The 111821-nt window shown below is 61.0% G+C and carries 103 protein-coding genes and 1 pseudogene (1 of these 104 cut by a window edge); 45 read left to right on the top strand and 59 right to left on the bottom strand.

The annotated features are described in order from the left end of the window. Window positions 1–220: 220 nt before the first annotated feature. From BLU24_RS18270 to BLU24_RS18260, 3 genes are all read left to right on the top strand, one after another. Entirely contained in the window at window positions 221–1000 is a 780-nt protein-coding gene (locus tag BLU24_RS18270) for an ABC transporter substrate-binding protein (RefSeq protein WP_093102479.1), read from the top strand. Window positions 1001–1203: 203 nt separating this feature from the next. Further along, window positions 1204–2316: a succinylglutamate desuccinylase/aspartoacylase family protein gene (locus BLU24_RS18265; protein ID WP_093102477.1), complete on the top strand. Its 1113-nt coding sequence runs from the start codon at window positions 1204–1206 to the stop codon at window positions 2314–2316. A gap of 194 nt (window positions 2317–2510) precedes the next feature. Then, window positions 2511–3227 (top strand): alpha/beta hydrolase, encoded by a 717-nt coding sequence (locus tag BLU24_RS18260; protein ID WP_093102475.1) that lies wholly within the window; start codon window positions 2511–2513, stop codon window positions 3225–3227. Here BLU24_RS18260 and BLU24_RS18255 read toward each other — a convergent pair. Then, on the bottom strand, window positions 3217–3774 hold the full coding sequence (locus BLU24_RS18255; protein ID WP_093102473.1) for a hypothetical protein: 558 nt from the start codon (window positions 3772–3774) through the stop codon (window positions 3217–3219). The genes BLU24_RS18260 and BLU24_RS18255 overlap by 11 nt on opposite strands. 84 nt (window positions 3775–3858) lie before the next feature. Continuing rightward, window positions 3859–4632 (bottom strand): hypothetical protein, encoded by a 774-nt coding sequence (locus BLU24_RS18250; protein WP_090282818.1) that lies wholly within the window; start codon window positions 4630–4632, stop codon window positions 3859–3861. Window positions 4633–4778: 146 nt separating this feature from the next. Between BLU24_RS18250 and BLU24_RS18245 the strand changes: the two genes are divergently transcribed. The 4 genes from BLU24_RS18245 (at window position 4779) to BLU24_RS18230 (ending at window position 9050) form a co-directional block, all read left to right on the top strand. Next, entirely contained in the window at window positions 4779–5318 is a 540-nt protein-coding gene (locus BLU24_RS18245; RefSeq protein ID WP_093102471.1) for a chalcone isomerase family protein, read from the top strand. A 63-nt stretch (window positions 5319–5381) separates the two neighbouring features. Next, complete coding sequence (locus BLU24_RS18240) at window positions 5382–6701, top strand: Nramp family divalent metal transporter (protein ID WP_093102468.1); 1320 nt, start codon at window positions 5382–5384, stop codon at window positions 6699–6701. A gap of 229 nt (window positions 6702–6930) precedes the next feature. Continuing rightward, window positions 6931–8151 (top strand): putative DNA modification/repair radical SAM protein, encoded by a 1221-nt coding sequence (locus BLU24_RS18235; protein WP_090282821.1) that lies wholly within the window; start codon window positions 6931–6933, stop codon window positions 8149–8151. Then, the gene (locus BLU24_RS18230; protein ID WP_231990169.1) at window positions 8148–9050 is read left to right on the top strand and encodes a TIGR03915 family putative DNA repair protein; all 903 of its coding nucleotides are present in this window, start codon (window positions 8148–8150) and stop codon (window positions 9048–9050) included. Before BLU24_RS18235 ends, BLU24_RS18230 begins: the two co-directional genes overlap by 4 nt. A 183-nt stretch (window positions 9051–9233) precedes the next feature. On the opposite strand, the gene BLU24_RS18225 is transcribed toward BLU24_RS18230, so the two are convergent. From BLU24_RS18225 to BLU24_RS18205, 5 genes are all read right to left on the bottom strand, one after another. Beyond that, a complete protein-coding gene (locus tag BLU24_RS18225; protein WP_039762213.1) occupies window positions 9234–10253 on the bottom strand; it encodes a branched-chain amino acid aminotransferase in 1020 nt (339 codons plus the stop codon). A gap of 222 nt (window positions 10254–10475) precedes the next feature. After that, entirely contained in the window at window positions 10476–11849 is a 1374-nt protein-coding gene (gene lpdA / locus BLU24_RS18220) for a dihydrolipoyl dehydrogenase (RefSeq protein ID WP_093102465.1), read from the bottom strand. A gap of 7 nt (window positions 11850–11856) precedes the next feature. Beyond that, window positions 11857–13125 carry a dihydrolipoamide acetyltransferase family protein gene (locus BLU24_RS18215; RefSeq protein WP_093102463.1) on the bottom strand — a complete coding sequence of 423 codons (1269 nt, stop codon included), beginning with the start codon at window positions 13123–13125 and terminating at the stop codon, window positions 11857–11859. Continuing rightward, a complete protein-coding gene (locus BLU24_RS18210) occupies window positions 13126–14184 on the bottom strand; it encodes an alpha-ketoacid dehydrogenase subunit beta (protein WP_064390582.1) in 1059 nt (352 codons plus the stop codon). Window position 14185: 1 nt separating this feature from the next. Continuing rightward, window positions 14186–15421: a 3-methyl-2-oxobutanoate dehydrogenase (2-methylpropanoyl-transferring) subunit alpha gene (locus BLU24_RS18205; RefSeq protein ID WP_093102460.1), complete on the bottom strand. Its 1236-nt coding sequence runs from the start codon at window positions 15419–15421 to the stop codon at window positions 14186–14188. A gap of 185 nt (window positions 15422–15606) precedes the next feature. On the opposite strand from BLU24_RS18205, the gene bkdR reads away from it, so the two are divergent. After that, window positions 15607–16095 (top strand): Bkd operon transcriptional regulator BkdR, encoded by a 489-nt coding sequence (gene bkdR, locus BLU24_RS18200; RefSeq protein WP_025111414.1) that lies wholly within the window; start codon window positions 15607–15609, stop codon window positions 16093–16095. A gap of 178 nt (window positions 16096–16273) precedes the next feature. On the opposite strand, the gene BLU24_RS18195 is transcribed toward bkdR, so the two are convergent. Next, the gene (locus BLU24_RS18195) at window positions 16274–17137 is read right to left on the bottom strand and encodes an MBL fold metallo-hydrolase (protein WP_093102458.1); all 864 of its coding nucleotides are present in this window, start codon (window positions 17135–17137) and stop codon (window positions 16274–16276) included. Between the two features lie 91 nt (window positions 17138–17228). On the opposite strand from BLU24_RS18195, the gene BLU24_RS18190 reads away from it, so the two are divergent. The 3 genes from BLU24_RS18190 to BLU24_RS18180 all read left to right on the top strand — a co-directional run bounded on the left by BLU24_RS18190 (window position 17229) and on the right by BLU24_RS18180 (window position 19792). After that, window positions 17229–17570 (top strand): ArsR/SmtB family transcription factor, encoded by a 342-nt coding sequence (locus BLU24_RS18190; protein WP_093102455.1) that lies wholly within the window; start codon window positions 17229–17231, stop codon window positions 17568–17570. Window positions 17571–17737: 167 nt separating this feature from the next. Next, window positions 17738–18982 (top strand): NAD(P)/FAD-dependent oxidoreductase, encoded by a 1245-nt coding sequence (locus tag BLU24_RS18185; protein ID WP_093102452.1) that lies wholly within the window; start codon window positions 17738–17740, stop codon window positions 18980–18982. 9 nt (window positions 18983–18991) lie between these two features. Beyond that, window positions 18992–19792 (top strand): sulfite exporter TauE/SafE family protein, encoded by an 801-nt coding sequence (locus tag BLU24_RS18180; RefSeq protein ID WP_093102450.1) that lies wholly within the window; start codon window positions 18992–18994, stop codon window positions 19790–19792. 45 nt (window positions 19793–19837) lie between these two features. Here the strand turns inward: BLU24_RS18180 and BLU24_RS18175 are convergent, their stop codons facing one another. The 6 genes from BLU24_RS18175 to BLU24_RS18150 form a co-directional block, all read right to left on the bottom strand. Further along, on the bottom strand, window positions 19838–21118 hold the full coding sequence (locus tag BLU24_RS18175; RefSeq protein ID WP_093102448.1) for a TRAP transporter large permease: 1281 nt from the start codon (window positions 21116–21118) through the stop codon (window positions 19838–19840). Next, window positions 21118–21645 carry a TRAP transporter small permease gene (locus BLU24_RS18170; RefSeq protein WP_093102445.1) on the bottom strand — a complete coding sequence of 176 codons (528 nt, stop codon included), beginning with the start codon at window positions 21643–21645 and terminating at the stop codon, window positions 21118–21120. Before BLU24_RS18170 ends, BLU24_RS18175 begins: the two co-directional genes overlap by 1 nt. Before the next feature lie 76 nt (window positions 21646–21721). Then, window positions 21722–22696: a TRAP transporter substrate-binding protein gene (locus BLU24_RS18165; RefSeq protein WP_093102442.1), complete on the bottom strand. Its 975-nt coding sequence runs from the start codon at window positions 22694–22696 to the stop codon at window positions 21722–21724. Window positions 22697–22756: 60 nt separating this feature from the next. Beyond that, entirely contained in the window at window positions 22757–23650 is an 894-nt protein-coding gene (locus BLU24_RS18160; RefSeq protein WP_093102439.1) for an SMP-30/gluconolactonase/LRE family protein, read from the bottom strand. 30 nt (window positions 23651–23680) lie between these two features. Continuing rightward, window positions 23681–24505 carry an NAD-dependent epimerase/dehydratase family protein gene (locus BLU24_RS18155; RefSeq protein WP_093102436.1) on the bottom strand — a complete coding sequence of 275 codons (825 nt, stop codon included), beginning with the start codon at window positions 24503–24505 and terminating at the stop codon, window positions 23681–23683. A 411-nt stretch (window positions 24506–24916) separates the two neighbouring features. After that, window positions 24917–26212 (bottom strand): OprD family porin, encoded by a 1296-nt coding sequence (locus BLU24_RS18150; protein WP_093102434.1) that lies wholly within the window; start codon window positions 26210–26212, stop codon window positions 24917–24919. A gap of 352 nt (window positions 26213–26564) precedes the next feature. Here BLU24_RS18150 and BLU24_RS18145 point away from each other — a divergent pair, with 352 nt between their 5' ends. The 3 genes from BLU24_RS18145 (at window position 26565) to BLU24_RS18135 (ending at window position 30137) form a co-directional block, all read left to right on the top strand. Continuing rightward, complete coding sequence (locus BLU24_RS18145; protein ID WP_093102431.1) at window positions 26565–28220, top strand: MFS transporter; 1656 nt, start codon at window positions 26565–26567, stop codon at window positions 28218–28220. Next, window positions 28217–29359: an HlyD family secretion protein gene (locus tag BLU24_RS18140; protein WP_093102428.1), complete on the top strand. Its 1143-nt coding sequence runs from the start codon at window positions 28217–28219 to the stop codon at window positions 29357–29359. The genes BLU24_RS18145 and BLU24_RS18140 overlap by 4 nt, the downstream gene beginning before the upstream one ends. A 157-nt stretch (window positions 29360–29516) precedes the next feature. After that, window positions 29517–30137 carry a TetR/AcrR family transcriptional regulator gene (locus BLU24_RS18135; RefSeq protein ID WP_090282838.1) on the top strand — a complete coding sequence of 207 codons (621 nt, stop codon included), beginning with the start codon at window positions 29517–29519 and terminating at the stop codon, window positions 30135–30137. Window positions 30138–30355: 218 nt separating this feature from the next. Here the strand turns inward: BLU24_RS18135 and preA are convergent, their stop codons facing one another. From preA to hydA, 3 genes are all read right to left on the bottom strand, one after another. After that, on the bottom strand, window positions 30356–31630 hold the full coding sequence (gene preA / locus BLU24_RS18130; protein ID WP_093102426.1) for an NAD-dependent dihydropyrimidine dehydrogenase subunit PreA: 1275 nt from the start codon (window positions 31628–31630) through the stop codon (window positions 30356–30358). Beyond that, window positions 31631–32998: an NAD(P)-dependent oxidoreductase gene (locus BLU24_RS18125; protein ID WP_093102423.1), complete on the bottom strand. Its 1368-nt coding sequence runs from the start codon at window positions 32996–32998 to the stop codon at window positions 31631–31633. A 165-nt stretch (window positions 32999–33163) separates the two neighbouring features. Then, complete coding sequence (hydA, locus tag BLU24_RS18120; RefSeq protein ID WP_093102420.1) at window positions 33164–34603, bottom strand: dihydropyrimidinase; 1440 nt, start codon at window positions 34601–34603, stop codon at window positions 33164–33166. A gap of 624 nt (window positions 34604–35227) precedes the next feature. Between hydA and BLU24_RS18115 the strand changes: the two genes are divergently transcribed. Next, window positions 35228–36712 carry an NCS1 family nucleobase:cation symporter-1 gene (locus BLU24_RS18115; protein ID WP_093102417.1) on the top strand — a complete coding sequence of 495 codons (1485 nt, stop codon included), beginning with the start codon at window positions 35228–35230 and terminating at the stop codon, window positions 36710–36712. 211 nt (window positions 36713–36923) lie between these two features. Next, complete coding sequence (locus BLU24_RS18110) at window positions 36924–38207, top strand: Zn-dependent hydrolase (protein ID WP_093102414.1); 1284 nt, start codon at window positions 36924–36926, stop codon at window positions 38205–38207. Window positions 38208–38430: 223 nt separating this feature from the next. Here the strand turns inward: BLU24_RS18110 and BLU24_RS18105 are convergent, their stop codons facing one another. Together BLU24_RS18105 and BLU24_RS18100 are read right to left on the bottom strand one after the other, a co-directional pair. Continuing rightward, window positions 38431–39297, bottom strand: coding sequence for a CAP domain-containing protein (locus BLU24_RS18105; protein ID WP_093102410.1), 867 nt, complete (start codon window positions 39295–39297; stop codon window positions 38431–38433). 260 nt (window positions 39298–39557) lie between these two features. Next, window positions 39558–40328: an alpha/beta hydrolase gene (locus BLU24_RS18100; RefSeq protein ID WP_093102408.1), complete on the bottom strand. Its 771-nt coding sequence runs from the start codon at window positions 40326–40328 to the stop codon at window positions 39558–39560. A gap of 110 nt (window positions 40329–40438) precedes the next feature. Here BLU24_RS18100 and BLU24_RS18095 point away from each other — a divergent pair, with 110 nt between their 5' ends. Then, window positions 40439–41383, top strand: a complete 945-nt coding sequence (locus BLU24_RS18095) for an aldo/keto reductase (RefSeq protein ID WP_172833284.1) — start codon at window positions 40439–40441, stop codon at window positions 41381–41383. An 862-nt stretch (window positions 41384–42245) separates the two neighbouring features. Here the strand turns inward: BLU24_RS18095 and paoC are convergent. The 4 genes from paoC to BLU24_RS18070 form a co-directional block, all read right to left on the bottom strand. Next, window positions 42246–44444: an aldehyde oxidoreductase molybdenum-binding subunit PaoC gene (gene paoC / locus BLU24_RS18085; RefSeq protein WP_093102399.1), complete on the bottom strand. Its 2199-nt coding sequence runs from the start codon at window positions 44442–44444 to the stop codon at window positions 42246–42248. Next, the gene (locus tag BLU24_RS18080; protein ID WP_093102396.1) at window positions 44441–45397 is read right to left on the bottom strand and encodes an FAD binding domain-containing protein; all 957 of its coding nucleotides are present in this window, start codon (window positions 45395–45397) and stop codon (window positions 44441–44443) included. The genes paoC and BLU24_RS18080 overlap by 4 nt, the downstream gene beginning before the upstream one ends. Continuing rightward, window positions 45394–46017: an aldehyde dehydrogenase iron-sulfur subunit PaoA gene (paoA, locus tag BLU24_RS18075; RefSeq protein ID WP_093102393.1), complete on the bottom strand. Its 624-nt coding sequence runs from the start codon at window positions 46015–46017 to the stop codon at window positions 45394–45396. Before paoA ends, BLU24_RS18080 begins: the two co-directional genes overlap by 4 nt. Window positions 46018–46305: 288 nt before the next feature. Then, on the bottom strand, window positions 46306–48060 hold the full coding sequence (locus BLU24_RS18070) for an L-lactate permease (protein WP_093102390.1): 1755 nt from the start codon (window positions 48058–48060) through the stop codon (window positions 46306–46308). Window positions 48061–48303: 243 nt separating this feature from the next. Between BLU24_RS18070 and BLU24_RS18065 the strand changes: the two genes are divergently transcribed. Then, window positions 48304–48510 carry a hypothetical protein gene (locus tag BLU24_RS18065; RefSeq protein ID WP_093102387.1) on the top strand — a complete coding sequence of 69 codons (207 nt, stop codon included), beginning with the start codon at window positions 48304–48306 and terminating at the stop codon, window positions 48508–48510. Between the two features lie 56 nt (window positions 48511–48566). Here BLU24_RS18065 and BLU24_RS18060 read toward each other — a convergent pair whose 3' ends face one another. Then, window positions 48567–48845 carry a hypothetical protein gene (locus BLU24_RS18060; RefSeq protein ID WP_090282852.1) on the bottom strand — a complete coding sequence of 93 codons (279 nt, stop codon included), beginning with the start codon at window positions 48843–48845 and terminating at the stop codon, window positions 48567–48569. Between the two features lie 308 nt (window positions 48846–49153). Between BLU24_RS18060 and BLU24_RS18055 the strand changes: the two genes are divergently transcribed. Continuing rightward, window positions 49154–50179, top strand: a complete 1026-nt coding sequence (locus BLU24_RS18055) for a hypothetical protein (protein ID WP_093102384.1) — start codon at window positions 49154–49156, stop codon at window positions 50177–50179. A 315-nt stretch (window positions 50180–50494) separates the two neighbouring features. On the opposite strand, the gene BLU24_RS18050 is transcribed toward BLU24_RS18055, so the two are convergent. Continuing rightward, entirely contained in the window at window positions 50495–50689 is a 195-nt protein-coding gene (locus BLU24_RS18050; protein WP_090282854.1) for a hypothetical protein, read from the bottom strand. A 108-nt stretch (window positions 50690–50797) separates the two neighbouring features. Between BLU24_RS18050 and thpR the strand changes: the two genes are divergently transcribed. Next, window positions 50798–51337 carry an RNA 2',3'-cyclic phosphodiesterase gene (thpR, locus tag BLU24_RS18045; protein WP_093102381.1) on the top strand — a complete coding sequence of 180 codons (540 nt, stop codon included), beginning with the start codon at window positions 50798–50800 and terminating at the stop codon, window positions 51335–51337. A gap of 304 nt (window positions 51338–51641) precedes the next feature. On the opposite strand, the gene BLU24_RS18040 is transcribed toward thpR, so the two are convergent. The 5 genes from BLU24_RS18040 to BLU24_RS18020 all read right to left on the bottom strand — a co-directional run bounded on the left by BLU24_RS18040 (window position 51642) and on the right by BLU24_RS18020 (window position 56927). Beyond that, entirely contained in the window at window positions 51642–52739 is a 1098-nt protein-coding gene (locus BLU24_RS18040; protein ID WP_093102378.1) for a polyamine ABC transporter substrate-binding protein, read from the bottom strand. A gap of 132 nt (window positions 52740–52871) precedes the next feature. After that, window positions 52872–53747, bottom strand: a complete 876-nt coding sequence (locus BLU24_RS18035) for an ABC transporter permease subunit (RefSeq protein WP_093102375.1) — start codon at window positions 53745–53747, stop codon at window positions 52872–52874. After that, entirely contained in the window at window positions 53744–54658 is a 915-nt protein-coding gene (locus tag BLU24_RS18030; RefSeq protein WP_093102372.1) for an ABC transporter permease subunit, read from the bottom strand. The genes BLU24_RS18035 and BLU24_RS18030 overlap by 4 nt, the downstream gene beginning before the upstream one ends. After that, window positions 54655–55797: an ABC transporter ATP-binding protein gene (locus BLU24_RS18025; protein WP_093102369.1), complete on the bottom strand. Its 1143-nt coding sequence runs from the start codon at window positions 55795–55797 to the stop codon at window positions 54655–54657. The genes BLU24_RS18030 and BLU24_RS18025 overlap by 4 nt, the downstream gene beginning before the upstream one ends. Window positions 55798–56165: 368 nt before the next feature. After that, complete coding sequence (locus tag BLU24_RS18020; RefSeq protein ID WP_093102366.1) at window positions 56166–56927, bottom strand: gamma-glutamyl-gamma-aminobutyrate hydrolase family protein; 762 nt, start codon at window positions 56925–56927, stop codon at window positions 56166–56168. 282 nt (window positions 56928–57209) lie between these two features. Here BLU24_RS18020 and BLU24_RS18015 point away from each other — a divergent pair, with 282 nt between their 5' ends. The 6 genes from BLU24_RS18015 (at window position 57210) to BLU24_RS17990 (ending at window position 63413) form a co-directional block, all read left to right on the top strand. Continuing rightward, entirely contained in the window at window positions 57210–58586 is a 1377-nt protein-coding gene (locus BLU24_RS18015) for a glutamine synthetase family protein (protein WP_039763287.1), read from the top strand. 251 nt (window positions 58587–58837) lie between these two features. Then, window positions 58838–60328: an aldehyde dehydrogenase gene (locus BLU24_RS18010; protein WP_093102363.1), complete on the top strand. Its 1491-nt coding sequence runs from the start codon at window positions 58838–58840 to the stop codon at window positions 60326–60328. Window positions 60329–60377: 49 nt separating this feature from the next. Continuing rightward, a complete protein-coding gene (locus BLU24_RS18005; protein ID WP_093102360.1) occupies window positions 60378–61661 on the top strand; it encodes an NAD(P)/FAD-dependent oxidoreductase in 1284 nt (427 codons plus the stop codon). A gap of 351 nt (window positions 61662–62012) precedes the next feature. Next, the gene (locus BLU24_RS18000) at window positions 62013–62561 is read left to right on the top strand and encodes a cupin domain-containing protein (protein ID WP_093102357.1); all 549 of its coding nucleotides are present in this window, start codon (window positions 62013–62015) and stop codon (window positions 62559–62561) included. A 109-nt stretch (window positions 62562–62670) separates the two neighbouring features. Further along, window positions 62671–62955: a hypothetical protein gene (locus BLU24_RS17995; RefSeq protein WP_090282863.1), complete on the top strand. Its 285-nt coding sequence runs from the start codon at window positions 62671–62673 to the stop codon at window positions 62953–62955. Between the two features lie 173 nt (window positions 62956–63128). Further along, window positions 63129–63413 (top strand): hypothetical protein, encoded by a 285-nt coding sequence (locus BLU24_RS17990; protein ID WP_093102354.1) that lies wholly within the window; start codon window positions 63129–63131, stop codon window positions 63411–63413. A 71-nt stretch (window positions 63414–63484) separates the two neighbouring features. Here BLU24_RS17990 and BLU24_RS17985 read toward each other — a convergent pair whose 3' ends face one another. After that, a complete protein-coding gene (locus BLU24_RS17985) occupies window positions 63485–63916 on the bottom strand; it encodes a hypothetical protein (RefSeq protein ID WP_093102352.1) in 432 nt (143 codons plus the stop codon). A gap of 165 nt (window positions 63917–64081) precedes the next feature. Here BLU24_RS17985 and BLU24_RS17980 point away from each other — a divergent pair, with 165 nt between their 5' ends. From BLU24_RS17980 to BLU24_RS17970, 3 genes are read left to right on the top strand one after another with little or no spacing between them, the layout of a single operon-like run. After that, window positions 64082–64471: a hypothetical protein gene (locus BLU24_RS17980; protein ID WP_093102350.1), complete on the top strand. Its 390-nt coding sequence runs from the start codon at window positions 64082–64084 to the stop codon at window positions 64469–64471. A gap of 15 nt (window positions 64472–64486) precedes the next feature. After that, on the top strand, window positions 64487–64909 hold the full coding sequence (locus BLU24_RS17975; protein ID WP_093102348.1) for an HD domain-containing protein: 423 nt from the start codon (window positions 64487–64489) through the stop codon (window positions 64907–64909). 59 nt (window positions 64910–64968) lie between these two features. Further along, complete coding sequence (locus tag BLU24_RS17970) at window positions 64969–65970, top strand: AbrB family transcriptional regulator (RefSeq protein WP_093102346.1); 1002 nt, start codon at window positions 64969–64971, stop codon at window positions 65968–65970. A gap of 40 nt (window positions 65971–66010) precedes the next feature. Here BLU24_RS17970 and BLU24_RS17965 read toward each other — a convergent pair whose 3' ends face one another. The 4 genes and pseudogenes from BLU24_RS17965 to BLU24_RS17950 all read right to left on the bottom strand — a co-directional run bounded on the left by BLU24_RS17965 (window position 66011) and on the right by BLU24_RS17950 (window position 68959). Next, entirely contained in the window at window positions 66011–66628 is a 618-nt protein-coding gene (locus BLU24_RS17965) for a hypothetical protein (protein ID WP_172833283.1), read from the bottom strand. 7 nt (window positions 66629–66635) lie between these two features. Continuing rightward, a complete protein-coding gene (locus BLU24_RS17960; RefSeq protein ID WP_093106820.1) occupies window positions 66636–67457 on the bottom strand; it encodes a hypothetical protein in 822 nt (273 codons plus the stop codon). Between the two features lie 68 nt (window positions 67458–67525). After that, window positions 67526–68054, bottom strand: a pseudogene (locus BLU24_RS17955) (PAAR domain-containing protein). Window positions 68055–68182: 128 nt separating this feature from the next. Further along, complete coding sequence (locus BLU24_RS17950; RefSeq protein WP_093102344.1) at window positions 68183–68959, bottom strand: NAD(P)H-dependent oxidoreductase; 777 nt, start codon at window positions 68957–68959, stop codon at window positions 68183–68185. Between the two features lie 86 nt (window positions 68960–69045). On the opposite strand from BLU24_RS17950, the gene BLU24_RS17945 reads away from it, so the two are divergent. Together BLU24_RS17945 and BLU24_RS17940 are read left to right on the top strand one after the other, a co-directional pair. Next, complete coding sequence (locus BLU24_RS17945; RefSeq protein WP_172833281.1) at window positions 69046–69939, top strand: LysR family transcriptional regulator; 894 nt, start codon at window positions 69046–69048, stop codon at window positions 69937–69939. Between the two features lie 256 nt (window positions 69940–70195). Continuing rightward, the gene (locus BLU24_RS17940; protein ID WP_093102339.1) at window positions 70196–70981 is read left to right on the top strand and encodes a DeoR/GlpR family DNA-binding transcription regulator; all 786 of its coding nucleotides are present in this window, start codon (window positions 70196–70198) and stop codon (window positions 70979–70981) included. Between the two features lie 139 nt (window positions 70982–71120). On the opposite strand, the gene BLU24_RS17935 is transcribed toward BLU24_RS17940, so the two are convergent. The 5 genes from BLU24_RS17935 to BLU24_RS17915 all read right to left on the bottom strand — a co-directional run bounded on the left by BLU24_RS17935 (window position 71121) and on the right by BLU24_RS17915 (window position 78013). Continuing rightward, window positions 71121–72404, bottom strand: a complete 1284-nt coding sequence (locus BLU24_RS17935) for an NAD(P)/FAD-dependent oxidoreductase (protein WP_093102336.1) — start codon at window positions 72402–72404, stop codon at window positions 71121–71123. Window positions 72405–72553: 149 nt separating this feature from the next. Continuing rightward, complete coding sequence (locus BLU24_RS17930) at window positions 72554–73918, bottom strand: glutamine synthetase family protein (RefSeq protein WP_093102333.1); 1365 nt, start codon at window positions 73916–73918, stop codon at window positions 72554–72556. Window positions 73919–74323: 405 nt separating this feature from the next. Beyond that, entirely contained in the window at window positions 74324–75667 is a 1344-nt protein-coding gene (gene chrA, locus BLU24_RS17925) for a chromate efflux transporter (protein WP_093102330.1), read from the bottom strand. Between the two features lie 376 nt (window positions 75668–76043). Next, window positions 76044–77042 carry a GTP 3',8-cyclase MoaA gene (moaA, locus tag BLU24_RS17920; RefSeq protein ID WP_093102327.1) on the bottom strand — a complete coding sequence of 333 codons (999 nt, stop codon included), beginning with the start codon at window positions 77040–77042 and terminating at the stop codon, window positions 76044–76046. 119 nt (window positions 77043–77161) lie between these two features. Next, window positions 77162–78013, bottom strand: a complete 852-nt coding sequence (locus BLU24_RS17915) for a CAP domain-containing protein (protein WP_093102324.1) — start codon at window positions 78011–78013, stop codon at window positions 77162–77164. On the opposite strand from BLU24_RS17915, the gene BLU24_RS27670 reads away from it, so the two are divergent. After that, complete coding sequence (locus BLU24_RS27670; protein WP_157720859.1) at window positions 78003–78224, top strand: hypothetical protein; 222 nt, start codon at window positions 78003–78005, stop codon at window positions 78222–78224. The two genes, BLU24_RS17915 and BLU24_RS27670, sit on opposite strands and share 11 nt — an antisense overlap. Then, complete coding sequence (locus BLU24_RS17910) at window positions 78215–78835, top strand: cell wall hydrolase (RefSeq protein WP_093102321.1); 621 nt, start codon at window positions 78215–78217, stop codon at window positions 78833–78835. Before BLU24_RS27670 ends, BLU24_RS17910 begins: the two co-directional genes overlap by 10 nt. Before the next feature lie 140 nt (window positions 78836–78975). Here the strand turns inward: BLU24_RS17910 and BLU24_RS17905 are convergent, their stop codons facing one another. The 4 genes from BLU24_RS17905 to BLU24_RS17890 form a co-directional block, all read right to left on the bottom strand. Continuing rightward, on the bottom strand, window positions 78976–80382 hold the full coding sequence (locus tag BLU24_RS17905) for a heavy metal sensor histidine kinase (RefSeq protein ID WP_093102318.1): 1407 nt from the start codon (window positions 80380–80382) through the stop codon (window positions 78976–78978). Beyond that, window positions 80379–81050 (bottom strand): heavy metal response regulator transcription factor, encoded by a 672-nt coding sequence (locus BLU24_RS17900; protein WP_093102315.1) that lies wholly within the window; start codon window positions 81048–81050, stop codon window positions 80379–80381. The genes BLU24_RS17905 and BLU24_RS17900 overlap by 4 nt, the downstream gene beginning before the upstream one ends. A 9-nt stretch (window positions 81051–81059) precedes the next feature. After that, window positions 81060–81317: a DUF2790 domain-containing protein gene (locus BLU24_RS17895; RefSeq protein WP_090282880.1), complete on the bottom strand. Its 258-nt coding sequence runs from the start codon at window positions 81315–81317 to the stop codon at window positions 81060–81062. A gap of 255 nt (window positions 81318–81572) precedes the next feature. Further along, the gene (locus tag BLU24_RS17890) at window positions 81573–82286 is read right to left on the bottom strand and encodes a murein L,D-transpeptidase catalytic domain family protein (protein WP_093102312.1); all 714 of its coding nucleotides are present in this window, start codon (window positions 82284–82286) and stop codon (window positions 81573–81575) included. Window positions 82287–82436: 150 nt separating this feature from the next. Here BLU24_RS17890 and BLU24_RS17885 point away from each other — a divergent pair, with 150 nt between their 5' ends. Next, window positions 82437–84053: a L,D-transpeptidase family protein gene (locus BLU24_RS17885; RefSeq protein ID WP_093102309.1), complete on the top strand. Its 1617-nt coding sequence runs from the start codon at window positions 82437–82439 to the stop codon at window positions 84051–84053. 3 nt (window positions 84054–84056) lie between these two features. Here BLU24_RS17885 and BLU24_RS17880 read toward each other — a convergent pair whose 3' ends face one another. The 4 genes from BLU24_RS17880 to BLU24_RS17865 all read right to left on the bottom strand — a co-directional run bounded on the left by BLU24_RS17880 (window position 84057) and on the right by BLU24_RS17865 (window position 87505). Next, a complete protein-coding gene (locus BLU24_RS17880; protein WP_093102306.1) occupies window positions 84057–84572 on the bottom strand; it encodes an HvfX family Cu-binding RiPP maturation protein in 516 nt (171 codons plus the stop codon). A gap of 391 nt (window positions 84573–84963) precedes the next feature. Further along, window positions 84964–85593 (bottom strand): DNA-3-methyladenine glycosylase family protein, encoded by a 630-nt coding sequence (locus tag BLU24_RS17875; protein ID WP_093102303.1) that lies wholly within the window; start codon window positions 85591–85593, stop codon window positions 84964–84966. A gap of 1 nt (window position 85594) precedes the next feature. Continuing rightward, a complete protein-coding gene (locus BLU24_RS17870) occupies window positions 85595–86392 on the bottom strand; it encodes an isocitrate lyase/PEP mutase family protein (RefSeq protein WP_093102300.1) in 798 nt (265 codons plus the stop codon). Window positions 86393–86422: 30 nt separating this feature from the next. After that, the gene (locus tag BLU24_RS17865; RefSeq protein ID WP_093102297.1) at window positions 86423–87505 is read right to left on the bottom strand and encodes a bifunctional transcriptional activator/DNA repair enzyme AdaA; all 1083 of its coding nucleotides are present in this window, start codon (window positions 87503–87505) and stop codon (window positions 86423–86425) included. Between the two features lie 109 nt (window positions 87506–87614). Between BLU24_RS17865 and BLU24_RS17860 the strand changes: the two genes are divergently transcribed. The 6 genes from BLU24_RS17860 (at window position 87615) to BLU24_RS17835 (ending at window position 94458) form a co-directional block, all read left to right on the top strand. Continuing rightward, complete coding sequence (locus BLU24_RS17860; RefSeq protein WP_093102294.1) at window positions 87615–88028, top strand: VOC family protein; 414 nt, start codon at window positions 87615–87617, stop codon at window positions 88026–88028. 104 nt (window positions 88029–88132) lie between these two features. Next, complete coding sequence (locus tag BLU24_RS17855) at window positions 88133–88411, top strand: hypothetical protein (RefSeq protein WP_093102291.1); 279 nt, start codon at window positions 88133–88135, stop codon at window positions 88409–88411. A 47-nt stretch (window positions 88412–88458) separates the two neighbouring features. Then, window positions 88459–90096 carry a malate dehydrogenase (quinone) gene (gene mqo / locus BLU24_RS17850; RefSeq protein WP_093106815.1) on the top strand — a complete coding sequence of 546 codons (1638 nt, stop codon included), beginning with the start codon at window positions 88459–88461 and terminating at the stop codon, window positions 90094–90096. Between the two features lie 183 nt (window positions 90097–90279). Further along, the gene (locus tag BLU24_RS17845; RefSeq protein ID WP_093102288.1) at window positions 90280–90894 is read left to right on the top strand and encodes a biliverdin-producing heme oxygenase; all 615 of its coding nucleotides are present in this window, start codon (window positions 90280–90282) and stop codon (window positions 90892–90894) included. Further along, entirely contained in the window at window positions 90891–93128 is a 2238-nt protein-coding gene (locus tag BLU24_RS17840) for an ATP-binding protein (protein WP_093102285.1), read from the top strand. The genes BLU24_RS17845 and BLU24_RS17840 overlap by 4 nt, the downstream gene beginning before the upstream one ends. 742 nt (window positions 93129–93870) lie before the next feature. After that, entirely contained in the window at window positions 93871–94458 is a 588-nt protein-coding gene (locus BLU24_RS17835) for a LysE family translocator (RefSeq protein ID WP_093102282.1), read from the top strand. Window positions 94459–94563: 105 nt separating this feature from the next. Here BLU24_RS17835 and BLU24_RS17830 read toward each other — a convergent pair whose 3' ends face one another. From BLU24_RS17830 to BLU24_RS17815, 4 genes are all read right to left on the bottom strand, one after another. Next, entirely contained in the window at window positions 94564–94878 is a 315-nt protein-coding gene (locus BLU24_RS17830) for an antibiotic biosynthesis monooxygenase family protein (protein WP_093102279.1), read from the bottom strand. Between the two features lie 10 nt (window positions 94879–94888). After that, a complete protein-coding gene (locus BLU24_RS17825) occupies window positions 94889–95893 on the bottom strand; it encodes a zinc-dependent alcohol dehydrogenase family protein (protein ID WP_093102276.1) in 1005 nt (334 codons plus the stop codon). 61 nt (window positions 95894–95954) lie between these two features. Next, window positions 95955–96257: an ArsR/SmtB family transcription factor gene (locus tag BLU24_RS17820; RefSeq protein WP_090282894.1), complete on the bottom strand. Its 303-nt coding sequence runs from the start codon at window positions 96255–96257 to the stop codon at window positions 95955–95957. A 53-nt stretch (window positions 96258–96310) separates the two neighbouring features. Continuing rightward, the gene (locus BLU24_RS17815; protein WP_093106812.1) at window positions 96311–97141 is read right to left on the bottom strand and encodes an AraC family transcriptional regulator; all 831 of its coding nucleotides are present in this window, start codon (window positions 97139–97141) and stop codon (window positions 96311–96313) included. Window positions 97142–97379: 238 nt separating this feature from the next. Between BLU24_RS17815 and BLU24_RS17810 the strand changes: the two genes are divergently transcribed. The 4 genes from BLU24_RS17810 to BLU24_RS17795 all read left to right on the top strand — a co-directional run bounded on the left by BLU24_RS17810 (window position 97380) and on the right by BLU24_RS17795 (window position 100196). Continuing rightward, window positions 97380–98030 carry a hypothetical protein gene (locus BLU24_RS17810; RefSeq protein ID WP_093102273.1) on the top strand — a complete coding sequence of 217 codons (651 nt, stop codon included), beginning with the start codon at window positions 97380–97382 and terminating at the stop codon, window positions 98028–98030. Next, window positions 98027–98455 (top strand): phage holin family protein, encoded by a 429-nt coding sequence (locus BLU24_RS17805; RefSeq protein WP_093102271.1) that lies wholly within the window; start codon window positions 98027–98029, stop codon window positions 98453–98455. Before BLU24_RS17810 ends, BLU24_RS17805 begins: the two co-directional genes overlap by 4 nt. Beyond that, window positions 98452–99273: a DUF3618 domain-containing protein gene (locus tag BLU24_RS17800; RefSeq protein ID WP_093102269.1), complete on the top strand. Its 822-nt coding sequence runs from the start codon at window positions 98452–98454 to the stop codon at window positions 99271–99273. Before BLU24_RS17805 ends, BLU24_RS17800 begins: the two co-directional genes overlap by 4 nt. Before the next feature lie 530 nt (window positions 99274–99803). After that, window positions 99804–100196, top strand: a complete 393-nt coding sequence (locus tag BLU24_RS17795) for a GFA family protein (protein WP_093102267.1) — start codon at window positions 99804–99806, stop codon at window positions 100194–100196. Window positions 100197–100223: 27 nt separating this feature from the next. On the opposite strand, the gene BLU24_RS17790 is transcribed toward BLU24_RS17795, so the two are convergent. Then, a complete protein-coding gene (locus tag BLU24_RS17790) occupies window positions 100224–101054 on the bottom strand; it encodes an alpha/beta fold hydrolase (RefSeq protein WP_093102265.1) in 831 nt (276 codons plus the stop codon). 338 nt (window positions 101055–101392) lie between these two features. On the opposite strand from BLU24_RS17790, the gene BLU24_RS17785 reads away from it, so the two are divergent. Further along, window positions 101393–102358 (top strand): sensor domain-containing diguanylate cyclase, encoded by a 966-nt coding sequence (locus BLU24_RS17785; RefSeq protein WP_090282900.1) that lies wholly within the window; start codon window positions 101393–101395, stop codon window positions 102356–102358. A gap of 292 nt (window positions 102359–102650) precedes the next feature. Here BLU24_RS17785 and BLU24_RS17780 read toward each other — a convergent pair whose 3' ends face one another. The 6 genes from BLU24_RS17780 to BLU24_RS17755 all read right to left on the bottom strand — a co-directional run. Continuing rightward, window positions 102651–105773 (bottom strand): hypothetical protein, encoded by a 3123-nt coding sequence (locus BLU24_RS17780; RefSeq protein ID WP_093102263.1) that lies wholly within the window; start codon window positions 105771–105773, stop codon window positions 102651–102653. Window positions 105774–105920: 147 nt separating this feature from the next. After that, window positions 105921–106715 carry an enoyl-ACP reductase FabI gene (gene fabI / locus BLU24_RS17775; RefSeq protein WP_090282903.1) on the bottom strand — a complete coding sequence of 265 codons (795 nt, stop codon included), beginning with the start codon at window positions 106713–106715 and terminating at the stop codon, window positions 105921–105923. Window positions 106716–106734: 19 nt separating this feature from the next. After that, window positions 106735–108345, bottom strand: coding sequence for an ABC transporter ATP-binding protein (locus tag BLU24_RS17770; RefSeq protein WP_090282904.1), 1611 nt, complete (start codon window positions 108343–108345; stop codon window positions 106735–106737). Between the two features lies 1 nt (window position 108346). After that, window positions 108347–109366: an ABC transporter permease gene (locus tag BLU24_RS17765; protein WP_064587187.1), complete on the bottom strand. Its 1020-nt coding sequence runs from the start codon at window positions 109364–109366 to the stop codon at window positions 108347–108349. Window position 109367: 1 nt separating this feature from the next. Next, a complete protein-coding gene (locus BLU24_RS17760; RefSeq protein WP_090282905.1) occupies window positions 109368–110441 on the bottom strand; it encodes a microcin C ABC transporter permease YejB in 1074 nt (357 codons plus the stop codon). A gap of 4 nt (window positions 110442–110445) precedes the next feature. Beyond that, window positions 110446–111821: the 3' portion of an extracellular solute-binding protein gene (locus tag BLU24_RS17755; RefSeq protein WP_093102261.1), read on the bottom strand. Its footprint extends 466 nt past the window's final position; 1376 of the gene's 1842 nt are visible here — the last part of the coding sequence; its start codon lies beyond the right edge, outside the window — the gene reads right to left on this strand; its stop codon occupies window positions 110446–110448.

Below are 111821 nucleotides of genomic sequence, written 5' to 3'. Positions count from 1 at the left end.
CAAAAACGGCGCTTGTCCTACAGCCTTTGCACCACGACGGCGCAGCCTTTGACCCCGGTCAAGCGCTGCGCCGAACTTACATAAATATTTGTCGCTTAAACACAATTTGCCCTGTGCGCGCCGCCATAGACTGCCGGCCACGTCGGTTTTGCCGTTCCAAGGCCGGACCGAACGCTGACTTGAAGCTGCCAATAAAAGCCTCCGCACACAGGAGTTATAAATGAACAAGCTAGTGATGTTCGGTGCCCTGGCACTGTCGATGTTGTCCCTGACCGCCGTGGCCGCCGACCCCAAGCCGATCCGCATCGGTATCGAAGCCGGTTACCCGCCATTCTCGATGAAAACCCCTGACGGCAAACTCACCGGTTTCGACGTCGACATCGGTGATGCGCTGTGCGCGCAGATGCAGGTCAAATGCACCTGGGTCGAGCAGGAATTCGACGGCCTGATCCCGGCGCTGAAAGTGAAGAAGATCGACGCGATCCTGTCGTCGATGACCATCACCGACGACCGCAAGAAGAACGTCGATTTCACCATCAAGTACTACCACACCCCGGCGCGCTTCGTGATGAAGGCAGGCTCGGGCGTGAAAGACCCGCTGACCGAACTCAAGGGCAAGAAAGTCGGCGTGTTGCGTGCCAGTACCCACGACCGTTACGCCACCGAAGTGCTGGTCCCGGCCGGGATCGAACTGGTGCGTTACGGCTCGCAGCAGGAAGCCAACCTCGACATTACCTCGGGTCGTCTGGATGCGATGCTGGCTGACTCGGTCAACCTCAGCGACGGTTTCCTGAAAACCGACGCCGGCAAAGGCTTCGAATTCGTCGGCCCGACCTACGAAGACGCCAAGTACTTTGGCGGCGGCGCCGGCATCGCGGTGCGCAAGGGCGATACCGCGCTGGCCGAGCAATTCAACAAAGCCATCACCGAAATCCGCGCCAATGGCGAGTACAAGAAAGTCCAGGACAAGTACTTCGACTTTGACGTGTACGGCCATTAATACGCCGTAGAAAAAAGTGGCCCCGTTTGCGCGGAGGCCACTTTTTTTATGCATTCTTCTTAGCGACGAAGAACCTGTAGGAGTGAGCCTGCTCGCGATAGCGGTTTATCATTCGACATCTTGATTGACTGACAGACCGCTATCGCGAGCAGGCTCACTCCTACAGGGGATTTGTGTCGCGCTCATATTTCAGGAGTTACCCCATGCAACGCATCGACCACAGCCTGCCCTGGAGCCACTTGGGCAGTGAGCGTTCTCTGAGCGTGTTTCGCTATGGCGCGGGCACTCGCAAGGTGTACATCCAGGCCAGCCTGCACGCCGATGAGTTGCCGGGCATGCGCACGGCGTGGGAGCTCAAGCAACGCCTTAATGAACTCGAGCAGCAAGGCCGTTTGCACGGCGTGATCGAACTGGTGCCGGTGGCCAACCCGATCGGCCTCGATCAGCATGTGCAAGGCGCGCACATGGGCCGATTCGAACTGGGCAGCGGCAAGAATTTCAACCGCGCGTTCGTCGAACTCAGCGCGCCGGTTGCGGCGCGTATCGGCGAGCAGTTGGGCGCGGATGCCGAGGCCAACGTTGCGCTGATCCGCAAGGCGATGGGCGAGGTATTCGAGGCGCTGCCGGCGCCGGCTTCGCAACTGGAAGCGCTGCATCGGCTGTTGCTGCGCCACGCTTGCGACGCCGATATCACCCTCGATCTGCATTGCGATTTCGATGCGGCGATTCACCTCTACGCACTGCCGCAGCACTGGCCGCAATGGCGATCGCTGGCAGCGCGCCTGAAGGCCGGCGTGGCGTTGTTGTGTGAAGACTCCGGCGGCAGTTCGTTCGATGAATCCTGCTCGACGCCGTGGTTGCGCCTGGCGAGGGCGTTTCCGCAGGCGGCGATTCCGGCGGCGAATCTGGCGACTACGCTGGAGCTGGGCAGCATGGGCGACACGCGGGTCGATCAGGCGCAGGCCAATTGCGAGGCGATCCTCGGCTTTCTCGCCGAGCAGGGCTTCATCAGCGGCGAATGGCCGGCGGCGCCGAGCGAATGCTGCGAAGGCCTGCCGTTCGAAGGCACCGAATACCTGTTCGCACCGCACCATGGCGTGGTGAGTTTCCTGCGCGGTGCCGGCGAATGGGTAGAGAAGGGCGATGCTTTGTTCGAGGTGGTCGACCCGTTGCAGGACCGCGTCAGCACGGTGCGCGCCGGCACCAGCGGCGTGTTGTTTGCGCTGGATCGCGGGCGCTATACCGAACCGGGGATCTGGCAGGCGAAAGTGGCGGGGCGGATGCCGTTCCGGACTGGCAAGTTGACCAACGACTGACAGATTTTCGCTGGGGCTGATGGCCTCATCGCTGGCAAGCCAGCTCCCACAGGTTTTGTGGTGAACACATTTTTTGCAATCACCCTCGCTCACTGTGGGAGCTGGCTTGCCAGCGATGGCGTGAGCGGCAACACCGCTATCTTTCAGAGTGTTAGGCTCCCCCCGAACCCGACACTCTGTGAAGGAACGCTGCAATGTTGAAGATATTCGCTCTGCTGACCCTGCTGGCCTCTACCGCCGTCCACGCGCAAACCACGCTGCAATCCGATCTGCCACTCAAGTACCTCGAACAGGTCCACCCGGATGCCGAGCCGCGGCCGCTGGTGATTTTCCTGCACGGTTACGGCAGTAACGAAGCCGATCTGATCGGTATGAAATTTCAGCTTCCGGCGCAGTACAACTACCTGTCGGTGCGGGCACCGATGGAGCTCGGTGAGGGACGTTACCAGTGGTTTCGCAAAAAGGGCGAAGGCGCCTACAACGGCGAGACCGATGATCTCAAGGTCAGCGGCCAGAAGCTGCGCGAGTTCATCGCCCAGGCCACGCGCAAATATCACGCGACCCCGGACAAGGTGTACCTGATCGGCTTCAGCCAGGGCGCGATGATGAGTTACGAAGTGGGGCTGCGGCCGCCGGTGTTGATCGGCGGGTTTGCCGCGTTGAGCGGACGCTTGCTGCCGGTGCTGAAAAGCGAGTTGAAAGCCGATCAAGCCCCGCTGCCGCTGCACATCTTCATCGGCCACGGCACCGCCGATGATCCGGTGCCGTACCGCCTCGGCACCGAAGCCAATGCGCAATTGCAGAAGCTTGGCTACAAGCCGCAATTTCATGCGTATCCCGGCATCGGCCACAGCATCACTCCGGTCGAATTGCGCGACCTGAACGGCTGGCTGCAGCAGCTCAATCCTTGAGAAGAGTCTTGATCAGCGCGTCGTGACCTTGCTTGTCGCTGGCGCGGGAGATCACCTGCACCAGCGCCATCTTCGTCCCGGAGCCAGCCATCAGAGTGGTGTTGAGGGTCTGTCCGCCGCCTTGTGTGGCGGTGCTGTCGACCTGGCGCAAGCCGAGGCCGGTGCCTTTGCGGGTCAGGCTTTTTTCGCTGAGCTTGTTGAAATCCGGCAGCGCTTTACGCTGGTCTTCGATGAAGCTGGACACGGCACCGTCGAGGAACGGGCCGTCGTTGTTCTTGACGTTCTGCCCTTGTGGAATCTGGTTTTCCGCTGCGATGACCACGGTCTTGGTGGCCTGGTTGGTGTACATCGTGCCCTTGGCGCCACTTGGGCTCGGCGGCAGCGGGTCGGCGACGAAGCCTTTGGGCAGCACGAAGCTGAACTTGCCGTCGAGCAGCGAGACTTTTTCGCTGGTGGCTTTTTCCTTGGCCGCTTGTGCGTTGATCGCGCCGAGAGCGGCGATCGCCGACAGCAGCAGGACGGCAGCTTTTTTGCTCAACAATGACATTCGAATCTCCGTGGGATGGTCGCGCGAGGCGGCCGATGATCCCACGGAGCGGGGCGCACGTTCCAGCGCGATTCACCCGAGCGGTTATTGCGCCGGCGCGCTGGTCACTGGCCGGGCCAGCAGCTTTCTGGTCACCCCGAGCATGGCCACCGACACCGCCACACCGACGATGAAACCGTTCAGGCCGAGGCTCGGCAAGGTCAGCGCCGACACCAGACAGAATGCCGAAAACGAATACATGCCAGTTGCAGTCGCCCGCAGCAGCGCGGCGGTGAAGGCCGGGCCGCGGGTCTGTTGCGAGAACACCGCCATCACGCTGCCAAGCACCGGGAACACCGCGAGCAAACCGCTCCAGCGCTCGCCGACGGTACTGGCCAGCATCGTCACTGCCAACGTCAGCGCGGCACCGGCCAGCATGCGCCATATCAGCCGGTCGGACTTCGGCGCCGAACCGTTCAGCACCGGCTGCACCACCGGAAACAGATAAGGCGAGGCGAGCAGCGCAATCGCCGCCGCCGCCAATGAAAACGGCAACGACGGCGGGACCAGCGACAGCAGCAGCGCCAGTACGCTCCAGACGGCCAGCGAGGCCGCCAGTGCCCACGGCCAGTTCGCCCGTTGCGCCACCTGCGCGTAGGTGATGCAGAAGGCAATCATCGCGAACATCGCCGATAACGCCGCCACCGCCGATTGCGCGGCAAACTCCGGCCCTTGTTCGATGGCGAGAAAAAACAGAATCGGCCCGACCACCACCGGCAACCCCGACAGCCATCCGGCCACGCTCGGCCCCCAGCGTTTGCCCGCGAGAGATATCAGCAAGAGGAAAGCCGGAATCAGCAGCAGTTTGAGAATCAGCACGCAGGTGTCTCCGTCGAGATGCAGGTAGGCCACGTTAGCACCGTGGCAAAGCGATTGCTGACTATGTTTGCAATTTTTGTATACAAAAAATCGAAAGCAACTACGGCTATGCTCTGACTATCAGGGCTGGTCGGAAGCAATGCGCGATGAACAAATCCTCAAAAATGCTCCGCGGCTGCTGCGGCATCGGCCTGTGGGCGCTGTTGCTGACGCCGACCTGGGCCAATTGGCAGGACGCGGTGCCGGGTGCGCAGATCATTGGCACCGGCGAGTTCAGCGTGTTCGGTTTCGACGTTTACAATGCGCGGCTGTGGAGTGCGGCGCGCCCGCTCGCCACGGATCAGCCGTTTGCGCTGGAGCTGATCTATCTCCGCAAGATTTCCCGCGATGATCTGGTGCAGGCCAGCGTCGACGAGATCAAGCGCCTGTCCGGTAATCGTGTGAGCCCAGCGCAGTTGGCCGGCTGGCAAGCACAGATGGAGCAATCGTTCGTCGATGTGCAGTCCGGCACACGGATTACCGGGGTGTATCTGCCGGGGCAGGGCGCACGGTTTTTTGTCGGCCAGCGCTTGCAGCATGAGATCGACGATCCGCAATTCGCCCGGGCGTTTTTCGACATCTGGCTGGACCCGCGTACGCGCAATCCGACGTTGCGCGAGCAATTGTTGGGCACCCGCCAACCTTGACCTTCCACCGCACCGGGCGAAACGTCTAAGCTGCGTCCTTTCGACTTGTTTCTGGATGTGTGCGTGAAATTCAGCTTGCCCAAATTCGCCACCGCGCCGTTTTGCCCGCCGGAAGTGGCCGGCAGTGTCGCGGTCGATCCTTCTGCCTCGTTCTTTAAACGTGTACTGCGTTTCGCCGGCCCCGGTTTGCTGGTGTCGATCGGCTACATGGACCCCGGCAATTGGGCCACGGCGATCGAGGCCGGTTCTCGGTTTGGTTACAGCCTGTTGTTCGTGGTGTTGCTGGCGAGTCTGGCGGGTATGGTCGTGCAGTGCCTGTGTTCGCGGCTGGGCATCGCGACCGGGCGTGATCTGGCGCAACTGTCGCGCCAGCGCTACAGCACGCCGACTGCGCGCTTGCAGTGGATCCTGGCGGAAATCTCGATCATCGCCACCGACCTTGCCGAAGTGCTCGGTTGCGCCTTGGCGTTTCACTTGCTGCTCGGTTGCTCGCTGACATTCGGCATTGCCCTGACCGCGTTCGACACGCTGCTGGTGCTGGCCTTGCAGAATCGTGGCTTCCGTCGACTGGAAGCGATCATGCTGGTGCTGGTCGCGACCATCGGCGTGTGTTTTTTCGTCGAGCTGCTGCTGATCAAGCCCTACTGGCCGGACGTCGCCCAAGGCTTCAAACCCTCGCTGGCGGCGATCGGCGATGCCGCACCGTTGTACCTGGCCATCGGCATTCTTGGCGCAACGGTGATGCCGCATAACCTGTATCTGCACACCTCGATCGTGCAGACGCGGATGATCGGCAAGGATCTGGCAAGCAAGCAGGATGCGGTAAAACTGGCGCGCATCGACACCATCGGTTCACTGGCGCTGGCGCTACTGGTCAACGCGGCGATCCTGATCCTCGCCGCGGCCGCGTTTCACCAGTCGGGGCATACCGAGGTGGTGGACATTCAGGACGCTTATCACGTGCTTGATCCGCTGGTGGGCGGCGCGCTGGCCAGCGTGTTGTTCGGCGTGGCATTGCTCGCCTCGGGGCAGAGTTCGACCTTCACTGGCACCATCGCCGGGCAGGTGATCATGGAAGGCTATCTGAACCTGCGCATCCCGTGCTGGCAGCGCCGGTTGATCACCCGTGGGCTGGCGCTGATTCCGGCGTTCATTGGCGTGTGGCTGCTGGGTGACAACGCCATCGGCAAGTTGCTGGTGCTGAGTCAGGTGGTGTTGAGCCTGCAACTGCCGTTTGCCCTGTATCCGTTGATCCGCATGACCAATGACAAGCAGCTGATGGGGCCGTTTGTGAACCGCTGGCCGACGCGGGTGTTGGCGTGGGGGTTGTTCGTGGTGATCAGCGGGGCGAATGGCTGGCTGATTTCGCAGTGGGTGATCTGATCGTTCCCACGCTCTGCGTGGTAACGCCTCGCGTGACGCTCTGCGTCACAGCGGACGCGGAGCGTGGGAATGATCAGAAACAGGCGGAGCGCATTTCAAGTGTAGGAGCGAGCCTGCTCGCGAAGAGGCCAGTTCAGACAACACACCTTCCGACGAGGGGGTTATCCGTCACCTTGTATCAGAGCGGTCGAGCCTATACTGTATATGCACACAGTAAAGAGTCCGCGCCATGCAAATCATCGACAAGCTGAGCATTCTCGCCGACGCCGCCAAGTACGACGCGTCCTGTGCGAGCAGTGGCGCGCCCAAGCGCAGCTCCGAAGGCAAGAGCGGGTTGGGCTCGACCGATGGCATGGGCATCTGCCACAGCTACACGCCGGACGGGCGTTGCGTGTCGCTGCTGAAGATCCTGCTGACCAATTTCTGTCTTTACGATTGCCAATACTGCGTCAACCGCCGCTCCAGCGATGTGCCGCGCGCGCGTTTCACCCCCGAGGAAGTCGTGGCGCTGACCATGGATTTCTATCGGCGCAACTGTGTCAGCGGGCTGTTTCTCAGCTCCGGCATCATTCGCTCGGCGGACTACACCATGGAGCAACTGGTGCGGGTGGCGAAGCTGTTGCGCGAGGAACATGAGTTTCGCGGATACATCCACCTCAAGACCATTCCCGAGGCCGATCCGGCGTTGATCGAGGAGGCGGGACGTTACGCCGATCGCCTGAGCGTCAACATCGAACTGCCGACCGATGCCAGCCTGCAAACCCTGGCGCCGGAAAAGGACATCGGTTCGATCAAGCAGGCGATGAACACCATCTACACCGGCGTGCAGACCGTGCTCAACGAGCCACGCGCGCCGAAGTTCGCCCCGGCCGGGCAGAGCACGCAATTGATTGTCGGCGCCGATGACACCGACGACAGCACCATCCTCCACAGCGCTCAATCCCTGTATGGCAACTTCCGTCTGCGCCGGGTTTATTACTCGGCGTTCAGCCCGATCCCCGACAGCCCGAAGAGCGTGCCATTGGCCGCGCCGCCGCTGATGCGCGAGCACCGTTTGTATCAGGCCGATTTCCTGTTGCGCAGTTATGGCTACAGCGCGGACGAATTGCTCAAGGGACCCGGCAATCTGGCGCTCGACATTGACCCGAAGCTGGCCTGGGCGCTGCAGAATCGCGAAGTGTTTCCGCTGGATCTGAATCGCGCCGAGGCCTCGTTGATCGCACGCATTCCCGGCATCGGCCTGCGCACCACTGAACGGTTGGTCGAGTTGCGCCGACAGCGACGCATCCGCTACGAAGACGTCGCGCGCATGCGTTGCGTGCTGGCCAAGGCCAAGCCCTTCATCATCACCAGCGACTATCATCCGCAGCAGGCCGAAGTCACCAGCCACATGCTCTATCAGCAATTGCGCGACCGGCCGATGCCGCAGCAGATGGGGTTGTGGGGATGATCAATCTCGATTGCGACGATCTGTTCGATACCTGGCGCCAGCAGGCGCGCTGGCTGCTCAGCCATGAAATCGACCCGAGTCTGGTGAGCTGGGCCTCGCAGGGCGTGGGCGATCTGTTCGCCAATGACGACCCGGTGCCTGAAGGGCAGGGGCCGTTTCAGGCGCGCATTCCCCGCGCGTTGCTCGATACCCTGGAACAAGCCTCGCGCTATCGCGGTGATCAGCGCTGGAGTTTGCTGTACGAAGTGTTGTGGCGCGTCAGCCACGGCGACCGTACCGCGATGATGGCTGGCGACAAACTTGGCAGCGAGTTGCAGCGGCGGATCAAGCAGGTGAACCGTGAAGCCCATCACCTGCATGCGTTCGTGCGCTTCATCGAACGGCCCAAAGACAGCGCTGGCCCCGAATACGTGGCGTGGCATGAACCGGCTCACGACATCCTGCACAGCGCCAGCGCCCACTTCATCGGACGCATGGGCCGCCATCGCTGGCTGATCGCCACGCCGCGGGACGGGGTCTATTACGATGGCGAGCAACTGATTCATCAGCGCCAATGCCCGGTGGAATGGCAGCAATTGGCGCAGAACGTTGACGATCCCCATGGTGATCTGTGGCTGACCTATTACAGCCACATCTTCAACCCGGCGCGGTTGAACCCGAAGGTCATGCAAGGGCATTTGCCGGTGCGGTTCTGGAAGAATTTGCCGGAGGGGGAATTGATTCCCGGGCTGATTACGCAGGCGCGGATGGGCAAGCAGGGGGATGGGCAGGCGAGTGGGATTGCAGCGCGGTCGGGTAAGCGGATTGCCTTGAAGGGCGAAAAGCCTACCCTCACCCCAGCCCTCTCCCGGAGGGAGAGGGGGCCGACCGAGGAGCCCGCCCGTACTACATCGACCTGAGAACTCGAGTCGAACTCAGGTTCAGAAAACCACACAGATCAGCTCCCTCTCCTTGGGGAGAGGGCTGGGGTGAGGGGTGAATTCACAGCAATTTCCAAGCCGAACGCACAACTAGCTGACCATAAAAAAAGCCCCCCACCAATCACTCGGCAGAAGGCTTTTTCAACATCAGCAACCGTCAGCTCAAACCTTGACGATCCAGCCCGCGGGCGCTTCGATGTCGCCGGTCTGCACGCCAGTCAGCTCTTTGTAGAGCTGCTGCGTCACCGGGCCAACTTCGGTTTCGCTGTGGAACACATGCAGATGGTCGTTGTAGCTGATGCCGCCAATCGGGGTGATCACGGCAGCCGTGCCGCAAGCGCCGGCTTCCTTGAAGTCCGCCAGTTTGTCGATCAGCACGTCGCCTTCGACCACTTCCAGGCCCAGGCGCGATTTCGCCAGTTCGATCAGCGACAGGCGGGTGATGCCTGGCAGCACCGAGGGCGAGTTCGGGGTGACGAACTTGTTGTCGTGGGTGATCCCGAAGAAGTTGGCCGAGCCGACTTCTTCGATCTTGGTGTGGGTCATCGGGTCCAGGTAGATTGCGTCGGCGAAGTTGGCTTTCTTGGCCTTCGAGCCCGGCATCAGGCTGGCAGCGTAGTTGCCACCGACCTTGGCGGCGCCGGTGCCTTGTGGGGCAGCGCGGTCGTAGCTGGAGATCTGGAAGTTGTGCGGGGTCAGACCGCCCTTGAAGTAGGCGCCGACCGGGATGCAGAAGATCGAGAAGATGAACTCGGGCGCGGTACGCACGCCGATGTTGTCACCGACGCCGATCACGAACGGACGCAGGTACAGCGCGCCGCCAGTGCCGTAAGGCGGGATGAAACGCTCGTTGGCGCGAACCACGGCTTTACAGGCTTCGATGAACTGCTCGGTGTCCACGGTCGGCATCAGCAGACGTGCGCAGCTGCGCTGCATGCGCAGGGCGTTCTGGTCCGGGCGGAACAGGTTGATCGAGCCGTCCTTGCAACGATAGGCCTTCATGCCTTCAAAGCATTGCTGGCCATAGTGAAGGGCCGTCGAGCCTTCGCTGATGTGCAGCACGTTGTCTTCGGTCAGGGTGCCTTTGTCCCACTCGCCATCGCGAAAGTACGACAGATAGCGTTTGTCGGTCTTGATGTAATCAAAACCCAGCTTGTCCCAATTGATGCTCTCGTTACCCATGACACCCTCTATCACTGAACAACCGCCGAAACGGTTCAAGGCTTCTGACGTTTTTTGGATGGGCACAACAATACTTCATTCTTGAGCGGTTTCGCAGCCCGGACTATCGGATCACAGGCAGATAAATCCCGTTGTTCTCAAGAATCGCCAGCAGGCTGGCTCCCACAGGGGAATGCATTCCAGGGTGGGAGCCAGCCTGCTGGCGATGGGGCCGGTCCTGTTTTACAGGTGCAACGCATGCCCAAGCGCGCGCAACGCCGCTTCCTGCACCGCTTCACCCAGCGTCGGATGAGCGTGGATGGTGCCGCCGATATCTTCCAGGCGCGCGCCCATTTCCAGGCTTTGCGCAAATGCCGTCGACAGCTCCGACACGCCGACGCCCACCGCTTGCCAGCCGACAATCAGATGATTGTCGCGACGGGCGACCACGCGGACGAAACCGCTTTTTGATTCCAGGGTCATCGCCCGGCCGTTGGCGGCGAACGGGAAGCTGGAAACGATGCAGTCGAGCCCGGCAGCCTTGGCTTCGTCCGGAGTCTTGCCGACCACCACCAGTTCCGGGTCGGTGAAGCACACGGCGGCGATGGCGGTCGGGTTGAATTCGCGGGTTTTGCCGCTGATCAGTTCGGCAACCATTTCACCCTGCGCCATCGCACGGTGCGCAAGCATTGGCTCGCCACTCAGATCGCCGATGGCGTAGACGTTGCGCATGCTGGTCTGGCAACGGTTGTCGATTTTGATCGCCGCGCCGTTCATTTCCAGATTCAACGTTTCGAGGTTGAAGCCCTGGGTATTCGGCTTGCGACCCACGGCGACCAGCACCTGATCGGTTTCCAGGTTCAAGGTTTCGCCGTCAGGATCGCGCACCTGCAAGGTGCCGTCGAAACCCGACACGCTGTGCTTGAGGTACAGCTTCACGCCCAGTTGCTTCAGCGCCTCGTGCACCGGTTGCGTCAGTTCCGCGTCGTAAGCGGGCAGGATGCGATCCTGCGCCTCGACCACGCTGACCTCGGCGCCGAGCTTGCGATACGCGATGCCCAGTTCCAGGCCGATATAACCGCCGCCGACCACGATCAAGCGTTTGGGCACCGACTTCGGTGTCAGCGCTTCGGTGGAGGAGATGATCGGCCCGCCAATCGGCAGGATCGGCAGGTTGACGCTGGTCGATCCGGTGGCGAGCACCAGATGTTCGCAGTGGATGCGCGTGTCGCCCACCTCGACGGTTTTGCCGTCGATGATCTTCGCCCAGCCGTTGACCACCTGCACCTTGTGCTTCTTCAGCAGCGCGGAAACGCCGGTGGTCAGGCGATCAACGATGCCGTCCTTCCACTCGACGCTCTTGCTGATGTCGAGGGTCGGCGCGGAAACGCTGATGCCCAGCGCCGAATGCTGGCTGTGATGTTGCGTCTGGTGAAATTGCTCGGCGACGTGAATCAGTGCTTTCGACGGAATGCAGCCGATATTCAGGCAGGTGCCACCCAGCGCCTGGCCTTCGACCAGAATCGTTGGAATGCCCAGTTGCCCGGCGCGAATCGCCGTGACGTAGCCGCCGGGGCCGCCGCCAATGATCAGCAGCGTAGTGTTCAAAGAATGCATGGGCGCCTTACTCCACAAACAAAGTGGCAGGTTGTTCGATCAGGCCGCGAATGGCCTGGATGAAGAGCGCCGCGTCCATGCCGTCGACCACGCGGTGATCGAACGAGCTGGAGAGGTTCATCATCTTGCGAATGACCACCTGGCCTTTGACGACCATCGGCCGTTCAACGATTTTATTCACGCCGACGATCGCCACTTCCGGCAGGTTCAGCACCGGCGTGCTGACGATGCCGCCCAACGCTCCGAGGCTGGTCAGGGTGATGGTCGAGCCCGACAATTCGTCGCGGCTGGCCTTGCCGTTGCGCGCGGCACTGGCCAGGCGCGAAATTTCCGCAGCGCTGTCCCACAGGCTACGCGCTTCGGCGTGACGCACCACCGGCACCATCAGGCCGACATCGCTTTGCGTGGCGACGCCGACATGCACCGCGCCGAGGCGGGTGATGACTTGCGCTTCGTCGTCGTAACGGGCGTTCATCTGCGGGAAGTCGCGCAGTGCCACGACCAGTGCACGCACGAGGAACGGCAGCAGGGTCAACTTGCCACGGCTGGCGCCGTGCTTGTCATTCAGGTGGGCGCGCAGTTCTTCGATGGCGGTGACATCGATTTCCTCGACGTAACTGAAATGCGCGGCACGCTGCGTGGCGTCCTGCATGCGCTGGGCGATCTTGCGACGCATGCCGATGACTTGAATCTGTTCTTCATCGTTGCGCTGCGCGTAGGCCGCAGCGACTGGCGCCGAGGCATTCGCCTGACCTTGCGCGAGATAGGCTTCAAGGTCTTCGTGCAGCACACGACCGGCCGGGCCGCTGCCGCGCACCAGACGCAATTGAATACCCAGATCCAGCGCATGTTTGCGCACGGCTGGCGAGGCGAGAGGGCGCTCGTCTGCTTCACGGGCAACCATCGGGCCCTGGCAAACCGCAGCAGGACGCGGGACAGCAGCAGGCTTGCTTTCGTCTACGGTTTCAACTTTTGGTGCTTCAGGTGTTGCTTTTACAGGAGCCGGCGCAGCGGATTCCTTGAGGTTGCCAGCGCCTTCCACTTCGATGCTGATCAGTACGCTACCGACCGCCATCACTTCACCCGGCTGACCGCCAAGCGCAATCACCTTGCCATGCACCGGTGACGGAATATCGACCATCGCCTTGTCGGTCATCACGTCCGCCAGCACCTGATCTTCAACCACCAGGTCGCCGACCTTGACGTGCCACTGCGACAGTTCCACTTCTGCGATGCCTTCGCCAATGTCCGGCATCTTGATAACGTGCGTGCCCATTCAGACCTCCATGACCCGTTTCAACGCCGCGCCCACTCGGGACGGCCCTGGGAAATACGCCCACTCCTGCGCGTGCGGGTAGGGGGTGTCCCAACCGGTGACGCGTTCGATCGGCGCTTCCAGGTGATGGAAGCAGTGCTCTTGCACCAGCGACACCAGCTCGGCGCCGAAACCGCAGGTGCGGGTGGCTTCGTGAACCACCACGCAACGGCCGGTCTTCTTCACCGATTTGACGATGGTGTCCAGGTCCAGCGGCCACAGGCTGCGCAGGTCGATGACTTCGGCATCTACGCCGGATTCTTCGGCGGCGACTTGCGAGACATAGACGGTGGTGCCGTAGGTCAGCACGGTCACGTCCTTGCCTGGACGGGTGATCGCGGCGACGTCCAGCGGCACGGTGTAATAACCGTCCGGCACCTGGGCCTGCGGGTGTTTCGACCAAGGGGTTACCGGGCGGTCGTGGTGGCCGTCGAACGGGCCGTTGTACAGGCGTTTCGGCTCGAGGAAGATCACCGGGTCATCGTTTTCGATGGAGGCAATCAGCAGGCCCTTGGCGTCATACGGGTTGGACGGCATCACCGTGCGCAGACCGCAGACCTGAGTGAACATCGCTTCGATGCTCTGGCTGTGGGTCTGGCCGCCATAAATGCCGCCACCGCATGGCATGCGCAGGGTCATCGGTGCGGTGAACTCGCCGGCCGAGCGATAACGCAGGCGCGCCGCTTCGGAAATGATCTGATCGGAAGCCGGATAGACGTAGTCGGCGAACTGGATTTCGGCGACCGGACGCAAACCGTAGGCGCCCATGCCCACAGCCACGCCGACGATGCCGCTTTCCGAGATGGGCGCATCGAACACCCGCGAGGTGCCGTATTTGGTCTGCAGGCCTTCGGTGCAGCGGAACACACCGCCGAAGTAGCCGACGTCCTGGCCGAACACGACCACATTGTCATCACGCTCAAGCATCACATCCATGGCCGAGCGCAGGGCCTGGATCATGGTCATGGTGGTCGTGGTCATGGCGGTTTCCAGCTGAATATTATTGTTGTGATCGTTCATCTCAGATCCCCAACTGCTGACGCTGGCGCTTCAAGTGCTCCGGCATCTCTTTGTAGACGTCTTCGAACATGGTAGCGGCGCTTGGGATCTGGCCGCCGGCGAGGGTGCCGTACTGTTCGGCCTGTTTCTGCGCAGCAATCACTTCGGCTTCGAGCTCGGCGCTGACGGCGGCGTGTTCTTCGTCCGACCAGTGACCGACCTTGATCAGGTGCTGCTTCAGGCGCGCGATCGGATCGCCGAGCGGGAAGTGGCTCCAGTCATCGGCCGGGCGATATTTGGATGGATCATCAGAAGTCGAGTGCGGGCCGGCGCGGTAGGTGACCCATTCAATCATGGTCGGGCCGAGGTTGCGCCGGGCGCGTTCAGCGGCCCAGGCAGAGGCGGCGTAGACTGCGTAAAAGTCGTTGCCATCGACCCGCAGCGAGGCGATGCCGCAACCGACGCCGCGTCCGGCGAAGGTGGTCGCTTCACCACCGGCGATTGCCTGAAAGGTCGAAATCGCCCACTGGTTGTTGACCACATTGAGGATCACCGGCGCACGGTAAACGTGGGCGAAGGTGAGAGCGGTATGGAAGTCCGATTCGGCGGTAGCGCCGTCACCGATCCATGCCGAGGCAATCTTGGTGTCGCCCTTGATCGCCGAGGCCATGCCCCAGCCCACGCCTTGAATGAACTGGGTGGCGAGGTTGCCGGAGATCGTGAAGAAACCAGCATCCTTGACCGAGTACATGATCGGCAACTGGCGGCCCTTGAGCGGATCGCGCTCGTTGGACAGCAGTTGGCAGATCAGATCGACCAGCGGCACTTCGCGGGCCATCAGAATGCTTTGCTGGCGATAGGTCGGGAAGCACATGTCATCGATGTTCAGCGCCAACGCCTGGGCGCTGCCGATGGCTTCTTCGCCAAGGCTCTGCATGTAGAACGACATTTTTTTCTGGCGCTGGGCGACGACCATGCGGTTGTCGTAAATGCGCGTCTTGAGCATCGCGCGCATGCCTTTGCGCAGGATCTCGACCGGCACGTTTTCGGCCCACGGGCCAAGGGCGTTGCCCTGATCGTCGAGCACGCGAATCAGTCCACGCGCCAGGTCAGCGGTGTCGGCGGGTTCTACATCAATGGGAGGTTTGCGCACCGTGCCTGCGTCGGTCAGATGCAGGTAGGAGAAATCGGTTTTGCAGCCTGGGCGGCCCGAGGGTTCAGGGACGTGCAGACGCAGCGGTTCATACGCTTGGGTCATGGCTTCTACGCTCGATCTTGTGAATTTCTTGTAGTGAGCTGGCAGTCATTCCTCGGTAGAAGAAATCTTGTCCTACAACAATCATAGGCGCGGCCAAGAAGAATATTTATCTGTGTTTCATTGCGCTGAAGATGATTTGCAGATAGAAATTCTGCATAAACATAAAAAACAGGTGGTTTTGTCTCATGCGCAAACTGGACCGTACCGACATCGGCATTCTCAACAGCCTTCAGGAGAACGCGCGCATCACCAACGCCGACCTCGCCCGCTCGGTCAATCTGTCGCCGACGCCGTGCTTCAACCGGGTCAAGGCCATGGAAGAGCTCGGGCTGATCCGCGAGCAGGTGACGCTGCTGGATGCCGACCTGCTGGGGCTGCACGTGAACGTGTTCATTCACGTCAGCCTGGAAAAACAGGTGGAAGAAGCGCTGCAGCATTTCGAGGAAGCGATCTCCGATCGACCGGAAGTGATGGAGTGCTACCTGATGGCCGGCGACCCGGACTATCTGATCCGGGTGTTGGTGCCGACTATTCAGTCGCTGGAGCGCTTCATGATGGATTTTCTGACCAAGGTGCCGGGGGTGGCGAACATCCGTTCCAGCTTTGCGCTGAAGCAGGTGCGTTATAAAACCGCGTTGCCGTTACCCGCCAACGGCCTGACCCTGGGCGCATAACCTGACCTGATCCACCCGACCCGACCCGACCCGCCGACGCCGATCGTTCCCACGCTACGCCTGGGAATGCCGCCAGGAACGCTCCGCGTTCCGCCTCAAGAAGTGACGCAGAGCGTCACGGGATGCATTCCCACGCAGAGCGTGGGAACGATCAGACTCAGGGCGCCTGACCAGGGGGTCAGAGCTGGTTAAGCGGAATCTTCAGGTACATCACGCCATTGTCTTCCGCTGCCGGCAAATTCCCCGCCCGCACATTCACCTGAATCGCCGGCAACAACAGCGTCGGCATGCCCAGGCCGGCATCGCGGCGGGTGCGCATCTCGACGAACGCCGCTTCGTCGATGCCGTCATGCACATGGATATTGCTTTTACGCTGCTCGCCAACTGTGGTCTGGCACCGCGAGGCCCGGCCTTCGGGTGGGTAGTCGTGGCAGACGTAGAGCTTCACGCCGGCGGGGAAGGCCAGCAACTTTTTGATCGACGCGAACAGTTGATGCGCATTGCCGCCGGGGAAGTCGCAGCGCGCGGTGCCGACATCCGGCATGAACAACGTGTCGCCGACCAGAATCTGCTCACCGTCGATCAGATAGGCCATGTCGGCCGGGGTGTGGCCGGGCACGTGCAGGGCGGTGGCTTTGAGATTGCCGATATGGAATGACTCGTTCGGCGCGAACAGATGATCGAACTGCGAACCGTCGACCGAGAATTCCGGCTCCAGATTGAACAAGGTCTTGAACACGTTCTGCACTTCGCTGATCGAGGCACCGATGGCGATCTTCCCACCCAGTTTCTGCCGCAGGTAGGGCGCAGCGGAGATGTGATCGGCGTGGGCGTGGGTTTCCAGCAACCATTGCACCTGTAATTGATGCGCCTCGACGAACGCAACGATCTTGTCCGCCTGCACGGTGCCGGTGCGCCCGGCGGCGCCGTCGTAATCGAGCACTGGGTCGACGATTGCGCACTGGCCACCATCCACTTTGTAGACCACGTAGCTGTAGGTCGAAGAGGCGGGGTCGAGGAAAGCTTCAATCTGCGCGGGCATGGACACCAACCTGAACAAGGAAAATGGGTTGCAACACTTTATCTAAAAACATAATGTTCGCAGCTTAAGTGACCTTGAAGGCCTCGCGCAAATGCAATCCAGTCTGACCGAATGTGAAGTCGCCCAACTGCGCGCCTCGGCCTCCAAGGCCTGCGCGCTGCTCAAGGCTTTGGCCAATGAGGATCGCCTGCTGATCCTGTGTCAACTGACCCAGGGCGAACGCAACGTCGGCGAACTGGAAACCATGACCGGCGTACGCCAGCCGACGCTGTCCCAGCAATTGGGCATCCTGCGTGACGAAGGGCTCGTCGCGACCCGCCGTGAAGGCAAGTACATTTTCTACGGCCTCGCCAGTCACGAAGTGATCCAGGTGATGAAGACCCTGTCCGGGCTTTATTGCGGGGCGGTGCTCAAAACTCTGGGTCATCAATAAATGCCAGCCGGAACACAACTTACCCTGTGGGAGCTGGCTTGCCAGCGATGAGGGCTTATCAGCCAACATTTATGTGACTGACACACCGCTATCGCTGGCAAGCCAGCTCCCACAGGTTCTTTGGTTTGACCCGAACAAATCCTTGCGTGCAGCAAAAGGAACAAGCAATGAACGATCAACACTGGGGCCCATCCATCAGTGCCGATATCGTGGTCATCGGTGGCGGTTCGGCCGGTATAGCGGTCGTCGCCAGCCTGCTCAAGCGTGATCCGGCGCTGAACATCAGCGTGATCGAGCCGAGCACCCATCACTATTACCAGCCAGCGTGGACGCTGGTCGGCGGCGGCGCTTTCGACGTCAAGGACAGCGCCCGACCGATGAGCAAAGTCATGCCCCGGCAAGCCAACTGGGTGCAGGCGGCAGTCACGGCAATCGACCCGGCGCAACGTCAACTCACGCTCAACGATCAGCGCACGGTCAGCTATCAGAATCTGATCGTCTGCCCCGGCCTGCGCCTGGCCTGGGAAAAAATCGAGGGCCTGCAGGACAGCCTCGGCCAGTATGGCGTGACCTCCAACTACAGCTATCAACATGCGCAATACACTTGGGATCAGGTGCAAAAACTGCGCGATGGCCGAGCGCTGTTCACCCAACCGGCGATGCCGATCAAATGCGCCGGCGCACCGCAAAAAGCCTTGTACCTGTCCTGCGATCACTGGCGCAAAAGCGCGGTACTGAACAACATTCATGTCGAATTCAATCTGGCCGGCGCCGCGCTGTTCGGTGTGGCGACGTTCGTGCCGCCGCTGATGAAATACATCGAGAAGTACAACGCACAACTGGCCTTCAATTCCAATCTGGTGAAAGTCGACGGCCCGGCGCAAACCGCATGGTTCGAGGTCAAGGATGCCGAGGGCAACGTCAGCCGCGTGGCGAAAACCTTCGACTTGCTGCACGTCGTGCCGCCGCAGGTTTCGCCGGATTTCATCGCGCAAAGTGCGCTGGCCGGCGCCGGTGGCTGGTGCGAGGTAGACCCGCACAGCCTGCAACATCCGCGTTACCCCGAAGTGTTTGCACTCGGTGATATCTGCGGCACCAGCAATGCGAAAACGGCCGCAGCGGTGCGCAAGCAAGTCGTGGTGGTCGCACAGAATCTGTTGGCCGCACGCCAGCAGCAAGCGCTGCCGCTGAAGTACGACGGCTACGGTTCCTGTCCGCTGACGGTGGAGAAGGGCAAGGTGATTCTGGCCGAGTTCGGCTATGGCGGAAAACTGCTGCCGACCTTCGCCCTGGACCCGACTGTTGCGCGCCGTTCGGCGTGGTGGCTGAAGGCGACGCTGCTGCCGTGGTTCTACTGGAACGGCATGCTCAAGGGCCGCGAATGGCTGACCCGCCTGTCCAGAGTCGACTGAGAAAACCTTATGTGGCTGGCAAGTCTGTTTGGCGTGGTGATGGGCCTGGTGCTCGGTCTGACTGGCGCTGGAGGCGGGATTCTCGCGGTGCCGGCGCTGGTTTTGGGACTCGGCTGGAGCATGACGCAAGCGGCGCCGGTGGCGTTGTTTGCGGTGGGCAGCGCGGCGGCGGTCGGCGCTATCGATGGCCTGCGCCATGGCCTGGTGCGCTACCGCGCGGCGTTGTTGATCGCGGGGCTGGGCGCGGTATTTTCGCCGCTGGGGATCTACTTCGCGCATCAGTTGCCGGAAAAGATGCTGATGATCCTGTTCAGCCTGCTGATGGTCATGGTCGCCTGGCGGATGTTCAGAAAAGAGCGTCAACAAGCCGGGCCGAGCGATCATGGCCACGCCAGTTGGGGCCAGAAGAATTGCATGCTCAACGAGCAGACCGGGCGTTTCGACTGGACCGCCAAATGCACCGCGACCCTGGCCGCGCTGGGCGCAGTCACGGGCGTGGTCTCAGGCTTGCTCGGGGTCGGTGGCGGCTTTCTGATCGTACCGGCGTTCAAGCAACTGACCGATGTGCAGATGCGCGGCATCGTCGCTACGTCTTTGATGGTGATCAGTCTGATTTCGGCGATTGGTGTGATCGGCGCGTTTCACGCCGGAGTGCGAATCGACAGCCAGGGCGCGGCGTTCATTGTCGCCAGCGTGGTCGGCATGATCATCGGTCGCAAACTTTGTGCGCGGGTGCCGGCGCGGGCCTTGCAGGTCGGGTTCGCGAGTGTCTGTGTGGTGGTGGCGGGGTACATGTTGCTGCGGGCCTGAGGTGAAACCATCGCAGCCCGGCCCGGGCTGCGATGACTCAGCGGTTTACAACACCAGATGCGGCAGCCACAAAGAGATGGCCGGCACGTAGGTCACCAGCAGCAGCACCATGAACAGCACGGCGTAGAATGGCAGCAGTGCTTTTACAGTGCTTTCGATGCTGACTTTGCCGATCGCCGAGCCGACGAACAGCACGGCTCCCACGGGCGGTGTTATCAATCCGATGCCGAGGTTGACCAGCATGATCATGCCGAACTGCACCGGGTCGACACCGATACCCAGAATTACCGGCATCAGGATCGGCGTGAGGATCAGGATCAGCGGCGCCATGTCCATCACCGTGCCGAGCAACAGCAGCATGACGTTGATGCACATCAGGATCACGTAGCGGTTGTCCGACAGGGTCAGAAACATCGTGGTGATCTTCGCCGGGATCTGCATCAGGGTCATGATGTAGCCGAAGCTGGCGGCGAAACCGATCAGGATCATCACGATCGAAATCGTCCGCACGGTGCGGTGCATCAGTTTCGGCAGCTCGCTCCATTTGTAGTCGCGGTAGATGAACATGGTCACGAAGAACGACCACAGCACGGCGATGGCCGCCGATTCGGTGGCGGTGAAAATGCCCGAGAGGATGCCGCCAAGGATGATCACCATGGCCATCATGCCCCACATTGCTTCGCCGACGATTTTCAACGCCTGGCGCATCGGGATCACTTCACCCTTGGGGTAGTTGCGCTTTTTCGCGAAGATCAGGCACAGCACCATCAGGCACGCGCTCATCATCAGACCCGGGACGATGCCGGCCATGAACAGCGAGGCAATCGACACCGTACCGCCGGCGGCCAGCGAGTAGAGCACCGAGTTATGGCTTGGCGGGGTCAGCAGGGCTTGCACCGAACCGCTGACGGTTACAGCGGTGGAAAAGTCGCGCGGATAACCCTTGCGTTCCATTTCCGGAATCAGCACCGAACCCACCGAGGCGGTATCCGCTACGGAGGAACCGGAGATCGCGCCGAAGAAGGTCGAGGCGACGATGTTGACCAGCGACAGGCCGCCGCGCACGAAACCCACCAGCACCCCGGCGCACGCCACCAGGCGCCGCGACATGCCGCCCTCGGCCATGATCGCCCCGGCCAGGACGAAGAACGGAATCGCCAGCAGCGAGAATTTGTTCACCCCCGAAGCGACCTGAATCATCACCGCCTGGAACGGAATGTCGATCCACCACGCACCGATCAGCGCCGCAGCGCCCAGCGCGTAGGCGACCGGCATGCCGATCAGGATCAATACGATAAAACTGCCCAGCAGAATCAGAGCGTCCATTAAGCGGTACCTTCACTTTCTTCAACCAGGTCGAACTGCACGACCCGACGTTTGCTCTGGTCACCGAGCAAGAGTTTTTCCAGCACGAAAATCAGCGTCAGCAAGCCACCCAGCGGAATTGGCAGGTAGGTCACGCCAACCCGCAGATCGGGCAGGGCGGCCATGAACTGGTTCCAGGTCGACATGCACAGCTTGGCGCCCCAAATGGTCATGAAGATGCAGATCGCGGCCATCAGCAGTTGCGAAAAAATCGCCGCCGCGGATTTCAGCTGTGGCGGCATGCGGTCGGTGAGCATGGCCACGGCCATGTGCGCACCGGCGCGGTAACTGGCGGCGGCGCCGATAAAGGTGAACACCATCATCAGCAGGATCGCCGTGGGTTCCGGCCAACTGGAGCCGGTGCCGAGCACGTAGCGGGCGAATACGCCCCAGGGGATCATCAGGGAGATTGCCAGGACAGACAGGCCGGCGACCCAGATGCACGTCATGTAGATCTTGTCGTTGATACGCAGCAGCAGATTCTTCATCGGGTTCCACCGTAACCGGGCGCGCCTCGAACAGCAGGCGCGCCGGGCCTTTTTTCATGAGTACGGAGCGGGGGCGTTACTGAACGGCTTCGATTTTCTTGATCAGATCAGCGTATTTCGCGCCGTACTTCTCGCGTACCGGAGCGGTGGCGTCGTAGAAGGGTTTCTTGTCGACGGTGATGAACTCGACGCCGGCGGCCTTGAGTTTTTCTTCGCTGGCAGCGGACTTCTTGTCCCACAACACGCGTTCTTCAGCCTGGGCAGCCTTGGCGGCTTTCTTGACCAGGGTCTGCTGATCCGGGGTGAGTTTTTCCCAGGTGATTTTCGACATCACGATCGGCTCTGGCAGGATCAGGTGACCGGTCAGGCTGTAGAACTTGGCGTTCTGGAAGTGGTTGTGTTCGAGCAGGGTCGGCGGGTTGTTTTCCGCGCCGTCGATCACCCCGGTCTGCAGGGCGCTGAAGATTTCGCCGGTGTCCATGGCAATGCCGTTGCCACCCATGGCATTCATCATGTCGATGAACATCGGGTTGCCTTGCACGCGGATTTTCATGCCCTTGAGGTCTTCGAGCTTGCGCACCGGTTTCTTGGTGTAGATGTTGCGCGTGCCGCCGTCCATCCAGGCCAGGGCCACCAGGCCGAATTCGGAGTTGGTGATCTTGTCGAGGATCTCGTCGCCCACCGGACCGTCGATGACGTTACGCATGTGCTGTTGATCGCGGAAAATGAACGGCATGTTGAACACGTTCACGTCCGGTACCACTGGGCCAACAATACCCAGGCTGACGCGCGACAGCTGGACCGCGCCGACCTGCATCTGCTCGATGACTTCCTTTTCCGAACCCAGCACACCGCCGGGGAAGTACTGGAAGGTCAGCTCGCCGTTGGTTTCCTTGGTCAGGGTATCGCCCATGGATTTTTCAGCCACCACGGTTGGGTAACCGGCGGGGTGGATGTCGGCGAATTTGAGTTTCATTTCTGCCTGAGCGGCACCGGCGAAGGTGAACATCAGCGGGAGTGCAGCGGCGAGCAAGGTGCGTTTGAAGTTCATGGGGGTGAGTCTCCAGTCTTGTTATTTTTGTGTTCAAGGCGCAGCGGTGCAGCAGAGGGTCTAAAGCAAATCGTTAAACAGCGGTTCGGCGAGGCCTTTGACGCCGGGCTTAAGGGCGAACACGCCACCGGCCAGGGATTGCGGGTCGTGGTCGTCGCCGGGGCGAATCGAAGCGACAAACAGGGTGCTCATATCGTTGCCGCCGAAGGCACACATGGTCGGTTTCTTCACTGGCACTTCCAGCGAAAAATCCAGACGACCGTCCGGGGCGAAGCGGTGAATCAGTCCGGCGTCGTTGGCGCAGATCCAGTAGCAACCTTCGGCATCCACAGCGGCGCCATCAGGGCGGCCGGGGAAGTGGTTCATGTCGACAAACACCCGGCGGTTCGACGGCGTGCCGGTCTCGGTGTCGTAGTCGAACGCCCAGATCAGCTGCACCTCGGGATGCGAATCCGACAGGTACATGATCTTGCCGTCCGGGCTGAAGCCGAGGCCGTTGGGCACGATGAAGCCGTCGAGTTGCGCTTCGATCACCCCGGATTGTCCGGCGCCGTAGCGGTAGAGCCGGCCTTCAGGCGCGTTAAGGCCCATGTTCAGCACCATGCTGCCGGCCCAGAAACGCCCCTGACGGTCGCAGCGACCATCGTTGAGGCGCATGTCCGCGCGGCTGTGTTCGACGCTGGCGAGCAATTCGCTGTCGAGGCTGCCGTCGCTGTGCGGGTGCAGGCGATAGAAACCGCTTTCCATGCCGGCCACCCAGCCGCCACTGCGGTGGCGGCTGATGCAGGCGAGCATTTCTGGCGCTTTCCACGACGCCACGTGACCGCTGTCGGCGCTCCAGCGTTGCAGCCCGCCGTTGGGAATGTCTACCCAGTACAGGGCGTTTTCCTCGGCGACCCAGACCGGGCTTTCGCCCACCGCGTTGCGCGCATCGACGATCAATTCGGCTTGCATACTGATTACCTCGTGTCGTGGTCGCGGGGATCAGTCGCCGAACGGGCCGGCCGCCACAAAGGCGCCACCCTGGTAGATTCGCGCCGGGTCGTCGGCGGCCGGCATCGGCTGTGCTTCGACCTTGTCGCGGAACACTTCCGAGCTGTCCTTGGCTTCATAACCGAGGTGGCTGGCGTAGCGGTTGTCCCACCACACGTCTTTGTTGTCGGACATGCCGTAGACCACGGTGTGACCGACGTTCGGCGTGTACAGCGAACGCTCGAGCAGTTGCGTGAGGTCGTCGAAGCTCAGCCAGGTATGCATCATCCGGCGGTTCTGCGGTTCCGGGAACGAGGAGCCGATGCGGATGCTGACGGTTTCGATGCCGTAGCGATCGAAGTAGAAACTGGCCATGTCTTCGCCGTAGGACTTGGACAGACCGTAGTAACCGTCAGGGCGGCGCGGGGAGCTGGCGTCGAGTTTTTCGTCCTGCTTGTAGAAACCGATGACGTGGTTGGAGCTGGCGAAGATCACCCGCTTCACGCCATGCTTGCGTGCGGCTTCGTAGATGTGGAACACGCCGCTGATGTTGGCGCCGAGGATTTCTTCGAACGGACGCTCGACCGAGACACCGCCGAAATGCAGGATCGCGTCGACCCCATCGACCAGTTGATGCACGGCCTGTTTGTCCGCCAGATCGCAGAGTACGACTTCTTCGTGATCATCGACGGCCGGGGAGAGCGCGGCGATATCGGACAAACGCAGCACATTGGCGTAAGGACGCAGGCGTTCGCGCAGGACTTTGCCCAGGCCACCGGCAGCGCCGGTCAGCAGGAGGCGATTGAATGGAGCGCGCGGAGTAGAGGTAGACGTCATGGCAATCCCTGAACACATTGTTATTAGGTTTGTTGTAGGTTGTCGTATGACTGCGCTGAAGTATCGGTAGGGTTCCGGGAACTTGTCAACGCGACTTTTGGTGTAGATGACGGAAGGGCCGAATCATTTTTCTGAAAGTCTCAAACTCGCCTTGCAATGCAATCCTCTTGTGGGAGCGAGCCTGCTCGCGAAGGCGGTGTGTCAGAGTTCATTACTGCCGAATCTGCCGCCGCCATCGCTGGCAAGCCAGCTCCCACAATAATCCGAGTCGGCTCCAACCTTTCTATTCGCCACAAGACCCTGTGGGAGCTGGCTTGCCAGCGATGGGGCCCGCTCGAGCAATAAAAATCGCTCCTGCTTACCTCATGCTTTCGCGAGCAGGCTCGCTCCCACAGGGCTAACCGCCAACCGTTACAACAACGAAATCGGATAGCTGATGAAGATCCGGTTCTCGTCGAACTCGTTGGTGCTGAAGTCGCGGCGAATGGTCGCGTTGCGCCATTTCACGTTGAGGCTTTTCAGCGGGCCGCTCTGTACGGTGTAGGCCAGTTCCGATTCGCGGCCCCATTCCTTGCCGTCGTTGGTGCTGGCGGTGTGCACGTTGTCACCGCTGATGTAGCGGTTCATCAGGGTCAGACCGGGAATGCCGAGGGCAACGAAGTTGTAGTCGTGACGCAACTGCCAGGAGCGCTCCTTGGCGTTGTCATAACTGGCGTTGTAACTGTCGTTGGCCAGGGTCCCGCCGCTGGTGCCGTTGACCCGCATCCAGGCATCGTCACCGGTGAGTTTCTGCAGGCCGACGTAGAAGGTGTTGCCGCCGTATTTGGCCGAAAGCATGGCAAACGCGGTCTTGTTGTCGAGGTCGCCGGCCTGAGCGCTGCCATCTTCCTTGCCGGTGAAGAAACCGAGGTTGGCGCCCAGGGTCCAGTCGCCGAGCGGCTGGCTGTGGCTGAGGTTGAAATATTGCTGCTGATAGATATCGGTCAGCTCGGCATACCACACGCCGACCATGGTGCGCTTGTCGTTGAAGCTGTATTCGCCGCCGCCGAAGTTGAAGCGATCGGAAGTGAACGCGCCGCGGCCGTTCATCGACATGTCTTCCATGCTCGCATCGTTGCGCGGGCTGTTGCCGCGGAACTGGCCGCCGTAGACGGTCAGGCCGTTGATTTCGGTGGAGGTGATCTGCCCGCCGCGGAAGGTCTGTGGCAGCGAACGACCATCGTCGGAACGCAGGATCGGCAACACCGGCATCCATTCGCCGACCTTCAATTCGGTCTTCGACACCTTGGCCTTCAGCGCTACGCCGAGACGGCCGAAGTTGTCCGCCGGGCGGCCGTCATCGTGGATCGGCAGCAGTTGCGTGCCGCCGGTGCCTTTGCCGCCATCGAGTTTTTGCGAATACAGCCCGAGCACATCGAGGCCGAAGCCGACGGTGCCTTGGGTGAAACCGGATTTGGCATCGAGGATGAAGCTCTGCGTCCACTCTTCAGCCTTGCCCTGCGGATTGGCCGGGTTGACGAAGTTGCGGTTGAAGTAGGCGTTACGCAGGTTCAACGTGGCTTTGCTGTCCTCCAGGAAACCTTCGGCCTGGGCGCTCATCGGCAGGGCGAGGACCAGACTGCTACAGCCGATCAGGCTCAGGGTCGAACGCGGTTTGAAATTGGAAACAGGTGAAGGGCGGACGGAATTGCGGGCGAGTGTGCTCACTGTGACGCTCCCAGATTCGCTTGTTGTTTTTATTATTTGTCATACGTCGTCGTACAACATCGATGCGGATATTTCCCATATTTAGCGGGATTGTCAACAGCAAGTTATACGATGACTCGGGGTTGGCAGGAACGACACTCTGGAGAAGCCTGTCGTAATTTCGAATCAGGCATAGAACCCCTGTGGGAGCTGGCTTGCCAGCGATAGCGATTTGTCAGCTGCCGCAAAGGCTGGAGTTGCCGGCTTCATCGCTGGCAAGCCAGCTCCCACAGGGTTTTGTTCCGCCTACGGAAAAGTGTATTAGCCGTTGAATTGCGGCAAACTTCCTTCACTCCCAGCACCAGGCCGATCCATGGATAAATACGCCCCGCGCCAATGGCAGCCGCACGAGAAACCCAGTCTGCCTGGTTCCCCCTCGACGCCGTTGCACTCCAACCGCAAGCGCCTGGCCTATGCGCTGGTCGGTGTGCTGGTGGCGGTGACCGGCGGTTTGGGCAATTCGCTGGTGGTTGCCAACCTGATTTATCTGCAAGGCTCGCTCGGCGCGACCACGGCGGAAATGGCCTGGTTGCCGGCGGCCTTCGTGATGACCAACGTGTCGATGAACCTGCTGCTGGTGAAGTTTCGTCAGCAGTTCGGCTTGCGTGCGTTCACTGAGGTGTTTCTGGTGCTGTATGCACTGGTGACCTTTGGGCATCTGTTCGTCAACGATTTGAATTCGGCCATCGCCGTGCGGGCGGCGCACGGCATGGTCGGCGCGGCACTGAGTTCGCTGGGCCTGTATTACATGGTTCAGGCGTTCCCGGCGAAGTGGCGGCTGAAGGCGCTGGTGCTCGGCCTCGGCACCTCGCAACTGGCGCTGCCACTGGCGCGGCTGTTCTCCGAAGACCTGTTGCAGATTGCCGAGTGGCGCGGGCTGTACCTGTTCGAATTGGGCATGGCGCTGCTGTCGCTGGGCTGTGTATTGCTGCTCAAGTTGCCGCCGGGTGACCGCTTCAAGACCTTCGAAAAGCTCGACTTCCTGACCTTCGCCATTCTCGCCACGGGCGTTGGCCTGCTCTGTGCGGTGCTGTCGCTGGGGCGCATCGACTGGTGGCTGGAAGCCGACTGGATCGGCATCGCCCTGGCGGCGTCGATCGCGTTGATCATCATGGGCCTGGCCATCGAGCACAACCGCAGCAACCCGCTGCTGATGACGCGCTGGCTGGGCAGCGGAACGATGATTCGCCTGGCGCTGGCGGTGACCCTGATTCGCATGGTCACCTCGGAACAATCCACCGGCGCAGTCGGGTTCATGCAGAACCTCAACATGGGTTATGAGCAACTGCACAGTCTGTACGTGGTGATGCTGATCGGCAGCATCGCCGGGCTGGCGACCAGCGCACTGACCATCGACCCGAAACACTTGCTCATGCCGCTGATCATTTCGCTGGCGCTGATGGCGACAGGCTCGGTGATGGACAGTTTTTCCAGCAACATCACGCGCCCGCAAAACATGTATATCAGCCAGTTCCTGCTGGCATTCGGCAGTACGTTCTTTCTCGGCCCGACCATGGTCTTCGGCACGCGCAACGTGCTGACCAACCCGCGCAATCTGGTGAGTTTTTCCGTGCTGTTCGGGATCTGCAACAACCTTGGCGGGCTTCTCGGCGCGGCGTTGCTGGGGACCTTTCAGATCGTGCGCGAGAAGTACCATTCCAGCCACATTGTTGAGCAACTGGTGATGTCCGATCCGCTGGTGGCGGCGCGCGTGCAGAGCGGCGGTGCGGCCTATGGCGGGTTTTTCGCCGACCCCGGCCTGCGCAATCTGGTCGGCATCCGCAGCCTCGCCAATGCGGCAACACGCGAAGCGAACGTGCTGGCCTATAACGATGTCTTCATGCTGATCGCGGTCATTGCGGTATTGACCATGATCTGGCTTTCGATTCGCGCGTTGTGGCTGATGAGCACCACCAAAGCCATCGAGCCGACGCCTTCCGTACCATCAAGCGGTGCCACTTCTTCATGACCGAACCCACCACCACAACCACCAACGCCATTGCCGCCACGCCTGAAGGGCAGACGCCGCCGTCATCGCCAAACACCGCGCCGCGCTCGCTGCGGGTGCGCATCATCTCGTCGCTGGGCTTTGCCGCGATTGCCATTGTCGGCGTGCTGATCGTGCTCTACGCCTGGCAATTGCCGCCGTTCAGCAGCGCCGTCGAAACCACCGAGAACGCCTTGATTCGCGGCCAGGTGACGATCATCGGGCCACAGCTCAGCGGTTATGTGTTTGAAGTGCCGGTGCAGGATTTCCAGTACGTGAAGGCCGGCGATCTACTGGTACGTCTGGATGACCGGATTTACCAGCAGCGCCTCGATCAGGCGCTGGCGCAACTGGCGGTGCAGCGCGCGGCGCTGGCCAATGTGGTGCAGCAACGCAACAGCGCCGAAGCGACGATCAAGCTGCGCCAGGCGGTGCTCGCCGACAGTGAAGCGCAGTTGCGCAAGAGTGAGGCGGATCTGCGCCGCAACAAGGATCTGGTCAGCGACGGCTCGGTGTCCAAACGAGAGTTCGACGTGACCCTCGCCGCCAATGCGCAAAGCACCGCCGCTGTGGCGCAAGCCAAAGCCAACCTGGAAATCGCCCGCCAGGATCTGCAAACGGTGATCGTCAATCGCGGCTCGCTGGAGGCCGCCGTGGCCAGCGCCGAAGCGGCGGTAAAACTGGCGCGGATCGACCTGTCGAACACGCGCATTGTCGCCCCCCGCGACGGCCAGCTCGGGCAGATCGGCGTGCGCCTCGGCGCTTACGTCAATTCCGGAGCACAGTTGATGGCGCTGGTGCCGGATCAGAAATGGGTGATCGCCAACATGAAGGAAACCCAGATGGACAACGTCCGCGTCGGGCAACCGGTGCGCTTCACCGTCGATGCGTTGAACCACCGCAAGTTCACCGGGCATGTGCAGCATATTTCGCCGGGCACCGGTTCCGAATTCGCCTTGCTGCAGGCCGACAACGCCACCGGCAACTTCGTCAAGATCGCCCAGCGCGTGCCAGTGCGGATCACCATCGATCCGGATCAGCAGGAAGAGGAGCGGTTGCGGCCGGGGATGTCGGTGGTGGTCAGCATCGACACTGCCGCAGGCGACACACAACCGCACTGAGCCTGTGGGAGCCAGCCTGCTGGCGATTGCGGTCTGACATTCACCTGGTTGGTGTCTGACCCACCGCTATCGCCAGCAGGGATGGTGTAGGGCTCGGGTTTTCCATCAGTTGCAAGCGAATGCTAGTCTTGGTCAACGCTGTCGTCAGGGAGCCCACATGGGCAATCACAAGATCGAAATTCGCCGCAGCAACGTCGAAAAAATCCTGCTGGCGGCGGAAAAAGTCTTCGCCGAAAAAGGCTTCGGCAGCACCGCCATGGCTGATATCGCCGCCGAGGTGCAACTGCCGCGCTCCAATCTGCATTACTACTTTTCCACCAAGAGCGAGCTGTACAGCGCGGTGCTGTTCGACCTGCTCGAAGTGTGGAAACAGGACGCGCTGTGCTTCGAAATGTTCGACGACCCGCGCGTTGTGCTCAGCAGCTACATCCGCGCCAAGATGAACCACTCGCGCAGCCGCCCGTACGGCTCGAAAGTCTGGGCCAACGAAATCATTCATGGCGCGCCGACGCTGGGCGAGGCGCTGGATGCCAGCCTGTATGACTGGGCGAAAATGAAGGAAGCGAAGATTCGCCAGTGGGTCGAGGACAAGCGGATTCTGCCGGTGGAACCGTCGAGCCTGCTGTACATGATCTGGGCCTCGACCCAGCACTATGCCGACTTCGATCATCAGGTGAATATCCTGAACGAGCATCAACCGCTGTCGGACATGCAGTTCGAGCGGGCGGTGCAGACGGTGACGAGTGTGATCTTGCGCGGGATCGGGTTGGAGCCTTGAGGGCAAAAATCAAAAGCTTACCCTCACCCCAGCCCTCTCCCGGAGGGAGAGGGAGCCGACCGAGGTGTGCTGAGGGTTACATCGACCTGATAAATCGAGTCGATTATGGATTCACAACAACACTAACAGGTCGGCGCAATGTTGCAGCATCCCCCAATCAGTCCCCTCTCCCTCTGGGAGAGGGCTAGGGTGAGGGGCTTTCAGGATCAGCCCCCGATTCAGACAGCCACACAATACGGATTCCTCGGATCATGATTCCAGTCGAGAAACGGCTTGCCCGTGTCCATCGGCACCATCTCGATGCAGTCCGCCACCGGGCAAGTGATCTGACACAAATTGCAGCCGACACACTCGTCGTCGATCACCTCGTATTTATGCGTGCCGTCTGCCTGCTTCAGACTGCCGATCGCCTGGTGTGAGGTGTCTTCGCAGGCGATGTGACAGCGCCCGCAACCAATGCACGCCTCCTGATCAATCTTCGCAATCACCTGATAGTTGATATCGAGGTATTTCCAGTCGGTGGTATTGCCCACCGCGCGCCCGGAAAACTCGCTGATGTTGGCGTAGCCCTGACTGTCCATCCAGCGCGACAAGCCGTCCTTCATCTCCTCGACAATGCGGAAACCGTGGAGCATCGCCGCCGTGCACACTTGCACCGAGCCACTGCCCAGCGCCATGAATTCCGCCGCATCGCGCCAGCTGCCGATGCCGCCAATGCCGCAGATCGGCAAACCCTGGGTCTGCGGGTCACGGGCGATTTCGGCGACCATGTTCAGTGCAATCGGTTTGACCGCCGAGCCGCAGTAGCCGCCGTGGGTGCTTTTGCTGCCAACCGTGGGCAGGGCGACCATGTGTTCGAGGTCGACGCTGGTGATCGAGTTGATCGTGTTGATCAACGACACCGCATCGGCGCCACCGCGATGTGCGGCGCGGGCGGCGACGCGGATGTCAGTGATGTTTGGCGTCAGTTTGACGATCACCGGCAGCGAGCAATAGGTTTTACACCAGCGCGTCACTTGCTCGACGTACTCCGGCACCTGCCCGACCGCGGCGCCCATGCCGCGCTCGGGCATGCCGTGGGGGCAGCCGAAGTTCAGCTCGATGCCATCAGCGCCGGTTGCCTCGACCAGCGGCAAGATGTGTTTCCATGATTCCTCCACGCACGGCACCATCAGCGAGATGATCAGCGCACGGTCGGGCCAGGCCTTTTTCACCTGAGTGATTTCGCGCAGGTTGATTTCCAGCGAGCGGTCGGTGATCAGCTCGATGTTGTTGATGCCGAGCACTTCCCGGTTATTGCCGTAATGCGCCGAATAACGTGAGGAAACGTTGACCGCCGCCGGGTGTTCGCCGAGGGTTTTCCAGACCACGCCACCCCAGCCGGCCTCGAAGGCGCGGACCACGTTGTAAGCCTTGTCGGTGGGCGGCGCGGAGGCCAGCCAGAACGGATTCGGGGCTTTGATGCCGGCGAAGACTATCGAGAGATCGGCCATTTACGCAGCCTCCACGTTGAGCATCAGTTGAGCGTTGATCGCCTCGGCGGCGCGTTTGCCGTGTTGTACGGCTTGCACGGTGAGGTCCTGATCGAGGCTGGTGCAGTCACCCCCGGCATACACACCGGGGATGCTGGTGCGCAGGTTTTCATCCACTTGAATACGTTCGCCCTGGCGTTTGAGCTCGCGCGCCAGCGGATCGGCGAGGGCGCTGGCGTCGAAGCTCTGGCCGATGGCTTTGAAGATCGCGTCAGCGGCCAGCTCGAAGGTTTCGCCGGTGGTTTGCAGGCGTCCGTCGACCAGATCGGTGCGGGCGAAACGCATGCCGCGCACATGGCCCTCAGCGTCGAGCAGCACCTCTTCTGGTTGCGCCCAGGTCAGCAAACGCACCTGGTTGGCCTTGGCGATGTCCTGTTCGTGCAGCGTCGCGCCCATGTCTACGGCGCCACGGCGATACACCAGATTCACATCACGCGCACCGAGGCGGGCCATTTGCACGGCCATGTCGATTGCGGTGTTGCCGGCACCGAGGACAATGCAGCGCTCGGCCAATGGCAGTTGCGTGAGGTCATCGGCCTGGCGCAGTTCGCGAATGTAATCGGTGGCGGCGAGCAGGCCGGGTGCATCTTCGTGGGCCAGGCCGAGCTGCTTGCTGGCGTTGAGGCCGATACCGAGGAACACCGCGTCGAATTGTTGATGCAGTTCGCTGAGGGTCAGGTTGTCGCCGAGTTTCTGCCCGTGGCGGATTTCGATGCCGCCGATCTGCAGGAGGAAATCCAGTTCCTTCTGCGCGTAATCGTCGACCAGTTTGTACTTGGCGATGCCGTATTCATTGAGGCCGCCAGCCTTGTCCCGCGCCTCGAAAATCACCACGTCATGGCCGTGCATGGCACTGCGATGCGCGCAGGACAACCCGGCCGGCCCGGCACCGACCACGGCGATGCGTTTGCCGCTGGCGGCGGCGCGCTGGAACGGGTGCTCGGTGAAGTGTGCGTTGTCGACGGCGTAGCGTTGCAGCAGGCCGATCAGCACCGGCGCGCATTCCTGGGCGTTGTTGCGCACGCAGGCTTGCTGGCAAAGAATCTCGGTCGGACAGACCCGCGCGCAACTGCCGCCAAGAATATTCGCCGAAAGGATTTTCTGCGCCGCGCCGGGCACGTTGTCCTGATGGATATTGCGGATGAACGAAGGAATGTCGATCTCGCTCGGGCACGCATTGACGCACGGCGCGTCGTAGCAATACAGGCAGCGCGAAGCTTCAAGGTGCGCCTGCCGCGCATTGAGCGGCGGCGCCAGATCGGTGAAATGCCCGGCGAGGGCGGCCGCGCTTTCGTGCGGGTGGGGGAGGTGGTTCAGGGAGTCGATCACGGTGGTGTGCCTCACGGTTATTTGAGGTTCTCTGCCTCTGGTGGGCAGTGGGTTTTGTGGTGCTTGTGATGGCCTCATCGCTGGCAAGCCAGCTCCCACAGGGATCTATGGTGTTCACAAAACCTTGTGGGAGCTGGCTTGCCAGCGATAGGCCGAAGGCCGCCTTCAGCGTTTCACAGCCGTCGGCTTGTGCATCTCAGCGCGTTTGCTCAACAAATCAAACACCGCCGGATACGCCGGCCGTTCGATATAGCGCCCGGCACCGCGTTCGGCGCGCAGGTCGCCGTCGGCCCAGACCAGCCGGCCCTGGCTGACGGTATGGCTGGGCACGCCGCGCACGGTCTTGCCTTCGAAGATATTGAAGTCCACCTGCTGATGGTGGGTCTTGGCGGAAATCGTCCGCGTGCCTTGCGGGTCCCACAGCACCAGATCGGCATCGGCGCCGACACGGATTGCGCCTTTGCGCGGGTAGAGGTTGAAGATCTTCGCGGTGTTGGTGGAGGTGAGGGCGACGAAATCCTGCATCGACAAGCGCCCACTGTTGACGCCTTCATCCCAGAGCACCGCCATGCGGTCTTCGATGCCAGCCGTGCCGTTGGGAATCTTGCTGAAGTCATCGCGCCCGGCAGCTTTTTGCTCAGCGCAGAAACAGCAGTGATCGGTGGCGGTGGTGTGCAGGTTGCCGGCCTGCAAGCCATGCCACAGCGCCTCCTGATGCCCGCGCGGGCGGAACGGCGGGCTCATCACGTAACCGGCCGCGGTCTGCCAGTCGGGGTGTTGGTAAACGCTGTCATCAAGCAGCAGATGCCCGGCCAGCACTTCGCCGTAAACCGGCTGGCCCTTGCTGCGGGCGTAGGTGATTTCGTCGAGGGCTTCCTTGGTCGAGACGTGCACCAGGTACAGCGGCGTACCGATGGTTTCGGCAATACGAATCGCTCGGCTCGCCGCTTCGCCTTCGACTTGCGATGGCCGCGACAAAGGATGCGCTTCCGGCCCGGTGATGCCCTGGGCCATCAGCTTGCGTTGCAGGTGATAAACCAGCTCGCCGTTTTCCGCATGCACGGTCGGCACCGCGCCGAGTTCCAGGCAGCGCTCGAAGCTCGCCACCAGCGTGTCGTCGGCGGCCATGATCGCGTTCTTGTAGGCCATGAAATGCTTGAAGCTGTTGATGCCGTGGTGGCTGACCAGTTCGGCCATTTCCTCGCGAACCTGCTCGCTCCACCAGGTGATCGCCACATGAAAGCCGTAATCGGAAGCGGACTTTTCCGCCCAGCCGCGCCACTGATGAAACGCTTCCATCAATGACTGCTGGGGATTGGGAATCACGAAGTCGATGATCGACGTGGTGCCGCCGGCCAGACCTGCCGCCGTGCCGCTGTAGAAATCCTCGCTGGCCACGGTGCCCATGAACGGCAGTTGCATGTGCGTGTGCGGATCGATGCCGCCGGGCATCAGGTATTGGCCGCTGCCGTCGAGCACTTCAGCGCCGGCCGGAACATCAAGGTCTGCACCGATGGCTTTGATCACGCCGTCAGCGCAATAGACGTCGGCGCGATAACTTTCATCATGGGTAACAACGGTGGCGCCACGGATCAACAGAGACATTCCGAGTTCCTCGCAGGCATGACCGACTTGTGTCGGTTCTAGATGTTTTATAGGTATTCATCGCTGCAGGTTTTATTCCTGTCAGCGCTGTCAGGAATAGAAGCTAGTCGCGATTTTATAATTGAGCAAGAATATTTTTTATAAGCTTATGATCGTTTTAACCTATTGAAAATTAACGATAAAAAACAGAAATCACCAAAATGGTGAGGCCGTTCACCATTTTGACGCACTTGACAGGATGGAAATATGAGCAAGATTTCCTATGTGAAATCAGCCGCTTGAAGTTGAGCTGCAGCGGTTCGCTCACAACGAAAAAAAGTGCAGTGCACCAGATTGAGTCCTGACAGTTCGAGCAACTTGCCAAGCGTTTAGCCTGAGCGCTCAGACAAGTTTCCGCAGGGCGCTCGGATAAATAATTAAAATTGATGAATATCAGAAAGTTGCAAAGCGTTTAACGCATTGGCTCGATGCACCAGCGGGGTACCCGGCACGTTTATTGATGCCGCCGCTGACACCGTGGCCGGTGCATGAAAGTTGTCAGTTCCTCCGGCCATCGTCCGGCTCGCACCTGCGTGTGCCAGCCGCCTGATGAGCAAAAATAATCAGAAGAACAGTGGAGCGGCCATGCAACAGATCAGATCGCAAGTGAGCGAGCGCGACGGCTTGTTCGAGCTCGAAGCCGGCAGCGATGTCCTCGACAGTCCCCGTTATAACCACGACATGGCACCGACCAAGGTGCACGAACGCACCTGGAACAAATGGCACATCACCGCGCTGTGGGTCGGCATGTCGATCTGCGTGCCGACCTATACGCTGGGCGGCGTGCTCACCGCCTATTTCGGGCTGACCGTGGGTGAAGCGCTGCTGGCGATTCTGTTCGCCAACATCATCGTGCTGATTCCGCTGACGCTGAACGCCTTTCCCGGGACCAAGTACGGCATCCCGTTTCCGGTGCTGCTGCGTTCCTCGTTCGGAATTCTCGGCTCCAACGTACCGTGTCTGATTCGCGCGCTGGTCGCGTGTGGCTGGTTTGGCATTCAGACCATGTTCGGCGGCCTGGCGATTCACCTGTTTCTGGGCTCCGTATTCGAGGGGTGGAAGTCGCTGGGCGGCACCGGCGAGGTGATTGGCTTCATGGTGTTCTGGGCGCTGAACCTGTGGGTGGTGATTCGCGGCGCCGAGTCAATCAAATGGCTGGAAACCCTGTCTGCGCCGCTGCTGGTGGCGGTCGGCATCGGTCTGTTGGTGTGGGCGATGCCCAATGTGTCGATGAGCGAGTTGATGGCGATCCCGGCCAAGCGTCCGGAAGGCGCCAGCGTGGTCGGTTACTTCGCCGCCGGGCTGACGGCGATGGTCGGTTTCTGGGCCACATTATCGCTGAACATTCCTGATTTCAGCCGCTACGCCAAGAGCCAGAAAGACCAGATCCTTGGGCAGATCATCGGCCTGCCATTGACCATGTTTCTGTTCGCCGCGCTCGGCGTGGTGATGACCGCGGCGTCGGTGAAACTGGTCGGCGTGACCGTGTCGGATCCGGTCACCCTGATCGGGCATATCCAGAGCCCGGTGTGGGTGGCGGTGGCCATGGCGCTGATCATCATTGCAACACTGTCGACCAACACCGCGGCCAACATCGTCTCGCCCACCAACGACTTTCAGAACATCGCGCCGAAGGTGATCAACCGCACCAAAGCGGTGTTGCTGACCGGTCTGGTCGGGCTGGCGCTGATGGCCCATGAGTTGCTGAAAAAACTCGGTCTGATCGTTTCCGATGTCAGCCTGGAAAGCGTGTACTCCAACTGGCTGCTGGGCTATTCGAGCCTGCTCGGGCCGATTGCCGGGATCATGGTGGTGGACTATTTCCTGATCAAGAAACAGCAACTGGACCTTGCCGGTCTGTATCGCGATGACGTGTACCCGGCATGGAACGGCGCCGGGTTCATCGCCTTCGGCGTGCCGGTGCTGCTGACCATGTTGTCGCTGGGCAGCGATGCGTTCAGCTGGTTCTACAGCTACGGCTGGTTCACCGGCTCGGCGCTGGGTGGTTTGATCTATTACGGGTTGTGCGTGATGCGCGCACAGCCTTCAGCCGTTAAATCAGCGGTGTAAGTGAGGGCCCCATCGCTGGCAAGCCAGCTCCCACAAGGATTGAGTCGTACACACATTGTGTGTTCAACCCAGAACCCGTGGGAGCTGGCTTGCCAGCGATGGCGGCCTGACAGACACCACAGCAGTATCCTTGATCGTTCCCACGCTCTGCGTGGGAATGCAGCCCGGGACGCTCTGCGTCCCTATCGGTATCAACACTGAGGAGATCCCCATGAACGCAGCCGTCGACGTTCTGCAATCGACCCATCAGCACATCAACCGCGATCGCCTGTGGGCCTCGCTCATGGAGCTGGCCGAACTCGGCGCCACGGTCAAGGGCGGCGTCTGTCGCCTGGCCCTGACCGACCTCGACCGCCAGGCCCGCGACCTGTTCGTGCAATGGTGCAAGGAGGCCGGATGCAGCGTCACGGTGGATGCCGTCGGCAACATTTTCGCTCGCCGTCCGGGCCGTAATCCCGAGCTGCCACCGGTGATGACCGGCAGCCACATCGACACGCAACCCACCGGCGGCAAGTTCGACGGCTGCTTCGGCGTGCTCGCCGGCGTCGAAGTCCTGCGCACCTTGAACGACCTCAACGTGGAAACCGAAGCGCCGCTGGAAGTGGTGGTCTGGACCAACGAAGAAGGCTCGCGCTTCGCCCCGTGCATGATGGGCTCAGGCGTCTTCGCGGAAAAATTCACCCTCGCCGAAACTCTGGCCAAAGTCGACGCCGACGGTGTCACGGTCGGCGAAGCGCTCAACGCCATCGGCTACGCCGGTTCGCGCAAAGTCAGCGGACACCCGGTTGGTGCCTACTTCGAGGCGCACATCGAGCAAGGCCCGATTCTGGAAGACGAAAAGAAAACCATCGGCGTGGTTCTCGGCGCGCTCGGGCAGAAGTGGTTCGACCTCAAGTTGCGGGGCGTCGAAGCCCACGCCGGCCCGACGCCGATGCACCTGCGCAAGGACGCCCTGGTCGGCGCCGCAGTGATCGTCGGTGCCGTCAACCGCGCCGCCCTCGGCCACCAGCCGCACGCCTGTGGCACGGTCGGTTGCCTGCAAGCCTATCCCGGCTCACGCAACGTGATTCCCGGCGAAGTGCGCATGACCCTGGATTTCCGTCATCTCGAGCCGGCGCGCCTGGATTCGATGATCGCTGAGGTAAAACAAATCATCGAATCCACCTGCCAGGCCCACGGCCTCACTTATGAGCTGACACCAACCGCGGACTTCCCGCCGCTGTACTTTGAAAAGGGCTGCGTCGAAGCGGTACGCGGCGCGGCACAAGGGCTGGGCCTGTCACACATGGACATTGTCAGCGGCGCCGGCCACGACGCGATTTTCCTCGCCGAACTCGGCCCGGCCGGGATGATCTTCGTCCCGTGCGAAGGCGGCATCAGCCACAACGAAATCGAAAACGCCGCCCCGGATGATCTGGCGGCGGGGTGTGCGGTGTTGCTGCGGGCAATGCTGGCGGCTTCGGCGATGGTTGCCGCCGGACAGCGCGCGGCCTGACAAGATTCGATGGCACACACTAACCCCTGTAGGAGTGAGCCTGCTCGCGATAGCGGTGTGTCAGCCACAGATGATTTGACTGACCTGACGCCATCGCCAGCAGGCTGGCTCCCACAGGGATCTTTGGCGTGCCTGAGCCAGGTGGCCCCCCCCCAAATCCTGTAGGAGTGAGCCTGCTCGCGATGAGGCCAGTCGGTTCAGCGCAAACCCTCAACCGCAGCCATCAAGGCGCACCAAACATCATCGTCCAGTACACCCCTTCAGCGCTGCGTGCTTCGCTGGCGAAGCCGGCGCCGACCTGGGTGTACATCGGGTTCATCAGGTTCGCGCAATGGCCCGGGCTGGCCAGCCATCCGGCCATCGCCTTGCCCGGTGAGCTTTGCCCGGCGGCGATGTTTTCACCGATTTGCCGACCGCGATAACCGGCGGCGCGGGCGCGGTCGGCTGGCTGATCGCCGTCCGGGTCGCGGTGGGCGAAGTAGTTGCCGTAGGCCATGGCTTTGCTATGGCCCTGCGCGGCGGCGCCCAATGCCGCGTTCCAGCTCAGGGGCCGTGCGGCGGCGAAGCGTTGACGGCCGCACATCCGTGGGCGGGCGCGGGCGGCGTTGACTTCGGCGAGCAGGGCCTTGCCGACGCTGCGGTTGTCACCGACACGGCTGTCGAGTACCGGCCGCGCCAGCACCACTTGCCATTGGTTGCGCGAACGGCTGACGCCGATGTCGGCATACGTCGCATCGAGCAGTGCGGCGCAGTGTTCGTCGAGCAACTGGTCGAAGGCTTCTTCGGCATCCTCGGCACCGACCACACGAATACTGCGCACCGCCGTGGCGGCGTAGCCCGAGGATTTCAGCGCCTCACGCATGCCGCCGGCGTAGCCATAGCCGATCGGCAGGGCCAGGTTCGCGTTCAGCCGCAACGGTGCCAGACGCTGTGCCGGGCGCCGCTCGCAACGTTGCGGATGGGCGCGATAATCATTGATCGCGGCTACCAGTTGCCGCTCCGCACCGGCCTGGGCGGTTTCGACAAACAGCGGGAAAAGGATCAGCAGGCACAGCGAAACGAAGCGAGACGAACGAACGGCGTGGCGCATGGGGCGGGCGGCTCTGAAGGGGGGACAGCGCAAAAAGTCGAGTGCACCGCGGAATGCGGCGCGGGTAGGACTGGCGATTCGGGACTTGGTTCAAGCGATGGGCGGCGGTTTTGGAGCTGGGCGACAAAGGGTGTGATCAGACAAGATGCGATGTTGCGCTGGATGACGCCATCGCGAGCAGGCTCACTCCTACATTTGAAATGCGTACCCCTGTAGGAGTGAGCCTGCTCGCGATGAGGCCCTAGAGAACGGCTCGACGATCACTGATTCAACACATCGCCCATCCACTGCAAATACTCCTCCCGCGCGGCAATCGAGTTATGCCCCGACTCTGGCACTACTCGAAGCGCCGCCACGCCCGCGGGGAAGTGCTCAAGCAGGCGCTGGGTGCTGGCGCGCGGAATCACCTCATCATCACTGGCCGCCAGCAGCAACGTCGGCACGCGGATATGCGCGGCATATTTACCCGACTCGAAGCGATCCTTGAGCAACCACTTCACCGGCACCCACGGGTATTGGCGCACGGCGATTTCTTCGAGGCTGTAGTAGGGCGTCACCAGAATCAGCTGCTGCACCGGCCGCTGGCTGGCCAGGCGCACGGCGACACCCGAGCCTAGACTGCGCCCGACCACGACGATCTGCGGATGACTGGCGTAAACCTGATCGAACAGCGCCAGCGCATCCTCGGCAATCGCCGCTTCGGACGGCGAGCCGTCGCTGTCACCGAAACCACGGTAATTGAGCAGGTACAACGCGTAGTCAGGAAAGGCCTCGGCAAACTCCGGCAGATTGCGCGAGACGTCCTCGGCATTGCCGCCGAAATACAGTAGCGCTCGCGTGCCGCTATGTGCGCGGGTAAGCACCGAAACCGTTGCGTCGGGCATCGACAAGGTCATCCGCGAGTCAGCGCTGGCGGCGGCATTGGGCTGCGGGAAATAGATCAGCGAGCGCTGGAACACGAACAGCGCAGCGCACAACGCCAGGTACACGGCGACGAGCAATGCGACGAGTGACATCAAGGTTCGGGACATTCGGCTATTTTTAACCGTGGGCGAAGGTAGGCCGTCGCAGTGTAGCCCAGCACGGCAGCCGGCTGCTCGCCACACAACCGGCAACAGATCCATGCAGCAGGGGAGCCAGCATGAGCCACACTGAGGGTTATTCCCGACGCCGCCTGCTTACGCTGGCGGCCGGGGTTTCGGCGGTCTTCTGCCTTGATCGGGCCTTGGCCAGCCGCACGACATCCGCGACGACCGGAGGCCAGACCATGCAGACCCGCGCCATCCCATCCAGCTCCGAGGCGTTGCCGATCGTCGGCCTCGGCACCTATCGCGGATTTGATGTGGCTCCCGGCGATCCGGTTTACCGGCAGTTGCCGGCGGTGCTCGATGAGTTGTTCGCCAAGGGCGGCACGTTGATCGACAGCTCACCGATGTATGGCCGCGCCGAACAGACCACCGGTGAACTGCTGTCGATCCACCAGCCGCGCTCGCCAGCGTTTCTCGCCACCAAAGTGTGGACGCGAGGGCGCGAGGAGGGCATTGCGCAGATGGAGCAGTCGTTCAGCCTGCTGCAAACCGAACGCATCGACCTGATGCAGATCCACAACCTGCTCGACTGGCAGACCCACCTGCCGACCTTGCGTGAGTGGAAAGAGCAGGGGCGCATCCGCTACATCGGCATCACCCATTACACGCCGTCGGCCTACGATGAAGTAGAAGCGGTGCTGAAGACTGAATCTGTGGATTTCCTGCAGATCAACTATGCCCTCGATGATCGCGGCGTCGAGAAACGCATCCTGCCGCTGTGCCGCGAACGCGGGGTGGCGGTGATCTGCAATCGGCCATTCGGTGGTGGTGGCTTGCTCGCGCGGCTCAAGGGCAAGCCGCTGCCGGGCTGGGTTTCCGACGTGCAGGTCAATAGCTGGCCGCAACTGGCGCTGAAGTTTCTGCTCTCGCATTCAGCGGTGACTTGTGTGATTCCTGGCACCAGTAACCCGCGCTACATGGCGGATAATGCCAGGGCCGGGTTCGAGCCGATGCTGACCGATGCGCAGCGGCATCAGTTGGTAGCGTTGTTGGGGTAGCCGCAGCGGCGGGTTATTGCCAAAGCGTCTAAAGGACTGTCAGGTCTGACAGTGGAAAATTCATTTCCTTGATCAATCATGGTGGCTTTCGGTTTCGACAAGGAGGCGCTGCCATGAACAGCGTCCGCCAGGCTCTGATTGGCAGTGTTGTTACTTGCCTGCTGACAATGTCCCTTGAAGCGTGGGCAGAAAAAGCGCAGTACAACTGTCTGGGACAGGAACATGGACAACAAGCGACAGTGACTGCGGCTTCCGCCGCGCAAGCGGCGGAGCTGGCGAAAGCTGAGTGGCGGACCGTCGGTTGTTATAAAGACGATGCGCTCACCCGTGATAGCGCAGCGCCTCCAGCAATGCAAGCGCCACCGTCGGATGTCGGCTCGGGTCGTACAGATGATACCCGGCGAAGCTCGGGCAGTAGTGGAGGGGATGGGACTGATGGGGGCTGAGCAATATCCGCGGACCGAGTGAACCCGGCCCTCACCCCAGCCCTCTCCCGGAGGGAGAGGGAGCCGACCGAGTTGTCTTGCGTTAAACATCGACCTGGGAAAACGAGTCGATTATGGATTCACAGCGGGGCGTTAAAACCAGCGCAACCCTCGAACATCCCCCAATCAGTCCCCTCTCCCTTTGGGAGAGGGTTAGGGTGAGGGTTTTCGATTATGGATTCACCACAGCACGCCCAGGTCGATGCAATCCTCGAATATCCCCGAATCAGTTCCCTCTCCCTTGGGAGAGGGCTAGGGTGAGGGTTTTCGATTATGGATTCACCACAGCACGCCCAAATCAGCGCAACCCTCGAACATCCCCCAATCAGTTCCCTCTCCCTTTGGGAGAGGGCTAGGGTGAGGGGCTTTTCAGGGCCTCATATCATTTCCGGCAACGACGACAGCACCTTGTCCAAGGTAATCGGATACTCCCGCACCCGCGCGCCAGTGGCGTTATAGATCGCATTGGCCACCGCCGCACTCACCCCGCAAATCCCCAGTTCGCCGACACCCTTGGCCTTCATCGGCGAGGAAATCGGGTCGGTCTCATCAAGGAAAATCACCTCTTGATGAGGAATGTCGGCATGCACCGGCACTTCATACCCGGCCAGGTCATGGTTGACGAAAAAGCCCAGGCGGGTATCCACCGCCAGTTCTTCCATCAACGCCGCACCAACGCCCATGGTCATTGCACCGATCACCTGACTGCGCGCCGACGTGGGGTTGAGAATACGCCCGGCCGCGCACACCGCGAGCATGCGCCGCACGCGGACTTCGCCAGTGGCGGCATCGACGGCGACTTCGACGAAATGCGCGCCGAAAGTCGACTGCTGGTACTTCTCGGCCAGATCGCCGAATTCAATGCTGTCCTCGCCAACCAGTGCGCCGCCTTCTGCGGCATTGCGCAATGGCAGGGTTTTACCGCCAGCGCGTACCTGGCCGTCGACGAATTCGGCCTGGTCTGCCTCCATGCCGAGTTTCCCGGCCACCGCTTCACGCAGTTTCACGCACGCGGCATATACCCCGGCGGTCGAGCAGTTGCCGCCGAACTGGCCGCCCGAGCCTGCCGATACCGGGAAGTTCGAGTCACCCAGATGCACCGTCACGTCGTCGAGGCCGACGCCCATCATCTCGGCGGCAGTTTGCGCGATGATCGTGTAGCTGCCGGTGCCGATGTCGGTCATGTCGGTTTCGACCGTGACCTTGCCGTCGCGCTCCAGGCGCACTCGCGCACCGGACTTGACCAGCAGGTTGTTGCGAAACGCCGCCGCAACGCCCATGCCGATCAGCCAGCGGCCTTCGCGACGCGTGCCAGGTTTGGCGGGGCGCTGATCCCAGCCGAACTTCTGCGCGCCGAGCTCCAGGCACTTGACCAGTTGACGCTGGGAAAACGGCCGCTCGGTTTTGACCGGGTCGACCTGGGTGTCGTTGAGAATGCGGAACTGGATCGGGTCCATGTTCAACTGCTCGGCCATCTCGTCCATGGCGATTTCCAGCACCATCAGCCCCGGCGCTTCACCCGGTGCGCGCATCGCATTGCCCTCGGGCAGATCCAGCGGCGCGAGGCGCATACTGACCCGGCGGTTCTCTGCCGCGTAAAGCAACTGACTCGGCTGCGCGGCGAGTTCGACCTTGCCGTCGGCGAGGTTGCCCGACCAGCCTTCGTGGGCGATAGCGGTGAGCTTGCCGTCGGCCGTTGCACCCATGCGGATGCGCTGAATCGTCGCCGGGCGATGGGTGGTGTTGTTGGCCATCTGCGGGCGGGCGAGCGCGACTTTCACTGGCCGGCCAGCCATGCGCGCGCCGAGGGCGGCGAGGATCGCGTCAGCGCGTACGAACAATTTGCCGCCGAAACCGCCACCAATGTAAGGCGAGACGATGCGCACTTTTTCCTTCGGCAAGCCCAGCGTCTTGGCCACATCGCCGACGCTCCAGTCGACCATTTGATTGGACGTCCACAAGGTCAGTTGATCGCCGTTCCACGCGGCCAAAGTCGAATGCGGTTCCATCATCGCGTGGGACTGGTCCGGCGTGGTGTAGGTGCGGTCGAACTGCACCGGTGCCGCGGCGAAGGCCTTGTCGAAATCGCCGTGATTGACGTCGGGCAGTTCATCTTTCGGCTCGACGCCCAAATCGCGGACGCTGGCCAGATCGAACTTGCCGTCGCTGGTTTCGTAGTCGACCTTGACCAACTGCGCCGCCGCGCGCGCCTGTTCAAAGGTTTCGGCCACCACCAGCGCAACCGCTTGCTGATAATGCTGCACCTCGGGATGGGCGAGCAGGTGCGCGGCGTTGTATTGGCCCTTGTCGAGCTTGCCGGCATTGGCGCCGGTGACGATCGCCAGCACACCGGGCGCGGCTTTCGCTTCGTCGAGGTGGATGGCTTTGATCCGGCCCTTGGCAATGCCGGAATCGACCATGAAACCGTACGCCTGATTGGCCGCCGCTTCATGTTGCTCATAGGCGTAGGTGGCCTGACCGCAGGTTTTCAACCGGCCTTCGACGCGTGGGGTGGGTTGGCCGACCACTTTCAGTTGGTCGATCGGGTTGGTGGTGGCGGGCGTATCGAATTTCATGCCGTTTCCCTCGCTTGCGCCAACACCGCGCCGAGCGTGCGCTCGACCAGGGTCAGTTTGAATTGGTTGTCGTGGGTCGGTGTCGCGCCTTCGAGCAGGCGTTCACTGACCGCTTTGGCGCCTTGCGGCAGTAGCGCGTCGGCGGCTTCGACGCGCCACGGTTTCGGCGCGATGCCACCGACCGCTACGCGACCGCTGCCGTCCGCTTGCAGGATCAAGCCGACCGAAACCAGCGCAAACGCGTAGGACGAGCGATCACGCACCTTGTGATAAATGTGCGTGCCGCCCACCGGTGGCGGCAGGGTTACGGCAGTGATGAACTCGCCGAGGGTGAGGCTGGTTTCGATGTGCGGCGTGTCACCGGGCAACTGATGGAAATCGGCCATGGCGATGCTGCGCGTGCTGCCGTCAGGTTTCACCGTTTCAATCTGCGCATCGAGGGCGCGCATGGCAATGGCCATGTCACTCGGATGGGTGGCGATGCACGCGTCGCTGACGCCGATGATGCCGAGCTGCCGCGTGACCCCGCCGATGGCCGAACAGCCGCTGCCGGGGTTGCGTTTGTTGCAGGCCTGATGGGTGTCGTAGAAGTACGGGCAGCGGGTGCGTTGCAGCAGGTTGCCGGCGGTGCTGGCCATATTGCGCAGCTGCCCCGAGGCCCCGGCGAGCAGGGCGCGCGACAGCAGGGCGTAGTCTTTGCGTACGCGCGCATCGGCGGCCAGATCGGTGTTGCGCACCAGCGCGCCGATGCGCAGACCGCCTTCGGGCGTGGCTTCGATCTGATCGAGGCCCAAGTGATTGATATCGATCAGATGTGGCGGGGTTTCGATGTCGAGTTTCATCAGATCGAGCAGGTTGGTGCCGCCAGCGATAAACCGCGCGCCTTCGACCTGAGCGGCTTGTGCCGCGGCTGCGGCGGGCGAGTCGGCGCGGCTGTAATTGAACGCTCTCATGCCGATTCCTCCGCGACTTCAGTGATGGCTTCGATGATGTTCGAATAGGCGCCGCAACGGCAGATGTTGCCGCTCATGCGCTCCTGCAATTCGGCGGCGATCAGTTGCGGTGGCTCGGTCAGGCTCGGGCTGACGTGGCTGGGGATGCCATCGCGGATTTCCTTGAGCACCGCCACCGCCGAGCAGATCTGCCCCGGCGTGCAGTAGCCGCACTGATAACCGTCGTGCTTGATGAACGCCGCTTGCATCGGGTGCAGGGTGTCGGGCATGCCGAGGCCTTCGATGGTGGTGACCTCGCGGCCTTCTTGCATCACTGCCAGGCTCAGGCAGGAATTGATCCGCCGGCCATCGACGATCACCGTGCAGGCGCCGCACTGGCCGTGGTCGCAGCCTTTCTTGGTGCCGGTCAGGTGCAGGTGCTCACGCAGGGCGTCGAGCAGGGTGGTGCGGGTATCGACGGTCAACTCGCGCGGTTGGCCGTTGACGTTGAGGGTCACTTTGCTCATGGCGGGTTGCTCCGGATTGGCCGCATAGGCCTTGAGGCTGATAAACGGGGGCATCGCAAACGCGGTCGCAGTCACAGCGCCGAGGATCAAAAAGCTGCGTCGGGAAATCGTCATGGTTCGATTCCTTGTCTCTCATCAGGCGGCAGGATCACAAAGGGGCCCTGTCGGGCGCGCCGGCATGCATGCCAGTCTCGTAAAAGGAGTGACCGCAGGGGAGGGGAAAAGGTTTTGTCGGATTTCGCGCCAAGCGTTATGCGCGCAGTTCATCAATCATCTGGCCAACGCAAATCCCCTGTAGGCCTTCGCCTGCTCGCGATAGCGGTGTGTCATCCCGCATCTACTTACCTGACACACCGCTATCGCGAGCAGGCTCACTCCTGCATTGGAATGTGTTGCGCCGGATTAATGTGCGCCCACCACCATCGAGGTAAACGGCGCCACATAAGCCTGCAGCGTCACCAGCCCGCCGACGAGGATCGCCAGCACGATCGAGTGGAAGAACACGTAGCGCAGAATCTCGCCCTCATGCCCGTACCAGCGAGTGGCGGTGGAGGCGACCACGATCGATTGCGCATCGACCATTTTGCCCATCACCCCACCCGAGCTGTTCGCCGCCGCCATCAGCACCGGGCTGATGCCGAGCTGTTCCGAGGTGACCCGTTGCAGGCCGCCGAACAGCACGTTCGACGCCGTGTCCGAGCCGGTCAGCGCCACGCCGAGCCAGCCGAGCAGCGTGCCGAACATCGGATAGAAAATCCCCGTCGCCGCAAACGCCAGACCCATGGTCGCATCGAGCCCTGAATAGCGCGTGAGGAACCCCAGCGCCAGCATCGCCGCAATGGTGATCAGCGAAAACCGCACCACCCACAGCGTGCGCAGGTATTGCTTGATCAACTGCGGGATCGAATAGCCCATCAACAGCCCGCCGACAATCGCCGCCAGCAGAATCCCGCTGCCGGTCGCGGTGAGCCAGGTGAACTTGTACACCGCTTCTTCGGCTTTCGGCGCGGCAACCACCGGCGGCACTTTTTCGATCTGCAAATGCAGGCTGGTGAAGGTCACCGCCGGGGCGAAAATCGGGTTGGCCTCGCGCAGCGGTTTGCCTTGCGCATCGAGCCTGGCCGACTGCGTCACCGGATCGATCGCCGGGCGGGTGTCGAACATGTTTTTGAAGCCCTGGGTGCCCCAGGCAAACACGAACACCGTGAGGATGATCCACGGCATCCACGCGCGCATCACCGCCGGCCGCGCCTGATCGCTGAACGCGGCGCTGGCGGTGACTTTTTCCTCGTCGACCCTGGAGTTGTCGACGCGCCCCGAGAGTGCTGCCGAGGTGTGAATGGTCGCCGGTTTCCACACCTTCAGAAACAGCGTCAGGCACGCCATGGAGATCAGCGCAGCGATGACGTCCACCAACATCGGCCCGTGGTAGTTCGACACGAGAAATTGCGGTATCGCGAAACTGACACCGGCGACCAGAATCGCCGGCCACACTTCGAGCATCTTGCGCCAACCGGCGAACGCCCAGATCAGCCAGAACGGTACCAGCACCGAGAAGAACGGCAGCTGCCGACCGACCATCATCGACAATTCCATTTCATCCAGCCCGGTGACTTTCGCCAAGGTGATGATCGGCGTGCCCAGGGCGCCGAACGCCACCGGCGCAGTGTTGGCGATCAGCGCCAGCCCCGACGCCGCCAGTGGCGAGAACCCCAGTCCGATCAGAATCGCCCCGGTCACCGCCACCGGGGTGCCAAAACCGGCCGCGCCTTCGAAGAACGCACCGAAGCAAAAGGCGATCAACAGCAACTGCAAGCGGCGGTCATCGGTAATCCTTGCGAGGGAATCCTGCAGCACTTTGAACGAACCGTTCTCGGTGGTCAGGCGATGCAGAAAGATGATGTTGAGCACGATCCAGCCGATCGGCAGCAGGCCATTCGCAGCGCCGAACAACGCCGCTGAACCGGCCATGCCCGCCGGCATGTCGAACGCGAAAATCGAAATCAGCAGCGCAGAGGCCAACGCCAACAGCGCGGCCAGATGCGCCTTGACGTGAAAGAACGCCAGCGCGGCGAGCATCACCACGACCGGCACGGCGGCCATCAGCGTGGAGAGCACTGGATTGCCAAACGGGTCATACACTTGCTGCCAGACCATGGTCCACCTCTGCTTGTTGTTATTGAGGGCGCAGATCCATTGCATGGGGGTTGGTTGCAAGCAGTATAGGTGGCATGTCGCCGCTGTTCGGCGCTGACGAACAAGGCGACCAACGGTCGATGCTGGCCACTGAATCAACCGCGTTTTGCCCGGTCGTATCTGCGGCTGTGCGCACCCTTGTCAAAAGGCGAGGGCAGCGTGGCCGATTCCGTCGTCAAGACCTTGGTTTTAGGGAAGTTTTGAATGAAGCAAGCGACAACGATCCTGCTGACTGTGACCGCCGCCGTTTTGCTCGGTGGCTGTGTCGCGGATTTTGATGATGACCATCGCCATGGCCGGCACTACGACCGCGATCACGGTCGCTATTACGACCACGACCGGCGCTGGGACGACCGCGATGACGACCGTCGCGACGGGCGTCGATACTACCGTGATCGGGATGATGATTGATTGAACGCAAGAGGGCGTCCCGCGATGGGACGCCCTTTTTGTTTAGCCTTCGATACTCAAGAAAAACGAGCGCTCGCCCGGACGCTGGATCGCGCAGGCACAGTGGCCTCGATGTCCAGCAAATGGGTGGCGAGAATATCGCTCAGAAAACGGAACTGATCGTTGAAGCCGACCACCTCATTGCTGAAGTGATTGCTGGCAGCGGGCATCAGCAGATCCTCGAATGCCTCGTTGAACACCAGCGCGCGCGCCTTGTGCGACACAACGTGCTGAGCGTAATAGTTGCTGCCGAACACCGGGAAACTCACGGAGAGGGTGACTTGGGTGTGAATCATGCTGTGAACTCCTCGTTGTGTTTCGGATGGCTTAATCGTGCCTTTCATGGGCGGTTGGCGGAAGGCAATCGTGGCGATGGTGAATATCGATGGCGGTGATGGTTGTCGTTGCGGTTGGCGGTGTTGCTGATGGCCTCATCGCTGGCAAGCCAGCTCCCACAGAGGTTTTCAGTGACCGCAGGTTTTGCATCCAAACCAGACACCTGTGGGAGCTGGCTTGCCAGCGATGAGGCCGGTGCAGCCACCATCAATATTCACTGACCCACCTATACTCAAATCCGCCCCCGTTCATCCAAGGAACCAGCACCGTGAATCCGCGTGCGCTGCTGATCGCCGCACTGCTTGTCCTTACCGGCTGCGCTACTGCGGCGCGGGCGCCGGTGATCGAGCCGCGCGCCGTGGTGGTGTCGCCGGCTACCTGGCAGCAGATCGACCGGGAAATCGTCAGCGCCTCGCAGCAGGCTACCGAGCAAGTCAAGGTGTTCGCCCGTGGCTCGATGGAACATTGGCGCACTCGCGTCTATCAGCAAACTGAAGAAAATTTCATCCCATGGTTCAGCAGCTACTGGACCCAGGAATGGCTGTCGATGAAAGTCAGCTGGTACACGATCAATGCCGGCGGCGAGCAGGACGCGTCAGCCAAGCGTCTGGCCGCATATCTGCTTGAGCAATATCAGGAAAGGGTGCTGGCGCCGGTGGCGGTGGAGATCGACCCGGATGCGATTCTCGCCCAGGCCACCGCGTTCTATGCGCAGTTGATGGCGCAGCAGATGCCGTTGATCGCCCAACGCCATGGGGTGCCGGTCGCGCAGCTCAACGGGCGCTTGCAGAAAGTCCCGGCCATCGCCCTCGGCCCACCGCCGGCGCGCGATGCCTCATTGTTTCAGGTCATCAGCACTGAACCGTTGAATACCTTGCCGGCGTATGCCGCGCTGATCGACAAGATCCACACCGACGGCGGCGCCAAAGGCATCGCCTCGACCGACGCCGGGATGGCTCCGGTGGCCAAACGCGCGAGCCAGCGCATGGAAGCGGAAATGGCCCCGCGCGGCGCTGCCAGTGCGGTTGCCGCGGCGGCCGGGAAACTGGCGGGCGGTTTGATCTCGGTGGGCGTGGCGGGGATTCGCGCGATCATCCAGGCCAACGACCGTCCCGACAGCGAAGCGCTGATCCGCAGCAGCCTGGGCGGCACCTTCGACAAGGCCTGGCTGAAACTGGTGCAAAGCCCGACCACCGGGGTGATGGCCGGCACGCTGCACATGGCCGGGCAGGTCGAGGGCCATCTGGGTGAGAGCGATGAGCCGACAACCTTCGCGCATTCAAAGTCTCATTGATTATCTGACCGCTATCGCGAGCAGGCTCACTCCTACAAGGGATCTGTGGTGAGCTGAGGATTTGCGTATACCCGAAGATTGTGTGGGAGCCAGCCTGCTGGCGATTGGGCCGGCACAGCCAACACAGGCATTGACTGTTCGAACGCTATCGCGAGCAGGCTCACTCCTACAGGGGATCTGCGCTGAGCAAAGAATATGCGAACACCCTAAAACTTTGTGGGAGCCAGCCTGCTGGCGATTGAGCCGGGACAGCCAACACAGGCATTGACTGCTCGACCGCTATCGCGAGCAGGCTCACTCCTGCAGGTATTGCGTTCACTCGGGGGTGGGGGTGGTGCGGCAACTTTTGCGGTTGCGGATTTGTTCATCGGTCGGGCGTTCGCGGACGAACTCGAAACGCGGTTCACCCTCGCTGTAATGCACCAGCCAACCCCATTCCAGCTGGCTTTCATCTTGCCCGGGTTGCGGTGGCCGGGCCCACCACGGTTCTTTGCTGAGGATCTCGCGCATGGCTGCCTCCGGTTGATAGCGATCCTTGAACTATAGCCGCGTGTCACCGGTCGTCAGAGCAGGCTGTGTAAAATCGACGGCTGACAGTGAGCGAAGGAGACCGGGGCCATGATCGATGAAGTGCGCAGGGATGAGCCGTTCAAGCGGCTGTTTTTCGCCTTGGATTGCCCGCCAGCGCAGCGCAAGGCGATCGCGCAATGGCGCAGTGAATTGTGCCTGCGCACCGGCAAACCGGTGCCGGCGGATAATTTTCATCTGACCCTGCTGTTCCTCGGCGCCGTGCCGTTGGCACAGATTCAGCCGGTCTGCGAAGCCGCTGCCCAAGTGCGCACGCCGGGAGCAGCGTTGAGAGTTGCCTTGGATCGCTTGCAGGTGTGGCATCGCGCCGGGGTGTTGTCGCTGGCGCCGGAACAGGCGCCGCCGGCATTGTTGCGTCTGGTCTACGCACTGGAACAAGCCATGTTGCCGTTCGGTTTTGAAGAGACGCCGCGCGAATTCCGTCCGCACCTGACCCTGGCCCGAGAATTTCGCGCGCCGGAGCCGGAAGCTGCCACACCGCCGGAATTCTTCCTGAGCGCCGAACGCTTCGCCCTGTTCGAATCGCACAAGGGCCGCTATCGCATTATTCAGGACTGGCCGCTGATCTGACGGCACAAAAAAAGGCGCCCGAGGGCGCCTGAAGTCACCTGAACCGAGGAAGCCAGGTGAGGCCGTTCAGAGCAGGGGCAGCGTTGGTAAGGCGCTGCGTGAACGGAAAGGGTTGCGCACATCATTCCCACGCTCTGCGTGGGAATGTCTCGATGGACGCTGTGCGTCCGAATTCGATCGCAAAACCTGTGGGAGCTGGCTTGCCAGCGATAGGGCCAGCACATCTAGCGTCATCGTTGTCTGACCCACCGCCATCGCTGGCAAGCCAGCTCCCACAGGGTTTATCAGTGTTTGACTGGCGTGGTTATTTACCGAGTTTCACCCGGGTCCAGCCGCGCGTCATGATCCGCTGCGTGGCGATTGGCTGATCCGGCACCGCGTACAGCGTCGCCATCACCGCTTGCGACGGGTACGAGCCGGGGTCGTTGCGGATCGCTTCGTCCACCAGCGGCGTCGCCGCGGCGTTGGCGTTGCTGTAGCCGTTGCTGTTGGTGATTTCGGCGATGATTTCCGGGCGCATCAAAAAATCCATGAACAGGTAGGCATTCTCGACGTTCGCCGCATCGCGCGGGATGGCGACCATGTCGTAGAAGCTGCCGGCGCCTTCCTTGGGAATGCTGTAGTCGATCACCACGTTGTTGCCCGATTCCACCGCGCGGGCCTTGGCCTGGAGGACGTCACCGGAGTAACCGACCGCCACGCAGATGTTGCCGTTGGCCAGGTCGGAGATGTATTTCGAGGAATGGAAATACGCCACGTTCGGACGGATTTTCATGAACAGCGCCTCGGCTTCCTTGATGTGTGCGGTGTCCCTGTCGTTCACCGGGTAGCCCAGATAGTGCAGGGCGGCCGGGATCATTTCGGTCGGCGAGTCGAGAAAACTGATACCGCAGGCCTTCAATTTTTCAGCGTTCTCCGGCTTGAACAGCAAGTCCCAGGAATGGGTCGGAGCGTCGGCGCCGAGCACTTCCTTGACCTTGGCCGGGTTGAAACCGATGCCGATCGAGCCCCACATGTACGGGAACGCATGGGCGTTGTCCGGATCGCTGGCGGAGGCGTTTTTCAGCAGCACCGGGTTGAGATTCTTCCAGTTCGGCAGCTTCGATTTGTCCAGCGGCTGATAGACGCCGGCCTTGATCTGCTTGGCCAGAAAACTGTTCGACGGCACCACCAGGTCGTAACCGGATTTACCCGCGAGCAAACGTGCCTCAAGGGTTTCGTTGCTGTCGAAGACGTCGTAGGTCACACGGATACCGGTTTCGTCTTCGAACTTCTTGACGGTGTCCGGCGCGATGTAATCGGACCAGTTGTAAACCCGCAGCACCTTATCGTTGGCCTGGGCGCCCATGACGATTGCGCCCATCAAGGACAGTGTCAGCAGAGTCCTGCCAAACATTTTCATCGGTACAACTCCATTCTTTTTATTCACTTCAAGCTAAAAGGCCCCTCACCCTAACCCTCTCCCACAGGGAGAGGGGACTGACCGTGGGGCTGACAAAATTTGCCAGGCGCAGAGGCACGCTGCGCCTGCAGGTCAAGCCGTTGCTGCGGATTGCCGAGGCTGCCACGACTCGTTGGCCGTCTGATCCATCGCTTCCTGAATCGCCCGCTTGCGGTTGGCTTCTGCCTTGCGACCGAAGTACCAGACCAGGAACGTCACCAGAGACACCGCCAGCAGAATCAGGCTGGCCACGGCGTTGATCTCGGGTTTCACGCCCAGACGCACAGCCGAGAAAACCTCCATCGGCAACGTGGTCGAACCCGGGCCGGAAACGAAACTCGCCAACACCAGGTCATCCAGCGACAAGGCGAACGACATCATCCCGCCCGCCGCCAGCGACGGCGCAATCATCGGAATGGTGATCAGGAAAAACACCTTGAACGGTTTCGCACCGAGATCCATCGCCGCTTCCTCAATCGACAGGTCGAGCTCGCGAAGGCGCGCGGAGACTACCACCGCCACATAGGCAGCACAAAACGTGGTGTGGGCGATCCAGATCGTGACGATGCCACGCTCCTGCGGCCAGCCGATCAGTTGCGCCATCGCCACAAACAGCAGCAACAGCGACAGGCCGGTGATCACTTCCGGCATCACCAGCGGCGCGGTGACCAGACCGCCAAACAGCGTGCGGCCCTTGAAGCGCGTGACTCGCGTCAGAACGAAGGCGGCGAGGGTGCCCAGCGCGACCGCAGCAATTGCGGTGTAGCAGGCGATTTCCAGCGAGCGCAGCACCGAGCCCATCAGTTGCGTGTTGTCGAGCAGACCGACATACCACTTCACCGACCAGCCACCCCACACCGTCACCAGTTTCGAGGCGTTGAACGAGTAGATCACCAGAATCAGCATCGGCAGATAAATGAACATCAGGCCGAAGATCAGCATGAACTTCGAAAAATTGAAGCGTTTCATCCCCGTGCCTCCATCTCTTTGGCCTGGCTGCGGTTGAACAGCAGAATCGGCACAATCAGGATCAACAGCATCACCACCGCCAGCGCAGACGCCACCGGCCAGTCGCGGTTATTGAAGAACTCTTGCCACAGCACGCGGCCGATCATCAGCGTCTCCGGGCCACCCAGCAGTTCCGGAATCACGAACTCACCGACCACAGGAATGAACACCAGCATGCAGCCTGCGATGATCCCGTTCCTGGCCAGCGGCACGGTGATTTTCCAGAAGTTGTTGAAGTTGCTTGAACCCAGATCCTGCGCGGCTTCCAGCAGACTGCCGTCGTGTTTGACCAGGTTGGCGTACAGCGGCAGCACCATGAACGGCAGATACGCGTAGACGACACCGATATACACCGCGGTGTTGGTGTTGAGGATCTCGATCGGCTGATCGGTCAGCCCGGTCCACATCAGAAACGCGTTGAGCAGACCGTTGTTGCTGAGAATGCCCATCCACGCGTAAACGCGGATCAGGATCGCGGTCCAGGTTGGCATCATGATCAACAGCAGCAGGACGTTTTGCGTTTCCTTGCCGGTCTTGGTGATCGCGTAAGCCATCGGGAAACCGATCAGCAGACACATCACGGTGCTCAGTGCCGCCACCTTCAGCGAGCCGAGGTAGGCCGACAGGTACAGATCGTCTTCGCCGAGCAGGGTGTAGTTGCCGATGTTCAGCAGCAGCTGGAATTTCTGTTCGGCGTAGGTGTAGATCTCCGAGTATGGCGGGATCGCCAGCGCGGCTTCCGAGAAGCTGATCTTCATCACCAGAAAGAACGGCAGCATGAAGAACAGGAACAGCCAGATGAACGGAATGCCGATCACCAGTTTTCGCCCGCTGGGCACCAGGCGCAGGAATTGCTGATTGAAGGTTCTCATGAGCGCAGTACCACGCCGCTGTCGTCTTCCCACCAGACGTAGACCTTGTCGTCCCAGGTCGGCCGCGCGCCACGGCGCTCGGCGTTGGCCATGAACGACTGGACGATCTTGCCGCCGGGCAATTCGACGTAGAACACCGAATGACCGCCGAGGTAGGCGATGTCATGCACCTTGCCTTCGGACCAGTTGTAGCGGCCCTCTGGTTGAGTGGTGCTGACGAGCATTTTTTCCGGGCGAATCGCGTAGGTGATCGACTTGTCCTGCACCGACGTACTGACGCCGTGACCGACGTAGATCTTCTGCTGCAGATCCGGGCTGTGAATGATCGCGTGGCCTTCCAGATCTTCCACCACGGTGCCATCAAAGGCGTTCACGTTGCCGATGAATTCACAGACCATGCGGCTGACCGGCGCTTCATAAATGTCGACCGGGCTGCCGATCTGGGCGATCCAGCCCAGGTGCATGATCGCGATGCGCTCGGCCATGGTCATGGCTTCTTCCTGATCGTGGGTGACCATGACGCAGGTCACGCCGACGCGCTCGATGATCTCGACCAGTTCCAGCTGCATCTGCGAGCGCAGCTTTTTATCCAGCGCACCCATCGGCTCGTCGAGCAGCAACAGCTTCGGCCGCTTGGCCAGTGAGCGGGCGAGGGCGACGCGCTGGCGCTGGCCGCCGGACAACTGGTGCGGGCGGCGCTTGGCGTATTGGGTCATGTGCACCAGACGCAGCATTTCTTCGACGCGGGCATCGATTTCGCTGGCGGGCAAACGGTCCTGCTTGAGGCCGAAGGCGATGTTCTGCGCGACGGTCATGTGCGGGAACAGCGCGTAGGACTGGAACATCATGTTGATCGGCCGCTCGTACGGCGGCATGTCGGTGATGTCCACGCCGTCGAGCAGAATTCGCCCCTCGGTCGGGCGCTCGAAACCGGCGAGCATGCGCAACAGGGTCGATTTGCCCGAACCCGAGCCCCCCAGCAGCGCGAAGATTTCGCCCTGATGGATCTCCAGGGACACATCATCCACGGCCACGGTTTCATCGAACTTCTTGGTGACACGATCGACTTTCACCAACACCTTTTTCGGTTGCTGATGACCTTCAAGTGCCTTCCTGTAAGTGCTGGAGGCGTTTGCCATGTGAAACTCCCAACAGGTTTCGTTTGCCTGGCCAATGTGGCCGGGCGTAAGTGGATTGCGGAGCTGCATAAGCATCACCAGTCGAGTCACCTTCCCCTGTGGGAGCTGGCTTGCCAGCGATGGCGGTGGGGCAGTCACCACAGATGTTGCAGGTGACGGCCTCATCGCTGGCAAGCCAGCTCCCACAGGGTTTCGCGTTGATCTGACGGGTGTTGCTAAAACCGATCCGGCTTGTTCGGCGCCGCCGTCCTGGCTGCCTGGGTCGTACTTGTTGTTATCACGGGTGTTGCTGTACACGGCTGCCGGATGCGCGCAGGCGCGCCCGGCCACCGTGGGGGCAGTAAATCGTCTGGTGTTTGCGAGTGGTGTCAGCGCTGGTTGCGTCGCGCCGCCCGTTGTCGGCAAGCCGCGCCGAACGCCTGGAAAATCTTCAGGTAGTTCGGGTTGTCCAGCACTTGCCATTCCGGGTGCCATTGCACGCCGAGGGCGAAGGTCGGGCTGTGCTCGACCGAGATCGCTTCGATCAACCCATCCGGCGCCACGGCTTCGGCGCGCAGGCCGGGGGCGAGGCGATCGATGCCCTGGCTGTGAATCGAGTTGACCTGAAACTCACCCGGCAGCTCGAGCGCTTCGAACACGCCGCCCGCAAGCACCGTCACCGCGTGGGCCGGTGCGTATTGCACGGCCACATCCGGGCTGTCGGCTTCGCGGTGGTCGAGCATGCCCGGCAGCTCATGCACCTTCTGATGCAGGCTGCCACCAAACGCCACGTTCATTTCCTGAAAGCCACGGCAAATGCCCAGCACCGGAACGCCCGCGGCGATGGCTGCACGTAATAAAGGAAGGGTGGTGGCGTCCCGCGCCGGATCGTGATCCGTGCCGGGGGCGCTGGCCGGGCCTTGATAGTGGAAGGGTTCCACGTTCGAAGGCGAGCCGGTCAGCAGCAGACCGTCGAGCTGACCGAGCAGGTCGTCGATTTCCGTCAGGCTGCCAAGGGAGGGAATGACCACCGGCAACCCTTCAGCGCCAACGCTGACAGCGCGAACGTATTTGTCGCCGCTGATGTGATAGGGGTGCAGGCCAATCTGTTTGACGCACGCAGTAACGCCGATCAATGGCTTGAATGCCATTTTTATTCACCTCGAAGTCTGACACTTGAACGAGCTTTTCCGGAGCTTAGCGTCGTTGATTTTAATTAACAACTGCCATGTAAAAAATTCTAAACGCCGTTCATCCAATTGGTAACGTTTGTGCCGCTCTGGGGCCTGCTTTACCACGATAGTGTTAAAAAAAGCCCGAAAAATAAAGGCTGCGGGGCGCCGCGTTCGCTATTGACTTCACTTTGCCTTTCGGATTGACTGGCTGCGCGACAAGGTAGTGAACATAATAATTAACAGCTAAATAGGTGCATCATGTCGGTCCCTCTGCGTACCGTTCAACTCAACGAAGCCAACGCATTCCTTAAGAAATATCCTGAGGTTTTGTACGTCGACCTTCTGATTGCGGATATGAACGGTGTGGTGCGCGGCAAGCGCATCGAACGCACCAGTCTTCATAAGGTGTACGAAAAAGGCATCAACCTCCCGGCCTCGCTGTTCGCGCTGGACATCAACGGCTCCACGGTGGAAAGCACCGGTCTGGGTCTGGACATCGGTGATGCTGACCGCATCTGCTACCCGATTCCCGGCACCCTGAGCATCGAGCCGTGGCAGAAGCGCCCGACTGCACAATTGCTGATGACCATGCATGAGATCGAAGGCCAGCCGTTTTTCGCCGACCCGCGTGAAGTGCTCGCCAACGTCGTGCGCAAGTTCGACGACATGGGCCTGACCATTTGCGCAGCGTTCGAACTGGAGTTCTATCTGATCGACCAGGACAACGTTAATGGTCGTCCGCAGTCGCCACGTTCGCCGGTGTCCGGCAAGCGTCCGGTGTCGACTCAGGTCTATCTGATCGACGATCTCGACGAATACGTCGATTGCCTGCAAGACATCCTCGAGGGCGCGAAAGAGCAGGGCATCCCGGCTGACGCCATCGTCAAGGAAAGCGCCCCGGCGCAGTTCGAAGTCAACCTGCATCACGTCTCCGACCCGATCAAGGCCTGCGATTACGCGGTGCTGCTCAAGCGTCTGGTGAAGAACATCGCCTACGACCATGAGATGGACACCACCTTCATGGCCAAGCCGTATCCGGGCCAGGCGGGCAACGGTCTGCATGTGCACATTTCGATTCTGGACAAAGAAGGCAACAACATTTTCGCCAGCGAGGATCCCGAGCAGAACGCCGCGCTGCGTCACGCGATCGGCGGTGTGCTCGAGACCCTGCCGGCGCAGATGGCTTTCCTCTGCCCGAACGTCAACTCGTACCGCCGCTTCGGCGCGCAGTTCTACGTCCCGAACTCGCCGAGCTGGGGCATCGACAACCGCACCGTGGCCGTACGCGTGCCGACCGGTTCAGCCGACGCCGTGCGCATCGAGCACCGCGTCGCCGGCGCCGATGCCAACCCGTACCTGCTGATGGCCTCGGTGCTGGCCGGTATTCACCACGGTCTGACCAACCAGATCGAACCGGGCGCCCCGGTCGAAGGCAACAGCTACGAGCAGAACGAACAGAGCCTGCCGAACAACTTGCGAGATGCCTTGCGCGAGCTGGACGACAGCGAAGTCATGGCGCGCTATATCGACCCGATGTACATCGACGTGTTTGTCGCGTGCAAGGAGAGCGAGCTGGCCGAGTTCGAGAACTCGATTTCTGATCTTGAGTACAACTGGTATCTGCATACCGTTTGAAGATCAAAAGCCCCTCACCCTAACCCTCTCCCAGGGGGAGAGGGGACTGAGCCGGGGATGCTCGGGAAATGCTGCGATCTGAACCTGCTGTACCGAATCCATATTCGACTCGGTCGTTCAGGTCGGCGCAGATTTTGAGCCTCCCCCAATCGGTCCCCTCTCCCCCCGGGAGAGGGCTAGGGTGAGGGCAGCCCTCTCAAGCCAGACACAGCAACCAGACCACCCCCAATCCCCCTCGTCGAGGCAAAACAATGACCAGAACCCGCAACGACTGGGAACATCACTTCCAGTCCCTGACCCTCGAAGCCCGCGCTTTCATCAACGGTGAATACCGCCCGGCGATCAGCGGCGAAACGTTCGAATGCCTGAGCCCGGTCGACGGCCGTTTTCTTGCCGCCGTCGCCAGCACCGATGAAGCCGACGCCAACCTCGCCGTCGAAGCCGCGCGCCAGTCTTTCAACTCCGGTGTGTGGGCGAAAAAAGCCCCGGCCGAGCGCAAGCGCATCCTGATCCGCTTCGCCGATCTGATCCTGCAACACCAGGAAGAACTGGCGCTGCTGGAAACCCTCGACATGGGCAAGCCGATCAGCGACTCGATGAGCATCGACATCCCGGCGGCCGCCAACGCGATCCGCTGGAGCGCCGAGGCGATCGACAAGATCTACGACGAAGTCGCCGCCACGCCGCACGACCAACTCGGCCTCGTCACCCGCGAGCCTTCCGGTGTGGTCGCGGCCATCGTGCCGTGGAATTTCCCGCTGATCATGGCCAGCTGGAAATTCGCCCCGGCGCTGGCGGCGGGCAACTCGTTCATTCTCAAACCGTCGGAAAAATCCCCACTGACGGCGATTCGCATCGCCCAGTTGGCGCTGGATGCCGGCATTCCCAAAGGCGTGTTCAATGTGCTGCCGGGCTTCGGCCATACCGTCGGCAAGGCGCTGGCGCTGCACATGGACGTCGACGTGCTGGCCTTCACCGGCTCCACGGCGATCGCCAAGCAACTGATGATTTACGCCGGGCAAAGCAACATGAAACGCGTCTGGCTCGAAGCCGGCGGCAAGAGCCCGAACGTGGTGTTTGCCGACGCGCCGGACTTGCGCGCGGCAGCAGAAGCGGCGGCCAGCGCCATCGCCTTCAACCAGGGCGAAGTCTGCACGGCCGGTTCGCGCCTGTTGGTCGAGCGATCGATTCGCGAGCAGTTCATTCCGCTGCTGGTGGAAGCGTTGCAAGCGTGGAAACCGGGGCATGCCCTCGACCCGGCGACCACCGTCGGCGCCGTGGTCGATCAGCGTCAACTCGATAATGTGCTGCGCTACATCAGCATCGGTCGCGAGCAGGGCGCTGAGCTGATCGCCGGCGGCCAACGCACCCTCGAAGAAACCGGCGGCCTCTATGTGCAACCGGCGATCTTCGACGGCGTGACCAACGCGATGACCATCGCCCAGGAAGAAATCTTCGGCCCGGTGTTGTCGCTTATCACCTTCGACACCGCCGAAGAAGCGCTGCAGATCGCCAACGACAGCATCTTCGGCCTCGCCGCCGGTGTGTGGACGAGCAACCTGAGCAAGGCGCACACCTTTGCTCGAGGTTTGCGTGCCGGCAGCGTCTGGGTCAACCAGTACGACGGCGGCGACATGACGGCGCCGTTCGGTGGCTTCAAGCAATCGGGCAACGGTCGCGACAAATCGCTGCACGCGTTCGACAAGTACACCGAGCTGAAAGCGACCTGGATCAAGCTCTAATTCTTTTACAGCGGCGGCCGCCAGTGTCTGGCGGCCATCGGAGAAATTTATGAAACAGCAACACGTCAACAGCTACTACGCCGCCACCCGCAACGAAGTCATCGACTTCCCGACCCTCGAAGAGTCGGTCGAATGCGACGTCTGCATCATCGGCGCCGGTTATACCGGCCTGTCCTCGGCGCTGTTCCTGACTGAAGCGGGCTACAAAGTGACCGTGCTCGAAGCGGCGAAAGTCGGCTACGGCGCCAGCGGTCGCAACGGCGGGCAACTGGTCAATTCCTACAGTCGCGACGTCGATGTGATCGAAGCGCGCTACGGCGACAAGACCGCGGAAATCCTCGGCAGCATGATCTTCGAAGGCGCCGACATCATTCGTTCGCGCATCAAGGAATATGACATCCAATGCGACTACCGCCCGGGCGGTATTTTCGCAGCGATGAACAAGAAACAACTCAACGGTCTGGCTGAGCAGAAGCGTGGCTGGGAGCGTTACGGCAACCGCAATCTGAAGATGCTCGACGCGGCTGAGATTCGTCGTGAAGTCGGCTCCGACGCCTACGTTGGCGGTTTGCTGGACATGCAGGGCGGCCACGTTCATCCGTTGAATCTGGCGCTCGGTGAAGCGGCGGCGATCGTGCGCTTGGGCGGCAAGATCTACGAGCAGTCGGCTGCGGTGGAAATCACCTATGGCGAGCCAAACATCGTGCGCACTGCCAAAGGCCAGGTCCGTGCCAAATACCTGCTGATCGCCGGCAACGCCTACCTGCCACAAGGCCTCGACAACCGCGTGACCGCGAAAAGCATGCCGTGCGGCTCGCAGATCGTCGTCACCGAACCGCTGACCGAGCAGCAGGCGCGCAGCCTGATCACCAACAACTACTGCGTCGAAGACTGCAATTACCTGCTCGATTACTATCGCCTGACCGCCGACAACCGCCTGCTTTACGGCGGCGGTGTGGTCTACGGCGCGCGCGAGCCGGACGACATCGAGCAACTGATCCGCCCGAAAATCCTCAAGACCTTCCCGCAGCTCAAGGACGTGAAGATCGACTACCGCTGGACCGGCAACTTCCTGCTGACCATGTCACGCATGCCGCAATTCGGCCGCATCGAAAAAAACGCCTATTACATGCAAGGCTACAGCGGCCACGGCGTCACTTGCTCGCACCTGGCCGGCAAACTGATCTCGGAAATGATCCGTGGCGACGCCGAACGCTTCGACGCCTTCGCCTCGCTGCCGCACATGCCGATGCTCGGCGGCCGCACCTTCTCCGCGCCGCTGACCGCCCTGGGCGCCGTCTACTACTCGCTGCGCGACCGCTTCGGCGTCTGACTTACCACCCCGGCGGCGGCTCAAAACCCCGCCGGTTTTCACTACGCAATAGCACTGATGTCCCCCTGTGGGAGCTGGCTTGCCAGCGATAGCGGCCTTTCAGCAAAAGGGATGTTGAATATGCCATCCAATCGCTGGCAAGCCAGCTCTCACAGGATTTCTGTTTACCCGGAATAATCACCAGCAGGCTCATTTCAGCCGCCATCCATCGAACCTGCTGAGCATCACCGGCAAACGTGATTTAATAGCCGCCTTTCACGGTTCCGGGACACGGGAGCAACGTGATCCGCGCGACCTGCGCGTCACCCGCCACCCACCCCATCGTCCTTGTCGTTCTCACATAAGGCTGTCATGGATACGGGTTCTCGACTCAAACTAGTACGCGAAAGCTACAAACTCTCCCAGCGCGAGCTGGCCCGGCGTAGCGGCGTGACCAATGCCACCATCTCGCTGATCGAACAGAATCGTGTCAGTCCTTCCGTCAGCTCATTGAAAAAGCTGCTCGAAGGCATACCGATGTCCCTGGCCGACTTCTTCACCTTCGACCAGCCGCCGCGCGAACATCAATACGTCTTCCGCGCCAACGAACAACCCGACCTCGGCCGCCACGGCCTGCGCCTGCTGCTGATCGGCGCCTCCGTCCCCAGCCGCCAGATGCGCCTGCTGCGCGAACAATACGCCCCCGGCGCCAGCTCCGGCGACGAGCCGATCGTGCATGCCGAAGGCGAGGAGTGCGGGCTTGTGACCCGTGGCACCGTGGAATTGACGGTGGACGGGCAGGTGAGTGTGTTGAGTGCGGGGGACGGGTATTACTTTCCTACGACATTGCCGCACAAGTTCCGCAATATTGGTGCGGATGAGGCGGAGATCATCAGCGCGAATACGCCGGCGAATTTCTGAGTTTCGACAAAATTGATCTACCGGACGATCACCACTCGTCCGGCGCATCGCACGTTCGCCGCGCACCTTCTTCCAACGCTGTAACTCCCCACGCAACGGAAGAGCCACCATGCAGAACCATAAACTTGCGGTAATTGCCCTCGCGGCGTTGCTGTTCGGCAGTTCGCCGTACACGCTCGCTGCTGGTGAAACGTCGACCCCGACGGCGAGCGACGGCACCAGCCAGACGCGTGAGCCGGCGTCTCCAGCCACCAATGCCGACCCGGATGCCGAATCGCTACCCAAGGGTGGTGACGGTGGCAAGACCGACAATGGGCCGGTGCCGTCTGCCTCCAAGCCCAGCCCTGCGGGTCAACCATCCGGTAGCAGCAGCGGGGGTAGCGGCGGCGGTTGATAGACCGAGCACTAGAATGCCCGGTCTTTTAAGCCATGCTTTAGACATTGTTTTGATGACCCGATATCTCTTCCGAGGTGTCGGGTTTATTCTTGCCATTCGTCAGCCGCACCGCATTTTCACCGCGCACCTGCTTCCAATGCGTAACTCACCCCGCAAAGGAAACAGCCAACATGCGCCCAGTCAACTTCGCAGCACTGACCCTCGCCACTCTGTTATCCGCCACCTCCCTCTACGCAGCGGCCGCCAACGATACCCCGGCGCCGACCGCCAACGACGGCAACAGCCAGACCAACCCGAGCGCGCCGGAAGACATTCATTCCAACGGCGCCACCGTGCCGAAGGGCACGCAGGGCAATACCACCAACAACGATGGCTCGACACCCTCGGGCGGCAAGCCCAGTGGTTCGAAACAATCGAACGACAGCGGCACCAGCAGCGGTGCCGGCGAAGGTTAAGCATGTTTCGAATGCAGCAAGCCCGGCATGTAGCCGGGCTTTTTTATGGGCAAATCCTGGATGACTGAACGCTATTTCGCCTTCCAGTTGCCGCCGCTGTTTTGACAGTCGATCTTCGCCTGTTCCAGATGCTCACCGCCGTAGTAATAGGTGGTCACTTGCGCGTTATCCGGCAGGTTCAGCGGTTGGGCGCTTTTGTCTTTGCTGGTCGAGTGCGGGTTGGCCAGCGATTCCTGGGTGAGGCGGGCGGTGCAGGTGGCCTGGTAGTGATCCTCGCAGCGCGCGACTTTTTTCTTGGTGGCGTTGAGGGTGTCTTTGCTTTCGTTGCTGCACGACCAGTTGATTGAGTCCACCGGCACGCCTTCGTATTCATAGCAACTGTGGGTTTCGACGGCGGGCACTGCGGCGCTCGAAGAGCGGGTCTGGACGTCGCAGCCTTCGGCCATGACGCAGGTGGGGATGATGGCAAACGTGGCGATCAGCAACAGCAGTCGGGTTTTCATCGGCAGTTCCTCTCCAATGGCGCCGCGTCTGATCGGTGATTTGGCGCTTGTCTGCTTTCGAGGTGGCGAAGGCGTGCAGGGTTCCATCGGGTTCGCGACGGGTGATCTTCGCGTACACTGCGCAACAATCAGAAACATTCAGCGCCCAAGGATTGGACCGTCGCCATGATCGAAATCGGCCGCCGCAACATTGCCCCCGCTTCGCAGCATCCGTTTCACGATATCTATCTTTTCCACATCGACCCCGCAAAACCCGAGACGCCGTTCTGCTTCGAGCAGTCGATGGGCGGCGGGCATATGGAACATGGCGGGGCGCGGTTTCTCGCGCTGGATGAACTCGACGCGTGGTCCGGCGACTGGCGCGACCACTTGAGCAAAGCCGATTGCGCCTGGGTGGCCGAGTTGATCGATGCTAACCCGAACGCCGATCAAGCGACGCTGGTGGCGTTGATTCTTCAGCGTCACGCAGCACCCGCGCGGCCAGTCGGGCGCTGGAAAGCCCTCGGCAACTGGCTCAAACGCAATATCCACGTCGGCGGCCGTTACGGCATCTGACCTTCGGAGATTCTTATGAACCAAACCCTCGAACGCGCTATCGCCATCGCCGCCACGGCCCACATAGGGCAAGTCGACAAGGGCGGTGCGCCGTACATTCTGCATCCACTGAAAGTCATGTTGCGCATGACCACGCTGGAAGAACGCATCGTTGCTGTGCTGCACGATGTGGTCGAAGATTGTGGCGTCAGCCTGAATGATTTGCGCGAGGAAGGCTTCAGCGAAGAAGTGCTGACGGCGATTGCATCGGTGACGAAAGCGCCCGGTGAGTCCTATGAGGATTTCGTCGACCGCGCCGCGCAGAACCCGATCGGCCGGGCGGTGAAACTGGCGGATCTGGAAGAGAACAGCGATATCTCGCGGATCGCCTCACCGGGTTGGGAGGATCTGGAGCGGATCGAGAAGTATCGGCGGGCGATTGCGCGGTTGCGCATGTAGAAAGCAGGGCATTCCCTGTGGGATCGGTGGTGCTTCAGTTGATAGCCAGGAAGGCGACTATGAAATCAGTTATTTGCTTGTTGATTGCTGCCGGTTTCGGCGCGTTGTTGCAGTTCGAAGGCGTCCCCCATGGCTTGCTGCTGGGCTCGATTATCGTCACCGCAGTGTTCGCCAGTAAAACCGGCATCGCACCGGCCACCCCCTATGGACTCGGCTACATCCAGGTCACGCTGGGGATCGCCACCGGCCTGATGTTCGAGGCGTGGGACAGCGCGACGGCCTCGGCGCTCTTGCCCAGCCTCGGTGTATTGCTGATTTGCCTGACTGTACAGATCGCATTGGCCGGATGGTGGCTGACCCGCGGCGCAGGCTGGAATCGTACCGATGCGCTGCTCGCGGTTTATCCCGGTGCACTCGCAGCGGTGTTCGATTTGCTCGAATCGGAAAAGGCCTCGAGCAAGGTCATCATCGTTCACTTGATGCGCTTGCTGCTGATCACCGTGCTGGTGAGTTTGTTGATACCCGGCCAGTCCGCCATCGCGGTTGCCGATGGCGATCCATTGACGACAGGCATGGCGCTGACCGCGTGTGCTGTCATCGCGCTGAGCGTATTGCTCGGCCGCCTGCTGCTGATGATCGGCGTACCGGCGCCGTTCATGCTCACCGCGATCATCATCACGGCGGTGTTTGTAAAATCAGGATGGCTGCACGGTTTTCATATGCCGGACTGGAGCCTGAACCTGGCCGCGCTGATTCTCGGCGTACGCATCGGCTCACGGTTCCAGGGCCTCGGCTTCGCTGAACTGGCCCGGCACGGGCGCACAGCGCTGGTCTCGGTTGGCTTGATGATCGTGGTCGCTGCAGTGTTCGCCGAAGTCGCGGCGGGGTGGCTGGGCAACGATCCGCTTTCGCTATGGCTCGCTTATATGCCCGGAGCGATTGAGACGATTGCGATTGTCGCGTTTGGTGGCGGGCTGAATGTGGTGTTTATTCTGACGCATCATTTGAGCCGGATGGTGCTGCTGCACTTTGCGCCGGCGTTGTGGGTGCAGGTGCGGTGAAATCGCGCAGGTGCCTGAAGATTCAGGCACCAAAATGCAGTTAATCGTCGGTGTACATCAGCTCTAATCTATCGATCCACTCTTTAGATGCGCTAAATTTTTGGTAATAAGCCTGCTTTTCGCAGTCATCCAAATTGGTGAAGAAAGGATAAAAATAATTGTCGTCATAGTATCCTTGAGCACCTTCCATATTTCCACCCCACCACGAAGGCTCATAGTCAGGAAATGCTACCCAAGGAGGCGGCAATGGGAGCCTTTTACTATTCAAGCGTAACAGAAGATCAGTGCTGTTTGTCACTATTCTGATAGTCGTCGAATGGAACTCTCGCGTGGATATAGAGAGGATCGCTTCGGAATTCGTGGTGGTGTTCGTATATTGGTGAACAGGTAATCCGTTAAAAGATCGTTTGGTTGTCAGCCTGAAATTAGACTCTATGAGCCCCTCGAAGTGAATAATGTCGTCAGTGGCAATAAGGAAGCTAGAATAAACAGCCTCAATGCCTATGTTTTTCAACGACGAGGTGGGGGGGTATTTCATAAATTCGACAATCTGTAGCGGACGAGAGAATAGCTTCTTCAGTTCTGGTAAGGTATACCCAATTATCTGCTCATCTGGTTCGGACTTGACGGAACGAAATATTCGACGGAAAAAATTCATGGATTTTTTATTCCTGTAAATATTCGGTTAGCCAAGTAGCTCCTAGATACCCAGCAGTACCAAATACTATCCCACCAATAGCGCTACTAACTATCGCGCCAGGTCCTGTTTCTATGCCCACTGCTGCGCCAGCTACCACGCCAATTCGTGCTCCTGCAAGAGCGGCGCCCCAGCCACCAGCTTGCTTTACGACTTCGACGGAAATTGGTTTAATGCTATTTTGTTTGAATGATTCTTCTGTGGCGATTTTTAGGTCATATGCTGTGAATCCGATAGCGAATACGCGTACTACTTTTGCACCTTTGATAAATGCTCTTGTTGCTTTCTCTGATCCTGGGGTGAAAATAGCGCTTGCGGGAACTTTCTCTGATTGAATCAATACTTCTTTGTCAATGTTTTTGACCCAGTCTGCAATTTCGTCAATCTTTGCTACATTTTTTGGTGCGTTTTTCTTGTAGTCTTCAAGTGCTTTCAGTATTTCATCTGTGCTAACCAACTTAGCGCCCGCGGCTTTTGCTTTTTCAATGTCTATATATACCGTCTTTCCGTCGAACCTTGGCGATCCGTTTGGAAACTCTGAGCTGGTGGATAAATAACTCGAGGGGTACTTTCGACTGCTGTAAACATGTTGTGCTACTGTTGCAGTGGAGCCGGGTGCTACCGGTTTCATTCCATATTTTTCTGGCCAAACTTCATTTTTTATCTGGAATTCAGGAAGGTTTTTAGCAACTAGGTGTGGGTTGTCGGGGGAAGAGTAAATTTTTCTGACAAGAAAGCCGTCTTTACCTATTTCATCAACTACTACAAACAAGTGGATGTTGGCTGGCATAAGGTAGCCGGGGACATTGCTCACCGAGCCTGCTTGTTTGTTAGTCGGAACCTGGCAAGAAAATTCCGTCATGCATCACCCCACTTTTCCAGCGCGGCAACGCCCGTCGTTATTTCTAATGTTTCTTGTTTACTTGTTGCGATTCGCGGCGTGTGGCCCGCTTCATCGGAAAAGCCAGTATATACGCGGCCGGCCTCATCCTTGATGTGATAAGGCACATTAGCTAAAGGCTGACCATCACTGCCGACGATTCTGAATTTTTCGTCAAATACCATCGCCCAGAGTGGCATGGCAGACGGCGGAACGAACTCTGCGGGAGTGTGAGAATTACCAATGATTACAGTCGAAGATCCGCTGACAATCTTGTTGCCATGAGCACCCACGCTGCCAACGGTAGCAGCGGGCATACCGTTGATGAGAACCGTCGAAGCAACGTCTCCTGTAATGGGGCTGCCGCATGCGCTCTTGTCGTTTTGACGGGCGGCAGCCAGACCGTCGAAAAATACATCTGAAGAGCCACCAGCAATGGGGTTAACCATGTCCCGGAAGTGGACAAGAGGTAGGATCGGTCACTCGGGCAGCAGGTTTTCCAGACATTGCGAACTTCCTTGTAAAAACGAATGGTTCAGAAATGTTACACAACTCGACCAAGGTGGGCCATGGTTCTGTCTATGCGGCTGAAAAAGCACTTGAATTGAATGTGAGTCATTCAAGGCAAGAGGAACCTACAAAATATGCGTAGCGAACCCTGTGACTCCGCACGCAATTTCATCTTTTAAGGTCAACGCCGGAATCTCATACTCCCCCCCATTCTGCTGCCGAAACCCGATCGGCCGCGCACTCCACAACTCATCCAGCCGCCGCCCCAGTTCCTCGGTGGTCGCGGCATACCGCGCAGCATCCATCCGACTACTCCGATACACCACAAACGGTGGCACCACTTCAAATCCGGGGTAGTACAAAATCCCGTGCTGGATCGGAAACAGCAGATCATCCATCGGCCCGTTGATCCCGCGCGCGGCGTAGTGTGATTCCCAGCCGCCGGTGGTAACCATCAGCATCGCGCGTTTGCCTTTCATTTTGCCTTCGCCGTAACGCTCGCCCCAGCGGCTGTCGGAGTGTTCGCCGACGCCGTAGGCAAAGCCGTAGGCGTAGACGCGGTCGACCCAGCCTTTGAGGATTGCCGGCAGGGTGAACCACCACAGCGGGAATTGCAGGATCAGCGCGTCGGCCCAGAGCAGTTTTTCCTGTTCGCGGGCAATGTCGGCGGCCTGGGTGCCGTCGGCGTAGGCGCGTTTTGAGTCGAGGGAGGCGTGGAACGGTTGCGACGGGTCACGCTGCGGAGCGTCGTCGGCGTCGAGGGTGGGTTTCCAGTTCATCGCATAAAGGTCGGAGACTTGCACGCTGTGGCCGGCGGCTTGCAGGCGCTGAACGGTGAAGTCCTTGAGCGAGCCGTTGAGAGACGTCGATTCGGGGTGGGCGTAAACCAGTAAAACATTCATGGTGGGAAGCTCCGTGGGTGAATGACTGCAGGATCGGCGTTCGCCCGGTATATTGGAAATGAATGTCTGATATGTCTGGTATAGCCATGAATAATTTGAGACGGCTGGATATCAATCTGTTGATGACCCTGGATGTGCTGCTGGCCGAGCACAACGTTACGCGTGCGGCGCAGCGGCTGAATCTGTCGCAGCCGTCGGTGAGCGTGCACCTGGCCAAGCTGCGCGATATTTTCGGCGATCCACTGTTGCTACCCGGCCCACGAGGCATGCGCCCGACCGCACGGGCCGACGAGTTACGCGAGCCGTTGCGCGAAGCGCTGGAGGCGTTGGAGCGGGCGGTGGCGCCGGCCAGTGCGTTCGACCCGGCGCAGGCCACGCACAGCTGGAAAATCGCCGCGACCGATTACGGCGAATCGACCGTGGTGCTGCCGGCACTGAGCGGCTTGCGCGAACAGGCGCCGGGCACGCGGCTGGCGGTGATCGACCTGCACCCGCAACAATTGCTGAAAGAGGCCGAGCAGGGCGTCTTCGATCTGGCGCTGCACATTAGCGAGGACGCGCCGCCGGAATTGCATCGGCGGCCGCTGTTTCAGGAGCGTTACGTGCTGGCCGGGCGCATCGGCCATCCGCACCTGCAAACGGCGCCCACGCGTGAACAGTTCTGCGCGCTGGAACACGTATTGGTGTCGAGAGAGGGTGGGGGCTTTTTCGGGGTGACCGACCGGGCGTTGGCCGATGTCGGTTTGAGGCGCAACGTGGTGTTGTCGGTGCCGCACTTTCTGATGGCGATGTCGGTGTTGGCCAGCACCGATCTGGTGGCGATGCTGCCGTCACGGCTGGTGCGCGGCAATCCGGCCTTGCAGGTGGTCGACGCGCCGCTGGAAGTGCCGGGTTATGAAATGGCGATGTTCTGGGGCGAACGCTCGCACCGCGATCCGGCGCACAAGTGGTTGCGCGAGCATCTGCTGGCGTCGGTCTGAGACCCGGTCAGGCGTGGACCAGCGCCACTGCAAACGACACGACGATCATGCACGCGAAGGCGAAATTGAGATTCATGGGGTGTTCATCCTGAGCCGTTTTAGAGTGGGGCCATTGTGAACAGGCGCACGGCAAAGAAAAAATTCGCCTTGTTGATTCCAATGATCGAAACAATTGATAGCCGCTGCGTTTGTATTTGTCCGGGGCTTTCGCTAGCCTTGGTTAAACCTGCAATTACAAGCACAAACAGGCACAACCATGCACGATCACTCCATCGCCGAATTGCCCTCGCTGCGCCGGCAGAAAATCCTCTTGCTGCTCGAGCGCGACGGCAAGGTCATGGCGTCCGAGTTGAGCCAGCACTTTGCCGTGTCCGAAGACACCATCCGCCGCGACCTCGCCGAACTGGACAATGCCGGGCTGGTGCAGCGCGTGCACGGCGGGGCGTTACCGCGGCCGAAAGACTCGGGCAAGGATTACTTCACCCGGCTCGATGAAACCGATGAGGTCAAAGTGCGCCTGGCGCAACTGGCGGCGCAGCAGATCGAGGACGGGCAGATCGTGCTGTTCGATTCCGGCTCGACCACATTGCAGGTGGCGCGCTCGCTGCGTGCCGATATCAGTATTACGGCGGTGACTGCTTCGCCGATGACGGCGATTGCCTTGTCGGAGTACAGCGGCGTGAGAGTGATTCTCGCCGGTGGGCAGTTGAACCCGCGGACCATGGCGGCGGGTGGGCATGAGGCGCTGCGTCTGTTGGCCGGGATCAAGGCCGATCTGGCGATAACCGGTGTGTGTGCGATTCATCCGGAAGTGGGGATTACCTCGCTGCATTTCGATGAAGTACCGGTCAAGCAAGCGATGCTCGATAGCGCGGCGCGGGTGATAGCGGTGACCTCGGCGGACAAGCTCGGCGCGGTGGAACCGTTTGTGGTGGCGCCGTGTACGCGCTTGCACACGTTGATCACCGAACGGCATGTGGCGTCGGGCAGTGTCGAGGATTATCGGCGGTTAGGGATTGTAGTTCAGCAGCTCCCCGATTGAGTTTATCGGGTGTGGCTGATGGCCCTATCGCTGGCAAGCCAGCTCCCACAGGTTTTCATGGTGTACATAAACTTGATACGCCACGATCACTGTGGGAGCTGGCTCGCCAGCGATGGCGGCAGCATGATCAACACATCTTTCAACGCAACTTTTCAAGCATCTGGTAATACCACATCCCCGCCGCCAGCAACGGGTTGCCGAGCAAATCCCCCATCGGCACGCGGATGTGCTGGCAGGCGGCGAAGGTGTCGAACTGTTCCAGTTGCCCGGTGATCGCCCGGCTCATGATTTCACCCATGATGTGCGTGGTGGCGATGCCGTGGCCGGAATAGCCCTGGCAATACCAGACGTTGTCCGAAAGCTTGCCCAGTTGCGGGATGCGGTTGATGACGATGCCCATCGCGCAGCTCCACTGATAGTCGATCTGCACGCCTTTGAGCGCCGGGAATGTCTGCTCGATGCACGGGCGCAGTTCGGCGGCGATGTCCCGTGAATCCTTGCCGCTGTAGTTGGCGCCGCCGCCGAACAGCAAGCGACCGTCAGCCGTCAGGCGGTAATAGTCGAGGACAAAACGGCAGTCATACACCGCGAGGTCTTGCGGGTTGATCTGCCGCGCCAGCTCGCCCAGCGGCGCGGTGGTGACGATGCCGCCCATGGCCGGGAAAATCTTGCCCTTGAGTTGGCCCGGTTCGAGCTTGTGGTAGACGTCGCCGGCGAGCATCACCTGGTTGGCGTCGATCTGCCCGTGAGCGGTGCGCACGCCCGGCCTGTCACCGTGAATGATCTCCAGCACTTCGCTGTTCTCGAAGATCAGCGCACCGAGACTTTCCGCCGCCCGCGCTTCGCCGATGCACAGGTTGAGTGGGTGCAGGTGCATGTTGCGGGTGTTCTTGATTGCGCCGTGATAAAGGTCGCTTTGCAGAAGATCGCGGACCTGACTGCGATCAAGCAGGCTGACCTCATCACCCAGTCCGCGCCGCACGGCTTCTACGTAGTCACTGCGCAGGCCGGTCATGTGGCTGGGTTTGTACGCTGCGTGCAAATGGCCGTGTTTGAGGTCGCACTCAATGGCATATTTTTCGACGCGCTGTTGGATGATTTCGTGGCCGCGCCAGCGCAGGTGCCAGATGAAATCGTCGACGTCATCACCGAGTTTCGCGCGCATCTGTTTGCGCATCGCGCCGTCGCCGGACAAGCTGCCGGTGACCTGACCGCCATTGCGCCCAGTGGCGCCCCAGCCGATCTTGTGGCTTTCGACGATGGCGACTTTCAGGCCTTTTTCCGCGAGTTCGACCGCAGTGGCGACGCCGGTGAAACCGCCGCCGATGATCACCACATCCACCGAATGCCGACCTTGCAGGGTCGGGTAGTCGGTGTCGCGGTTGAGGGTGGCGGTGTAGTAGGAATTGCAGCGGTTGGTCATGTCAGGGTCCACACAAATTCGGAAGTCGGAGTGCAATCCCCTGTGGGAGCTGGCTTGCCAGCGATAGCGGAGTGTCAGTCAACGCTTATGCCAGATGTGCCGGCCCCATCGCTGGCAAGCCAGCTCCCACAGGGTTGAGTGGTGGGGCTTCAGGCCTCGGTCAGGTACCAGCGCCAATCCTGCTCACCCACCTCGGCCATGAACTGCCGGTACTCGGCCCGTTTCACCGCCAGATACACGCCCAGAAACTCCTGCCCCAGGGCATCCCGCGCCCACACCGAATTTTCCAGCGCCTGCAACGAAGTCAGCCAGTCGGTCGGCAGCAACTCCTTGGCCTGCGCATAGCCATTGCCCTCGACCGGCGCACCCGGATCAAGGTCTTCACGAATGCCGCGATGAATGCCAGCGAGAATTGCCGCCGCCGCCAGATACGGGTTGGCGTCGGCGCCGCAGATGCGGTGTTCGATGTGCCGCGTGTTGGCCGGGCCGCCGGGCACGCGCAGGCTGACGGTGCGGTTGTCGACGCCCCAGGTCGGCGCCAGCGGGGCGTAGCTGTTGGCCTGGAAACGTCGGTAGGAATTGGCGTTCGGGCAGAACAGCAGCAGCGAATCGAGCAGCGAGGCGAGCATGCCGCCAATCGCGGTGCGCAGCAGCGGCGTGCCGGCCGGATCTTCCGAGGCGAACAGATTGTGCCCGGCGTCATCGGCGAGGCTGACGTGCATGTGCATGCCGGTGCCGGCCAGGTCGTCGAACGGCTTGGCCATGAACGTCGCCTGCATGCCGTGCTTGTGCGCCACCGCTTTGACCAGACGTTTGTAGCGCACGGCCTGATCCATCGCTGCCAGCGCATCGCCGTGTTCGAGGGTGATTTCCACCTGGCCCGGCGCGTATTCGGAGATCGCCGTGCGCGCCGGAATGCCGTGCAGTTTGCAGGCGCTGTAGAGGTCGGCGAGGAATGGTTCGATCTGTTCCAGTTCGCGCAGACCGTAGACCTGGGTGTGTCGCGGTCGACCACCGTCGGCATCCAGCGCCGGTTGCGGTCGGCCGTTGTGATCGCGTTTGGCGTCGAGCAGATAGAACTCCAGCTCGCAAGCCATGATCGGGTGGAAACCCTCGGCTTTAAGCGCGTCGATGACCTTGATCAGCAAGTGTCGCGGGTCGGCGATGCTCGCCGGCAGGCCCTCAGTCGGGTGCATGCTCACTTGCACCGCAGCGGTTGGAATCTGCCGCCACGGCAGGCGTACCAGGCTGCCTTCCAGCGGATAGGCGCGGCAGTCGATGTCGCCGACGTCCCAGACCAGGCCGGAGTTTTCCACGTCTTCCCCCTGTACGGTCAGGCCGAGGATGGTGCTCGGCAACGGCCGGCCGCTTTCGTACACAGCGAGCAGTTCTTCGCGGTGCAACAGCTTGCCGCGCGGCACGCCGTTGGCGTCGAGGATGAACAGCTCGATCATGTCGATATCGGGGTTTTGCGCAAGGAACAGACGTGCGTCTTCAAGGGCTGCGAATTTCATGGCAATCACTCACGGGGGCGCCGCACAGGCGCGCAGAATCGGGCCGGACACGACGCGGCAAAAGGCGTGGGTGTCCTGGCAGAGATATCAGAAGGAAGAAGACTGTCGCGGGTTTTTAACCGGCGCGATCAGACGGGCAGGGCGATATCCGGCGGGCGTGCGGAGTGGCGCAGCTTGGAACGGCGCAGGGCCATGGGCAGATTGACGATACGGTTCATACGCCGCTCCTGACGAGGGCGCGCGAGGGTGAGACGTACAACGCTTGTTGTGGTTTAGGTGACGTACTCATAACGCGTGTTTCCGTTGGCGGAAAACGTCGGTGGCGGGGCTGGCCCGCCGACCGGTGTGCCCGGATAGTAAGGGGGAATCCGCGGGCATGTAAACGGGAGATTATCGCGCCGCGCTTCAGCGCATCAGGTGAAAGCCCAGCCCGGCGAGGGCGCAAACGATCAGCACGCTGATCACCCCGCGCTTGAACACGAACAGGGCTACGGCTGCGGCAATCGCCAGGACGATCGAAAATACATCGACGGCGCCGGCAAAACCGTTCGGCCAGAACACGTGGTAGGCGAAGAAACACGCCAGATTGACAATCACCCCGACCACGGCGGCGGTAATGGCGGTCAGCGGTGCGGTGAACTTCAGTTCGTTGTGCGTCGATTCCACGAGCGGCCCGCCGGCGAGGATGAACAGGAACGAGGGCAGGAAGGTGAACCACGTCACCAATGTCGCCGCCAGGGCGCCGGCGGCGAAAGCGTGCTCGGGGCCGAACATCGGTTGCACGTAAGCGCCGACGAAGCCGACAAACGCCACCACCATGATCAGCGGCCCGGGCGTGGTTTCACCGAGGGCGAGGCCGTCGATCATCTGCGTCGGCGTCAGCCAGCCGTAGTGGCCGACCGCGCCCTGATAAACGTACGGCAGCACCGCGTACGCGCCGCCGAAGGTCAGCAGGGCAGCTTTGGTGAAGAACCAGCCCATTTGCGTGAAGGTGCCGTCCCAGCCGAACAATGTCGTCAGCAGCGCCATCGGCAAACACCACAGCGCCGCGCCGATCAGCGCCAGTTTCCACAGTTTCGCCGGTTTGAAACGGGCGTGCTCCAGTGTCGGCGTGTCGTCATCGATCAGCGCCGGGCCGAAGGATTTGCCGCTGTTGCGCGGGCTGGCCGCGTTGAAACGCTGCGGGGCGAAGCGTCCGCCGAGATAGCCGATCAGCGCCGCGCCAAGCACGATCAACGGGAACGGCGCATTGAACGCAAAAATCGCCACGAACGACGCCCCGGCAATCGCCCACAGCCAGGCGTTCTTCAGCGCACGCGAGCCGATGCGATGGGCCGCATGCAGGACGATTGCCGTCACCGCCGGTTTGATTCCGTAAAACACTCCAGCCACGGCGGGCATGTCGCCGAAGGCGATGTAGACCCACGACAGCGCGATCAGGATGAACAGCGACGGCAGCACAAACAGCACACCGGCAACTATTCCACCCCAGGAGCGATGCAGCAGCCAGCCAATGTAGGTCGCCAGTTGCTGGGCTTCGGGGCCGGGCAGCAACATGCAGTAATTGAGTGCGTGGAGGAAACGCTTCTCCGAAATCCAGCGGCGTCGCTCGACCAGCTCCTGGTGCATGATCGCGATCTGCCCGGCAGGACCGCCGAAGCCGATGCAACCGAGCTTGAGCCAGAAGCGCCAGGCGTGTTTCAGGGTGATGGGGGCGGGGCGCGGGAGATTTTTTTGTTCGTGATCCAATGGCGTCGCTCCTGGCGTGAGTCCTGGCGGAGCGGGTATATAAGCAGGTTTTGCTTGCGATGTGGTGTCAACCTAAAACCCTCACCCCAGCCCTCTCCCAGAGGGAGAGGGAGCCGACCGAAGTGTCTGGCGTTATGCATCGACCTGGATGACCGCGTCGATTATGAGACCAAGCATCCAGAACGAAATGTGTGGCTTATGGATTCACCAATGCAACATCACCTCGACGGAGCTCGCCAGCATCCCCCGATCAGTTCCCTCTCCCTCGGGAGAGGGCTAGGGTGAGGGGCTACGATGTCTGACCCACCCCAAACCCCCGCGCCGAACTGATCCGGTAATCATTGAACGGTCCCGTTTGCGCGCTGGGGGTGGCCGGTCAGCCCCCCGTCATGTTCATGAACCGCACCACCTGCACATCATCGTTGACTTCGAAATTGTGCCGATACGGTTTCAGCTTCATGGCTTCGATGATGGCTTTTTCCAGGCGTTGCGGTTGCCCCGGATGGGCGCGCAGCACCGCTTTCAGGTCCATCGAATGTTCGTTACCCAAACACAACAACAGTCGGCCTTCGACAGTCAGCCGTACGCGGTTGCAAGTGGCGCAGAAGTTGTGGCTGTGCGGGGAGATGAAGCCCAGGCGAATCTCCGGTGCTTCGGCCAGGCGCCAGTAGCGCGACGGGCCTTGGGTCGATTCGGCGGAGTCGATCAGGGTGTAGCGCTCGGCAATTTTCTCGCGCACCTGGGCGCTGGAGAAAAACGATTCGGCGCGGCTGTGTTCGCTGATGGTGCCCAGCGGCATTTCTTCGATGAAGGAGATGTCGAGCTGACGATCGATGGCGAAGCTCACCAGATCGTTGATCTCGTGATCGTTGCGCCCCTGCATCACCACGCAGTTGAGTTTGGTGCGGGTGAAACCGGCCTTGCGTGCGGCGTCGATACCTTCGATCACCTGGGCCAGATCACCGGTGCGGGTCAGTTCCTTGAAGCGCTGCGCGTCGAGGCTGTCGAGGCTGATGTTCAGGCGTTTGACCCCGGCGTCGAACAGCGGCGCGGCGAGTTTGCCCAGTTGCGAGCCGTTGGTGGTCAGGCACAGTTCGCGCAGGCCGGGCAGGGCGGCGATCTGCTCGCAGAGCTTGACCACGCCGGGGCGGATCAGCGGTTCGCCACCGGTAAGACGGATCTTGCGTGTGCCGAGAGCGACGAAGCTTTGCGCGACCTGAAACAGCTCTTCGAGCGTGAGGATCTGCTGGCGCGGCAGGAACTGCATGTCTTCGGCCATGCAATAGACGCAGCGGAAGTCGCAGCGATCAGTGACCGACAGGCGCAAATAATCCACGCGGCGGTTGTGACCATCGATCAATTCACGCTCTGTCATGGTTTCGCCTCGTGGATATCAGGTGCGGCCAAATGGCGCAGTTGCGCAGGTTAAAGTCCGCACCCATCGCCGTCCAATCACTCTGGCTGACCGGCTGATTGACCCGGTCGATGATGGAATCATTGCGCACCGAACATCGCCGTCCAGTAAATGCCGGCATTGCTTTTCGGATCGGTTGCGTACGCCGCGCCGAGTTCCTTGTATTGCGGGTTCATCAGGTTGGCGCAATGCCCGGGACTGGCGAGCCAGCCGTCGACGACTTTGCCGACCGTATCTTGCCCGGCGGCAATGTTTTCGCCGACCAGTTGCCCGCTGTAACCGGCAAGTTCGGCGCGGTCGCCGGGGGTACGGCCATCGCGGTCCTTGTGATCGAGGTAATTGTTATTGGCCATGTCGCGGCTGTGATCCTGGGCCACCGTGCCCAGCGTTGCATTCCATGCCAGCGGTGCGGCAGCGGCGAAAGCCTGGCCGCCGCATTGGCGCTGCTGGCTGCGGGCGGCGTTGAGTTGGGCGAGCAGTTTCTGCCCTTCGCTTTGCCCGTCGCCGAGCTTGGCCGAGAGCAGCGGCCGCGCCAGGACGATGCGCCAATCACGATCGACGCGGTTCACGCCGATATCGACGAACTGCGGATCGAGCACCACCTGACAGAAACTTTCCTGGATCGCTTGCATCGCCGACGCTGCGTCGCGCGGGCCGTTGAGGGTGATCGCCTGGACGTTGACCATCGGATAGCGGGCACTGGCCATGGCTTGTTGCAGATCGACCGCGCCGCTGGCCGGCAGGCGCAGGCGTGGATCGGCGGACAGTGGCGGCAACTCGTTTGAGGCCTGCGTGCCGCAACGCTGCGGCTGGCTGCGGTAGCTGTTGATCGACTCGATCAGTTGCAACTCATCGGCCGCCACCGCTGATGCGGCGAAGACAACGCCCAGCGATAACCCGGCGAGACGCAAAACAGATGGCATGAAGCGCATGGAAATCTCCCTTGAGCTGAATGCGCCCATGATGCGCGAAAGGCCCCCGGTGGGTGCAATGTCTTTTTTCGGCATCCGGCGGTTTTTTTATCCGGGATGTTTCTCCCGGCTTGGCCGGCTACACTCTGCGCAGACCCCGAAAACCGGGCGTCTCACCGACGAAACATCCAGCCCGGAACGGGCGCTGCCGGAAGAACTGACATGGGATTGAAACGCTTGGCGGGTTGTCTGGTATTCACTTTGTTGGCAGGCGCGGCATGGGCCACCGGGCAGGCCCCGATCGAGGTCAAGGCCGAAGAGAAAGCACAGGTGCTGGAGGAGAAAGCGGCGGACAAGGTTAGCAGCGCCCCGGCGCCGAAATCCGAAGCGATCACCCCAACCGAGGCGCAAGCGGTTGACCCGGCCGGCGCGGCGCCGCTGGACGACCCGTTGACCTGTCTGGCGCGCAGCATCTATTGGGAAGCCAAGGGCAAGGACACCCCGGAAATGGAAGCCGTGGCCAGCGTGGTGATGAACCGTCTCGGTCACGAGGGATTTCCCGACACGGTGTGTGCGGTGGTCAAACAGGGCTCGGAAAGCAAAAGCTGCCAGTTTTCCTGGTGGTGCGACGGCAAGCCCGATCAGGTCAAGGAAGACGCCGAATACGCGCTGGCCAAGAAAATTGCCGGCAAGGCGCTGAACCGCCAACTCAAGGATCGCACCCACGGCGCCATGTATTTCCACGATCGCAGAGTGCATCCGGGCTGGGCCAATGAATACCGCCGCACGGCCGCGATCGGCAAGTTTCAGTTTTATAAACCGGCGGGCGGGGATGCGCGTTAGGCCCACCGCCATTTGTCGTCGCATGAAGATCCCTTGTAGGAGTGAGCCTGCTCGCGATAGCGGTGTATCAGTAAACGAATATGTGCCTGACACACCGCTATCGCGAGCAGGCTCACTCCTGCAGGGGATTGGGGGTGGCTTTATTCCGTCGGTTGGCGAACGGGGAAAAACAGCTCGAAACAGGTCACGTCGTTCTCGCTGCTGACGCTGTAGCGCCCCTGATGCAGCTGCATGATCGTCGCGACAATCGACAGGCCCAACCCGTTGGATTGCGCCGAGCGCTCGCGTGACTGGTCAACCCGATAGAAACGCTCGAACAGCCGCGCCAGATGCTCCGGCGCAATGCTCGCGCCCTGATTGCGCACGCGTAGATAGCTGCCATCCTCCTCAGCAAATGCCTCAACCTGCAGCGTCGAATCCGCTGCGCCGTACTTGATCGCATTCGCGCAGAGGTTGGCCAAGGCGCGGCGCAACAGCATCGGTTCGGCCCAGATCACGCCGTCGCCGCGGGCCTCGATGGTCATGCCGACATCCGCTGCCAGCCCCTCGAAGTAATCGGCGATGCGCTGCATTTCCTCTGCCGCATCCAGTTCCTGACGTTGGCTCAAGGCACTGGCCGGGTCGGTGCGGGCCAGAAACAGCATGTTGTCGAGCATGCGCGTCAGGCGTTCGAGCTCCTCGACGTTGGAGGCGAGCAATTGCTGATAGGCCTCGACACTGCGGTGTTGCTGCAGGGCGACCTGGGTTTCGCCGAGCAGGTTGTTGATCGGCGTGCGCAACTCGTGGGCCATGTCGGTGGACACCTGGCTCAACTGCGCAAAGCCTGTGGCGAGCCGGTCGAGCATGGCATTGAAGGCTTCGATCATCGGCTGCATTTCTCGCGGCGCGCCGTGGCCGTCGAGGCGTTCGTTGAGGTTGCCGACGCCGATGCCGTGCGCATGTCGGGCCAGACGTCGCACCGGCAGCAGGCCGCGATACACCAGCAGGCAACCGACCAGCGCCAGCAGCAGCGCCGCCAGCGAGGCCAGCCCGTAAACGCTCAAACGGTAACTTTCGAGCATCGCCGTGCGCTCGCTCATCAGGCGCCCGGTGGTGACTTGCAGATTGCCCAGATCGCCGGAATCGATGGTCGCCGCCACCGCGGAAAACGGCACGCCGTTGACGCTCGGCAAATGCTGCACATCGTTCAGGGTCATCGGGTGATCGATCGGCACGGCAGGCAAATCCGGCGCGGTGAGGTTGCCCGGGTTGACCACCAGCAGCGGCGGCTCGCCGGGCGTGCCGATGGTCAGCAGCGCTTCGCGATTGCCGAGCATGTTCTGGAACAATGCCGGTTTGTGCTTGATCAATTCCAGCGTGTTGCTGTCGTTGAGGAAACTGCGCAATTGATCGATACGACTGACCAGCGCCGTGTCATCGCGCCGGGTCAGTTGCTGCTCCAGCTCGTTGTACAGCGCGGCACCAAGGCCGGCCAGCGAAGCGAAAGCGAGCAGGGCGAACAACAGCGCCAGGCGCAGGGTCAGTGAATACTCGCGAGGGCGGCTCATGGCTGCGTGTCGAAGCGATAGCCGATACCGCGCACGCTGTGGATCAGCTTGAGCTGGAACGGGTCATCGATCTTCGCCCGCAAGCGCCGCACGGCGACGTCGACGACGTTGGTGTCGCTGTCGAAATTCATGTCCCAGACCCGCGAGGCGATCAGCGAACGCGCAAGCACCTGCCCGGTGTGGCTGGCGAACAATTGCAGCAGGGCGAACTCCTTGTTGGTCAGGGTGATGCGCACACCGGCACGGGTCACCCGGCGCTTGAGCACGTCGATCTGCAGGTCGGCGATTTGCAATTGTTCGTCTTCATGAATCGGCCCGCGCCGGGTCAGGGTGCGCAGGCGCGCCACCAGTTCGGCGAAGGAAAACGGTTTGATCAGGTAATCGTCTGCGCCGAGCTCAAGGCCTTTGACGCGGTCGGCGATGTCATCGCGAGCCGTGAGGAACAACACCGGCGTGTCGGCTTCCTTGCGCAGCCGGCGCAGCACTTCCCAGCCATCCATTTTCGGCATCATCACGTCCAGCACGATCACGTCGAAGCTGTGCTCCAGCGCCAGATGCAGGCCATCGGCACCGTCGCGGGCCAGGCTGACGCTGTAACCGAGTTCCTGCAAACCGTTGAGCAGGTAATTGCCGGCCTTGGGTTCGTCTTCGACAACCAGAATATTCATCGGTCAGTCTCAATGGTCGTTGGTGCAGCCGCTGCCTTGAACCTGATAGTCCAGCACATGTTCGCGGCCCTGATGGTCGAGGTAATTCAAGCGCGCCGGGATCACCCCGCACGCCTGTGAAATATCGGTGCTGGACAGCACTTTGTCGATATCCAGATGCACGTAGAAACCGGTTTTGTCATGGATCACGCCGGTGTCGGGGGTGGTCGCGGCAAACACGCTGCCGGTGGCGAGGAGGGCGGTGAAGGCGATCAGGAGGGTTTTCATGGTCAGTCACTCAGTGGGTGAAGTGGATCGGCAGTGGCGCCGGAACAACTTCAGGCTACCGAGCGATCCGCACGGCAAACCGACAACTGAATGACAAAGTTGTAATGAAACGGTGTAAGAAGACTTTCCAGACTCAACTCATATCCTTGTGGGAGCTGGCTTGCCAGCGATGAGGCCGGCACAGTCAAAATTTTCATTGACTGATCCACCGCTATCGCTGGCAAGCCAGCTCCCACAGGGTTACAGGTTGTGCCGTCAGCTCGCGTGGGTACTGAGAACACTCGCGATCTGCTGCGGTTGGCAGTTGAGGTACGGCGAGGATTTCAGCCAGCGCTGATCGGGGTACCAGGAAAACATGAACTGGCCGTTCTTCAGGCGATCGATCACCTGTCTGGCAATCTGCGGCCGCACTGCGGGGCAGCCCTGGCTACGGCCGATGCGGCCCTGGCGCTTGCTCCACAGCGGGTTCACGTAATCGGCGGCATGGATGACAATCGCCCGGTCGCGCGCCATGTCGTTAAAGCCCGGCTCGAGACCGTCCATGCGCAACGAGTAACCGTGGGTGCCGCTGTAACTTTCCTGAGTGCGGAACAGGCCGAGGCTGGACTGGAAACTGCCTTCGCGATTGGAGAATTGCGTGGCGAAGTTTTCCCCGGAGTTGGAGCCATGGGCGACCAGATCGCGCAGCACCAGCTTCTTCTTGCTCAGGTCGAAGATCCACAGTCGGCGTTCGGTGGACGGTTGCGAATAGTCGATGATCGCCAGATGACGCGAGGGTTTTGCGCCGTTGCTGACCGCGCACTGCATGGCGCTCAGCGCACCTTTCAGCGCGTGGGGATTGAGTTCTGGCGCGGCGTGCGCGAGGCTGGTGTAAAGAACCGGCGAGAGTTTGCCGGCGGCAAAAACGGGGCTGGTCACTACGACAAGGGTCGCGGTGCTCAGCAAAAGTCGGCGCAAAAACGTCAACATTGATGAAGTGTCCTCACTTGCTACATATCGGGCACTTTGGTTCCTGACGTCCAGTCGATACCTGCAGGCTCGATGATCGAGCCTGACTGTTCAGCGCACCTGATGTAAGGTTGACCGTCATCGAGACGGCCATGGATTGGAGTAAAGCAGTTGTTCAAAAAGTACGCATGCTACTTGAGCATTTGTTTGCTCGCTGCGCCGTTTGTCGCTTGTGCCGAGGAGGCGCTGCCGCCGTTGCCGACCCTGCCGACGCCAGTGGCCGAAATACCGGTCGAACCGCAAAGCCCGTTACAGGCGGTATTGATCAATCTGCGCCAGTCCTGCCCGGCGATTGCGACGCGGCTCGACGGCGCGGCGCTGAGCCAGTTGCAAGCGTTCTATCAGCAGCAGGACTGGCTGCCGGCGTGGGCCAGCGAATCCGCACGTTTGCCGGCATTGCACGGGCAATTGCGCTTGTTGGTCGACGATGGTCTCAATCCGGCGCGCTACCCGGTCGCGGCCGTAGCGCCGCAGGATGGCGAGCTGTGCGCCGATATCGAGATCAGTCGCTATTACCTGCAAGCGCTGCAGGACCTGCATTTCGGCCGCCTGCTGCAATCGCATTTCGAACCGCTATGGCATTCAGACGACACCCCGCGTGACCGTCAGGCGGAATTATTGGCGATCGCCGTTCCCGGCCTGCATGACATCCCCGCAGCGTTCGATCTGGCGCGGCCGCGTCTGGCGCAATATCAGGATCTGCGGCAGCTCTACGCCGCGCAACGCCTGCAAACCTTGCCGCAATGGCAACCGGTCGGCAGCGGGCCACTGTTGCGCCCGGCGATGGAAGACAAGCGCGTACCTGAGTTGGCTCAGCGGCTGTACAGCGAAGGCTATCTGAGCGACGCCATCGGCACGTCGGGTAATGCTTATGAAGGCGCACTGGTTGATGCGGTGAAGAGTTTTCAGGTCAATCATTCGTTGCAGGCTGACGGGGTGGTCGGGCCGGGGACGATTGCCGAACTGAACATCAGCCCGCTGATCCGCCGCGAACAGTTGCGCGTCAATCTCGAGCGCTTCCGCTGGATGTCTCAGGACATGGAGCCCAATACGCTGCTGATCAACGTCGCCGCCGCCGAACTGACGCTGTATCAGGACGGCGCGCCCGTGTGGCAAACGCGCACCCAGGTTGGCCGTGCCGACCGCCAGACGCCGCTACTGAAATCGCGCGTAACCCGCCTCACCCTGAACCCGACCTGGACCGTGCCGCCGACCATCTGGAAGGAAGACAAACTGCCGGAAATCCGCAAGGACCAGACCTTCCTCAGCCGCCACAACCTGCAGGTACTCGACGCCAACGGTCTGCCTTTGGCGGCAGCGGACATCGACTGGGACAACCCCGGCAATATCCTCCTGCGCCAGGACGCCGGACCGCGCAATCCGTTGGGGCAAATGGTCATCCGCTTTCCCAATCCGTTTTCGGTGTACCTGCATGACACGCCGAGCAAGGCGCTGTTCGACAAAGGCCCGCGCGCATTCAGCTCCGGTTGCGTGCGGGTCGAACATCCGATGCAACTGCGCGACCTGCTGCTCACCCCGGCGGAGAAGGCCCGCACCGAAACCCTGCTGGCGACCGGCACCACCCACGAATTTCGCTTGTCGGCGCCGGTGCCGATCCTGATGACCTACTGGACCGCGCAAGTCGACGGCAACGGCCAGGTGCGCTACGCGCCGGACATCTACAGCCGCGACAGCGCCTTACTGGCCGGGCTCGACCGCGCGCATTGAGGCTCAGCGCTGGCCGCGCCTCCACAACAGGCGCGCCAGCCAGGCATCGACACTCAACTTGCCGGCGCCAGCGAACAGCAGTGGCGCCAACGCGGCCAGGTAGATCGCCGGCAGCTTGAAGTTGCCGAAGCCCTTGTTGGTGATCGCGTAACCCTGCGCCAGTTCGCTCAGCGACGACCAGTCGGCAGGCCAGTGCACAGCAGCCGTGGCGACCACCGTCACCACCATCAAGACCAGCGCCGAAAAGCGCGTGCCGAAACCGATCAGGATCGCTACAGCGCAGATCAGCTCGGCCCACATCGACAACTCCCAGTTCAGCGTGGCCGGCAGTCGGTCGAAGGGGAAGGGGAAGCGCTCTTGAATGTCCTCGAACCAGTTCTGCCCGTTGAATTTCTCCACCCCGGATTCGAAGAATTCCCAGGCGATAAACAGGCGCAAGGTCAACGGCGCCAGCCACGCGCCGGCGCGGTCGAGGTTCAGGTGCAGGTGCTGGACGGTGTTGGAGAGGGTTTTGCTCATGAGGGGCTCCGGTGGTTTTTCAGAGTGGAATCGACCGGTGCATTTGAAGGGTGGGGTGTATCGGGGGTGTGTCGTTGGGGTGGGGACTTGTTGATTGGGTGTGTCTGGGCGGGGGCTGGATACACTGGGGTACACGCAGTGAAACCGAGTTGGCTCGGCCCCTCATCGGAACGCCGCCCGCCCAGCCCTCTCCCAGAGGGAGAGGTGGCCGACCGCGGGGTTTTGCGCTGTGCATCGACCTGAGACACCGAGTCGATTTTGGCTCTGCCGAGGTGCGGCCAGGATGGAGTCAACTTCCAATGGCTTGGCGATAACGGATTCAGCGCTAACCGTTCAGGTCGGCGCATTACGCCAATATCCCCCAATCAGTCCCTCTCCCCCCGGGAGAAGGCTAGGGTGAGGGCAGCACTTTCGGCACCCGCCACAAATACCAAGCCGCCACCGTCCGATAAGGCCGCCACGCCAGCCCAATCTCAACCATCTGCCTGCGCGTCGGCTGCACCTCCAGCCCCTTCAACCGCCGATAACCCTCACGCACACCAAAATCATCCGCCGGCAGAATATCGATACGCTCCAGGCTGTAGATCAACAACATCTCCACCGTCCAGCGCCCGACCCCACGCAAACTGATCAGCCGTTCGATCAACGCTTCATCGTCCATCGCCAGCGCCGTGGCGTAATCCGGCACCACACCATCCAGCGTCGCCTGGGCGATGCCCTGAATGGTGAAAATCTTGCTAGTGGAAAACCCGCAGCCGCGCAGGCGCTCGACGTCGGTGGCGAGAAGCTGCTCCGGCCGCGGAAACGTCTGTCCGGCGAACAACCCCAGCAAACGCCCCAGAATCGCGTCCCCGGCCTTGGCGTGCAGTTGCTGATAAGCGATCGCCCGCACCAGCGATTCATACGGATCGCGCGCCGGATGCGGGCGATGCAGGCACGGGCCTATAGCGGCGATATGGCGCTGCCAGTCAGCATCGAGTGCGGCGAGAAAATCGCTCGCCGCTTGATAAGTGCCTGCCACGTTATTTCAGCAGGCCGTTGACTTCGCCATAGGTGAACGCCTTGAGCGCCTGCGTATCGAGCCGGCCATGGGCAAGAAAGCTTTTCACCAGCCCGCCCATTGCGCCGTAGAGAAACTCGGCGATTCCGGAGCCAGCGCTCAAGCGCCGTACGCCCAGCGCCTGCAACTGGTCGGGCGAAGGCAGGCCAGCGACGCCCAGCACGTTGACTGGCAGTGCGGTGCCTTGGCAGATCGCCTCGATTTCATCAGCGGCGCTGACCCCGGCGGCGAACAAGCCATCAGCACCGGCGGCTTGATACAGCGCTGCGCGACGCAAGGTTTCAGCGACGCGCGCTTGGGCCGCGACCAGACTTTTCAGGTACACGTCGGTACGCGCATTGATGAACAATTTTACCTCGCGCCGGGCGGCGATCTGGCGCGCCAGTTCGATCTTGCGCGCGAGCAGCTCCGGCGCTCCGGCGCCATCCTCGATATTGATGCCCACGGCACCCGCGCCGATCACTGCATCCAGAACTTCGGCCACGCGCCCGAGGTCATCGGAATAGCCGGCTTCGACGTCGACACTCAACGGCACGCTGATCACTCGGGCCATGGACTCCACCGTCGCCACCAAGCGTTCGAGGGGCAGGGCATTGCCATCCGGGTAACCATGGACCCAGGCCACGGCGGCGCTGCTGGTGGCCACGGCGTTGCCGCCCAGATGTTCGACCAGTCGCGCGCCGGTGGCGTCGGCGACGTTGGTCAGAATCAACAGGCCTTGTTGGTGCAGTTGATGGAATTGTGTATCGAGCATGCTCATCGAAATCCCTTTGTGATTAATGTCAGCAGGTCAGAACGCGAGTTGTTGCGTGAGCTGCGTGGCGGCGTTTTCCAGGCGCAACAGAAACGCCTTGCGCGGCTGCCCACCACCATAGCCGGTCAACGCGCCGTCCGCGCCGATCACCCGGTGACACGGCACCACGATCGACAGGCGATTATGCCCGTTGGCCAGGCCGACGGCGCGGCTGGCGCCGGGTTTGCCCAGCCCGGCGGCGATGGCGCCATAAGTGCTGGTGTGGCCGTAGGGGATTTGCAGCAGCGCCGCCCAGACCTGGCGATCGAATGCACTGCCGGGCATATGCAAAGCCACGCTGAACGCGCTCAGGTTGCCGGCAAAATACGCCGCCAGTTGGGTTTCGATCTGCTGCAAATGCGCGTTGTGTCCCGGCGCGACGGCGTAACCGTAGCGCCCGTGCAACTGCTCGACTTCGCGGGTCAGCGCCGGCCGGTCGAGGAATTCCAGCAACACCAGACCGCGGCGTTCGGCCATGGCGATCATCGGCCCCAGCGGCGTGGTCAGCCGGGTGAACAGCAGCGGCTCGCTCTGGGCGACGCGGCCTGGCGTGATGTTGAAGGACTTCTGAAACGCATCACGGAAACCGCTGAGCGATTCATAGCCGGAATCGAAGGCCGCATGGTCGATCGATGCGCCTTGCTTGATTCCGCCCAGCGCCATGCCCAGCCGTCGTGTGCGCAGCCAGGCATGGAAGGTCATGCCGAAATGCTGCTTGAACCAGCGGCGCAGTTTCAGCGGTTCGATGCCTTCGGCGAGCAACTGCGCATCGCTCCAGCGCACCTCGGGGTCGGCGTCCACGGCGCTGAGCAGGCGCTGCACCCAGTCCGGGGCGATGGCCGCTGCGTCCAGCGGCTTGCAGCGCAGGCAGGCGCGATAGCCGGCCGACAGGCAATCGTCGGCATGGGCGAAAAACTCGACGTTCTCCGGTTTCGGCTTGCGCGCCGTGCAACTGGGGCGGCAAAAGATTCCGGTGGTTTTCACCGCCGTGAAGAACACGCCTTCATAGGCAGTGTCGCGTTCAAGCATGGCGCGAACCATTTCGGCGTGGGGCGGCAGGGCAGTGGTCTGTATGTTCATGGGCTGAGAATAAAACCGCTTTGTCGATGACTCCACCGAAAAATCGACAGTGAATTTTTTTCGATCTGCACCACAATCACCCAATCGCCACTTGGGAGGAATCAACGCCATGCCACCGTTCACCATCCAGCGCATCGATCACATCGTGCTGCGCGTCGCCGACCTGCAACGCAGCATCGACTTTTACGCCAAGGTGTTCGGCGCCGAAGTGGTCCGCCACAATCAGCCGCTGGGTTTGGTGCATCTGCGCGCCGGTACTTCGATGATCGATCTGGTCGACCTGCAAGGCGAACTGGGCCGCAAGGGTGGCGGCGCAGCAGGGGCGGAGCGGCGTAATGTCGATCATTTCTGCCTGCGCATCGAACCGTTCGACGAAGCGGCGCTCACCGTTCACTTGCAGGCCTGTGGCCTGACCGTGGAGAAAGCCGCCAGACGCTTCGGCGCCGAAGGTTACGGCCTCTCGCTGTATTGCTTTGACCCGGACGGCAACCAGGTCGAACTCAAAGGGCCGAGCGAAGCCTGATTCGGCTCAGGTCACTAGAGCAGGCACCGTTGGTCTTTTCCATCGCACTCCACAAGCCTTGGGCATTCCAAACAAGTCCGATCACGACTTTTCTGGAGGCAGCCATGACCCATCCATCCAGCACTGACAAGCCGCTCGAAGAAACCCTCAGCCCGAACGACGATGGCTTTGTTATCGGCACCGCCGGGCGCGACGAAGACCCTAACGCCACGACCGACTGGGACCATGCGCGCGACACCGACGAGGTGATGACGCCCGCCGATACCCGCGGTTTACCCGGCTATCCCGGTGCAGAGAAAGCCGGCAAGGACACGCAAAGTGTCGACAGCACCATCCCGGCCAACGGCGACCCGGCCCTGCAAAGCAACGACAGCGCCGATTGAACCGTCGTACGACAGCAGATCGCGGGAGGCTTGCGATGAATAAACCGATGCTCAAATGTGCGCTGGTGGCGCTGACTTTTTCTCTCGGCATGGCTCAGGTGCATGCCGCGCAAACCAAGCGCGTCGATGTGCTGCTGGTGGGCGGCGGGATCATGAGTTCGACCCTGGCGGTGTGGCTCAGCGAGCTGGAGCCGGGCTGGTCGATGGAAATGGTTGAGCGCCTGGACAAGGTCGCCGAGGAAAGCTCCAACGGCTGGAACAACGCCGGCACCGGCCACTCGGCGCTCGCCGAACTGAACTACACGCCGGAGAAGGACGGCAAGATCGACATCACCAAAGCCGTCGAAATCAACGAAGCATTCCAGATCACCCGGCAGTTTCTCGCCTGGCAGGTGAAAACCGGCGTGTTGAAAAATCCGCGTTCGTTCATCAATTCCACGCCGCACATGAGCTTCGTCTGGGGCGATGACAACATCCGCTTCCTGAAAAAGCGCTACGAGGCGTTGCAGGCCAGCCCGTTGTTCCGCCCGATGCAATATTCCGAAGACCCGGCGCAGATCAAGCAATGGGTGCCGCTGATGATGGAGGGTCGCGACCCGGCGCAGAAAATCGCCGCGACCTGGACGCCGATCGGCACCGACGTCAATTTTGGCGAGATCACCCGGCAGTTCGTCAGCCATCTGCAATCACGCGATAACTTCTCGCTGCAGCTGTCCTCGGAAGTGCGCGACATCACCCGCAACGACGACGGCTCCTGGCACGTCGAATACAAGAATCTGAAGGACGGCACGACCACCGCCACCGATGCCAAATTCCTCTTTATCGGCGCGGGCGGCGCGGCGCTGCCGCTGTTGCAGAAGTCCGGCATCGAGGAGGCCAAGGACTACGCCGGGTTCCCGGTCGGCGGCTCGTTTCTGGTCACCGAGAATACCGAGATAGCCCAGCGGCACATGGCCAAGGCCTATGGCATCGCCTCGACCGGCGCACCGCCGATGTCGGTGCCGCACCTCGACACGCGTGTGCTCGATGGCAAACGGGTGATTCTGTTCGGGCCGTTTGCGACGTTCTCGACCAAATTCCTCAAGGAGGGCTCGTACTTCGACCTGCCGGCCAGTACCACTTTGCATAATCTGTGGCCGATGGTCCGGGTCGGCGTGCGTGAATTCGATCTGGTGCAATACCTCGCCGGCCAGTTGATGCAGTCCGACGATGACCGTTTCGAGGCACTCAAAGCGTATTTCCCACAGGCGCAAAAGCAGGACTGGCGCTTGTGGCAAGCTGGCCAGCGTGTGCAGATCATCAAGAAGGACGAGCAGCAGGGCGGGGTGCTCAAGCTTGGCACCGAGGTGGTCGCGTCCAGGGACGGCAGCATTGCCGCGTTGCTCGGCGCCTCCCCGGGTGCCTCGACGGCGGCGCCAATCATGCTTGATCTGATGCAGAAGGTGTTCAAGGACAAACTGGCGTCCGCGCCGTGGCAGGACAAGCTGCGCCAGATCGTGCCCAGCTACGGCACGCGCCTGAACGAACACCCGGACAAGGTCATGGAGGAGTGGCGCTACACCAGCGAAGTGCTGCAACTGACGCCGCCACCGGGTATCGATCAGGCGCAGCCGAGCAACCCGCCGACGCACATCGACGCGGTGCAACAGCCGAACCTGGACAGCGATCCCGATCTCAAGCCTTGAACAGTGGGGTTGGTGGCGCCGGGCGAACTTTTCCCGTTCGGCGCCACTCTGAACCAGTCAGAGGATGACCGGGCGACAGAAAAAACTGGCCCGGCAGGCAGTTTTGGCGCGCGCCGTGATAAATTCGTCACCCGTAATGCCGACCCCGAATGGCCCCAGGCGGCCCCACCAAGAGCGATCTACATGCAAGCAAAGGCCCGTGAGGTTTATGTGCCACCGGTGCTGCAGGATCTGCGGGCCGGCACAGCCGAACTGCACATCGCACTGGAAAAACGCCTTCCTTTTTTCTCCGACACCCTTGATACCCAGGCTTTCGAGCGCCTGATGCAGGCCTATTACGGCTTTTACCGGCCGCTGGAACAGGCCCTGCAAGCCAGTAACGCGATCCCGGACGACTTCGATCTGACCCCACGGCTCAAGACCGCAACCCTGCGCGCTGACCTGCAAGCACTGGGCGCCAGCGCCGAAGCGCTGGCCAGCCTGCCGCTATGCGATGAGTTACCGCGCATCGACTCCAGCGCAGCCTGCCTCGGCGTGTTGTATGTACTGGAAGGTGCGACCCTCGGCGGGCAGATTCTACGCCGCGAAATCGCTGCCCGGTTGGGCCTGGAAGCCGACAACGGCGCGGCCTTTCTCGATGTCTACGGCGCGGCCACCGGGCGTCGCTGGCGTGAGTTCATCGAATACCTCGGCAGCCGGCCCATGGACGCTGCCGAACGTGCAGCCGTCGTCCGCGCTGCGCAAACTACATTCAGCTGTTTCGAGCAGTGGCTCGAGCGCCGGGAGGTGCTGGCATGACCCCGCAAGACAAACAAGCCTTCGAAGAGCTGCTCGCCAACTGCGCCGACGAACCGATCCGGTTTCCCGGTGCGATTCAGCCGCACGGTCTGCTGTTGACCCTGAGCGAGCCTGCGCTGCAGATCATTCAGGTCAGCGCCAACGTCGAAACATTGCTCGGCCAGGCGCCAGAGCCGCTGATCGGCCAGCCGCTGCACGAACTGATTGGTCTGGAGCACTGCGCGCAGGTGCTTGAGGCACTGCAACGCGATGCGCAGGCCGATGCGCCTCCGTTGTACTTTCGCTTGAATGGAACTGCCTTCGAAGGTTTGTTGCACCGCCATCAAGGCGTGCTGATCCTGGAACTGGAAATCCACGTCGAAAACTTCCAGCCGCGCAACGTCGCCGGGGTCAAGACTCACCTGGGGCGCATGCTGCAACGCCTGCAAGCGGCGACATCGCTGCCGGCGCTGTACGAAATCAGCGTCAAGGAAATCCAGGCGATGACCGGTTATGACCGGGTGCTGATCTATCGTTTCGAGGAGGAGGGTCACGGTCAGGTCATCGCCGAGGCCTCCGATCCATCGATGGAAGTGTTCAATGGCCTGTTTTTCCCGGCCTCGGACATTCCCGAGCAGGCCCGCGAGCTGTACCGCACCAACTGGCTGCGGATCATCCCCAATGCCGATTATCAGCCGGTGCCGCTGGTGCCGAAGTTGCGCCCGGACACCCAGCAGCCGCTGGACTTGAGCTTCGCCACGCTGCGTAGCGTCTCGCCGATTCATTGCCAGTACATGAAGAATATGGGCGTGTTGTCGTCGATGAGCATTTCCTTGCTCAAGGGTGACAAGCTCTGGGGCCTGATCAGCTGCGGCAATCGCCAGCCGCTGCATGTGCCTCACGAACTGCGCATGGCCTGCCAGACCATCGGCCAGGTGCTGTCGCTGCAGATCAGCGCGATGGAAGCACTGGAACTGAGCCGACAGCGCGACGAAAAGCTCGAAGCGCTGGCGCAGCTCAATCAGGCGATGATCGACTCGTCGCAGAACGTTTTCGATGGCCTGGCGCAACAACCCGAGACGCTGATGGCGCTGACCGGCGCCGGCGGCATCGCGATCATTGAAGACAAGCAGTTGCACCGTTACGGCAACTGCCCGGAACCGGAAGACATCCGCGCGTTGCACAAATGGCTGCAGGAACGCGGTGAGCCGGTGTTCGCCAGCCATCATTTGTCCAGCGTCTACCCACCCGCTGCGCAGTTTCAGCAAGTGGCCAGCGGGGTGCTGGCGCTGAGCCTGCCCAAACCGGTAGAGAACGGCGTGCTGTGGTTCCGCCCCGAGGCCAAGGAAAACATCAATTGGAGCGGTGACCCGCGTAAACCACTGGACCTGGAAAACTCCGACGCCGGCCTGCGCCTGCGTCCACGCACCTCGTTCGAGATCTGGAAAGTCGAGATGGCCGGGATTTCGGTGAAGTGGAGCCACGGCGACCTGTTCGCGGCCAACGACCTGCGCCGCTCCGCGCTGGAAAACGACCTGGCACGGCAGGTGCGCCGCGAGCAGGAAGCGGTGCGCGCTCGTGAGGAGCTGGTGGCAGTGGTGTCCCACGACCTGCGCAACCCGATGACGGTGATCTCGATGCTCTGCGGCATGATGCAGAAAGCCTTCAGCTCCGACGGTGCGCACACCTCGCGGCGGATCTCTACGGCGATCGACACCATGCAACAGGCCACCGCGCGGATGAACACGCTGCTGGAAGACTTGCTTGATACCTCGAAAATCGATGCCGGGCGCTACACCATTACGCCGCAGCCGCTGGAAGTCGGGCATATCTTTGAAGAAGCGCAGTCGCTGCTGACGCCGCTGGCACAGGACAAGGACATCAGCATTTCCTTCGAGGCTGATCCGGATCTGCGTATTCACGCGGACCCTGAGCGGTTGTTTCAGGTGCTGTCGAATCTGGTCGGCAATGCGATCAAGTTCACTCCGCGGCTGGGCACTGTGGGGGTGCATGCGACGACGGTGGGTGACGAGATTGTCTTTACTGTGCGTGATAGCGGGGAGGGCATTCCGAAGGAGCATTTGCCGCATGTGTTTGATCGGTACTGGACGGTGAAAGAGGGTAATCCGACGGGTACGGGGCTGGGGTTGTATATCACTCAGGGGATCGTTGAGGCGCATGGCGGGCGGATCGTTGCCGAGAGTGAGCCGGGGCGGGGGAGTGAGTTTCGGTTTACGGTGCCGCGGGTGGCTTGATCTTTGATCTTTGATCTTTGAGTTTTGGGTACATATCCGTTGCTGCGGTAACGGCTGCTTAGGGTTCCGCCCTTACGGCGGGTCACCTTTTTCAAACGCCAAAAAGGTAACCCAAAACGCTTGCTCCTACGTACGGCCCTCGCAGGCTCGGGTCCCTTCGCTCCGGGATCGATCCGGGCGCAGCGGCTACGGTTTGCTGCGCTGCACCTCCTTCCGCTGTGTCTGGCTGCGCCAGACGGTCGCTGCGCTCCCACGCCCGGATCAATCCCTCCACTCAGCCTTCCGATGTCGCCGGTGACGCAAGATCAAGAGCACTCGAGCTTGCGCTCATTGTTGAGTGGTGAGAAGCGGGTGGTTGGCTTTGGATTTGTGGTGGATTTTCCCCTCACCCCAGCCCTCTCCCCTTGGAGAGGGAGCCGATTTGTGGGCTGTTCAAAACCTGCATACGACGCGGTATCCCAAGTCGGCGCATCTCTCACATCCACCACAATCAGTCCCCTCTCCCTCCGGGAGAGGGCTAGGGTGAGGGGCCTTTGATCTTCAACGCCGCCATCAAGGTCGAAAGCAGGCGAGCTGACACTCGGCCTCATGGTTGTACTCGGCCCCTGTGGGAGCTTGCCTGCAAGCGATTAGGCCAGCACAGGCAACGTTGTCATTGGCCAAAAGGTAATTTTCTTCAATACCCTCCCAAAGCCGCTGACTAAGATGTGCCCCTTGTTCCTCGTTTTGAAGCAGGTGTGCGATGAGTCTGATTGTTTCGATGGCGGCGTTTGCGTTGGCTGCTTCCATCACGCCGGGGCCGGTGAATATCGTGGCGTTGAGTTCGGGGGCGCAGTATGGGTTTCGTGCCAGTCAGCGGCACGTCGCCGGGGCGACGTTGGGGTTTGTGTTGTTGCTGGTGTTGATGGGGCTGGGGCTGCATGAAGTTTTGCAGCGCTGGCCGTTCATGACCCGTTTGGTGCAATGGGCCGGTGTTGCGTTTTTGCTGTTCATGGCCTGGAAACTGGCCAGTGATGACGGCCAGCTTAATGCGACCGACTCAGGTCGGGCGCCGTCGATGCTCTACGGTGCGGTCATGCAATGGCTCAACCCCAAAGCCTGGCTGGCCTGTGTGGCGGGCATGGGGACGTTTGTTGCCGATGGCGAGGCGCGGTTGGTCTGGCAGTTTGCGGCGGTGTATCTGGTGATCTGTTATCTGTCGGTCGGCTGCTGGGCGTATGCCGGGACGTTTTTGCGCGGATATCTGAACAATGCCAAGGGGATGCGTTGGTTCAATCGGGTGATGGCCGGGTTGTTGGCGTTGAGCGCAATTTATCTGCTGCTACCGTGACCCCTTGCAGGAGTGAGCCTGCTCGCGATAGCGGTGTGTCAGGCAACTGATATGTCGACTGAATAACCGCCATCGCGAGCAGGCTCACTCCTACAGGGACTGTGTTCAACCTCCGATAAACGGCAACTCAAACGCCGCCCCTTCGATGTGATACACCGTCGGCTCTTCGGAAAAATATTCTTCCAGCCCCAGCATGAACAATCGATGATCTTCGCTCGCTTCAAAACCCGGCGTGTGATCCTCAAGCGACTGCCAGCGCACGATCAGATTGAAGCGCTCGGGCGTTTCGATCCCTTGCGCGAGCATGTGCCCGCCATAACCCTTGGCGCGGCGGAGCAGGGGGGCGACCTCGGCGAAGGCCTGTTTGAACGGCTCGACGTATTGCTTATGAACCGGTAGTACAGCGATCTCGTAAACCATGACGTTCCCCTTAACGTGAGTGCTGCGTGGTGGATGGCGCATCGCTGAGTGCAGATGGATCGACGGCAATCGCGATCTTGCCCAGCAGCCCGTTGTTACGGCTTTCCAGTCGGGCGTGGGCGAGCCCGAGGTCCGCCAGCGAATAGACCGCGCCAACGTGCGGGCGCAGTTGGCCGCGTTCGACCAGTGCGCTCAATTCATCGAGCTTGCCGCGGTTCTGGCGGGTGAACACAAAGTGGAAACTGGCATTTTTGCCCCAGGCCTGGATCACGTTCTGTGGCTGGGCGATATCGACGATGGACACCACCCGGCCCAGTTGGGCGAGTGCGTCGGGGCTGCGCGCCAGGGTGTCGCCGCCGATGGTGTCGAACACCACATCAACGCCATGCCCGCCGGTTTCGCGCAGGATGGCGTCGATGTAATCCTCCTTCTCGTAATCGATCAGCACATCGGCACCCATGCGCCGCGCGAACTCGAAGTTGGCTTCGCGTACGGTGGTGAAGACTTTCGCGCCCATGGCTTTGGCCAGCTGGATTGCAACGTGCCCGACGCCACCCGCGCCACCATGAATCAGCACGCTTTCGCCAACCCTGAGCGACGCTCGCACCACCAGCGCTTCCCATGCCGTGCCGCCGACCAGGCTGAGGCTGGCCGCTTCGAGGTGGCTCAGCGCTTTCGGCTTCCTGGCCACGATAGTCTGCGCGGCAACGTGGTACTCGGCGTAACTGCCAGGCCCGGCGAAGATCTGCGGGGTGTACCAGACCTCGTCGCCCGGCGCGAAAGCCGTGACGCCCGGGCCGACCGCTTCGACCACGCCGGAGACGTCGTGACCGCTGATGGCCGGCAGCGGCACAAGGTCGAGGTAGTCGCCGCGGCGAACCTGATAGTCCAGAGGGTTGATGGAGGTGGCGTGTACTCGCACCAGTACTTCGCCAGCGTTGGGTACGGGCTTGGGAACGTCGCGCAGTTCGAACGATTCCGGGCCGCCAAATGATTCAAGCATCATCGCTTTCATTGCATTTCCTCGTTTCGGTAAAAAGGGATATCGGGAATTCTCGATATCACGGGGCAAAAAATTACAGCTCGCTGCCGATGATCTCGGCCAGCTCACGGATCGCCGCTTCATTGCGCTTGTAGTACGTCCATTGGCCGATGCGTCTGACTTCGACCAGGCCCGCCCGTTGCAGCGTCGCCAGATAATCGGACACCGTCGACTGCGACAGCCCGACACCTTCCTGAATACTGCTGACGCAAACACCTACCGTATGCACGTCGCCTTCATCCTGAGGAGGAAAGCTGTTGGCCGGGTCCTTCAAGCCTTTGAGAATCTCGAGGCGAGTACGGTTGGAGAGTGCTTTGAAGATGTCGAGTAGGTCCATGCCGCGAAGATATCGGATTTTACCGATATGTCAACGACTGATTTCGATAAGCGTCAACCGCGATACTGCCCCGGCGTTGCCGCCAGATGCTGTTTGAAGGCGCGCTGAAAATGCGCCTGATCGGCAAACCCGGCCGCGAGCGCGACGTCGGCGATCAACTGGCCGTGGCGCAGGCGCTCGCGGGCGAACTGGATGCGCTGGTTGATCACGAACGCATGGGGCGTCATGCCGTAATGCTGTTTGAACGCGCGGATCAGGTACGACGGCGATAGCTGCGCCGCGGTGCAAATATCGTCAAGGCTCAGCGCATCGGTGCAATGCTCACGAATGAAATCGGCGGCGCGTTCGAGCTTGCCGTTCGGCTCGCGCAACGGCGCGCTGGCGGGGTTCAGCCGCAGGTGCAGATCGCTGAAAAACTCTACCGCTGCGCTGTGTTTGCGCAGCAGGTCGTACTGATCGGCGACGAGGATTTCGTACAGCTCACACAAATCGTGAAACAGCGCCGCGTCATCGAGATGGGTCACAGCAAAACGACAAAACCCCTGCGCACCGAACCCCAACTGTTGCTGCAGATCGCTCAGCCAAGGCGTTTCGACGTACAGCATCACATACGACCACGGCTGATCATCGATCGGATTACACGCATGCACATCGCCGGGGTTCATCAGCACCACCGTGCCTGCGGCCACCTCGAACTCTGATTGTTCATGCACATACGTGCTACGCCCGGCGGTGATCGCGCCGATGGAGAAGTGCGCGTGGGAGTGCCGCGAATAACAGACCTCACGGCCATCGGCGATGGCCCGCGCCTCGATGAAGGGCAGGGCATCGTCGCGCCAGAAGCGCGGGGCTTTTTCTGGGGTTTTGGCGGCAGCGTGTTTCATGGTGGTTATCCCGGCAGGCCAGTGCGCCAGTGTAGGGGCTGCGGACGCCAAAGGCTCGTCCAAGTTCGACAGGATTGGCTTTTTCAGGCCCAACGGCACATCCAGATCGGTAAATGGTGCGCTCATCAAAACGGTTGAACTCCGCGCCAGACTCTTCCGTCACTTCCTATGAGGGGACTCAGGGCAATGTTGTCAGGTCGCCCCACTTAACGTTTTCACTCAGAAGGCGAGGGACCACATGAACACTTCAGATAACAGGGCAGGAACCACCGCAGACGAACCGTCCAAGGGCCAGGCCGGGCAGGCCTTCGAGCATTTGAAAGACGACGTCAGCGAAACGCTCGGCGGTGCTCGACAGCAAGCCGATGCGCAATTCGGTCAGTATCGTGACACGGCCGCCGAACAGATCGAAGCGCTGGCGCAAGGCGCGAAAAGCTTCGTCTCGGAGCTGGAGGACAAGGACACGCTGGGTATGTCCGACTACCTCTCCGACATGGCCGAGTCGATGACCGGGCTGGCGCAAAATCTGCGTGGCAAGAGTGCCGAACAGCTGTTGCACGACGCCGCCGAGCTGGCGCGCAGCAACCCCGCGTTGTTCATTGCCGGCAGTGTGGCGATCGGTTTCGGCCTGTCGCGGTTTCTCAAGGCAGGGACTTCTGCGGCGGCCGAAGTGACTGCCGATCATCAGCCGGCAGCCGGAAGCTCAACGCCACCCGCCGGCGGTTTCGGCGCCCAACGACCCTATGAAACCTCAACTGCGACCGCCACTGATCCCAGTCCAGGCCTGGCGACCGGCATCACCCCGACGTCGGCCGATGAGCACGATCACCCGAGTGATTTTGCCGGAACCGCCATCCCCACCTCGCCCACCAAAGGAGACCTGTCATGAACCGAGACGATGCAGATCTGCAAGGCGCCCGACCCACAGCCAACCATGACGACGCTTCGGTGACGGGACTGCTGCGGCAGTTGTCCCGCGAAGTGCCCGCGCTGTTTACCAAAGAACTGGCGCTGGCCAAGGCCGAATTTCAGTCCAGCCTCAACACGCTCAAGGCCGGTATCGGTGCGGTTGCCGGCGGGGCGATTGTGCTGCTGGCGGGACTGATCATTTTGCTGATGTCGGCGGTGTACGGCCTGAGTATGTTCATGGCGCCATGGCTGGCGGCGCTGATCGTCGGCGTGGTGGTGATGATCATCGGCTTTGTCATGGTGCAGTCGGGCAAGAAACAGTTCGAACCGTCCCATTTCAAACCTGACCGGACGCTGGACGCCTTGAACAAAGACCAGGAAGCGCTGCGGAGGAAAGCCTCATGAAGACTGAATTGGATATCGAATCGCAAAAAAGCCCTGAGCAGATCGAGCGCGAGATCGACGCGCAACGCGCCAGCATCGGCAATATCGTCGACCAGCTGGAAAGCAAATTCACCCCTGGGCAGATGATCGATCAGGCGTGGGGCATGCTGCAGAACAATGGTTCGCAATTCGTGACCAACCTGGGCACCAGCGTGCGCAACAACCCGGTGCCGGCGGTGTTGACCTCGGTCGGCCTGCTCTGGCTGATGATGGGCCAGAACCGTCCGCCAGTGCCGCAGCCGACCTATCGCAGCGGTCCGGATCAGGACCGGGCCGGGGAGTGGGCCGATGGCTTGGCCGATAGCCTCGGCAATGCGCGCGAGCATATGCACCAGACCAGCGATTCGTTGAAGCACGGCTATCAATCGCTCAAGGGCAAGGCTGCGCACATGGGCGAGAACGTTGGTGCCGCCAAGGAGAATTTGCGCCACACCATGCACGATGCCAGCGACCGATTGAGTCAGAGCGGCCAGGCCATGGGGCAGCAATTCAATCAGTTGCTCAAGGAGCAACCGCTGATGGTCGCGGCGGCCGGTATTGCGATTGGCGCGATGCTCGGTGCCGCGCTGCCTAAGACGGCCACTGAGCAGCGCTATTTGGGGCGGACCAGCGCGGGCATGGTCGACAAGGTGAAAAAACAGGCGCGGGAGGGGTATGAGACTGTCCGCGATACGGTGACGAAGACGACCGAGCAGGCTACGGGGCAGGGTGCTCAGCCTACGCAAGCGACCACGTCTGATGAATCGGCGGATCTGTCCAAGGGATTGGGGACGTCTTGATGATGGCGGATAAGGGAGGCCTTGAAATGGCCTCCTTTTTTATTGCCGATTATCGACGAGTGGACGGAAATTCCGCGATCGAACGATTGGGGTGTGTCAGTTTCCCCTCACCCCAGCCCTCTCCCAAAGGGAGAGGGGGCCGTCCGAGGTGTCTTGCGGGATGCATCGACCTGAGTGATCGAGTCGATTGTGAATTCGACAGCGCAAAAAGATCGAGTCGATTGTGAATTCGACAGCGTAAAAAGATCGAGTCGATTGTGAATTCGACAGCGCAAAAAGATCGAGTCGATTGTGAATTCGACAGCGCAAAAAGATCGAGTCGATTGTGAATTCGACAGCGTAAAAAGATCGAGTCGATTGTGGATTCAAGCGCGTGCAAAAGATCGAGCGGATCCGGATTCCCAGCCGCACGCTCAGGTCGGCCTACTTCCTCAATATCCCCCAATCAGTCCCCTCTCCCCTTGGGAGAGGGCTAGGGTGAGGGCTGACCCTGAAGAAACCGTCCATCACGACTCAAAAAGGACCCCATCATGCAAACCCTGACCGGCGGCTGCCTCTGCGGCAATATCCGCCTCGAAGCCTCGGGCCAACCCTACCGCGTCGGCCTCTGCCATTGCCTCGACTGCCGCAAAGTCCACGGCGCGCTGTTCCACGCCTCGGCCATTTTCCCCGCCAGCGCCGTCACCACAAGCGGCGAAACCCGCGACTACGCCGGGCGACATTTCTGCCCGCGCTGCGGATCCTCAGTGTTCAACCGCAGTGACGACGAAATCGAAGTCAACCTCGGCGCCCTCGATAGCCCCGATCAACTGCAACCGACCTACGAAAGCTGGACCGTGCGCCGCGAGTCATGGCTGCCGGCGTTCCCGCTGGCGCATCATTACCCGCGTGATCGCGAGGGCCCGGGCCGCTCGGAAGATTAGCCAGAGCCCAGCCTCGCGGCGGATCGATCAACCGCGAATAAACGCCAGCAAATCAGCGTTGATCGTCTCCGCTTCGGTCGTCGGCATGCCGTGCGGGAACCCCGGATACGACTTAAGCGTGCCGTTGGGCAGCAACTTCGCCGACAACGGCCCTGAATTGGCATACGGCACAATCTGATCGTCCTCGCCATGCATCACCAGCACCGGCACGCTGACTTTCTGCAAGTCCTCGGTGAAGTCGGTCTGCGAGAACGCGACGATGCCGTCGTAATGCGCTTTGGCCGAGCCCATCATGCCTTGGCGCCACCAGTTGGCGATCACGCCTTCCGAAGCCTCGGCACCGGGGCGGTTGTATCCATAAAACGGCCCGCTCGGCACGTCCCGATAGAACTGCGCGCGATTGGCCGCTACCTGGGCCTGAAAGCCATCGAACACCGACTTCGGCAAGCCGCCGGGATTGCTCGCGGTCTGCACCATTAGCGGCGGTACGGCGGCGATCAATGCCGCTTTGGCGACGTTGTCCTGGCCGTGGCGGGCGATGTAGTGGATCACCTCGCCGCCGCCGGTGGAATGGCCGACATGCACGACATTCTTCAAGCCCAAATGTTTAACCACCGCCAGGACATCGTCGGCGTAATGGTCCATGTCGTGACCGTCCCAAACCTGAGCAGAACGGCCATGCCCGCGCCGATCATGGGCAACCACGCGAAAGCCCTGGCCGAGGAAGAACAGCATCTGTGCGTCCCAATCGTCGGAACTGAGCGGCCAGCCGTGGTGGAAATGGATCACCGGCGCGTCGCGCGGGCCCCAGTCCTTGTAGAAGATTTCAACGCCGTCTGTGGTGGTGACAAATCCCATGTTCGCGACTCCTGACCGATGTGGAGGGCAGCCCGCGCGACACGCGCGGGCCGATTTGGCTGATACACGTGATGTGCAAGCAAAGTGCGAGCCGTTATCAACTGTAGGAGCAATGTTGATGTGTGCATGACCGGTGGTCGCAACGTCTCGCTTGAAAGTGCAAATCAGGTTTCGCTGAAAGGAACAAACCCAGGCGCGGCGGTGCCTGCGGTATTTATGTCGAACAGTTCAAACTGTAGACCGATGCGGCTGGGCTAGCCCCCGGTGGCGGGAATATGATGTGGGCCCTCGTCAATTCAGGGCTACGCTGAAGAGCATTACAGCCTGTGGAGTGTGTGATGCTGGTGCCCGGAAAACCCGAGAATGAAGCGGCGCGCGTGCAAGCGCTGCAGGGTCTCAACCTGCTCGACTCGGCCCCCGAAGAGCGCTTCGATCGCCTCACGCGGCTGGCCAAACGCCTGTTCAACGTGCCGATTGCGCTGGTCACACTGGTGGACAAGGATCGCCAGTGGTTCAAGTCCTGTGTCGGCCTCGACGCCACCGAAACCCCGCGAGACGTGTCGTTCTGCGGTCACGCGATCTTGCAGAACGAACTGCTGCTGGTGCCGGATGCCCGCGAAGACCTGCGCTTTCATGACAATCCGCTGGTGACCGGGGCGCCGAACATTCGCTTCTACGCCGGTTATCCGCTGACGGTGCCTCACGGCAACAAAATGGGCACGCTGTGCCTGATCGATACCAAGCCCCGCGAACTTGACGATGAAGAACGCGCACTGTTGCGCGATCTGGCAGAAATGGCCGAGCAGGAGCTGACCGCGGTGCAGATGGCGAGCATGGACGAGCTGACCTTGCTGTCCAACCGACGCGGCTTCAAGCAGTTGGCCCAGCATGCGCTGGACGCCTGTTCGCGCCTGAGCCGTCCGGCAACCTTGCTGTTTTTCGACCTCAACGACTTCAAGCAGATCAACGACCTTTACGGACATGCCGAGGGCGACAACGCCTTGAAGACGTTTGCCGACGTGCTGCGTATTGCCTTTCGCGAAAGCGACGTGGTCGGGCGTCTGGGCGGCGATGAATTCGTCGCGCTGCTGACCGGCTCCAGCCATGTCGAAACCACGGCGATCATGGCGCGCATGAAAGAAATCCTCGAAGAGCGCAACGCCACGCTGCACCGCGGCTACGCCATTCGGTTCAGCGTCGGCCAGATCGAATACGACCCCAAGCGCCACGACAGCGTCGACCGCCTGCTCGCCGACGCGGACGGCGCGATGTACGCGCACAAGCAGGCCTTGAAGCGCTGCTGAGCAAAACCCATCGCCAGCAGGCTGGCTCCCACAGTGGTTATCGGGTGTACACAAAGCCCATTTCCACACCGAACCCTGTGGGAGCCAGCCTGCTGGCGATAGCGCCGGTCCAGTCAACATTTTCATCAACTGACCCGCCGCCATCGCCAGCAGGCTGGCTCCCACAAGGGTTATCTGGTGAACACAACACCCATTCCCACCACAAAACCCTGTGGGAGCGAGCCTGCTCGCGATGGCGTCCGTTCATTTACTGCTTCATTGACTGACCACTGCGTCTTCGAACCAACGGGCTTCAAGTTTTCGGCGGGCTCAATGTCGCGTAAAACTTCAACCATTTCTCCTGATTGGTGTGTACATCCTCAAGTGCAGGCGCGATCAGCGCTTCTTGCAGCGCTTTGCTTTCGTACGCCTCAAACAGGTGCCGCACAGCCGTACTGGCGATGGCGTTGACCTTGTTGGAGGCAAACGTATCGGGGACGTCGCTGTGGGTCTGTGGCGCCAGCGGCGCGCCCTCGATGTCGAGGCGGGTGAGCAGCGCTTCGCATGTAGCGTTGCCGATGGGCAGAGTCCCGTGTCGATACGCCTCGGCGTCGAAAGGCAGCGATTTGGCCTTGGCATTGGCGGAAGACGGCGTGAGCAGCGCAAGATCGATATCCCTGCGCAATGTGACAGCGGCCCGGCGGGTAAAGATTTCGTACACCCTCGGCACCGATCCGCGCAGCAAGGCAATGATGGCAAACGGCGTGGCCTCCGCGTTTGGCTTCGCGGTCTTCGTGCGGCTTGTCGGCGCTGGCAATTGCAGGGCAAACAATTCCAGGGTGTTGTCTTCGATGTCCTGCCGTTGCGCCAATGGCAACCGGCAAAAAGCGTCCTTGATGAACGCGACATGGGCGTCCTTCATTTGTCGCAGGCGCGCGCTCAGGGCCGCACGAAACAAACTCGACACCTTGCCGAGCCGGGCCAGCGGCGATTTGATCGACGGCAGTTGCAGTTCGGTATTGTTTGATTGCCAGCCCTGTAAATCGCCGGTCAACTTGCCCGCCACATGCAACTCGCTCAGCGAAAAATGTTTGCCACCCGATCCAGAGTTGAACAGCGCCTGCTCCTTCAAGTGTGGATTATCGATAAACACCTTGCGCAGGTCGGCCAGTGCAACGGTCGCTGGTGTGGGACATTTCGACAGAAAAGCCCGCTGGGAAAAACTGCGCATCCTTCGATAATGGTCGCGGAAAATACTCTCGGCACGCTTCAGCGTCGCGGCGTGGTTGGCAGGATTCTCCTCGTCTCGCTGGACCACACCTCTGGCAACCGCCCAATCGAGAACGACCGCCGTACAGACGTCGCTGCGCAGGAAACGGTAGAAATCCGAAGGCGCCGGACCATTGGTCAAGGTGATCAGTTGCGCGTAGGTCATCAGGCGTGCCACGCCTGGCAAGCGATCTTCGATATACAGCACCACCTGCTTGAACCGGACCCAGCGCACGCAACTCATGTAATGAAATGAGGTGGGAATATCGCGAATCAAGAATTCAGGGGCGATGCCTGACAGCAAAAGATGGGTCGCCAGCGACTTGTTTTTTATCAGCGCGAGTGCGAATTGGCGGTCGATGAATCGCCTGACTTCGTCATACCGTTCACCCCAGTAAAAACTGTCATTCACCGCTTGGTCGATGATCTGCTCAGACTGTTCGCCCGCTTTGGGGTCGAGGCTGAGTATCAGTGCTGCGAGCAACAAACGGTCGCGATTGGTGGCCAGCAGCTCCTTGGGCTGGGCGGGGCGCGCGATTTTCTCCAGTAGCTGGTTGCCCAGGTCCTGAGCGCGTCGGGTGATGAGGATGCGGCCGATCAGGTAATCGGCCTTGGCGTTGAGGCTGGCCACCGGCAGATCGGTATCGACGCCTTCGCTCAGGTAATCAATCAGTGGCGCTGCATCCTTGGGTAGAAATGCCTGAGTGGTGTCGATGACCTGCTGACGTTGTTCAGCAGTAAAACGTTCGGTCTGTTTACCGGGCTGGCCGAGCAGGTACCAATGATTCATGTAGCCGGGGCGCACATGCAGGTTGATCTGGTCCCATTTCACAAAGTTGAGCGCCTGCTCGACGGTCTCTGGCAAAGGCAGCTCATAGAAACGCAGCATTTGCCCGAGCGTGACCTTGCCGCTGTCGCGAAAGGCACCCCCCGCTTCACGGGCCTTGACCTTGAGACGGTCGCGATAGACTTTCAGATCGGCGTGTTTTTCCACTTCCGCCGTCAAGGTTATCCAGCCGTTGTCGCTGGCCGTACCGACGTGACCGGTTGCACTGAGCAACAACGGGCTGTCAGCGGGCAGACCGTGTTTTTTCAGAATGGCCTGAAAGGCCGGACGTGTACCGAATGTGCGCAGTTCCCGCTGACCCAGTGCCATCCACTCGGCCAGCGCCGAGTCCGGATGGGGCTCGCTGAATTCCTCAAGGTTGATTTTCGCCATCGGTGACTGGTTCCAGCACAGCGCTTGCAGTCGGCGCAGGATATACCGGCCATCTTCGACGTCGGCAAAACCATGTCGATGGCTGAGAATGGGACTGCCCGTCTGCACGTACTCGCTGACATAAGGCAGATCCGGCCAGCGGTGGTCGCGCAGGCGTTGTACCAACGCTTTGGCCTGTTCGGCATCCTCCGGGATCGGCAGGGCGTAGCGTTCAAGCAACGGGCCAAGCTTGAAACGCGGACCGCCGCGACTGGCCGACACCGACGCGGAAGTCAGTGAAACCGCTGTGTCCTCCATGCCGCGTTGTTCGAAGGGGTCGTGGGTCTTCAACACTGTTTCGAGGGTGTTGGCGATGGCCTGGAAGTCCTCCAGTTGGGCATCGCGCTCCTTGACCACGGCCGAGGTGGTATGACCGTTTTCATCAATCGCAGCGAGGCCGTCGGCCTTTAATTCAGCGACGATTACTTTCGTCTGGGCTTCGTTCTGCGGCTCGGGATAACCATAGAAAGCCAACGCGATCCGACGTGGAAAGCGGTACAGCGGATTGGCCGATTTGCCACCGATATACGGCAGGCCCATTTCGCCCGGGTCAATACGCTGGGCAATCCACAACAACGCCGGTGCGACCTGCCACCAGCCGGAATCATCGTCCAGAGCGAAGGTGCGTACGCTCGCGGTGCCATTCGTCTGGGCTCGCGCCTCCAGAGTGGCGCCCTTGATGCGCAACGTATCCAGATCGATATGAAAGCGACTGGCCCAATCGAGAAATTCCGGACGCTCCAGAGCGGCCCAGTACAGCTCCATCCATTCGCGCAAGAGACAGGCGCGCGGAATCTCCAGTGTACGTTCAGGTTCCTCGGGCTTGGCGACCGGGACGGCGATCAACTCATCAATCAGATTTTGCAGAAAACTCTGTTGCGGTGACGCGGGTTGCACTGTGTCGTTCATTTGCGCTCTCCATGGCGGCTGACAGGCATCAAGCGTCGATTGTCGAGCGGTGGGGAGCGGGGCGGGTGGTACATGTGTATGGATGGGGACTTTCTCCAAGGCACAAAAAAACCCGTCATTCGACGGGTTTTTTCTGGCCAGCGAAGATTACTCTTCGATGTTGCCCATGGCGGTGGTGTTGAAGCCGCCGTCCACGTACATGATTTCACCGCTGATGCCCGACGCCAGGTCGGAGCACAGGAAAGCGCCGGCGTTGCCGACTTCGTCGATGGTGACGTTGCGACGCAGTGGGGTTTGCGCTTCGTTGGCGGCCAGCATCTTGCGGAAGTTCTTGATGCCCGAGGCTGCCAGGGTGCGGATCGGGCCGGCCGATACGCAGTTGACGCGGGTGCCGTCCGGGCCCAGGGAACCGGCCAGGTAACGTACGCCCGCTTCCAGCGAAGCCTTGGCCATGCCCATGACGTTGTAGTTCGGCATGGTGCGCTCGGCGCCCAGGTACGACAGGGTCAGCAGGCTGCCGTTGCGGCCTTTCATCATTTCGCGGCCGGCTTTGGCCAGGGCCACGAAGCTGTAGGCGCTGATGTCGTGAGCGATGCGGAAACCTTCACGGGTGGTGGCTTCGGTGAAGTCGCCGTCCAGTTGGTCGCCTGGGGCGAAGCCGACGGAGTGAACGATGCAGTCCAGACCGTCCCACTTCTTGCTCAGTTCTTCAAAGACCTTGGCGATTTCTTCATCGCTGGCCACGTCGCACGGGAAGCACAGCTCAGGGCTCGAGCCCCAGCCTTGTGCGAACTCTTCGACGCGACCCTTGAGTTTGTCGTTCTGATAAGTGAAGGCAAGCTCAGCGCCCTCGCGATGCATGGCGGCAGCGATGCCGGATGCGATGGACAGCTTGCTGGCGACACCGACGATCAGTACGCGCTTACCGGCGAGAAAACCCATGTGTTGCTCCTCTTTCAGGTTATTGCGCAGTGGCTGGTGCCAGAAAAGCGGCTTCCAGCAACTGCTGTGTATACGGATGTTGGGGGGCGGCAAAGATACTTTGCGCGTCTCCCTGTTCGACCACTTGGCCATGCTTGACCACCATCAGCTGGTGGCTCAGCGCTTTGACGACAGCCAGGTCATGGCTGATGAACAAATACGTCAGGTTGTACTTGGCTTGCAGTGAACGCAACAGCTCCACCACTTGCCGCTGCACCGTCCGGTCGAGCGCCGAAGTCGGCTCGTCCAGCAGGATCAGCGCCGGTTTGAGCACCAAAGCCCGGGCAATGGCGATTCGCTGCCGTTGCCCACCGGAAAATTCATGGGGGTAGCGGTGCCGGGTTTCCGGATCCAGACCTACCTCCTTCAATGCCGCGATGATCGCCGCTTCCTGTTCGGCGGCGGTGCCCATCTTGTGTATCCGCAGGCCTTCGCCAACGATGTCATTGACGCACATGCGCGGGCTCAAGCTGCCGAACGGGTCCTGAAACACCACCTGCATCTCGCGCCGCAACGGGCGAACCTCGTTCTGCGTCAGGCAGTCTAGCTGCTTGCCTTCAAAACGGATGCCGCCCTGGCTGCCGATCAGGCGCAAAATCGCCAGACCCAAGGTGGATTTGCCGGAACCACTCTCACCCACGATCCCCAGAGTCTGACCCTGAGGCAGGCTGAAATTGATGCCGTCCACTGCCTTGACGTGATCCACCGTGCGCTTGAGCAGGCCTTTCTTGATCGGGAACCAGACTTTCAGGTCCTCGACTTCGAGCAGCGGCGCGCCGATTTTATTGCTCGCCGGACCGCCGCTGGGCTCCGCGCCGAGCAATTCCCGAGTGTACGGATGCTGTGGCGAACGGAACAGCTCTGCGCACGATGCCTGTTCGACGATGCAACCGCGCTGCATGACACATACGCGGTGCGCAATTCTTCGCACCAGGTTCAAATCGTGACTGATCAGTAACAGCGACATGCCCAATCGAGCCTGAAGTTCCTTGAGCAAATCGAGGATTTTCAGCTGAACGGTCACGTCCAGCGCGGTGGTCGGTTCGTCGGCAATCAGCAGTTCCGGCTCGTTGGCCAAAGCCATGGCGATCATCACGCGCTGGCGCTGACCGCCGGAGAGTTCGTGGGGCAGGGCCTTGAGGCGCTTGTGCGGCTCGGGAATGCCGACCATCTCCAGCAGCTCCAGCGTACGCCTGGTCGCGACTTTACCGGACAGACCCTTATGGATGCCCAGCACTTCGTTGATCTGCTTCTCGATCGAGTGCAGCGGATTGAGCGAGGTCATCGGCTCCTGAAAGATCATCGCGATGCGGTTGCCGCGAATGTGGCGGATGGTCTTTTCGCTCAGGCCCAGCAGGTTCTGCCCGGCGTAATTGATGCTGCCGGCCGGATGGCGCGCCATGGGGTAGGGCAGCAGCCGCAGGATCGAGTGCGCAGTCACCGATTTGCCCGAGCCGGATTCGCCGACCAGCGCCAGGGTTTCGCCGCGCTTGATGTCGAAACTTACGCCCTCGACCACGCGGTGGATGCGCTCGCCGAAACCGAACTCGACGGCGAGGTCGCGTACTTCGATCAGATTGTCCTGATTCATTTCACTTCCTCGGGTCGAAGGCATCGCGAGCGGACTCGCCGATAAACACCAACAGGCTCAACATCAACGCCAGCACGGCAAACGCGCTCATGCCCAGCCACGGCGCCTGCAGGTTGGATTTACCCTGCGCGACCAGTTCACCCAGCGACGGGCTGCCGGCCGGCAAGCCGAAGCCGAGGAAATCCAGCGCGGTGAGGGTGCCGATGGCGCCGGTGAGGATGAACGGCATGAAGGTCATGGTCGAGACCATCGCGTTGGGCAGGATATGGCGGAACATGATCGCGCCGTTCTGCATGCCCAGCGCTCTGGCGGCCCGTACGTATTCAAGGTTGCGCCCGCGCAGGAACTCGGCGCGCACCACATCGACCAGGCTCATCCACGAAAACAGCAGCATGATCCCCAGCAGCCACCAGAAATTCGGCTGGACGAAACTGGCGAGGATGATCAGCAGATACAGCACTGGCAACCCCGACCAGATCTCCAGAAAACGCTGCCCGGCCAGATCGACCCAACCGCCATAAAAGCCCTGAAGGGCACCGGCAATCACGCCGATGATCGAACTCAGCACGGTCAACGTCAGCGCAAACAACACGGAAATGCGGAAGCCGTAAATCACCCGCGCCAGCACATCGCGGCCCTGATCGTCGGTGCCCAGCAGGTTGTCCGCCGAGGGCGGTGCCGGCGCCGGGACTTTCAGGTCGTAATTGATGCTCTGGTAGCTGTACGGAATCGGCGCCCACAACACCCAGGCATCCTTGGCCTTGAGCAGTTCGCGGATGTACGGGCTCTTGTAGTTGGCTTCCAGCGGGAACTCACCGCCGAAGGTGGTTTCCGGGTAACGCTTGATCGCCGGGAAATACCAGTTGTTGTCGTAATGCACCACCAGCGGCTTGTCGTTGGCGATCAGCTCGGCACCCAGGCTCAGCCCGAACAGAATCAGAAACAGCCACAGCGACCACCAGCCACGCTTGTTGGCCTTGAACAGTTCGAAGCGGCGGCGGTTGAGAGGGGACAGGTTCATCTCAATGCTCCCGGCTTTCAAAGTCGATGCGCGGATCGACAAAGGTGTAGGTGAGGTCGCCGATCAGTTTCACCACCAGCCCGAGCAGGGTGAAGATGAACAGCGTGCCGAACACCACCGGGTAATCACGGTTGATCGCCGCTTCGAAACTCATCAGGCCGAGGCCATCAAGGGAGAAGATCACTTCCACCAGCAACGAGCCGGTGAAGAAAATCCCGATGAAGGCCGACGGGAAACCGGCAATCACCAGCAGCATCGCGTTGCGGAACACGTGCCCGTAGAGCACGCGATTGCGCGTCAGGCCTTTGGCTTTGGCGGTGACCACGTACTGCTTGTTGATCTCGTCGAGAAAGCTGTTTTTGGTCAGCAGGGTCATGGTCGCGAAGTTGCCGATCACCAGCGCGGTCACTGGCAATGCCAGGTGCCAAAAGTAATCGAGGATCTTGCCGCCCAGGCTGAGTTCATCAAAGTTGTTCGAGGTCAGCCCGCGCAGCGGAAACCAGTCCAGATAACTGCCGCCGGCGAAAACAACGATCAGCAGGATCGCAAACAGAAACGCCGGGATCGCATAGCCCACGATGATCGCCGAACTGGTCCACACGTCGAAATGGCTGCCGTGCCGCGTGGCCTTGGCAATTCCCAGCGGGATCGACACCAGGTACATGATCAGCGTGCTCCACAGCCCCAGCGAGATCGACACGGGCATCTTTTCCTTGATCAGGTCGATGACCTTGGCGTCGCGGAAGAAACTGTCGCCGAAATCCAGCTGCGCATAGTTCTTGATCATGATCCACAGGCGTTCCGGGGCCGACTTGTCGAACCCGTACATGTGCTCGATTTCCTTGATCAGCGCCGGGTCCAGACCTTGCGCGCCGCGATATGACGAACCGGCCACCGCCACTTCGGCACCGCCGCCGGCAATCCGGCTGGTGGCGCCTTCGAAGCCTTCGAGCTTGGCGATCATCTGTTCCACCGGGCCGCCGGGCGCGGCCTGAATGATCACGAAGTTGATCAGCAGAATGCCGAACAGGGTCGGAATGATCAGCAACAGTCGCCGAAAGATATACGCCAGCATCTGATTACTCCGTGCCCGCAGGGTCGGCTTGCAGTTGGGTTTCGACTTCTACCGCAGGTTTGGCGTCAGGCTTGACCCACCAGGTATTGATGCCGATGTCGTACTTGGGCGAGGTTTTGGGGTGCCCGATGTGGTTCCAGTACGCCACGCGCCAGCTCTTGATGTGCCAGTTCGGCACCACGTAATAGCCCCATTGCAGTACGCGATCAAGGGCTCGCGCATGGGCCACCAGGCTGTTGCGTGAACCGGCGTTGATCAGGCTTTCCACCAGTTGATCGACGATCGGATCCTTCAGGCCCATGCTGTTGCGGCTGCTGGACTTGTCGGCGGCCGCACTCATCCAGTATTCGCGCTGCTCGTTACCCGGCGAGTTGGATTGCGGAAAGCTGCCGACCATCATGTCGAAATCCCGCGAACGCACGCGGTTGATGTACTGCGAAACGTCGACGCGGCGGATCACCAGATCGATGCCCAGATCGCTGAGGTTGCGCTTGAACGGCAGCAGCACGCGTTCAAATTCGGTCTGCGCGAGCAGGAACTCGATCACCACCGGTTTGCCCGTGGCGTCGACCATTTTGTCATCGACGATTTTCCAGCCGGCCTCTTGCAGCAGTTGATAAGCCTCGCGTTGCTGGCTGCGGATCATGCCACTCGCGTCGGTCTTGGGGTTTTCGTAGGCTTCGCTGAACACCTGGGCCGGCAGCTGGCTGCGGAACGGTTCGAGGATCGCCCGTTGCTCGGCGTCGGGCAGGCCGGTGGCGGCCATTTCCGAGTTCTCGAAATAGCTGCGGGTGCGCACGTAGGCGCCGTTGAACAGTTGCTTGTTGGTCCACTCGAAATCGAAAAGCAGACCGAGCGCCTGACGCACCCGCACATCCTGAAACACCGGGCGGCGCAGGTTGAAGACGAAACCCTGCATGCCGGTCGGGTTGCTGTTGGCGATCAGTTCCTTGATCAGACGCCCCTCGGTCACCGCCGGAACGTTGTAGGCGTTGGCCCAGTTCTTCGCGGTCATCTCCAGCCAGTAGTCGAACTGCCCGGCCTTCAGCGCTTCAAGGGCGACGGTGTTGTCGCGGTAGTAATCGGTGGTCATCGTGTCGAAGTTGTAGAAGCCCCGGTTGACCGGCAGGTCCTTGCCCCAGTAATCCTTGACCCGCTCGTAACGCACCGAGCGACCGGCCTTGACCTCGGTGACCTTGTACGGGCCGCTGCCCAGCGGAATCTCCAGATTGCCTTTGTTGAAGTCGCGATCGGCCCACCAGTGTTTCGGCAGCACCGGCAACTGGCCGAGGATCAGCGGCAGTTCGCGGTTGTTGCTGTGCTTGAACTTGAACAGCACTTTCAGCGGGTCTTCGGCGACGACTTCGGCGACGTCGCTGT

Origin of the sequence: Pseudomonas sp. Z003-0.4C(8344-21) (genome assembly GCF_900104975.1) — a bacterium.
Lineage (GTDB): Bacteria > Pseudomonadota > Gammaproteobacteria > Pseudomonadales > Pseudomonadaceae > Aquipseudomonas > Aquipseudomonas granadensis.
This window is presented reverse-complemented; position numbering and strand designations above follow the sequence as displayed.

What these genes read in the sequence shown, in the direction of transcription:
- BLU24_RS18270 (WP_093102479.1), top strand. Translation starts at nt 221, where the DNA reads ATGAACAAGCTAGTGATGTTCGGTGCCCTGGCACTGTCGATGTTGTCC.
- BLU24_RS18265 (WP_093102477.1), top strand. Translation starts at nt 1,204, where the DNA reads ATGCAACGCATCGACCACAGCCTGCCCTGGAGCCACTTGGGCAGTGAG.
- BLU24_RS18260 (WP_093102475.1), top strand. Translation starts at nt 2,511, where the DNA reads ATGTTGAAGATATTCGCTCTGCTGACCCTGCTGGCCTCTACCGCCGTC.
- BLU24_RS18255 (WP_093102473.1), bottom strand. Translation starts at nt 3,774, where the DNA reads ATGTCATTGTTGAGCAAAAAAGCTGCCGTCCTGCTGCTGTCGGCGATC.
- BLU24_RS18245 (WP_093102471.1), top strand. Translation starts at nt 4,779, where the DNA reads ATGAACAAATCCTCAAAAATGCTCCGCGGCTGCTGCGGCATCGGCCTG.
- BLU24_RS18235 (WP_090282821.1), top strand. Translation starts at nt 6,931, where the DNA reads ATGCAAATCATCGACAAGCTGAGCATTCTCGCCGACGCCGCCAAGTAC.
- BLU24_RS18230 (WP_231990169.1), top strand. Translation starts at nt 8,148, where the DNA reads ATGATCAATCTCGATTGCGACGATCTGTTCGATACCTGGCGCCAGCAG.
- BLU24_RS18225 (WP_039762213.1), bottom strand. Translation starts at nt 10,253, where the DNA reads ATGGGTAACGAGAGCATCAATTGGGACAAGCTGGGTTTTGATTACATC.
- lpdA (WP_093102465.1), bottom strand. Translation starts at nt 11,849, where the DNA reads ATGCATTCTTTGAACACTACGCTGCTGATCATTGGCGGCGGCCCCGGC.
- BLU24_RS18215 (WP_093102463.1), bottom strand. Translation starts at nt 13,125, where the DNA reads ATGGGCACGCACGTTATCAAGATGCCGGACATTGGCGAAGGCATCGCA.
- BLU24_RS18210 (WP_064390582.1), bottom strand. Translation starts at nt 14,184, where the DNA reads ATGAACGATCACAACAATAATATTCAGCTGGAAACCGCCATGACCACG.
- BLU24_RS18205 (WP_093102460.1), bottom strand. Translation starts at nt 15,421, where the DNA reads ATGACCCAAGCGTATGAACCGCTGCGTCTGCACGTCCCTGAACCCTCG.
- bkdR (WP_025111414.1), top strand. Translation starts at nt 15,607, where the DNA reads ATGCGCAAACTGGACCGTACCGACATCGGCATTCTCAACAGCCTTCAG.
- BLU24_RS18195 (WP_093102458.1), bottom strand. Translation starts at nt 17,137, where the DNA reads ATGCCCGCGCAGATTGAAGCTTTCCTCGACCCCGCCTCTTCGACCTAC.
- BLU24_RS18190 (WP_093102455.1), top strand. Translation starts at nt 17,229, where the DNA reads ATGCAATCCAGTCTGACCGAATGTGAAGTCGCCCAACTGCGCGCCTCG.
- BLU24_RS18185 (WP_093102452.1), top strand. Translation starts at nt 17,738, where the DNA reads ATGAACGATCAACACTGGGGCCCATCCATCAGTGCCGATATCGTGGTC.
- BLU24_RS18180 (WP_093102450.1), top strand. Translation starts at nt 18,992, where the DNA reads ATGTGGCTGGCAAGTCTGTTTGGCGTGGTGATGGGCCTGGTGCTCGGT.
- BLU24_RS18175 (WP_093102448.1), bottom strand. Translation starts at nt 21,118, where the DNA reads ATGGACGCTCTGATTCTGCTGGGCAGTTTTATCGTATTGATCCTGATC.
- BLU24_RS18170 (WP_093102445.1), bottom strand. Translation starts at nt 21,645, where the DNA reads ATGAAGAATCTGCTGCTGCGTATCAACGACAAGATCTACATGACGTGC.
- BLU24_RS18165 (WP_093102442.1), bottom strand. Translation starts at nt 22,696, where the DNA reads ATGAACTTCAAACGCACCTTGCTCGCCGCTGCACTCCCGCTGATGTTC.
- BLU24_RS18160 (WP_093102439.1), bottom strand. Translation starts at nt 23,650, where the DNA reads ATGCAAGCCGAATTGATCGTCGATGCGCGCAACGCGGTGGGCGAAAGC.
- BLU24_RS18155 (WP_093102436.1), bottom strand. Translation starts at nt 24,505, where the DNA reads ATGACGTCTACCTCTACTCCGCGCGCTCCATTCAATCGCCTCCTGCTG.
- BLU24_RS18145 (WP_093102431.1), top strand. Translation starts at nt 26,565, where the DNA reads ATGGATAAATACGCCCCGCGCCAATGGCAGCCGCACGAGAAACCCAGT.
- BLU24_RS18140 (WP_093102428.1), top strand. Translation starts at nt 28,217, where the DNA reads ATGACCGAACCCACCACCACAACCACCAACGCCATTGCCGCCACGCCT.
- BLU24_RS18135 (WP_090282838.1), top strand. Translation starts at nt 29,517, where the DNA reads ATGGGCAATCACAAGATCGAAATTCGCCGCAGCAACGTCGAAAAAATC.
- preA (WP_093102426.1), bottom strand. Translation starts at nt 31,630, where the DNA reads ATGGCCGATCTCTCGATAGTCTTCGCCGGCATCAAAGCCCCGAATCCG.
- hydA (WP_093102420.1), bottom strand. Translation starts at nt 34,603, where the DNA reads ATGTCTCTGTTGATCCGTGGCGCCACCGTTGTTACCCATGATGAAAGT.
- BLU24_RS18115 (WP_093102417.1), top strand. Translation starts at nt 35,228, where the DNA reads ATGCAACAGATCAGATCGCAAGTGAGCGAGCGCGACGGCTTGTTCGAG.
- BLU24_RS18110 (WP_093102414.1), top strand. Translation starts at nt 36,924, where the DNA reads ATGAACGCAGCCGTCGACGTTCTGCAATCGACCCATCAGCACATCAAC.
- BLU24_RS18105 (WP_093102410.1), bottom strand. Translation starts at nt 39,297, where the DNA reads ATGCGCCACGCCGTTCGTTCGTCTCGCTTCGTTTCGCTGTGCCTGCTG.
- BLU24_RS18100 (WP_093102408.1), bottom strand. Translation starts at nt 40,328, where the DNA reads ATGTCCCGAACCTTGATGTCACTCGTCGCATTGCTCGTCGCCGTGTAC.
- BLU24_RS18095 (WP_172833284.1), top strand. Translation starts at nt 40,439, where the DNA reads ATGAGCCACACTGAGGGTTATTCCCGACGCCGCCTGCTTACGCTGGCG.
- paoC (WP_093102399.1), bottom strand. Translation starts at nt 44,444, where the DNA reads ATGAAATTCGATACGCCCGCCACCACCAACCCGATCGACCAACTGAAA.
- BLU24_RS18080 (WP_093102396.1), bottom strand. Translation starts at nt 45,397, where the DNA reads ATGAGAGCGTTCAATTACAGCCGCGCCGACTCGCCCGCCGCAGCCGCG.
- paoA (WP_093102393.1), bottom strand. Translation starts at nt 46,017, where the DNA reads ATGACGATTTCCCGACGCAGCTTTTTGATCCTCGGCGCTGTGACTGCG.
- BLU24_RS18070 (WP_093102390.1), bottom strand. Translation starts at nt 48,060, where the DNA reads ATGGTCTGGCAGCAAGTGTATGACCCGTTTGGCAATCCAGTGCTCTCC.
- BLU24_RS18065 (WP_093102387.1), top strand. Translation starts at nt 48,304, where the DNA reads ATGAAGCAAGCGACAACGATCCTGCTGACTGTGACCGCCGCCGTTTTG.
- BLU24_RS18060 (WP_090282852.1), bottom strand. Translation starts at nt 48,845, where the DNA reads ATGATTCACACCCAAGTCACCCTCTCCGTGAGTTTCCCGGTGTTCGGC.
- BLU24_RS18050 (WP_090282854.1), bottom strand. Translation starts at nt 50,689, where the DNA reads ATGCGCGAGATCCTCAGCAAAGAACCGTGGTGGGCCCGGCCACCGCAA.
- thpR (WP_093102381.1), top strand. Translation starts at nt 50,798, where the DNA reads ATGATCGATGAAGTGCGCAGGGATGAGCCGTTCAAGCGGCTGTTTTTC.
- BLU24_RS18040 (WP_093102378.1), bottom strand. Translation starts at nt 52,739, where the DNA reads ATGAAAATGTTTGGCAGGACTCTGCTGACACTGTCCTTGATGGGCGCA.
- BLU24_RS18035 (WP_093102375.1), bottom strand. Translation starts at nt 53,747, where the DNA reads ATGAAACGCTTCAATTTTTCGAAGTTCATGCTGATCTTCGGCCTGATG.
- BLU24_RS18030 (WP_093102372.1), bottom strand. Translation starts at nt 54,658, where the DNA reads ATGAGAACCTTCAATCAGCAATTCCTGCGCCTGGTGCCCAGCGGGCGA.
- BLU24_RS18025 (WP_093102369.1), bottom strand. Translation starts at nt 55,797, where the DNA reads ATGGCAAACGCCTCCAGCACTTACAGGAAGGCACTTGAAGGTCATCAG.
- BLU24_RS18020 (WP_093102366.1), bottom strand. Translation starts at nt 56,927, where the DNA reads ATGGCATTCAAGCCATTGATCGGCGTTACTGCGTGCGTCAAACAGATT.
- BLU24_RS18015 (WP_039763287.1), top strand. Translation starts at nt 57,210, where the DNA reads ATGTCGGTCCCTCTGCGTACCGTTCAACTCAACGAAGCCAACGCATTC.
- BLU24_RS18010 (WP_093102363.1), top strand. Translation starts at nt 58,838, where the DNA reads ATGACCAGAACCCGCAACGACTGGGAACATCACTTCCAGTCCCTGACC.
- BLU24_RS18005 (WP_093102360.1), top strand. Translation starts at nt 60,378, where the DNA reads ATGAAACAGCAACACGTCAACAGCTACTACGCCGCCACCCGCAACGAA.
- BLU24_RS18000 (WP_093102357.1), top strand. Translation starts at nt 62,013, where the DNA reads ATGGATACGGGTTCTCGACTCAAACTAGTACGCGAAAGCTACAAACTC.
- BLU24_RS17995 (WP_090282863.1), top strand. Translation starts at nt 62,671, where the DNA reads ATGCAGAACCATAAACTTGCGGTAATTGCCCTCGCGGCGTTGCTGTTC.
- BLU24_RS17990 (WP_093102354.1), top strand. Translation starts at nt 63,129, where the DNA reads ATGCGCCCAGTCAACTTCGCAGCACTGACCCTCGCCACTCTGTTATCC.
- BLU24_RS17985 (WP_093102352.1), bottom strand. Translation starts at nt 63,916, where the DNA reads ATGAAAACCCGACTGCTGTTGCTGATCGCCACGTTTGCCATCATCCCC.
- BLU24_RS17980 (WP_093102350.1), top strand. Translation starts at nt 64,082, where the DNA reads ATGATCGAAATCGGCCGCCGCAACATTGCCCCCGCTTCGCAGCATCCG.
- BLU24_RS17975 (WP_093102348.1), top strand. Translation starts at nt 64,487, where the DNA reads ATGAACCAAACCCTCGAACGCGCTATCGCCATCGCCGCCACGGCCCAC.
- BLU24_RS17970 (WP_093102346.1), top strand. Translation starts at nt 64,969, where the DNA reads ATGAAATCAGTTATTTGCTTGTTGATTGCTGCCGGTTTCGGCGCGTTG.
- BLU24_RS17965 (WP_172833283.1), bottom strand. Translation starts at nt 66,628, where the DNA reads ATGAATTTTTTCCGTCGAATATTTCGTTCCGTCAAGTCCGAACCAGAT.
- BLU24_RS17960 (WP_093106820.1), bottom strand. Translation starts at nt 67,457, where the DNA reads ATGCCAGCCAACATCCACTTGTTTGTAGTAGTTGATGAAATAGGTAAA.
- BLU24_RS17950 (WP_093102344.1), bottom strand. Translation starts at nt 68,959, where the DNA reads ATGAATGTTTTACTGGTTTACGCCCACCCCGAATCGACGTCTCTCAAC.
- BLU24_RS17945 (WP_172833281.1), top strand. Translation starts at nt 69,046, where the DNA reads ATGAATAATTTGAGACGGCTGGATATCAATCTGTTGATGACCCTGGAT.
- BLU24_RS17940 (WP_093102339.1), top strand. Translation starts at nt 70,196, where the DNA reads ATGCACGATCACTCCATCGCCGAATTGCCCTCGCTGCGCCGGCAGAAA.
- BLU24_RS17935 (WP_093102336.1), bottom strand. Translation starts at nt 72,404, where the DNA reads ATGACCAACCGCTGCAATTCCTACTACACCGCCACCCTCAACCGCGAC.
- BLU24_RS17930 (WP_093102333.1), bottom strand. Translation starts at nt 73,918, where the DNA reads ATGAAATTCGCAGCCCTTGAAGACGCACGTCTGTTCCTTGCGCAAAAC.
- moaA (WP_093102327.1), bottom strand. Translation starts at nt 77,042, where the DNA reads ATGACAGAGCGTGAATTGATCGATGGTCACAACCGCCGCGTGGATTAT.
- BLU24_RS27670 (WP_157720859.1), top strand. Translation starts at nt 78,003, where the DNA reads ATGAAGCGCATGGAAATCTCCCTTGAGCTGAATGCGCCCATGATGCGC.
- BLU24_RS17915 (WP_093102324.1), bottom strand. Translation starts at nt 78,013, where the DNA reads ATGCGCTTCATGCCATCTGTTTTGCGTCTCGCCGGGTTATCGCTGGGC.
- BLU24_RS17910 (WP_093102321.1), top strand. Translation starts at nt 78,215, where the DNA reads ATGGGATTGAAACGCTTGGCGGGTTGTCTGGTATTCACTTTGTTGGCA.
- BLU24_RS17905 (WP_093102318.1), bottom strand. Translation starts at nt 80,382, where the DNA reads ATGAGCCGCCCTCGCGAGTATTCACTGACCCTGCGCCTGGCGCTGTTG.
- BLU24_RS17900 (WP_093102315.1), bottom strand. Translation starts at nt 81,050, where the DNA reads ATGAATATTCTGGTTGTCGAAGACGAACCCAAGGCCGGCAATTACCTG.
- BLU24_RS17895 (WP_090282880.1), bottom strand. Translation starts at nt 81,317, where the DNA reads ATGAAAACCCTCCTGATCGCCTTCACCGCCCTCCTCGCCACCGGCAGC.
- BLU24_RS17890 (WP_093102312.1), bottom strand. Translation starts at nt 82,286, where the DNA reads ATGTTGACGTTTTTGCGCCGACTTTTGCTGAGCACCGCGACCCTTGTC.
- BLU24_RS17880 (WP_093102306.1), bottom strand. Translation starts at nt 84,572, where the DNA reads ATGAGCAAAACCCTCTCCAACACCGTCCAGCACCTGCACCTGAACCTC.
- BLU24_RS17870 (WP_093102300.1), bottom strand. Translation starts at nt 86,392, where the DNA reads ATGAGCATGCTCGATACACAATTCCATCAACTGCACCAACAAGGCCTG.
- BLU24_RS17865 (WP_093102297.1), bottom strand. Translation starts at nt 87,505, where the DNA reads ATGAACATACAGACCACTGCCCTGCCGCCCCACGCCGAAATGGTTCGC.
- BLU24_RS17860 (WP_093102294.1), top strand. Translation starts at nt 87,615, where the DNA reads ATGCCACCGTTCACCATCCAGCGCATCGATCACATCGTGCTGCGCGTC.
- BLU24_RS17855 (WP_093102291.1), top strand. Translation starts at nt 88,133, where the DNA reads ATGACCCATCCATCCAGCACTGACAAGCCGCTCGAAGAAACCCTCAGC.
- mqo (WP_093106815.1), top strand. Translation starts at nt 88,459, where the DNA reads ATGCTCAAATGTGCGCTGGTGGCGCTGACTTTTTCTCTCGGCATGGCT.
- BLU24_RS17845 (WP_093102288.1), top strand. Translation starts at nt 90,280, where the DNA reads ATGCAAGCAAAGGCCCGTGAGGTTTATGTGCCACCGGTGCTGCAGGAT.
- BLU24_RS17840 (WP_093102285.1), top strand. Translation starts at nt 90,891, where the DNA reads ATGACCCCGCAAGACAAACAAGCCTTCGAAGAGCTGCTCGCCAACTGC.
- BLU24_RS17835 (WP_093102282.1), top strand. Translation starts at nt 93,871, where the DNA reads ATGAGTCTGATTGTTTCGATGGCGGCGTTTGCGTTGGCTGCTTCCATC.
- BLU24_RS17830 (WP_093102279.1), bottom strand. Translation starts at nt 94,878, where the DNA reads ATGGTTTACGAGATCGCTGTACTACCGGTTCATAAGCAATACGTCGAG.
- BLU24_RS17825 (WP_093102276.1), bottom strand. Translation starts at nt 95,893, where the DNA reads ATGAAAGCGATGATGCTTGAATCATTTGGCGGCCCGGAATCGTTCGAA.
- BLU24_RS17820 (WP_090282894.1), bottom strand. Translation starts at nt 96,257, where the DNA reads ATGGACCTACTCGACATCTTCAAAGCACTCTCCAACCGTACTCGCCTC.
- BLU24_RS17815 (WP_093106812.1), bottom strand. Translation starts at nt 97,141, where the DNA reads ATGAAACACGCTGCCGCCAAAACCCCAGAAAAAGCCCCGCGCTTCTGG.
- BLU24_RS17810 (WP_093102273.1), top strand. Translation starts at nt 97,380, where the DNA reads ATGAACACTTCAGATAACAGGGCAGGAACCACCGCAGACGAACCGTCC.
- BLU24_RS17805 (WP_093102271.1), top strand. Translation starts at nt 98,027, where the DNA reads ATGAACCGAGACGATGCAGATCTGCAAGGCGCCCGACCCACAGCCAAC.
- BLU24_RS17800 (WP_093102269.1), top strand. Translation starts at nt 98,452, where the DNA reads ATGAAGACTGAATTGGATATCGAATCGCAAAAAAGCCCTGAGCAGATC.
- BLU24_RS17795 (WP_093102267.1), top strand. Translation starts at nt 99,804, where the DNA reads ATGCAAACCCTGACCGGCGGCTGCCTCTGCGGCAATATCCGCCTCGAA.
- BLU24_RS17790 (WP_093102265.1), bottom strand. Translation starts at nt 101,054, where the DNA reads ATGGGATTTGTCACCACCACAGACGGCGTTGAAATCTTCTACAAGGAC.
- BLU24_RS17785 (WP_090282900.1), top strand. Translation starts at nt 101,393, where the DNA reads ATGCTGGTGCCCGGAAAACCCGAGAATGAAGCGGCGCGCGTGCAAGCG.
- BLU24_RS17780 (WP_093102263.1), bottom strand. Translation starts at nt 105,773, where the DNA reads ATGAACGACACAGTGCAACCCGCGTCACCGCAACAGAGTTTTCTGCAA.
- fabI (WP_090282903.1), bottom strand. Translation starts at nt 106,715, where the DNA reads ATGGGTTTTCTCGCCGGTAAGCGCGTACTGATCGTCGGTGTCGCCAGC.
- BLU24_RS17770 (WP_090282904.1), bottom strand. Translation starts at nt 108,345, where the DNA reads ATGAATCAGGACAATCTGATCGAAGTACGCGACCTCGCCGTCGAGTTC.
- BLU24_RS17765 (WP_064587187.1), bottom strand. Translation starts at nt 109,366, where the DNA reads ATGAACCTGTCCCCTCTCAACCGCCGCCGCTTCGAACTGTTCAAGGCC.
- BLU24_RS17760 (WP_090282905.1), bottom strand. Translation starts at nt 110,441, where the DNA reads ATGCTGGCGTATATCTTTCGGCGACTGTTGCTGATCATTCCGACCCTG.